The 115,343-nt window shown below is 70.6% G+C and carries 78 protein-coding genes and 1 pseudogene (1 of these 79 running past the window's edge); 40 read left to right on the top strand and 39 right to left on the bottom strand.

Features of this window, described 5'->3' with window-relative positions; translation table 11 throughout:
• Nucleotides 1-1,133 carry the 3' portion of an adventurous gliding motility lipoprotein CglD gene (gene cglD, locus LZ198_RS30135; protein ID WP_253975560.1) on the top strand. It extends 2,257 nt beyond the left edge of the window, so the window shows 1,133 of its 3,390 coding nt (coding positions 2,258-3,390); its start codon lies off the left edge, out of view; its stop codon occupies nt 1,131-1,133.
• Between the two features lie 116 nt (nt 1,134-1,249).
• Here cglD and LZ198_RS30130 read toward each other — a convergent pair whose 3' ends face one another.
• Complete coding sequence (locus LZ198_RS30130; RefSeq protein WP_253975554.1) at nt 1,250-3,013, bottom strand: M14 family zinc carboxypeptidase; 1,764 nt, start codon at nt 3,011-3,013, stop codon at nt 1,250-1,252.
• 31 nt (nt 3,014-3,044) lie between these two features.
• Entirely contained in the window at nt 3,045-3,980 is a 936-nt protein-coding gene (locus LZ198_RS30125; protein WP_253975553.1) for an MBL fold metallo-hydrolase, read from the bottom strand.
• A gap of 139 nt (nt 3,981-4,119) precedes the next feature.
• Here LZ198_RS30125 and LZ198_RS30120 point away from each other — a divergent pair, with 139 nt between their 5' ends.
• From LZ198_RS30120 to LZ198_RS30105, 4 genes are all read left to right on the top strand, one after another.
• Nucleotides 4,120-4,575, top strand: coding sequence for an Rrf2 family transcriptional regulator (locus LZ198_RS30120; RefSeq protein ID WP_253975552.1), 456 nt, complete (start codon nt 4,120-4,122; stop codon nt 4,573-4,575).
• Between the two features lie 13 nt (nt 4,576-4,588).
• A complete protein-coding gene (locus LZ198_RS30115) occupies nt 4,589-5,545 on the top strand; it encodes an alpha/beta fold hydrolase (RefSeq protein WP_253975551.1) in 957 nt (318 codons plus the stop codon).
• A 1,937-nt stretch (nt 5,546-7,482) separates the two neighbouring features.
• Entirely contained in the window at nt 7,483-8,943 is a 1,461-nt protein-coding gene (locus tag LZ198_RS30110) for a sensor histidine kinase (RefSeq protein WP_253975550.1), read from the top strand.
• On the top strand, nt 8,940-10,349 hold the full coding sequence (locus LZ198_RS30105) for a sigma-54-dependent transcriptional regulator (RefSeq protein WP_323383042.1): 1,410 nt from the start codon (nt 8,940-8,942) through the stop codon (nt 10,347-10,349). Before LZ198_RS30110 ends, LZ198_RS30105 begins: the two co-directional genes overlap by 4 nt.
• A gap of 146 nt (nt 10,350-10,495) precedes the next feature.
• Here LZ198_RS30105 and LZ198_RS30100 read toward each other — a convergent pair whose 3' ends face one another.
• From LZ198_RS30100 to LZ198_RS30065, 8 genes are all read right to left on the bottom strand, one after another.
• The gene (locus LZ198_RS30100; protein ID WP_253975549.1) at nt 10,496-11,344 is read right to left on the bottom strand and encodes a MetQ/NlpA family ABC transporter substrate-binding protein; all 849 of its coding nucleotides are present in this window, start codon (nt 11,342-11,344) and stop codon (nt 10,496-10,498) included.
• 53 nt (nt 11,345-11,397) lie between these two features.
• Nucleotides 11,398-12,078 (bottom strand): methionine ABC transporter permease, encoded by a 681-nt coding sequence (locus tag LZ198_RS30095; protein WP_253975548.1) that lies wholly within the window; start codon nt 12,076-12,078, stop codon nt 11,398-11,400.
• The gene (locus tag LZ198_RS30090; protein WP_253975547.1) at nt 12,068-13,069 is read right to left on the bottom strand and encodes a methionine ABC transporter ATP-binding protein; all 1,002 of its coding nucleotides are present in this window, start codon (nt 13,067-13,069) and stop codon (nt 12,068-12,070) included. The genes LZ198_RS30095 and LZ198_RS30090 overlap by 11 nt, the downstream gene beginning before the upstream one ends.
• Nucleotides 13,066-14,034 carry a cysteine synthase A gene (cysK, locus tag LZ198_RS30085; RefSeq protein WP_253975546.1) on the bottom strand — a complete coding sequence of 323 codons (969 nt, stop codon included), beginning with the start codon at nt 14,032-14,034 and terminating at the stop codon, nt 13,066-13,068. The genes LZ198_RS30090 and cysK overlap by 4 nt, the downstream gene beginning before the upstream one ends.
• A gap of 257 nt (nt 14,035-14,291) precedes the next feature.
• Nucleotides 14,292-15,449: a trans-sulfuration enzyme family protein gene (locus LZ198_RS30080; protein ID WP_253975545.1), complete on the bottom strand. Its 1,158-nt coding sequence runs from the start codon at nt 15,447-15,449 to the stop codon at nt 14,292-14,294.
• Complete coding sequence (locus LZ198_RS30075) at nt 15,400-16,488, bottom strand: trans-sulfuration enzyme family protein (protein WP_253975544.1); 1,089 nt, start codon at nt 16,486-16,488, stop codon at nt 15,400-15,402. The genes LZ198_RS30080 and LZ198_RS30075 overlap by 50 nt, the downstream gene beginning before the upstream one ends.
• A gap of 25 nt (nt 16,489-16,513) precedes the next feature.
• Nucleotides 16,514-19,015: a bifunctional aspartate kinase/homoserine dehydrogenase I gene (thrA, locus tag LZ198_RS30070; protein ID WP_253975543.1), complete on the bottom strand. Its 2,502-nt coding sequence runs from the start codon at nt 19,013-19,015 to the stop codon at nt 16,514-16,516.
• A gap of 610 nt (nt 19,016-19,625) precedes the next feature.
• Nucleotides 19,626-21,218: a transglycosylase SLT domain-containing protein gene (locus tag LZ198_RS30065; protein ID WP_253975542.1), complete on the bottom strand. Its 1,593-nt coding sequence runs from the start codon at nt 21,216-21,218 to the stop codon at nt 19,626-19,628.
• Between the two features lie 335 nt (nt 21,219-21,553).
• Between LZ198_RS30065 and LZ198_RS30060 the strand changes: the two genes are divergently transcribed.
• The 4 genes from LZ198_RS30060 (at nt 21,554) to LZ198_RS30045 (ending at nt 27,843) form a co-directional block, all read left to right on the top strand.
• Nucleotides 21,554-22,138, top strand: coding sequence for an RNA polymerase sigma factor (locus tag LZ198_RS30060; protein ID WP_253975541.1), 585 nt, complete (start codon nt 21,554-21,556; stop codon nt 22,136-22,138).
• Between the two features lie 203 nt (nt 22,139-22,341).
• Nucleotides 22,342-23,325: a GIY-YIG nuclease family protein gene (locus LZ198_RS30055; protein ID WP_253975540.1), complete on the top strand. Its 984-nt coding sequence runs from the start codon at nt 22,342-22,344 to the stop codon at nt 23,323-23,325.
• 139 nt (nt 23,326-23,464) lie between these two features.
• The gene (locus LZ198_RS30050; RefSeq protein ID WP_253975539.1) at nt 23,465-25,960 is read left to right on the top strand and encodes a heavy metal translocating P-type ATPase; all 2,496 of its coding nucleotides are present in this window, start codon (nt 23,465-23,467) and stop codon (nt 25,958-25,960) included.
• A gap of 791 nt (nt 25,961-26,751) precedes the next feature.
• The gene (locus LZ198_RS30045) at nt 26,752-27,843 is read left to right on the top strand and encodes an aromatic ring-hydroxylating oxygenase subunit alpha (protein WP_253975538.1); all 1,092 of its coding nucleotides are present in this window, start codon (nt 26,752-26,754) and stop codon (nt 27,841-27,843) included.
• A gap of 169 nt (nt 27,844-28,012) precedes the next feature.
• Here the strand turns inward: LZ198_RS30045 and LZ198_RS30040 are convergent, their stop codons facing one another.
• The 3 genes from LZ198_RS30040 to LZ198_RS30030 all read right to left on the bottom strand — a co-directional run bounded on the left by LZ198_RS30040 (nt 28,013) and on the right by LZ198_RS30030 (nt 31,289).
• The gene (locus tag LZ198_RS30040) at nt 28,013-29,392 is read right to left on the bottom strand and encodes a multicopper oxidase family protein (protein WP_253975558.1); all 1,380 of its coding nucleotides are present in this window, start codon (nt 29,390-29,392) and stop codon (nt 28,013-28,015) included.
• Nucleotides 29,393-29,469: 77 nt separating this feature from the next.
• Nucleotides 29,470-30,918 (bottom strand): TolC family protein, encoded by a 1,449-nt coding sequence (locus tag LZ198_RS30035; RefSeq protein WP_253975537.1) that lies wholly within the window; start codon nt 30,916-30,918, stop codon nt 29,470-29,472.
• Entirely contained in the window at nt 30,915-31,289 is a 375-nt protein-coding gene (locus LZ198_RS30030) for a heavy metal-binding domain-containing protein (RefSeq protein WP_253975536.1), read from the bottom strand. Before LZ198_RS30030 ends, LZ198_RS30035 begins: the two co-directional genes overlap by 4 nt.
• 403 nt (nt 31,290-31,692) lie before the next feature.
• Between LZ198_RS30030 and LZ198_RS30025 the strand changes: the two genes are divergently transcribed.
• Together LZ198_RS30025 and LZ198_RS30020 are read left to right on the top strand one after the other, a co-directional pair.
• Complete coding sequence (locus tag LZ198_RS30025; protein WP_253975535.1) at nt 31,693-32,247, top strand: DUF6310 domain-containing protein; 555 nt, start codon at nt 31,693-31,695, stop codon at nt 32,245-32,247.
• Between the two features lies 1 nt (nt 32,248).
• Nucleotides 32,249-33,004: a DUF5953 family protein gene (locus LZ198_RS30020; protein ID WP_253975534.1), complete on the top strand. Its 756-nt coding sequence runs from the start codon at nt 32,249-32,251 to the stop codon at nt 33,002-33,004.
• A gap of 69 nt (nt 33,005-33,073) precedes the next feature.
• Here LZ198_RS30020 and LZ198_RS30015 read toward each other — a convergent pair whose 3' ends face one another.
• From LZ198_RS30015 to LZ198_RS29990, 6 genes are all read right to left on the bottom strand, one after another.
• Nucleotides 33,074-33,916 (bottom strand): peptidoglycan recognition protein family protein, encoded by an 843-nt coding sequence (locus tag LZ198_RS30015; RefSeq protein WP_253975533.1) that lies wholly within the window; start codon nt 33,914-33,916, stop codon nt 33,074-33,076.
• A 98-nt stretch (nt 33,917-34,014) separates the two neighbouring features.
• Nucleotides 34,015-37,149 carry an efflux RND transporter permease subunit gene (locus tag LZ198_RS30010; protein ID WP_253975532.1) on the bottom strand — a complete coding sequence of 1,045 codons (3,135 nt, stop codon included), beginning with the start codon at nt 37,147-37,149 and terminating at the stop codon, nt 34,015-34,017.
• Nucleotides 37,139-38,323, bottom strand: a complete 1,185-nt coding sequence (locus LZ198_RS30005) for an efflux RND transporter periplasmic adaptor subunit (protein ID WP_253975531.1) — start codon at nt 38,321-38,323, stop codon at nt 37,139-37,141. The genes LZ198_RS30010 and LZ198_RS30005 overlap by 11 nt, the downstream gene beginning before the upstream one ends.
• Nucleotides 38,320-39,483: a TolC family protein gene (locus tag LZ198_RS30000; protein WP_253975530.1), complete on the bottom strand. Its 1,164-nt coding sequence runs from the start codon at nt 39,481-39,483 to the stop codon at nt 38,320-38,322. Before LZ198_RS30000 ends, LZ198_RS30005 begins: the two co-directional genes overlap by 4 nt.
• Nucleotides 39,484-39,661: 178 nt before the next feature.
• A complete protein-coding gene (locus tag LZ198_RS29995; protein ID WP_253975529.1) occupies nt 39,662-39,997 on the bottom strand; it encodes a hypothetical protein in 336 nt (111 codons plus the stop codon).
• An 85-nt stretch (nt 39,998-40,082) separates the two neighbouring features.
• Nucleotides 40,083-41,048 (bottom strand): PLP-dependent cysteine synthase family protein, encoded by a 966-nt coding sequence (locus LZ198_RS29990; RefSeq protein ID WP_253975528.1) that lies wholly within the window; start codon nt 41,046-41,048, stop codon nt 40,083-40,085.
• 161 nt (nt 41,049-41,209) lie between these two features.
• Between LZ198_RS29990 and LZ198_RS29985 the strand changes: the two genes are divergently transcribed.
• Both LZ198_RS29985 and LZ198_RS29980 read left to right on the top strand, forming a co-directional pair.
• Nucleotides 41,210-42,673, top strand: a complete 1,464-nt coding sequence (locus LZ198_RS29985) for a sensor histidine kinase (protein WP_253975527.1) — start codon at nt 41,210-41,212, stop codon at nt 42,671-42,673.
• Nucleotides 42,674-42,739: 66 nt separating this feature from the next.
• Nucleotides 42,740-43,336, top strand: coding sequence for a DUF2378 family protein (locus LZ198_RS29980; RefSeq protein ID WP_253975526.1), 597 nt, complete (start codon nt 42,740-42,742; stop codon nt 43,334-43,336).
• A gap of 7 nt (nt 43,337-43,343) precedes the next feature.
• On the opposite strand, the gene LZ198_RS29975 is transcribed toward LZ198_RS29980, so the two are convergent.
• Nucleotides 43,344-44,597 carry a hypothetical protein gene (locus LZ198_RS29975; RefSeq protein ID WP_253975525.1) on the bottom strand — a complete coding sequence of 418 codons (1,254 nt, stop codon included), beginning with the start codon at nt 44,595-44,597 and terminating at the stop codon, nt 43,344-43,346.
• A gap of 145 nt (nt 44,598-44,742) precedes the next feature.
• Between LZ198_RS29975 and LZ198_RS29970 the strand changes: the two genes are divergently transcribed.
• Nucleotides 44,743-49,080, top strand: coding sequence for a DEAD/DEAH box helicase (locus LZ198_RS29970; protein ID WP_253975524.1), 4,338 nt, complete (start codon nt 44,743-44,745; stop codon nt 49,078-49,080).
• Nucleotides 49,081-49,108: 28 nt separating this feature from the next.
• Here the strand turns inward: LZ198_RS29970 and LZ198_RS29965 are convergent, their stop codons facing one another.
• Nucleotides 49,109-49,918 carry a metallophosphoesterase family protein gene (locus LZ198_RS29965; RefSeq protein WP_253975523.1) on the bottom strand — a complete coding sequence of 270 codons (810 nt, stop codon included), beginning with the start codon at nt 49,916-49,918 and terminating at the stop codon, nt 49,109-49,111.
• 132 nt (nt 49,919-50,050) lie between these two features.
• Here LZ198_RS29965 and LZ198_RS29960 point away from each other — a divergent pair, with 132 nt between their 5' ends.
• Nucleotides 50,051-50,644: a biliverdin-producing heme oxygenase gene (locus tag LZ198_RS29960; protein WP_253975522.1), complete on the top strand. Its 594-nt coding sequence runs from the start codon at nt 50,051-50,053 to the stop codon at nt 50,642-50,644.
• Between the two features lie 37 nt (nt 50,645-50,681).
• Here the strand turns inward: LZ198_RS29960 and LZ198_RS29955 are convergent, their stop codons facing one another.
• Entirely contained in the window at nt 50,682-51,248 is a 567-nt protein-coding gene (locus LZ198_RS29955; RefSeq protein WP_253975521.1) for a DUF420 domain-containing protein, read from the bottom strand.
• Nucleotides 51,249-51,418: 170 nt separating this feature from the next.
• Between LZ198_RS29955 and LZ198_RS29950 the strand changes: the two genes are divergently transcribed.
• The 6 genes from LZ198_RS29950 (at nt 51,419) to LZ198_RS29925 (ending at nt 61,402) form a co-directional block, all read left to right on the top strand.
• Nucleotides 51,419-53,476, top strand: a complete 2,058-nt coding sequence (locus LZ198_RS29950; RefSeq protein WP_253975520.1) for a DUF1585 domain-containing protein — start codon at nt 51,419-51,421, stop codon at nt 53,474-53,476.
• Complete coding sequence (locus LZ198_RS29945) at nt 53,476-54,159, top strand: hypothetical protein (protein WP_253975519.1); 684 nt, start codon at nt 53,476-53,478, stop codon at nt 54,157-54,159. Before LZ198_RS29950 ends, LZ198_RS29945 begins: the two co-directional genes overlap by 1 nt.
• 17 nt (nt 54,160-54,176) lie before the next feature.
• Nucleotides 54,177-55,574, top strand: a complete 1,398-nt coding sequence (locus LZ198_RS29940) for a DUF1501 domain-containing protein (protein ID WP_253975518.1) — start codon at nt 54,177-54,179, stop codon at nt 55,572-55,574.
• Between the two features lie 18 nt (nt 55,575-55,592).
• Nucleotides 55,593-57,158: a hypothetical protein gene (locus LZ198_RS29935; protein WP_253975517.1), complete on the top strand. Its 1,566-nt coding sequence runs from the start codon at nt 55,593-55,595 to the stop codon at nt 57,156-57,158.
• 33 nt (nt 57,159-57,191) lie between these two features.
• On the top strand, nt 57,192-60,911 hold the full coding sequence (locus tag LZ198_RS29930; protein ID WP_253975516.1) for a VCBS repeat-containing protein: 3,720 nt from the start codon (nt 57,192-57,194) through the stop codon (nt 60,909-60,911).
• Nucleotides 60,912-60,988: 77 nt separating this feature from the next.
• Nucleotides 60,989-61,402, top strand: a complete 414-nt coding sequence (locus LZ198_RS29925; protein WP_253975515.1) for a hypothetical protein — start codon at nt 60,989-60,991, stop codon at nt 61,400-61,402.
• 7 nt (nt 61,403-61,409) lie between these two features.
• Here the strand turns inward: LZ198_RS29925 and LZ198_RS29920 are convergent, their stop codons facing one another.
• Both LZ198_RS29920 and ligD read right to left on the bottom strand, forming a co-directional pair.
• The gene (locus LZ198_RS29920) at nt 61,410-62,357 is read right to left on the bottom strand and encodes a DMT family transporter (RefSeq protein ID WP_253975514.1); all 948 of its coding nucleotides are present in this window, start codon (nt 62,355-62,357) and stop codon (nt 61,410-61,412) included.
• A gap of 76 nt (nt 62,358-62,433) precedes the next feature.
• Nucleotides 62,434-65,010 carry a DNA ligase D gene (ligD, locus tag LZ198_RS29915; protein WP_253975513.1) on the bottom strand — a complete coding sequence of 859 codons (2,577 nt, stop codon included), beginning with the start codon at nt 65,008-65,010 and terminating at the stop codon, nt 62,434-62,436.
• A gap of 150 nt (nt 65,011-65,160) precedes the next feature.
• On the opposite strand from ligD, the gene LZ198_RS29910 reads away from it, so the two are divergent.
• The 6 genes from LZ198_RS29910 to LZ198_RS29885 all read left to right on the top strand — a co-directional run bounded on the left by LZ198_RS29910 (nt 65,161) and on the right by LZ198_RS29885 (nt 71,657).
• A complete protein-coding gene (locus LZ198_RS29910) occupies nt 65,161-65,646 on the top strand; it encodes a ferritin-like domain-containing protein (protein WP_253975512.1) in 486 nt (161 codons plus the stop codon).
• An 82-nt stretch (nt 65,647-65,728) separates the two neighbouring features.
• Complete coding sequence (locus LZ198_RS29905; RefSeq protein ID WP_253975511.1) at nt 65,729-67,204, top strand: hypothetical protein; 1,476 nt, start codon at nt 65,729-65,731, stop codon at nt 67,202-67,204.
• 65 nt (nt 67,205-67,269) lie between these two features.
• Nucleotides 67,270-68,661 (top strand): formimidoylglutamate deiminase, encoded by a 1,392-nt coding sequence (gene hutF, locus LZ198_RS29900; protein WP_253975510.1) that lies wholly within the window; start codon nt 67,270-67,272, stop codon nt 68,659-68,661.
• Between the two features lie 74 nt (nt 68,662-68,735).
• Entirely contained in the window at nt 68,736-69,872 is a 1,137-nt protein-coding gene (gene argE / locus LZ198_RS29895) for an acetylornithine deacetylase (RefSeq protein ID WP_253975509.1), read from the top strand.
• Nucleotides 69,873-69,967: 95 nt separating this feature from the next.
• Nucleotides 69,968-70,567 carry a flavodoxin family protein gene (locus tag LZ198_RS29890; RefSeq protein ID WP_253975508.1) on the top strand — a complete coding sequence of 200 codons (600 nt, stop codon included), beginning with the start codon at nt 69,968-69,970 and terminating at the stop codon, nt 70,565-70,567.
• A 178-nt stretch (nt 70,568-70,745) separates the two neighbouring features.
• A complete protein-coding gene (locus tag LZ198_RS29885; protein WP_267145492.1) occupies nt 70,746-71,657 on the top strand; it encodes a DUF2167 domain-containing protein in 912 nt (303 codons plus the stop codon).
• 78 nt (nt 71,658-71,735) lie between these two features.
• On the opposite strand, the gene mfd is transcribed toward LZ198_RS29885, so the two are convergent.
• Nucleotides 71,736-75,329: a transcription-repair coupling factor gene (gene mfd, locus LZ198_RS29880; RefSeq protein ID WP_253975507.1), complete on the bottom strand. Its 3,594-nt coding sequence runs from the start codon at nt 75,327-75,329 to the stop codon at nt 71,736-71,738.
• Between the two features lie 268 nt (nt 75,330-75,597).
• Here mfd and LZ198_RS29875 point away from each other — a divergent pair, with 268 nt between their 5' ends.
• Nucleotides 75,598-77,043, top strand: coding sequence for a PAS domain-containing sensor histidine kinase (locus LZ198_RS29875; protein WP_407667479.1), 1,446 nt, complete (start codon nt 75,598-75,600; stop codon nt 77,041-77,043).
• A gap of 5 nt (nt 77,044-77,048) precedes the next feature.
• Here the strand turns inward: LZ198_RS29875 and LZ198_RS29870 are convergent, their stop codons facing one another.
• The 8 genes from LZ198_RS29870 to LZ198_RS29835 all read right to left on the bottom strand — a co-directional run bounded on the left by LZ198_RS29870 (nt 77,049) and on the right by LZ198_RS29835 (nt 87,177).
• Nucleotides 77,049-77,378: a hypothetical protein gene (locus tag LZ198_RS29870; RefSeq protein ID WP_253975505.1), complete on the bottom strand. Its 330-nt coding sequence runs from the start codon at nt 77,376-77,378 to the stop codon at nt 77,049-77,051.
• Nucleotides 77,379-77,448: 70 nt separating this feature from the next.
• Nucleotides 77,449-77,772 (bottom strand): c-type cytochrome, encoded by a 324-nt coding sequence (locus tag LZ198_RS29865; protein WP_253975504.1) that lies wholly within the window; start codon nt 77,770-77,772, stop codon nt 77,449-77,451.
• Between the two features lie 92 nt (nt 77,773-77,864).
• Nucleotides 77,865-78,512, bottom strand: coding sequence for a pilus assembly FimT family protein (locus LZ198_RS29860; protein ID WP_253975503.1), 648 nt, complete (start codon nt 78,510-78,512; stop codon nt 77,865-77,867).
• A gap of 1 nt (nt 78,513) precedes the next feature.
• A complete protein-coding gene (locus LZ198_RS29855) occupies nt 78,514-79,719 on the bottom strand; it encodes a PilW family protein (protein WP_253975502.1) in 1,206 nt (401 codons plus the stop codon).
• Nucleotides 79,716-80,243 (bottom strand): hypothetical protein, encoded by a 528-nt coding sequence (locus tag LZ198_RS29850; RefSeq protein ID WP_253975501.1) that lies wholly within the window; start codon nt 80,241-80,243, stop codon nt 79,716-79,718. Before LZ198_RS29850 ends, LZ198_RS29855 begins: the two co-directional genes overlap by 4 nt.
• The gene (locus LZ198_RS29845) at nt 80,240-84,682 is read right to left on the bottom strand and encodes a pilus assembly protein (RefSeq protein ID WP_253975500.1); all 4,443 of its coding nucleotides are present in this window, start codon (nt 84,680-84,682) and stop codon (nt 80,240-80,242) included. The genes LZ198_RS29850 and LZ198_RS29845 overlap by 4 nt, the downstream gene beginning before the upstream one ends.
• 51 nt (nt 84,683-84,733) lie before the next feature.
• Nucleotides 84,734-85,471 (bottom strand): hypothetical protein, encoded by a 738-nt coding sequence (locus LZ198_RS29840; RefSeq protein WP_253975499.1) that lies wholly within the window; start codon nt 85,469-85,471, stop codon nt 84,734-84,736.
• A gap of 359 nt (nt 85,472-85,830) precedes the next feature.
• Complete coding sequence (locus LZ198_RS29835; protein ID WP_253975498.1) at nt 85,831-87,177, bottom strand: methyltransferase domain-containing protein; 1,347 nt, start codon at nt 87,175-87,177, stop codon at nt 85,831-85,833.
• Between the two features lie 208 nt (nt 87,178-87,385).
• Between LZ198_RS29835 and LZ198_RS29830 the strand changes: the two genes are divergently transcribed.
• The 5 genes from LZ198_RS29830 to LZ198_RS29810 are packed head-to-tail and all read left to right on the top strand — an operon-like array spanning nt 87,386 to nt 94,552.
• A complete protein-coding gene (locus LZ198_RS29830; RefSeq protein WP_253975497.1) occupies nt 87,386-89,581 on the top strand; it encodes a GumC family protein in 2,196 nt (731 codons plus the stop codon).
• A complete protein-coding gene (locus LZ198_RS29825) occupies nt 89,578-90,819 on the top strand; it encodes a glycosyltransferase (protein WP_253975496.1) in 1,242 nt (413 codons plus the stop codon). The genes LZ198_RS29830 and LZ198_RS29825 overlap by 4 nt, the downstream gene beginning before the upstream one ends.
• A 10-nt stretch (nt 90,820-90,829) precedes the next feature.
• Nucleotides 90,830-91,957 (top strand): glycosyltransferase, encoded by a 1,128-nt coding sequence (locus LZ198_RS29820; protein WP_253975495.1) that lies wholly within the window; start codon nt 90,830-90,832, stop codon nt 91,955-91,957.
• Nucleotides 91,958-91,971: 14 nt separating this feature from the next.
• The gene (locus LZ198_RS29815; protein WP_253975494.1) at nt 91,972-93,441 is read left to right on the top strand and encodes a hypothetical protein; all 1,470 of its coding nucleotides are present in this window, start codon (nt 91,972-91,974) and stop codon (nt 93,439-93,441) included.
• Nucleotides 93,410-94,552, top strand: a complete 1,143-nt coding sequence (locus LZ198_RS29810) for a glycosyltransferase (protein WP_253975493.1) — start codon at nt 93,410-93,412, stop codon at nt 94,550-94,552. Before LZ198_RS29815 ends, LZ198_RS29810 begins: the two co-directional genes overlap by 32 nt.
• Nucleotides 94,553-94,558: 6 nt before the next feature.
• Here the strand turns inward: LZ198_RS29810 and LZ198_RS29805 are convergent, their stop codons facing one another.
• Nucleotides 94,559-95,707 (bottom strand): glycosyltransferase family 4 protein, encoded by a 1,149-nt coding sequence (locus tag LZ198_RS29805; RefSeq protein ID WP_253975492.1) that lies wholly within the window; start codon nt 95,705-95,707, stop codon nt 94,559-94,561.
• Nucleotides 95,708-95,793: 86 nt separating this feature from the next.
• Nucleotides 95,794-97,014 (bottom strand): glycosyltransferase family 4 protein, encoded by a 1,221-nt coding sequence (locus LZ198_RS29800; RefSeq protein WP_253975491.1) that lies wholly within the window; start codon nt 97,012-97,014, stop codon nt 95,794-95,796.
• Between the two features lie 245 nt (nt 97,015-97,259).
• On the opposite strand from LZ198_RS29800, the gene LZ198_RS29795 reads away from it, so the two are divergent.
• Complete coding sequence (locus LZ198_RS29795; RefSeq protein WP_253975490.1) at nt 97,260-98,972, top strand: serine/threonine-protein kinase; 1,713 nt, start codon at nt 97,260-97,262, stop codon at nt 98,970-98,972.
• 7 nt (nt 98,973-98,979) lie between these two features.
• Here LZ198_RS29795 and LZ198_RS29790 read toward each other — a convergent pair whose 3' ends face one another.
• The 3 genes from LZ198_RS29790 to LZ198_RS29780 are packed head-to-tail and all read right to left on the bottom strand — an operon-like array spanning nt 98,980 to nt 101,985.
• Nucleotides 98,980-100,128, bottom strand: coding sequence for a glycosyltransferase family 4 protein (locus LZ198_RS29790; RefSeq protein ID WP_253975489.1), 1,149 nt, complete (start codon nt 100,126-100,128; stop codon nt 98,980-98,982).
• A gap of 21 nt (nt 100,129-100,149) precedes the next feature.
• Nucleotides 100,150-101,280 carry a glycosyltransferase family 4 protein gene (locus tag LZ198_RS29785; RefSeq protein ID WP_253975488.1) on the bottom strand — a complete coding sequence of 377 codons (1,131 nt, stop codon included), beginning with the start codon at nt 101,278-101,280 and terminating at the stop codon, nt 100,150-100,152.
• 36 nt (nt 101,281-101,316) lie between these two features.
• On the bottom strand, nt 101,317-101,985 hold the full coding sequence (locus tag LZ198_RS29780) for a class I SAM-dependent methyltransferase (RefSeq protein ID WP_253975487.1): 669 nt from the start codon (nt 101,983-101,985) through the stop codon (nt 101,317-101,319).
• Nucleotides 101,986-102,224: 239 nt separating this feature from the next.
• Between LZ198_RS29780 and LZ198_RS29775 the strand changes: the two genes are divergently transcribed.
• The 5 genes from LZ198_RS29775 to LZ198_RS29755 all read left to right on the top strand — a co-directional run bounded on the left by LZ198_RS29775 (nt 102,225) and on the right by LZ198_RS29755 (nt 113,739).
• Nucleotides 102,225-103,745, top strand: coding sequence for an oligosaccharide flippase family protein (locus tag LZ198_RS29775; RefSeq protein ID WP_253975557.1), 1,521 nt, complete (start codon nt 102,225-102,227; stop codon nt 103,743-103,745).
• A 10-nt stretch (nt 103,746-103,755) separates the two neighbouring features.
• Nucleotides 103,756-104,706, top strand: coding sequence for a glycosyltransferase family 2 protein (locus LZ198_RS29770; protein WP_253975486.1), 951 nt, complete (start codon nt 103,756-103,758; stop codon nt 104,704-104,706).
• An 11-nt stretch (nt 104,707-104,717) separates the two neighbouring features.
• Nucleotides 104,718-105,635: a glycosyltransferase family 2 protein gene (locus LZ198_RS29765; RefSeq protein ID WP_253975485.1), complete on the top strand. Its 918-nt coding sequence runs from the start codon at nt 104,718-104,720 to the stop codon at nt 105,633-105,635.
• Between the two features lie 189 nt (nt 105,636-105,824).
• Entirely contained in the window at nt 105,825-106,847 is a 1,023-nt protein-coding gene (locus LZ198_RS29760; RefSeq protein ID WP_253975484.1) for an ROK family protein, read from the top strand.
• A gap of 838 nt (nt 106,848-107,685) precedes the next feature.
• Nucleotides 107,686-113,739, top strand: coding sequence for an RHS repeat-associated core domain-containing protein (locus LZ198_RS29755; RefSeq protein ID WP_253975483.1), 6,054 nt, complete (start codon nt 107,686-107,688; stop codon nt 113,737-113,739).
• A gap of 666 nt (nt 113,740-114,405) precedes the next feature.
• Here LZ198_RS29755 and LZ198_RS29750 read toward each other — a convergent pair.
• A pseudogene (locus tag LZ198_RS29750) lies at nt 114,406-114,696 on the bottom strand (IS701 family transposase); the annotation flags it as partial.
• A 173-nt stretch (nt 114,697-114,869) separates the two neighbouring features.
• Here LZ198_RS29750 and tnpA point away from each other — a divergent pair.
• Entirely contained in the window at nt 114,870-115,028 is a 159-nt protein-coding gene (gene tnpA, locus LZ198_RS29745) for an IS66 family insertion sequence element accessory protein TnpA (protein WP_253975561.1), read from the top strand.
• Nucleotides 115,029-115,343: the final 315 nt, after the last annotated feature.

Raw genomic sequence — 115,343 nt, 5'->3', positions numbered from 1 at the left:
TGAACATCGACGGCGCGCCCGCGGAGAAGCCGCTGGAGTCCGCCCGGTCCGCCATCAACTTCCTGAAGTCCTCGGGAGGTACGGTCGACACCCGCATCCGGGATGGCGCGAAGGTGGTCGTGGTGGTGCTCACGGACACGCGTGACCAGTCCAGCGACAACGAGGAGGTCTTCAAGCAGTACTTCAACGACACGGGCACCAACGCGGGCGTGAGCAACAACCCGGTGGACCAGGTCATCCAGGTCCACGGCATCATCTGCCCGCCGGAGACCGCCACCGCGAACTCCTCGACGTGGTGCCACCAGGACGAGGACCCCCGCAACCCGAAGCACCTGGACGTCATCCAGGCCACGGGTGGCGTGGTGGGCAGCATCCGGGACTCGGCCTCCATCACCACCACCATCAACGGCATCGTCGACAGCGTCATCTCGTCGGTGGGCTACCGCACGCAGCAGCCGCCCATCGGCGCGTCGGTGAAGGTGTCGGTGGCGGAGGTGGCGGACGCGGGGCAGTGCCCCACGGCGGCCGACCTGCCGCGCAGCCGCACCCACGGCTTCGACGTGGACGGCATCAACCGCACGCTGTCCTTCTTCGGAGGCTGCCGTCCGAAGACGGCCACCACGCAGGCGGCGGTGTCGTACCGGTACTGGATCGACCGCACGACGAACGTCAACGGCGTCCCCCCGCCGTGCGAGGGTGACAAGCACTACGACCCGACCGAGGCGGACTTCTGCGACGGCACGCTGTTCTGCAACCGCGTGTCGAACAAGTGCGAGTGCCCGTCGGACTGCGGAGGTGTGGGCGGCTCGCCCGGCCAGGTGTGCAACACCGACCCGGACGTGTGCGCCTTCCGCTGCACGGCGGACTGCGGTGGCACGTGCGGCACCTACGAGACGTGCAACACGAACACCTGCGCCTGCAGTTGCGCGCAGTCGGCGACGTGCGCGGACGGCTACAAGTTCGACACGGGCGTGTGCGGCTGCGCCTGCGACACGGCCGGCCTGAACTGCGGCGGCACGTTCCAGGCGGACCCGAGCTCGTGCTCGTGCGTGTGCAAGCCCAACTGCGGCGGCTGCCCGTCGAACACGTACTGCAACCCGAGCAGTTGCGCGTGCGAGGGCGTCATCGGCTGATGCGCCCACCCGCTCCGGCCTCCCGCGGTGACGGGGAGCGCCGGCGCGAACGCCGGACATGAGAAGGCCCCGGGGGCATGGCGCCGCCGGGGCCTTCGTGTTTCAGGGCGTGTGCCTCAGCGGCCGGCCGTCAGGCCCGTGGGCGCGGTGGCGGTGCGCAGCACGGGGTAGACGCGCAGGCGCGTGTCGCGGGCGGGGTGGCGCTCGTAGAAGAAGCGCAGCCGGGCCCGGGCGTCGTTGGCGAAGGCGGGGTCCTTCAGCTTCGCGTCCCACTCGGCCTTCACGGCGGCGTCCTTCGCGAGCAGCTCGCGGGCGAAGGGCTCCAGCACGTAGTCCTCGACGTACTCCTTCTGCTCGAAGTGGGCGTTGAAGAAGCCCCACGCCAGCAGGGAGTCGGGGCCGGAGGGCTCGAACAGGTGCGCCACCAGCTCCACGCCCGGCTGGGCCGTGGGGACGTAGAGGGTGCCTGTGGGCAGCTCCTGGGACTGCTTCTCCCAGGCGCCCTTGACGGAGAGCGTGTGGTGGCCTTCGTTGGGTTGGGTGCTCCACTTCGCCTCGGTGGCGCGGAACACCTCCACGTCGGCGGCGGGCGTCGCGCGCGACAGGCGCTGGAAGCGCAGGCCGTGGGTGGTGAGCTTCTCCGCCACCCAGGCGGCGTGGGCGGGAGGGACCAGGTAGCCGCCGGAGGGAATCGCGGCGGTGAGGGCCGGCGTCAGCTCGCTGAAGTAGGGCACCTTCCAGATTTGGGGCTTCGAATCGTCGTAGCGGATCCACGTCTGGCCGGAGACCTCGGACGGGCCGCGCTCGTAGGCGTAGCCGCGGAAGTCGATGGGCTGGCTCTTGTCCGTGTTCTTCCAGGCGAGGACCACGTCGCGCGTCTGGCCGGCGGTGGCCTGGGCGTCGGTGTCCTTCAGCGCGGACAGCAGCGTGGCGCCATCGCGGGCGACCAGGCGCAACAGGCCCGCGACGACGTCGCGCGTGGCCTTCACGCGCTCGGCATAGGGCTTCCAGGAGTGGGTCTCCACCAGCACGCCGAAGCGGTGGTGGACCGCGGCGTAGGCGTGGCTCATGCGCGGCGGCGGCACGCCGTAGGCGAAGCCGGAGGTCGGGTCATCCTCCTGGAGGAAGGACGGGTAGAACACGAGGGGCTGGTGCCCTTGGGTCTCCAGCTCCTGGAACAGCTCCTGGCGCAGCTTCAAGCCCTGCTCGCGCAGCTTCTCCGGGCCGGTGTACTGGGGTTCGACGGCGACGGCGACGTCGGGCTCGAACTTGGCGCCGTCGGTGACGTGGAGGTCCGCGTAGACGACGGGGTCCCACGCGTTCAGGTAGCGCAGCAGGGCCACCATCTCCGGGGCGTCGGCCTTCACGTAGTCGCGGTTGAGGTTGAGGTTCTGCCCGGTGACGCGCCAGCCCATCTCCTCGGGGCCCACCTGGTTGGGGCGGTTGTTGGGGCCGAAGCGCTCGTGGCCGTCCACGTTGAAGACGGGGACGAAGACGGCGGTGACGCCCTTGAGGACGCCGGGAAGCGCCTTGCCCGTGAGCATGTCGCGCAGGAGCCAGAAGCCCGCGTCCTTGCCGTCGATTTCACCGGCGTGGATGCCGCCCTGGAAGAAGACGACGGGGCGGGCCTTCTTCTTCGCGGCGGAGGGGGTGAGCACGCCGTCCGCGCTGACGACGAGCGCGAGCATCGGGCGGCCCTCCGGGCTGGTGCCGAAGGTGTCGCAGCGGGCCTTGCCGGGGAAGGACTTCACGAAGGCGCGGCAGAGCGATTCGACTTCGGGGTAGCGGCCGGTGCGCGTCCATCCGCTGACTTCGGACGCGGTCGTGAGGGGCGGTGGCGTCTGGGCGAGCGACAGGGAGAGGGCGGTGGCGAGGAGCATGCCCTTCCCACACCACAAGCCCTGATGTGATTCAACCGCCGTGCAGGGTGAGCGTGCCTCCCACCGGCAGTACGTACAGGTGCTCGCGTGACCAGCCGCGTCGATTCCACTCGGCATCCAGGCGGCGGGGCGGCTCGTCGAGCGGCTCGTCGGTGAGCTTGAAGGTGCCCCAGTGCATGGCGAGGAAGCGGGTGGCGCCGAGCGCCTCGAAGGCGCGCACGGCGTCCTCGGGGTTCATGTGCTGGCGGCTCATGAACCACTCCGGGTCGTACGCGCCGATGGGGAGCATGGCCGCGTCGATGCCGGGGAACCTCCGGCCAATCTCCTGGAAGCCGTCGAACCAGGCGGTGTCGCCGGAGTGGTAGAGGCGGGCGCTGGAGCCCTCGATGACGAAGCCGCCCCAGAGCATCTCGTTGGCGTCGTTGAGGCCGCGCCGGCTCCAGTGCTGCGACGGGACGTAGTGGAGCGTGACGGGACCGACCTTCGAGGACTGCCACCAGTCGAGCTCGGTGACGGTGAGGCCCGAGCCACGGAACACGGGGGCGTGGCCCAGGCCGGTGACGACGGGGGCGCGCACGTCCTTCAAGGTGGGCAGGTCGAGGTGGTCGTAGTGGTTGTGGGAGACGAGGCTGGCGGCGATGGGAGGCAGCTTGTCGGTCGGGACGCCGGGCGGCACGTTGCGGTGGATGACGACGTTGATGGCGTCGCGCAGCACGGGGTCGACGAGGAGCGACAGTCCGTCGAGCTGGACGAGCCAGCTCGCGTGACCGAGCCAGGTCAGGCGCGCGCCTTCCCCGGGCGCCGGAGGCGTGGCGAGCAGGGTGAGGTCGGGGGCCACGTGTGGGACGGGGGCATGGTCGGGGGCCTTGCGACGGCGACCGGTGAGCTTGTCGGCCACGGCCCACTTGAAGACGCTGCTGAAGGGCTGCGGGCCGCTGCCATCCAGGTTCTTGAAGCGCATGGCCATGAGGCGTGCTCCTCCGGGGTGTCCGCTCCAGTCATGCTCGTGGGCGCGGGGATGCGCAAGGTGAATGCGGCGCCCGCGTCCACGAGCGGGGAAGCGACTCGACTTGACTTTCGAGGGCTCACGCTACATTTGAAGTGGCATGAGACGCGACAGCAGGCTCTCGGTCGCCTTGCACGTGCTGTTGCACATGCCGGAGCTGGGGCCGGTGGTGACGTCGGAGCAGATGGGGCGGTTGTTGAAGGCCAACCCGGTGGTCGTCCGGCGGACGATGGCGGGGTTGCGCGAGGCGGGCATCCTGCGTTCGGAGAAGGGGCATGGAGGGGGCTGGTCGCTGGCGCGGAAGCTGGAGTCCGTGACGCTGGCGGACGTGTACGAGGCGCTGGGCGCGCCGACGCTGTTCAGCATCGGGCCTCGGGACGAGAGCCCCGGGTGCTTCGTCGAGCAGGCCGTCAACGGGGCGCTCGGGAAGGCGCTGGAGGACGCGGAGGCGCTCCTGTTGGCGCGGCTTCGTGGCACGACGCTGGCGGACGTGGCGGCCAGTGTCCGTCGGGATGCCGCGCGCGTCCCGAGGAGTGGTTCTCGCAGGACGTCATGAAGGGAAGGGACCCATGTCTGGAATCACGCATCGCACGCTCGAGACGAATGGCCTCCGACTCCACATCGCCGAAGCGGGAGCGGGTCCCCTGGTCCTGCTGCTCCATGGTTGGCCGGAGTCCTGGTACTCGTGGCGACACCAGCTCCCGGCGCTCGCGGCGGCGGGCTACCACGCGGTCGCGCCGGACGTGCGTGGGTATGGACGGAGCGACGCGCCGCGGGAGGTCGAGGCGTACCGGATGAAGGAGCTGGTCGCGGACTTCGTGGGGCTGCTCGATGCGCTGGGGGAGCGGACGGCGGTGGTGGTGGGGCACGACTGGGGGGCGGCGATGGCGTGGAGCTGCGCCGCGCTCCATCCGGAGCGGTTCCGGGCCGTGGTGGGGATGAGCGTCCCCCACCTGGGTCGCCCGCCGATGCCGCCGACGCAGCTCTTCCGGAACGCCTTCAAGGACCAGTGGTTCTACATCCTGTATTTCCAGGAGCCGGGCGTGGCGGAGGCGGAGCTCGAGGCGGACATCCCGAGGACGATGCGCACCGTGCTCGCGGGGACGGCGGGCTTCGACGTGACGGCGGAGGCCGTGCGGTCGCGCAAGCCGGGGGATGGATTCCTCACGGGCGTCGAGGTGCCGGCGCGGCTTCCGGCGTGGCTCACGGAGGAGGATGTCGCGTACTTCGCGAAGGAGTTCGCCCACAGTGGTTTCCGGGGAGGGCTCAATCGCTATCGCAACATGGACCGGGATTGGGCGGAGCTGCCGGAGTTGGCGACGGTGAAGATCGAACAGCCGGCGCTCTACCTCGTCGGGGAGAAGGACCCGGGCCGTGCAATCGCTCCCGTGGAATACATGCGGCCGCTGGTCCCGAACCTCCGGGAGGTCTTGGTCGTACCGGGGGCGGGGCACTGGGTTCAGCAGGAGTGCGCGGACGCGGTGAACACCGCGCTGCTGGGGTTCCTGAAATCGCTGCCCGCGTGAGCTACGAGGACGAGTGGCAGCGGCAGCAGCAGGGCGATGCCTGCGCCGAGGTAGGTTCGCCAGTTCATCCGTCCGCACCGCACCGCTTGTGGCATTCCGCCTCGTCGCGAGAGACAGCGGAGTCGTAGTTCGTCCGGCGTTCGTCCGAGCCTCGCTTGGGAATGCTCCCTGAAGCGGCCGAAACCTCAATCTCGCCGAAGGTGAGCGCGGGAGTTCCTGGCGACGAAGCAGTGATTCATTGTCAGCAGACTGCAGCCCTGCTGGGCACGTGTTGAACGATTGCGGCCTGCGTTGGGAGGCCTATCTTCCCTGCATGGCCGCCTCTGAAAATAGATACGAGGTAGCTGAAGGAGCAGACGCAGTGAGAAGAAATCTGAAGCCTGAGTTTGGTTGGGCCCTGTCGTTTCGTGTGTCCGCATTGAGCGTGGTCCTGTCGATTCACTGGGGAGGTGGGGACCCTCCACTGCCTCCCGCTGTCCTGTCCGGGCTCCCTAACTGAGCCAGGTTGCTGTGCGTTGGAGGAGGGGTAGGCGCTCGGAGTTGAGCGGGCGTGGGTTGAAACAGCTAGCCAGTCTCTATTTTCGTAGGGCCTCTACGAAGAGGTTCGCCGTCAGTGATGGCGGCGGACCCATGTCCGCGTCATGTGCAGGCTGCATCTCACCACGTGGGGTGGCAGAACCAGGGGCCGGTGGGACGGCGCTGGAAGCAGCGGTAACCCTCGTTGCAGGTGTTGGGGCCCTTGGGGTCGCAGGGCTGCTTGCAGGACCAGCCGTCACAGACGCGTCCGTCGGGGCAGGGCGGCAGGTCGTCGTCCCCGCAGCGCTCCTCGCATTCGGACCAGATGACGCCGGGGCGCGCTGGTGCGTCGATGACCTCGCGGCGCTGACCGCCGGGACAGTGCGCCTCCTGGCAGGCTGGGCCATAGATACGGGCACACGCGGATGCGCCTCCGTCATGACGAACGCAGTGCTGGCCCGGCGGACATCCACTCTGCTCGCAAGAGGGCAGGCAGGCCGGTTCGGGGCGAGTGTCGGCGCAGAAGAAGCCGGGAGGGCACGTCTCCGGCTGCTGGGGCTCACACTGTCTCGCGCAGAATCCGGTCTCCCCGCTGCATTGGAGCCCTGGCACACAGGCTTCGTGTCTCTCCGCGGGAACCTTGATGCAGCGTTCACCTTCCTCGCGCACTCCTCGTGGGATGCAATACCGAACCAGGGGGCCGGCGCCTTCTGTCGCGATGACCCGACAGGTCGTCCCCTGAGGGCACTGTGCATCCGTCAGGCATTGGCTGTCCGCGCAATACTGGGCATGGGCACGTGCATCCATGAGGCATCCCAGCGGAACATCACACTCCGAGCTTCGAGCGCAGTCCCGGTGGTAGGTCGGCAGGCCTTGTCTCCTCTCGGGCTCGAGCACCGGACTGACGAGCCTGCCCTGAACCGACTCGGGCATTCGCAGTTGGGAGATGCCCGTGACGACGAGGGCGATGGGGACAGGGAGCAGGAGCGCGACGCCGGCCCCCATGAACGTACGCCACCTCATTCGGTGTCCCCGCAGCGGGTCCTGCACTCCGAAGTGTCTTGCCTCCCACCGCCACAGTGCTGCTCCACTTCGCTCGGCGAGCACCTGGGAGGAACGCTCTCCAGCGCATCCCTGTGGGCCGCGCTGTCCACCCAGCCGTCACGTCGGTGCACGTCGGGACTGCCGAGCAGGGCCCAGGACAGCGCGCACACCCAGATGGTCGACCATGGCATCGTGGCGCCCCCCGGCTGGACGAAACCACCCGTCACTCTACCTCAGGTAGGAGTCACGGGAGACGACCTCTCAGATGGGATGGGGCTCGACTGTGCACGTCCCGACACCGGGCCTGCGCGCTCGCGGTGGGGAGCAGGCGCACGAGGAGGCAGAGCGCGGGGCCGGGCTCCCATATATAGAGCGCGATGCTTCCCACCTCCGGCTCCACCACCCGCAAGCTGCTCCTGGCCTTCGGCGCGCTGGTCGCGCTGTTCACCGCGGCCTCGGGCTTCGCGCTCGCCCGGTTGGTGGACATCCGCGACGGTTCGCACGAGCTGCGCGAAGCAGGCGCCCGGGCTCGCGACACGCTGGAACTCGCCACCGCCGTCCGCGACCAGTACGCCCACGTCGCCCACACCATCATCCTCGGCAACGCGAGCCACGTGCGCTTCCACGAGGAGTCCCGGGCACGCGTGGAGGCCCTCACCCAGAAGCTCCGCGAGCAAGCCCAGGACGACGAGGAGCGCGCCTGGGTCGCCGACATCCAGCGCAACGGTGACGCCCTCGACCGGCTCTACCGCGACACCCTCCTGCCCGCCGTCCTGGCGAAGGACCAGGCCGCCGTCACCTCCGCCCACGGTCACGCGCTGGAGCTCGTCTCCCTCATCCAGTCGCGCGCCGACTCCCTCGCCCGGCGCTTCGATACCTCCATCGGCCAGTTCGAGGAGCACGTGGCCACGGTGGAGCACACGAGCTTCCGCTGGGCGCTGTTCCTCCTGGGCGGCGCCACCCTGTTCGCGGTGGGCGTGGGCATCTACATCGGCAACTCCGTCGCCCGCCCCGTGGCCCGGCTCTCCGAGGGTGCGGCCCGCGTGGCGCGAGGAGACCTCGACGCCCGTATCCCCGAGGACGACCCGGGTGAGCTGGGGCGGCTCGCCGCGCGCTTCAACCAGATGACGGAGGCGCTGCGCACGCACCAGGCCCAGCTCGTCCAGCACGAGAAGCTCGCCAGCGTGGGCCGGCTCGCGGCGGGCGTCGCGCATGAAATCAACAACCCGCTGGGCGTCATCCTCGGCTATGTGCGAATCCTCCAGCGCAAGGCCGAGGGCGCGCTGGCCGAGGACCTGCGGGTCGTGGAGGAGGAGGCGGTGCGCTGTCAGCAGATTGTCGAGGGGCTCCTCGACCTCTCCCGTCCGGGCCACGGCCCCGTGGAGCAGGTGGCCCTGCGCGAGGCCTGCGAGGACGTGGTGGCGCGACTGCGCGAGTCCGAACGGCTCGGGCAGGTGGACGTCCGCGTGGAGGGCGAGGCCACCGCGTGGGCCCAGCCGCCCCGCCTGCGACAGGTGCTCCTCAACCTGGTGAGGAACGCGACCGAGGCCGCGGGGGATGGAGGCTCCGTCGCGCTGCACATCTCCAGGACGAAGGATGGAGGCGCGAGCGTGGCCGTCTCGGATTCCGGCCCGGGCGTGAAGCCCGAGGACCGACCGCGCCTGTTCGAGCCCTTCTTCACCACGCGATCCACGGGCACGGGGCTGGGGCTCGCGGTGAGCCAGGCCATCGCAGAGGCGCACGGAGGCCACATCGAGGCGGACACCGGTCCCCTGGGCGGAGCCCGCTTCACGCTGCGCCTGCCGCCCGCGTCGCCCGCGAGGGAGGCGATGGCGTGAGTACCTTGGTTCCCCCCAGTGTCCTCGTGGTGGACGACAAGGAGAACATGCGCAAGCTGTTCTCCCGCATCCTCGGAGACGCCTACGCGGTGACGGAGGCGGCGGACGGGACGCAGGCGCTCGCGCTGCTCGCCTCGCGCGACTTCGACATGGTCGTCACGGACATCCAGATGCCCGGCGCGGACGGCTTCGCGGTGCTGCGCGAGGTGAAGCGGCGCACGCCGGACACGCAGGTGGTGCTCGTCACCGCGTACGCCAGCATCCCCAAGGCGGTCGAGGCCATCAAGGAAGGTGCCTACGACTACCTCTCGAAGCCCTTCGACCCGGACGAGGTGGCCCTGGTCGTGGCGCGAGCGCTGGAGCAGCGGCGACGCAACCGCGAGGCCGCGGGCCTCAAGGACCGCCTCGCCACCGTGCCCGACCTGCACGGACTGCGCGGCGAGAGCCCCGCGATGCGCGCGCTGCACGGGCTGCTGACCCAGGTGGCGGCGCGCGACCTCACCGTGCTGCTGACCGGCGAGACGGGGACGGGCAAGGAGCTGGCCGCCAGGGCCGTGCATGCGGAGAGTCCTCGCCGGGCGCGCCCCTTCGTCGCCGTGAACTGTGGCGCGCTGCCCGCGGAGCTGGTGGAGAGCGAGCTGTTCGGTCATGCCCGGGGCGCCTTCACCGGGGCCACGGTGGCCAAGGCGGGCCTCTTCGAGGAGGCCCACGGCGGCACGCTCTTCCTGGACGAGATTGGAGACCTGCCGCTGCCGGTGCAGGTGAAGCTCAACCGCGCGCTCCAGGAGCGGGAGGTGCGCCGCGTGGGCACCACCCAGCCGGTGAAGCTCGACGTGCGCGTGGTGGCGGCGACCCACAGGGACCTGTCCGCCGAGGTCGCGGCGGGGCGCTTCCGTGAGGACCTCTACTACCGCCTCAACGTGGTGACGGTGCGCCTGCCCGCGCTGCGCGAGCGCCGCGAGGACGTCCCGCTGTTGGCGATGCACTTCCTGTCTCACGCGGGGCGCCCGGAGCTGGACGGCTTCACACCCGAGGCGCTCCAGGCCCTCACGGCCTCCGCCTGGCCCGGCAACGTGCGGCAGTTGGAGAACGCGGTGGCCCGCGCGGCGGCGGTCGCACAGGGGCCGCGCGTGACGGTGGACGACCTGCCGCCCGAATTGGCGACGGTGAGCACCCGCCTGCCCACGCCTCGGGCCACGGCGGAGTCGCTGACGAAGCTGCCCTATCGCGAAGCCGTCGACAGCGCGCGGGACGCCGTCTCGCGCGACTACCTCCTGGCGCTGATGCGGGAGTTCGGAGGCAACGTCACCCACGCCGCCGAACGCGCGGGGATGGAGCGCGAGAGCCTGCACCGGCTCCTCAAGCGCTACGGCGTGCGCTCCGAGGACTTCAAGCGCACCGACTGAAGCCCGCGCTGGGCGACAACAGGCACGAGGCGCGCGAATGCCTCGTGCTCGTCGCTCGCTCCACCGTCGAATCACCCGGACCCGCTGCCCGCCAGGGTGTTCGCGCGAACGCCAGGGCGCGACCCGCGCGGAGTCGCCGTCCTCCCTCAGAACGCGGGCACCACCGCGTCGCCGTACTTCGTCTGGATGAAGCGGCGCACCTCTTCGGACTGGAGGGCCTTGAGCAGGGTGCGGACCTCCGGCCGGGCCTCGTCGCCCCTGCGCACGACGATCACGTTGGCGTACGGGTTGCGCGTGGCCGACTCGCGAGCCAGGGCCCTGGCGTCCAGGTTCAGGTGCTTCTGGGCCTCCAGGAAGTAGTTGCCGTTGATGACGGCGGCGGCCACGTCCTCCAGGGTGCGCGGTTGCTGCTCGGCGTCGATTTCACGCAGCACCAGCTTGCGCGGATTGACCACGATGTCCGCCACGGTGGCGCCAGCGCCCGTGCCCTCGCGCAGGCGCAAAAGCCCGGTGTCCTCCAGCAGGTGCAGCGCGCGCGAGGCGTTGCTCGGGTCGGCGGGAATCGTCACCTGCGCGCCCACGGGAAGCTCGGCGAGCTGGCGGAACTTGATGGAGTAGAGCGCCAGCGGCTCCAGGTGCACCGCGCCCGCGCTGCTCAGCGCCAGCTTCCGGTCCGCGGCGAAGCGCTCCAGGTACGGCACGTGCTGGAAGTAGTTGGCGTCGAGCTGCGAGTCCGCCAGCGCGATGTTGGGCTGCACGTAGTCGGTGAACTCCACCACCTCCACGCGTACCCCCTCGCGCAGGGCGACGGGGACGGCCGCGCGGAGAATCTCGCCGTGGGGGACCGGGTTGACGCCGACCTTCACGATGCGCAGGCCAGGGGCCTGGCCGGTGCTGAGCGGGTCGGACTTCGAGCACCCCGTCCCCACCAGCAGCGCGGCGGAGACGATGGCGAAGGCCAGGGGGATGAGCAGGAACGACGCAGGCGGCTTCATGGGGTGTGTCTCCAACAGGGGCGCGAGGCGAACAGCGCACCGCCCCGGATATTTCAATCGAGCGGGCGAGCAGACTGTGCGCGGCTGTGGTCGAACCGGGAGGCGAGCCCATCCCCGAGCCACTGCACCCACTGCACCAGCGCGAGCAGCACCACGAGGCAGCCCAGCATGACGTCGGTGCGGAAGCGCATGTAGCCGTACTTCACCGCCAGGTCTCCCAGCCCCCCACCGCCCACCGCGCCGGCCATGGCGCTGTAGCTCAAGAGGCTGATGACCACGAGCGCCGTGCCACGAATCAACGACGGGAGGGCTTCCGGCAGGAGGACACGCGTGATGACCCGTCGGTGGGTGGAGCCCATCGCGATGGCCGCCTCGACGAGTCCACCGTCCACTTCACGCAGCGCCTGCTCCACCACGCGGCCCATGAAGGGAATCGCCGCCACCACCAAGGGGACGATGGCCGCCGTGGTGCCGATGGTCGTCCCCACCAACAACCGCGTGAGCGGGACGATGGCCACCATCAGGATGATGAACGGCACCGACCGACCCACGTTGACGAGCGTGCCCAGCACCCGGTTCAGCGCCGGCCGCTCCCACAGCCCGCCCCGGTCCGTCAGCACCAGCAGCACGCCCAGCGGCAGGCCCGCCAGCACCACCAGCACGCCCGCCACGGACGTCATGTAGAGCGTCTCCAGCGTGGCCACCCACAGCGAATGTGCCAGCTCACCCGACATGGGCGGCCTCCTCGCGCGTCAGGCCCTCTTGCCGCAGGAACGCCAGCGCCTGGCTCACCGCGTCCGGCGCCCCGGTCAGCTCGAACAAGAGCCGCCCCACGCGCGTCTCGCCCACCCGCTCCAACGAACCCTCCAACAGGTGCGCGTCCACGTCGAACCGGCGCGCCAGCGTGCTCAGGATGGGCCGCGTGGAGTGCTCGCCCGACAGCGACAGCTCCACCCGCTGGCCCCCGCGGAGCACCGCGCTCTCCCCCGTGACGAAGGGCGGATAGCACAGCTCGTGCAACCGGGTGCCCGGCCGCGCGAGCAGGTCCACCACCTTGCCCTGCTCGACGAGCCGGCCCTGCTCCAGCACGGCGACGGAGTCGCAGATGGCCTTCACCACCTCCATCTGGTGGGTGATGAGCAGGATGGTGAGCCCCAGCCGCTGGTTGATGTCGCGCAGCAGCGAGAGCACGGCCCGCGTCGTCTCCGGGTCCAGCGACGACGTGGCCTCGTCCGACAGCAGGAGGCGGGGTCGGGGTGCCAGCGCGCGGGCGATGCCCACGCGCTGCTTCTGTCCGCCCGAGAGTTGGGAGGGATGGGCGTCCGCCTTGTCGGACAGGCCCACCAGGGCGAGCAGCTCCGCGACCCGCTCGCGAATCTCCGCCTTGGAGAGCCCGGCGACCTCGAGCGGATAGGCGACGTTGCCCGCCACCGTCTGCGAGGAGAACAGGTTGAAGTGCTGGAAGATCATCCCGATGCCCTGCCGCGCCAGGCGCAGCTCCTCGGGACGCATGGACAGCAGCTCCTTGCCGTTCACCCGCACCCGGCCCGACGTGGGGCGCTCCAGCAGGTTGACGCAGCGGATGAGCGTGGACTTGCCGGCGCCGCTCTGCCCGAGCACGCCGAACACCTCCCCTGGCTCCACCCGCAGCGACACGTCCTGGAGGGCCACCACCTCCCGCCCACCCTGGGCGTACACCTTGCCGACCCCGCGCAGCTCGATCATCCACCGACTCCCCGCGGCGTGTTCGCCAGCTCCTCGGCGAACGCCGCGAACGAACTCCAGTAGCGCTCACCCGTGTCGGGGAGCACCGTCAACACCGTCTTGCCCGGCCCCAGCCGCTTCGCCACCTGCCGCGCCGCGTGCAGCGCCGCGCCACTGGAGATGCCCACCAGCAGGCCCTCCTTGCGCGCCAGCTCCCGGGCCGCGAGGTACGCGTCCACGTCACCCACGTCGATGACCTCGTCGAACACGGAGCGGTCCAGCACCTCCGGGACGAAGTTGGCGCCGATGCCCTGGATGCGGTGCGGACCCGCCTTGCCCTGCGTGAGCAGCGGCGAGCGCAGCGGCTCCACCGCGACGACCTGGAGCGCCGGGTTCGCCTTCTTCAGCTCCCCACCCGCGCCGGTGATGGTGCCGCCCGTGCCGATGCCCGCCACGAACGCGTCCAGCGTCTTCACGTCCAGGTCGGCCAGGATTTCCTTCGCCGTGGTGCGGCGGTGGATCTCCGGGTTGGACGGGTTGCGGAACTGCTGCGGCATGAAGCCCTGGTCGCCCAGCGACTTGAGGAACTCCTCGGCGGCCTCCACGGCGCCGTTCATGCCCTTGGCCGCGGGGGTGAGCACCAGCTCCGCGCCATAGGCCTCCAGGAGGCGGCGGCGCTCCACGCTCATGCTCTCCGGCATGGTGAGCACCAGCCGATAGCCCTTCACCGCGGCCACCAACGCGAGCGCGATGCCCGTGTTGCCGCTGGTGGGCTCGACGATGGTCATCCCCGGACGCAGCCGGCCGTGGTTCTCCGCGTCCTCGAGCATCGCCAGCCCGATGCGGTCCTTCACGCTGCCGCCCGGGTTGAAGAACTCGACCTTCGCCAGCAGCGTGGCCTCGTCCGGCTGGGCGATGCGCGACAGCCGCACGATGGGCGTACGGCCAATGAGCTGGGTCACGTCTGCGTAGATGTTGTTGGGCATCCGCGTCTCTCGGGGGTTGGGCCGGGACCACGGTTGCGCCCCGGCGTGTGGGGAAAATGAAACGGCCCGTCTCCGATGCTGCTGGGGGACGGGCCGGACACGCCTGTGCGCGAAGGACGCTCAGTACGCTCGAACGGACGGACCCGTCGGGACGCGACAACACGCGCCACGACAACAGGTTCCGAAGCGAGCGACGAAGACGAGCATCGCCTCAGGACGTAACCAATCCGCCGGACGCTGTCAACCCGAGCACCTCCTCATGCCGCCTCCCGGACGGCGCGGCCCAACGCCTGGGCCAGGTCCGCTTGGAGGTCTTCCACGTCTTCCAGGCCCACGGAGAAACGGATGAGCCCGTCGGTGATGCCCCGGCGCTCGCGCTCGGGGGCGGGCACGGAGGCGTGCGAGTGCCTCGCCGGCACCGTGACGATGCTCTCCACCGCGCCGAGCGACACGCCGAGCAGCGGCAGCCGCAGCGACTCCACGAAGGGCGCCGCCATCGCGTCCCGGGCCAGCCGGAAGGACACCACCGCGCCGGTGCCCGGGTAGAAGACCTCGCGAACCTCCGGACGGCCGCCGAGCCACCGCGCCAGGGCCCCGGCGGTGCGCACCTGCCGCTCCAGGCGCACGTGCAGCGTCTTGATGCCGCGCTGGAGCAGGAAGCAGTCCTGCGGGCCCAGCACCGCGCCCACCGCGTTCTGGAGGAAGTAGACCTCCTTCGCCAGCTCCGGCGTGCGCACCGCCACCGTCCCCGCGACGACGTCGCTGTGTCCGCCCAGGTACTTGGTGGCGGAGTGGATGACGATGTCCGCGCCCTCGGTGAGCGGCCGTGACAGCGCTGGGGACAGGAAGGTGTTGTCGACGATGAGCAGCGCGCCGTACGTGCGCGCGAGCGCGGCCATGGCCGGGACGTTGGTGCGCTGGAGGAAGGGGTTGCTCACCGTCTCCACCAGCAGCCCCCGGGTCTCCGGGCGGAACGCGGCGCGCACCGCCTCCACGTCGCTGGTGTCCACGAAGGTGGCCTTGATTCCGAAGCGGCTGAAGACGCGCGTGAGCACGCGGTAGGTGCCGCCGTAGCAGTCGTCCGTCACCACCAGGTGGTCGCCCGCGCTGAAGAGCATCAGCACGGAGGAGAGCGCGGCCATGCCGGAGCCGAAGGCGAACGCGCCCGCCGCGTCGTCCAACGCGGCGAGCACACCCTCCAGCGACTTGCGCGTGGGGTTGCCCGAGCGCGCGTAGTCGAACTCCCCCGGCGAGTCGAGGCCGGGCTGGTCGAACATGGACACCTGGTAGATGGGCACCGCCGCGGCGCCCGTCACCGGGTCCACCTCGTGGCCGGTGTGCAGCACGCGGGTCGCGAAGCGCCGCTCAGCGGGGGCCGGCGTCGAGCGCCTGGGCCAGGTCGGAGATGATGTCATGGCAGTCCTCGATTCCCACGGAGAGGCGGAGCAGTCGGTCGGTGATGCCCAGCGCGTGTCGGCGCTCGGCGGGGATGTCTGCGTGTGTCTGGGTGGTGGGGTAGGTGATGAGCGTCTCGACGCCGCCGAGCGACTCGGCGAAGAGGCACAGCTTCACGGCGCCCAGCACCTGGGGCGCCAGCGCGGCGTCCGTGACGTCGAAGGACAACATGCCCCCGGCGCCCGGGTAGTAGACGCGGGCCACCTTCGGGTGGCGCGCCAGGAACGCGGCCACCTCGCGCGCGTTGGCCTGGTGCTTCTCCATCCGCAGCGCCAGCGTCTTCAGCCCGCGAATCACCAGGTACGCGTCCTGCGGCCCCAGGATGGCGCCGATGCCGTTCTGCGCGTACGCGAGCTTCTCGCCCAGCGCCGCGTCGCGGACCACGAGCGCGCCCGCGACCACGTCGTTGTGGCCGGCCAGGTACTTGGTGGCGGAGTGGACGACGATGTCCGCGCCCAGCTCCAGCGGGCGCTGGAGGTAGGGCGTGTAGAACGTGTTGTCGACGATGAGCAGCACCCCCGCCTCGCGCGCGATGGCGACGAGCGCCGGCAGGTCCGCCGTCTTCATCATCGGGTTGGTGGGCGACTCCACCAGCAGCGCCCGCGTGTTGGGCCGCAGCGCGGCGCGCACCGCCTCCGGGCGCGACGTGTCCACGAACGTGTGGGGTACGCGCAGGAGCCGGTCCACCAGGCGGTAGGTGCCGCCGTAGAGGTCCTCGGTGAGGACGACGTGGTCCTCGGGGCCGAAGAGCTGGAGCGCGCAGTGCAGCGCGGCCATGCCGGAGGCGAAGGCGAGCCCGCGCGCGCCGCCCTCGAGCTGCGCGAGCGCGTCCTCCAGCGCGGCGCGGGTGGGGTTCTTCGTGCGCGAGTAGTCGTAGCCGGTGGACTGGCCGAGCGCGGGGTGCTGGTAGGTGGCGGAGTGGTGGACGGGGACGGCCACCGCGCCGGTGGCGGGGTCCCTGCGGGTTCCGGCGTGGACGAGCGTCGTGGCGATGTTCATGGCGGGGGCTCCTTCGTGGAGGGGCTCAGCGGCCCCTCAGGGTCTGGGAGACGCGCAGGATATCGGCCAGGACGCCGGAGGCCGTCACCGCGCCTCCCGCGCCCGCGCCGCGGACGGTGAGCGGGAAGTCGCTGTGCCGCGTGGTGGTGAAGGACACGAAGGACTCGGAGCCGCGCAGGTCCGCGGCGGGGTGGCCCACCTCGGCGGCGTGCAGGCCCACGCGGATGACGGGTGTGCCGGTGCCGAGCTTCGACGGGTCGATGCGCGCCAGGTAGCGCAGCGTGGTGCCGGACGGATGGCAGTGCGCCACCTTCTCCGCGTACTCCCCGTCGAGCGCGCGCAGACCCCGCAGGAAGGCCTCCGTCGGCTCGTCGGCCTGGGCCGACGCGGGGACGAACGGCTCCAGCGCCACGTCCGACAGCGACAGGGGCAGCCCCAGCTCGCGGGCGAGGATGAGCGCCTTGCGCGCCACGTCGGCGCCGCTCAGGTCCTCGCGCGGGTCGGACTCGGTGAAGCCCCGGTCCCTCGCCGCGCGCACGGCCACCGACAGCGGCACGCCCGCCATCAGCTCGTTGCAGATGTAGCCCACGCTGCCGGACAGCGACGCGGTGATGAGGCGCACCGTGTCGCCGGTGCGCACCAGGTTGGCGAGCGTGTCGATGACGGGCAGGCTGGAAGCCACCGTCGTCTCGTAGTGGTACGCGACGTGGTTGCGCCGCGCCTCGGCGACGAGCGCCTCGCGCTCCGCCCAGGGCAGGGCCAGGGGCAGCTTGTTGGCGGCCACCACGTGGACGCCCCGGCGGAACGCCTCCGTGTAGAGCGGGGCCACGTCGCCCGCCGCCGTGCAGTCCACGAGGATGGGCACGGGCAGCCGGCGCAGCTCGTCCAGCAGCGGGACGAGCGTCCGCGTCCCGGGTTCGCCCCGGTCGACGCGCGCCAGCCGCTCCTCCAGTCCCTCCAGCGACAGCCCCGCGGGCTCGAACAGCGTGTGCCGGCTGTCGGCCAGGCCCACCACGCGCAACGCGATGCCGTGGCGCTCGCGCAGCAGGTCCTGCTGCGCCCGCAGTTGGGCGAGCAACTGCCCGCCCACGGTGCCCTTGCCGAGCAGGAACAGGCTCACCTGCTGGTGGGCGAGGTTGAACGCGGCGTGGGTCGTGCGGACCGCGATGGCGGTGTCGGCCGCGTCCACCACGCAGGAGATGGAGCGGGAGCTGGCGCCCTGGGCGCTGGCGCGCACGCCGACCCCCACCGCGCCCAGCGCGCTGAAGAAGCGCCCCGCCACGTTGACGCCCTGGCCCATGGCCTCGGCCACCAGCGTCAGCAGCGTCACCGGCTGGCGCACGCCCAGCGGCTCCACCTCGCGCCGCGCCAGCTCCTGGGACAGCTCCGTCTCCAACGCCGCGCGGGCGCGCTCCACGTCCGGACGCGGCACGACGACGGCGAGGGACTGGCCGTTGGCGGACTGCGCCGTCATCCACACCGTGACGCGGGAGGCGCGCAGCGCGGCCAGGGCCCGCTCGCCCAACTGGAACTGGTCGGACAGCTTGCGCACCTCGATGCCCAGCAGGGCCAGGTCCTCGCGCGTGGCGATGCAGGTGGGACGCTGCCCGTCCCGCGAGCCGATGGCGTCGATGAGCGTGCCCGGGTGGTCCGGGTGCATGGTGTTGCGGATGCGCAGGCTGATGCCGGACTCGATGAGCGGAATCATCGTGCGCGGGTGCAGCATGCGCACGCCCACCGCGGCCAGCTCCAGGCCCTCGCCGTGCGTGAGGTGCGGCACGGGGTACGCGTCGCTCACCAGGTCCGGGTCGGCGGTGTGCAGGCCCAGCACGTCCGTCCACACCGTCACCTCGCTCGCCCCCAGGCCCTGGGCCACGAGCGCCGCCGTGTAGTCGGAGCCGTTGCGGCCCAGCGTGGTGGTGCGGCCGTCCACCGTCGCGGCGATGAAGCCGGGGATGACCGGCACGGAGGCGCCCCAGCCGGCCGACTGCCGCTGGAGCTGCTCGCGCGTGCGCGCCACGTCCACCCGCGCGTTGCCGAACGTGTCGTCCGTCACCAACAACTGCCGCGCGTCACGGAAGGCCGCGGGGGTGCCGGAGGCCTCCAGCAGCTCCGCCAGCAGCGTGGAGGACACCCACTCCCCGAAGGCGAGCACCTTGTCGCGTGAGGCCGGTGAGCACTCGCGGGTGAGGCTGATGCCCTGGAGCAGCTGCTGGAGCGGGGCGAGCAGCCGGTCCACGCGCGCCGCCAGCGGGGTGCCCCGCGCGGGGTGCAGCGCGGTGGCGTTCGTCTTCGCCAGGTGGGCCACCCGCGCCACCACCGTGAGGGCCTCCTCCAGCTCGCCGCGCGTGGCCAGCTCCGCGGCCTCCAGCAGCCAGTCCGTCGTGTCGCCCATGGCGGAGACGACCACGGCCAGGGGCCCCGCCTTCGCGTGCAGGCCAATCAACTCCAGGACCTGCCGCAACCGGCGGGGCGAGCCCACGGAGGAACCACCGAACTTCATCACCCGGAAGGACGTGCTGCTCATGTCGCGAACCTCGAACGGGAGCGCCACGGCGCCCCGAAGTCGTGAGAGGGCGCGAGCGCGCGTTCGCCGGACACACGTCTGGCAATCGCGGCGTGCTTTCGCGCCGAGGAGAGGGAATGGAGAGGGATTGAGGGAGGAGGCGGGCCCTAGCCGGCGCGCATCAGCCAGCGCATTCGCGCGGCCATGGCGAGGCGGGGCCCGCGCATTCGAGCGCTGGCCCGGACGCGGAGCGCGTCACGGCGGGGCGGGGCGTCGAGGGATGCGGCGTTGCCGGTGGGAACCACGGAGGTCCTCTCTCACCGAAGCGGAGGGGCTGACCTCGCTTCGGACGCTTGGTTTGCCCGGAGAGCACCTGCTCTCAGAACCGCATCGTTTGGACACCTTGGAGGTCCGACTCCAGGTTGTCGGGCCACCGCCGAAGCGGGACCGCTCTGGATGCTGGGATGGCTGATAGACGGTGTGCGGGGGCTTGTCAATCACTCGCACCTCGCGTCGCACCGGGGGGCCGGAAACGAACACCGGGCGGCGGGGCTCGAAGGCACCCGGCCGCCCGGCGTGGAGGAAGGCGGCGCGTGCCACCTCCCCGTGCGCGTGTCATCCGCGCGTGACGTCAGTCGCGCTTGATGGCGTCCTTCGGGACCAGGATGGCGACCTCCTTGCAGTCCGAATAGATGATGGAGCTCATGTCGGCGTAGTTGTGGGTGGTCTTCCCGTTGTTGCGGACGACGCCCATGTCGTTGCCCTTGGAGCCGCCGCTGTAGTCCCAGCCGTGGCGCGTCTGGAAGATGATGGCGCCGTCCGGCACCTTCCCTTCCTTGACGAGCTGGCGGTACTGGTCGGCCGTGACGACGTTGGCGGTCGCGTTGCCGTACGGGCTCTTGATGGCCTTCTGCTTGGAGCCCGGGAAGGGGATGGACTCCCAGCCGTTGCGCAGCATCTGCGCCATGCCGCCGCGGGGGTTGTTCGGGTCGTTGCCCGTGGCGGACGGCGTGTTGGGGATGCCCAGCCGGCGCATGTTGTTGAGCGTCGTCTGCACGCAGTAGCCCGTGGGGCCGTTGTCCAGCCGGGACGTGGCCAGCTTCTTGAGCGTGGGGTTGTTGGTGTCGATGGTGACGCCGTTGCCCAGCACCGCGCCCGGCTTGTTGGTGGTGTTGTCCGTTTGGGTCTGCGTCGTGCCCGGCTTCGGCTTCGTGTTGGTGGTCTCGAAGCTGTCGCCCGTGGGCTTGGTGGCCGGCTTGTTGGTGATGCCGAGCTTCTTCAGCATGTCGGCGCCCGCGAAGCCCTCCTTGCCGGGGGGGGGCTTGAGGCCGTGCTCCAGCTGGTACTTCTGCACCGCCGCGCGCGTCTTGGGGCCGAAGAAGCCGTCCGCCTCCACGCCCAGCTTCTTCTGCAGCTCACGCACCGCGGCGCCCTGGTGGCCGATGTGCAGGTCCGCCTTGCCGGCCTTCACGTCCGAAAGGCTGGGCGCCGCCGTGTACTTGCCGTTGAACCTGGGCAGCGCGGCCGGCTTCACCGTGTTGGTCTGCGTGTTGCCGGGCTTCGTCACGGAGCCGGGCAGGTCCGTGTTGGTCGTCGTGCCGCCGAAGTCCTTCGCCAGCGCCTGGGCGCGCGCCCACACGTCGTTCGAGTAGTCGTTGCCCGTGGTGCCCACGTCCATGTTCTGGATGGTGCGGACGTTCTTCGGGCCGGAGTTGTACGCCGCCACCGCGCCGCGCAGCTGCTGCTCCGGCGACCAGTCCGGGTGCGCCTTCTTCACGTCGTTGAGGAAGCCCTTGAGGATGCCGGCCGCCTGGTCGATGTGGTTGGCGCTGTACGGCCCGCCCTCGGGCTTGTGATAGCGCTTGTCCACCTGCATCAGGCCGAAGCCGTTGCCGTTGTCACCCAGGCCCCGGCTGTCCAGCGCCGCGCCCGCGCGCGACTCGCGGCTGGCGATGGCGGCCAGCAGCGCGGGCGGCAGGTCGTACTTCTTGCCCGCGGCCTCGAACTCGGCCGCGTACTTCTTCAGCCGCGCCGCGTCCGTCTGCGCCATCTTCGTGGAGGCGTTGACGCCCGCCGTCAGCCCATCCTGTGACGCCGTGCGCTGCGAGGCGCCCGTGGGCTTGTAGCGCGAGAGGATGGCATTGAGGTCCTTCGTGCCGGCGTCATTCGAAATGGTCTGGGTACGCGCGAGGCTCGAAGTCCTCACGGACAGGTTGTTCGACATTGGCGACATCCCCTTGAGACCCTGGGGCAGGTAGTCCCCGGGCAGCGAATGTCGGAATTGTCAGATCAAAAGCTGGAAAAGTTTCTTTGCGCGCCAAGTCGTAAATAAAGGCCCAATGAGTTCGCGGGGTTGTGTTCACATGCAGTGATCTTTGACGCACGTTGTGTCGTATTCGTGACATTGGAAATTCGTCTGTCCATTGTGGGTATGTCAAACAATTGCAGTGAGGCTTTGTCACGAGGTCGTGACGGAGTGCCGGGGACGGGGCGCCGCTTCGCCCGCACGGACGGAGGGATGGGCGCGCCTCCTCGCCGCGGACTGGATATGAGGGGGGAATGGGTCGAGAGGCGCAGGTCGGAGCGGAGGCGGTGCGGGATGACGGCGACGCGGTCACGCGGGCGCTCGTGGAGAATCACCGTCAATTTCTGTCATTTCTGGAACGTCGGGTTGGGGACAAGGCGATCGCGGAGGAGCTGCTCCAGTCCGCGTTCGTGAAGTCGTTGGAGAAGGGCGGCGCGCTGGAGGGGGAGGGCGCGGTGGCCTGGTTCTACAGGCTGCTACGCAACGCCCTGGTGGACCACTACCGCCGGCAGGCGGCGGAGGGGAGGGCGCTGGCGCGCGAGGCCCAGGAGGCCCAGGAGCCCATCGAGGACCCGGAGCTGCGGCGGACGGTCTGCGCGTGCGTGGGAGCGCTGCTGCCCACGCTCAAGCCCGAGTACGCGGAGATGGTGCGCCAGGTGGACCTGGAGTCGCGCCCGGTGCCGGAGGTGGCGCGCGAGGCGGGCATCACCCCCAACAACGCGGGGGTGCGCCTGCACCGGGCGCGACAGGCGCTGAAGAACCAGCTCGAGCGAAGCTGCGGGGCGTGCGCGGCGCATGGCTGCCTGGACTGCACCTGCCGGTCTCGGCCCGGGGCCTGAGCGGGCGGGCGACGGGGCGCCCGGCGGGTGGACAGAAAGCGCTTGCCGCGCCCCGGGTGCCGCCGCTATCTCCCCGGCAGGTGCCGAGGGGCGCCTGCCCGAAAAGACGACGTCACCCTCGCTTCACCCAGCGGTCCGACAGTTTCCGATGAGTTCCTTCCACGGCCCGCGACACGGGTGGGGCCGCCGACGAAGGGCTTTTCATGGGAACCGTCTCGCACACCTCCGAAGCCAGCTCCCTCCAGGAGTGCAAGGTCCGGGCATCGCGGCTCCTGAAGGAGCTGGGTTCGCCGGACGCCACGCGCGCGGCGCGGGCGGCGGAGCGGCTGCGCGCGCTGCCCGTCTTCGCGGGACTGCCCCTGGGCGAGGTGCTCGCGCGCCGCGACTCGGTGCAGCGCAAGCACGTGCTCGCCGTCATCGCGCGCGAGCAGGGGCATGCCTCCTGGGGTGAGCTGAAGCGCGCGCGGGAGTCGTCGCCCGTCGACTTCGAGCGGCTGCTCTCCCGCGCGGGTGGCAACTCCCTCAACCGCTGGTTCACCACGTACGCGGAGGCCGTCGCCTCGCTGCGGGCGGAAGGGGGCTACCTCTTCCCGTTCCGCGAGCAGTTCTTCGTCTGCGAGCGAGGGCTCCTCGCGGCGCTGGGGTTGGACCCGGCCGACGCGGACTGGGCGCTCGCGGGCCCCGACTGGCTGGCGCCGCTCGACGTGGAGGCGCACGCGCGCCTCGAGCAGCGGCTGCGGCGCTCCATGCCCGACGACGCACCCCCTTCATCTCCCCTCACCAGGAAGTCACCCATGTCCTCGACCGACCCTTCGTCCTCCTCCGGCGGCCGCTCCCGGCGCTCGGAGCTCAAGCGTGGCTACAAGGAGAAGCCCCCGCCCATGGGCGTGTACGCCGTGCGCAACCGCGCCAACGGGAAGGTGCTGGTCGGCGCCAGCCTCAACCTGCCGGGCATGCTCAACCGCATCCGCTTCGAGCTGGAGACGGGCATGCCCCGCATCCCCGCGTTGCTGGAGGACTGGCGGCGCCACGGCGCGGACCAGTTCTCGTTCGACGTGCTGGACGTGCTGGAGCCGCCCGAGGAGCCGGGCGTGGACCTCAAGGCGGAGCTCCAGGTGCTGGAGGCGCTGTGGCTGGACCGGCTCCAGCCCTATGGGGACGCGGGCTACAACGAGCGGCCGAAGTAGGCCGCCTGGAGGCGTGGCGGCGGGCCTCGCGGCCGGGGCCCGGGCGGTGGCGTCCCGGGGCCCCCACTCTTCGGGAAGAGCCCCTGTAAGAGTTTTCCGGGTGCCTCGTTGGCCCGGGGGAAAGGAGCCGCGAAGCCTCATGACCCGCCACATCCACCCGAGCCCCCACTCCCACTCCTCCTCCACGCCGCCTCCCACTCCGAGCAGGGAGGCGCCCGCCATCGACCCCGTCTGCGGGATGAAGGTCGACCCGAGCGCCCCCAAGGGGGGCAGCCTGGAGCACGCGGGGCGCGTGTACTTCTTCTGCAACCCGAAGTGCCGGGAGCGCTTCCGCGCCGACCCGGAGCGCTACCTGGCTCCAGCCGAGGAGAAGGCGAAGGAGGCGGCCCCACCCGCGGCGCCGGGCACGATGTACGTCTGCCCCATGGATCCGGAGGTGCGTCAGGCGGAGCCAGGGGCCTGCCCGAAGTGCGGCATGGCGCTGGAGCCGGAGACGCCCTCCCTCCCGGAGACGCGCGTCGAGTACGTGTGCCCCATGCACCCGGAGGTGGTGCGCGACGGCCCGGGGGCGTGCCCCCTCTGCGGCATGGCGCTGGAGCCGCGCACCGTGCTGCCCGAGGACGTGCCGGACCCCGAGCTGAAGTCGATGTGGCTGCGCTTCCGCGTGGGGCTCGTCTTCACGGTGCCCCTGTTGCTCCTGGCCATGTCGGACATGATTCCCGGGCAGCCGGTGCAGCACGCGGTGTCCGCGTCGGTGCTGGCCTGGGTGCAGCTCGTGCTGGCCACGCCCGTGGTGCTGTGGGCGGGGTGGCCCTTCTTCCAGCGCGGCTGGGCGTCGGTCCGCAACCGTCACCTCAACATGTTCACCCTCATCGCGCTGGGGACGGGGGCGGCGTATGCCTTCAGCGTCGCCGCCACGCTCTTCCCGCACGTGCTGCCGGAGGGGCTGCGCACGGGGCACGGTGGCTCGGCGCCGCTGTACTTCGAGGCCGCCGCCGTCATCGTGACGCTGGTCGCGCTGGGGCAGGTGCTGGAGCTGCGGGCGCGGCACGCGACGTCGGGGGCGCTGCGGTCGCTCCTGAGCCTGGCGCCGCCGGTGGCGCGCCGCGTCCGCGAGGACGGACACGAGGAGGACGTGCCGTTGGCGCACGTCCATCCGGGAGATCGCCTGCGCGTGCGCCCGGGCGAGAAGGTGCCCGTGGATGGGGAGGTGCTGGAAGGCACGAGCGCGGTGGACGAGTCCATGGTGACGGGCGAGCCGGTGCCGGTGGAGAAGGCGCGCGGCGAGAAGGTGACGGGCGGCACGGTGAACGGGACGGGCTCGCTGGTGATGCGGGCCGAGCGCGTGGGGCGGGACACGCTGCTCGCGCGCATCGTCCAGCGGGTGAGCGAGGCGCAGCGCACGCGCGCGCCGATCCAGCGGCTGGCGGACAAGGTGGCGGGCATCTTCGTGCCGGCGGTCATCGCGGTGGCGCTGGTGACGGCGGTGGTGTGGGGGTTGTGGGGACCGGAGCCGCGGGGCGTGCACGCGCTGGTGAACGCGGTGGCGGTGCTCATCATCGCCTGCCCGTGCGCGTTGGGGTTGGCCACGCCCATGTCCATCATGGTGGCCACGGGGCGTGGGGCGCAGGCGGGGGTGCTCATCCGAGACGCTGCCGCGCTGGAGCGGTTGGCCGCGGTGGACACGCTGGTGGTGGACAAGACGGGCACCCTCACCGAGGGCAAGCCGCGGCTGGTGTCGGTGGTCGCCGCGGAGGGGTTCGACGAGGCGCGGCTGTTGCGGCTCGCCGCGAGCCTGGAGCGGGGCAGCGAGCACCCGCTGGCGGAGTCCATCGTCGCGGGCGCGAAGGCCCGGGGCGCGACGCTCGGGGCGGTGCGGGACTTCCAGTCGGTGACGGGGCAGGGCGTGGTGGGGCGGGTGGACGAGGTCGAGGTCGCGTTGGGCAACGTGTCCCTGTTGAAGTCGCGCGGGGTGGACGTCGCCGCGCTGGGCGAGCGGGCGGAGGCGCTGCGCCACGAGGGGCAGACGGTGGTGCTGGTGGCGGTGGAGGGGCGTCTGGCGGGGCTGCTGGGCGTGGAGGACCCGGTGAAGGCGTCCACGCCGGAGGCGCTGGCGCTGCTGCGTCAGGACGGGCTGCGGGTGGTGATGCTCACGGGCGACAGCCGCACCACGGCCGAGGCGGTGGCGCGCCGGCTGGGAATCACCGAGGTCATCGCGGGTGTGCTCCCGGACGCGAAGGGCGACGCGGTGCGCAGGCTCCAGGTCGAGGGGCGCGTGGTGGCCATGGCGGGTGACGGGGTGAACGACGCGCCGGCGCTCGCGCAGGCCGACGTGGGCATCGCCATGGGGACGGGGACGGACATCGCGATGGAGAGCGCGGGCGTCACGTTGGTGAAGGGCGACCTGCGGGGCATCGTCCGGGCGCGTCGGTTGAGCGAGGGCACGCTGCGCAACATCCGGCAGAACCTCTTCTTCGCCTTCGTCTACAACCTGCTGGGCGTTCCGGTGGCGGCGGGCGTGCTGTATCCGGTGTTCGGCCTGCTGCTCAGCCCCATCTTCGCCAGCGCGGCGATGAGCCTCTCGTCCGTGTCGGTCATCGTGAACGCGCTGCGCCTGCGGCGGCTGAAGCTGTAGGGCGCGGGCTCGGGCCTCCGTGCGCGAGTGGGGGGCTCGCGCGGGGGTGGTCCGGTGGGACCGTATCGGTGAGTAGGCCCGCCTCCTCGTGAGCAGGGACGTCGTCCTCGCATCTCGGCAGGGGGGCGCCTCACTCCACGGTGCGCGGGGAGTCCTCGCATCTCGGCGCGGGGGCGCCTCACTCCTCGGTGGGCGGGGAGTCCTCGCATCTCGGCAGGGGGGCGCCTCACTCCTCGGTGGGCGGGGAGTCCTCGCATCTCGGCGCGGGGGCGCCTCACTCCACGGTGCGCGGGGAGTCCTCGCATCTCGGCAGGGGGGCGCCTCACTCCACGGTGGGCGGGGAGTCCTCGCATCTCGGCAGGGGGGCGCCTCACTCCTCGGTGGGCGGGGAGTCCTCGCATCTCGGCGCGGGGGCGCCTCACTCCACGGTGCGCGGGGAGTCCTCGCATCTCGGTGGGGGCGCCCCGCTCCACGGTGGGCAGGGATGTCGTCCTCGCATCTCGGTGGGGGCGCCTCACTCCACGGTGGGCGGGGTGTCCTCGCATCTCGGTGGGGGGCGCCTCACGCCTCGGTGAGCGGGGCGTCCTCGCGGCTTCGGGGAGTCGGCCGCGGCATCGCGCGTGGTCGAGGGAGGCGACCCGCCACGTCCGCTCACGGAGGGACGGGGATGTTCGCCGGAGCGCAATCCTTGCGTCCCGGGGACGTCGGGCCGGTGGTGGCCACCTGCCCCGGAGGCGCCCGGGCATCGCGGAGTACGTGCACCGGGCAGTGGTGCCATTAGACTGTGTTCCATGAATTCCCGCGAGGAAGCGCGCACCCCCGGGGCGTCCTCTGGACATGTCTCCGTCGTCCACCTGCCGAACGCCTGGTTCATCCTCTGCGCGTCCAGCGAGTTGGGGAGCAAGCCGCTGGCGCGCACGCTCCAGGGCACGCCGCTCGTGCTCTTCCGGGGCGAGGGCGGCAAGCCCGGGGCGCTGGTGGACCGCTGTCCTCACCGCAACGTGCCGCTGTCGCTGGGGCGCGTGAAGGAGGGACAGTTGCAGTGCGGTTACCACGGCTGGCGCTTCGACACGGGGGGCCAGTGTCGGGCCATCCCAGGGTTCCTCGGCGAGCCTGGCGCCCGGTCCCGCTGCGCGACATCCCATGCGACGCGCGAGCAGGATGGCTTCATCTGGGTCTACTCGACGCCGGGTGTGGAGCCGACGACGGAGCCCTATCGCTTTCCGCTGCTCGAGGCGCGCGAGTACACCACGGTGCGTCGCGTCCTCCGCGCGCCCGGGACGCTGCACGCCACGCTGGAGAACACGCTGGACGTGCCGCACACGGCCTATCTGCATGGAGGCCTGTTCCGCACGGAGGAGAAGCGCAACGAGATCGAAGTCGTCGTGCGCCGCAGCGCGGACCGCGTGGAGGCCGAGTACATCGGTGAGCCGCGTCCCAGCGGCGTGGTGGGCCGGCTGCTGGCTCCGGGCGGCGGCGTGGTGCAGCACTTCGACCGCTTCCTGATGCCGTCCATCGCGCAGGTGGAGTATCGGATTGGCGAGGGGAGCCACATCCTGGTCACCTCGGTGATGACCCCCGTGTCCGACTTCGACACGATGGTCTACGCGGTGGTGACCTTCCGGCTGCCGCTGCCGCGCTGGCTCCTGCGGGCGGTGCTCCCGGTCGCGATGCCCGTGGCGCTCCACATCTTCAGCCAGGACGCGCGCATCCTCCGGACGCAGACGGAGACCATCCGTCGCTTCGGCACGGAGCAGTACGCGTCCACGGAGATCGACGTCCTCGGCCCCGGCATCCTGCGGCTGCTGCGCGCCGCCGAGAAGGAGAAGCCCGGCGCCGTCGGCGACGCCGTGCACGAGACGCGGTTGAAGATGCGCACCTGAGCCGGGCCTTCACGGTGATGTCCCCAGGCGCGACGCGCAGGGGTGCTCCGCGCCGCGTGTCCATCCGTGTCGTACGCCTTGCGGACGACTGAAGTGATGACGCGCGTGTGTTGACGCCGCCTCCTCGCGGCCGGCCCCCTGTCGAGAGGAGCCGGCGCGATGAGGGGCCTCAGCCTCGGCGGGTGCTCATCGGTGAGCCGGGCTCGCCTCGGGGCGGGGACTTCACGTCGATGCCGTCCTGGCGCAGCTCATCGGGACTGGCCTCCATCGCGAGCGTCCCCGGCGGCGGCTCGTACCAGCCCGGGTCGCCCTCGCCGTCGAGCCGGTCGCGCACCTTGAGGATGGTGAACATGCCGCCCATGGTGATGTAGCCGTACTTCCCGTTCGCCCCCGTCATGGGGATGGAGTTGTCGGGCATCGCCATGCCCATGTCCCCCATGTCGCCCATGCCCTCCTGGCCCATGGTCATGTAGCCGGGCAGGAGCGTGCGGACCTTCGCGTCCAGGTCGCCCGGCTTCACGCCGATGAGGTTGGGCAGCTCGTGGCCCATCTGGTTCATCACGTGGTGGGTCATGTGGCAGTGCATGGCCCAGTCGCCGGGGGCATCCGCGACGAACTCGAACGTGCGCGTGCTACCCACGGGCACGAGGACGGTGGTCTCCGGGAGCTGCGCGGACTCGGGGATGCGGCCCGCGTCCGTCTCGGTCACGCGGAAGTGGAAGCCGTGCAGGTGGATGGGGTGATGGTCCATCGCGCTCAGGTTGCCCAGGCGGATGCGCACCCGGTCCCCCTTGCGGACCACGAGCGGCTCGGTGCCCGGGAACGCCTTCGCGTTGAAGGTGAGGATGTTGAAGTCCGTCATCTCGTTCGGGTCCGGACGCTTCGCACCCGGGTCGATGCGCCACTCGTGCAGCATGAGCGCGAAGTCGCGGTCCACGCGCGGGCCCACCGGACGGCGCGGGTGCATGATGAACAGCCCCACCATGCCGAGCGCCATCTGCGTCATCTCGTCGTGGTGCGAGTGGTACATGCCGGTGCCGGTCTGCCGGATGGTGAACTCGTAGCGGTACGTCTCCCCCGGCGGAATCGACTTCTGGTTGAGCCCGCCCACGCCGTCCATGCCGCTGGGCAGGATGAGCCCGTGCCAGTGGACGGTGGTGGGCGCGGGCAGCCGGTTGGTGACGTAGAAGCGGACGCGGTCGCCCTCCACCACCTCGATGGCGGGGCCGTGCACGTGGCCGTTGTAGCCCCAGCAGGTGGCCTTCAGGCCCGGAGCGAACTCGTGCTCCACCTCCTCGGCGACCATGTGGAACACCTTCACGCCGTCGACCACCTTCCACGGCATCTTCGCGCCGTTGGGGACGATGACCGGCTGGTAGTCGCGACCCGGCATCCCGGGCGGGAGCCAGTCCTTGCGCGTGGTGCTCCTGGCGACCGGCCGAGGTGTCGTCGTCGGCTGGGGCTGTGCCTGGGCGGCCCCGCCGCGCAGCAGCAACGCACCGCCCGCGAGCGTGGCGCCCGCGGTGGCGAGCATGCTGCGACGGCTCATCGCGCCGGAGTGCTCCGCAGCGGTCGAGGGCTCCTGTGCTTCGGTCGTCCGGGTGTCGGGGTCATGGGTGGGGTGGCTCATGGGGAGACTCCTGGGCCGTGCCCGGGATGAGACGCGTGGTCGGTGGTGGGCGCGGGGGCCGCGGGGAGGGCGGGAGCCGTGTCGGTCTCGGCGGAGGTGGAGGGGAGCCGGCCGCCGACGAGCCGCTCCAGGTCGGCGCGCGCCATCCAGTAGTCGCGGACGGCTTCGATGTACGCGCGCCACGCCGTCACCTGCGAGCGCTTCGCCTCGAGCAGCACGTAGAGGCCCAACTGCATGGCGTTGTACTGGAGCTGCGTCTGCGAGAGGACCTTCTCGCGCAGGGGGAGGACGACGTGGCGGTAGCGCTCGGCGACGCCGCGGAGCGTGAGCAGGCGCGCGCGCGCGGCGCGTACCTCCGAGCGGGCATTGACGGACAGCTCGGTGAGGCGGCGCTCGCCCTGGCGATGCTGGGCCTCCAGCTTTGCGATGACGGCCTGCCGCTGGTCGAAGATGGGCAGGTCGAGCGACAGCGTGGGGCCGAACAGGCGGGGGCCGTTGGCGTCGCGGTGCGTGTGGACGCCCACCTCGACCCGGCCGAAGAAGCGCGTGCTGCGGCTCAGCTCGAGCGCGTTCCACAGCAGCTCCACCTGCTTGCGGGCCGCGTCGATGTCGAGCCGCTGGCGGATGGCGAGCGACTCCAGGTGCTCCAGCGGGACCTCCTCGTCGGGCGGCGCGGGGAGCTTCTGGGTGATGGACCACTGCGTGCGTGGTCCCCACAGTCCGAGCAGCCGGGTGAGGTGTTCGCGGTCCTCGACGAGCGCCAGCTCCTCCTGGGCCAGGTCGAGCCGGGCCTCCTCTGCGGCGGCGCGCTCGTTGGCGAGCTCCAGCTCGGTGATGTTGCCCGCGCCGAACTGGAGCGTGGCCAGCTCGGCGGCGGAGTCGGCGGCCACGAGGACCATGCGGCGCAGCTCGACGAGCTGCTGGCGGGCCTGGACCTGGCTGTACGTCTTGCGCACCTCGGCGGCGGTGGCGAGGGCCTCGTGCGCGACGCGCAGCGTGTCGGCGATGAACTGCTCCTTCGCCACGCGCTTGCGCAGGGGCAGGGTGAAGAGGTCCACGAACTCCTGCACCAGGGAGAACTCCGTCTCGCTGACGCCCTCGTTGGAGATGGGGAAGCCGATGCTGCCGCTGAGGGTGGGGTTGGTGAGCAGGCCGGCCTGGACCATGTCGGCCTGGGACACGCCCAGGTCCTCGTAGGTGGCCTGGAGCGCGGGGTTGTTGAGCAGGGCCACCTCCACCGCGTGGTCGGAGGAGAGGTCGTCCGCGAGCAGCGTGTCGAGGTGGCGGGAGACCTCCGCGTCCTCGGGCGTGCCCTGGTTCCAGCGCGTCTTGCGGCCGATGCGCTCCTCGACGAGCGCGGCGACCTCCGCGTGGCCGCGTTCCTTCTGGATGGTGGCGCAGCCGCTGGCGAGCAGGGCCATGCCGGCGAGGGCGAGTGGTCTCACGGGTGGGCTCCGTGTCCGCCGTGCTGCTCGTGGCCCGTGGGGGGCGTCTGGGGCTTCTTCTCGGGCACCAGCTTCATGCCGCACTTGGGGCAGCGGCCCTCGGTGCTCGAGCGGACCTCGGGGTCCATGGGGCAGGTGTAGACGGTCGTGCCCGCGTCGTCGCCCTTCTGGGTCGAGGGCTCGGAGGCGGCATCGTGATGCGCGTGCGAGTCCGCGGAGGCGAGGGTGCTCGGGAGGGCGGCGAGCGGGGCCTCGGGGGCCTCGGGGGCCTCGGGGCTCGACGGGTCCAGGGCGGGAGGGAGGCGCTTCGGCTCGGAGGCGCAGGCCGCGAGCGTGAAGAGGCTCGCGAGGACACAGGGGAGGGAACGCATGGTGGACCTCGAAAGGGGGGCCGTGAGGGTGGCCCTCGAGACGCGTGGCTGTTGAGCAAGCCCCGCGCCAGGGCGCAATGGCCTCCAACCCCGCGAACCCACGAGGGAACGGGCTTCACGTTCCCCCGGGAGTGGGCGCCCTGGGTGTAACCGAGGTCATCACACTGTGATGGGACGAGCGGCGCGGAGGTGTTCAGGGGCGCACGGGGGCCGGGGCCGAGCCGTGGCGACACCCCCCGCGTGAACGTGTGCGATGTTCCCGACGAGGCACCCAGGCGCTGGGGGACGAATGCGGTCGGGACAGGTCGTCGCATGGCTGTGGCTGCTCGGTGGGTGTTCATCCTCGGCGCCGCGAGATCAGATCGCGATTCCTTTGGGGCCACTCGTCGCGCCGAAGCCGATCGTGCTGCCAGCACCCATTGGACTGGCGCCTCCCGTCCCGCTGGTGATCCATCCGGAGTCCGCGACGAAGCAGCCCTCGGTGGTACGAGAGGGTGATGGGATGGCGGCCTCCTCGGAGGAGCCCGAGCCCCGGCCCGCGAGAGATGGACAGGGCGCGCGCACGAACCCGCCGCCGCCGGTGGAGGCGTCGCGCCGTCCTGAATGCGCGCTCCAATGGGTGCCGCACAGTGGGGGTGATGCCGTGCATGACCGGTGCGCGGATGCGTTCCCTCCGAACCGGTTCCCCGGGAAGGATGTGCTCGTCCACGGCAAGCGCTTCGATGCCCTCCAGGTCGGCGCGAACGTGCTGTGGGAGATCAAGACCGACCGGTTCGATGGGTACTCCCGATTCCTTCGCGCCAAGGTGGTGGACACCCAGGTCCCGGAGCTGCAGCGGGAGCGCGCGATCGCGCTGGGGTGTGGCTATGGCTTCCGGGTAGGCGTCAGCAGCGAAGCCCACCGTGCCGCGCTCCTCGTCCTGGACGCCGACCTCGATATCGTGGTCACTGGGTGCTGAGATGGATTCCAGTCGGACAACACTCGTCTTCGTCGGCTTCGCTCCCACGCTCGTTCGTGGGGATGGGCGGGTCCTGAAGCTCGTCCATGCGGTGGAGGCTTCGATTCCCGGAGTGCGGCTGGATTGGGAGGTCTCCGATGAGGGTGCTCTTCGACCTCTATCAGGGCGTGATGCCTGGCTGATGGAGCGGTTGGTGGACGGGGCATTCCCGCTCCTCTGCAATGGAGATGAAGACCGCCCTGTGACGCTCTCGGGCTGGGAGAAGCCTGCGGCGGCGTCCCTCGGTGGACAACCTCAACTCCAGCTCCATGCGGAGCTCTCATTGCCGCCCGCGAACATCCATCGGGTGATGGATGTGGTCGAGGGCCTCTCCGAGGCAGCCCGTGCGTTCTGGGCGCATGCGACTCCATCGCGTGCGGCCGAGGTGATTGCCTCGCAGCGCGGTCGCTCCAGTCCAGTTCCCTTGGGGCTGCCAAGGCTCCTTCGCGCCGACGACCTCACCTCGCCGGTGATTCCCCACCACCTCGGGTGGATCAACTTCTGGTCCGCGGCCACGGCGAGGGCGCTCGGGTTCCCGGACGCGACGCGGGACGCGGAGTGGCTTTCGCGGTCCAGGCGCACGGCGACGGATGGGTGGGTGGTCCAGCTCACGCAGGCGCCGCTGGACCTGGATGTCCCCGAGCACCTGGAGACGCTGCTGCGTGCCTACGAGCGCTTCCAGGTGATTGGCGGGCGCGCTCCGCCTCGAAACACGTAGCGCGGGGAGCGCCGGGTCCAGGCACTCGACCCGCGCCACGCCTTCGTCGCGTGACGGCTCGGCTCAGGCTCAGGAGATGCCGATGCCCTTGCGCAGCCGGTTCCAGTCGAAGTTCGGCGCGGGGTCGTTCTTGCGGCCCTTGGGCACCGCGACGTCCGCGTGGCCCACCAGGTTCTTCGCCGGCACGTCGTACTTCTGCATCAGGTAGCCGGTGAGCTGCGTCAGCGCCTTGTACTGCGCCTCCGTGAAGGCCGTCTTGCCGCTGCCGTCGTTGACGATCTCGATGCCGATGGAGCGCGCGTTCACGTCCGTCGGAACGCCGTGCAGCTCGCTCTTGCCCGCGTGCCACGCGCGCTTGTCGTCACCCACGAGCTGGTAGATCTTCCCGTCGCGGTCCACCATGTAGTGCGCGGAGACCTCGCTCTTCGGGTTGCGCATCCACGACAGGTCGGCCTTGCCGTCGTTGGACGCCGTGTGGTGCAGGACGATGGTGTCGATGTCCGTGCCCTCGCGCTCGTCGTAGTTCGGCGAGGGCGCGCTGACGACGGCCGGCTTGTCGAACTTGCCCGGCGGCTGCGTGGGAGGCGTCGTCGTGCCGGACAGCGCCTTCTTCAGCGCCGCGTACGTCTGGTCCCCGTAGTAGCCCGTCGTCGGCAGCTTCTTGTCCGCCTGGAACTTCTTCACCGCCGCTTCGGTCTGCGCGCCGAACGTCCCCGGGCCCGTCGCGGCCTGCGCCTTCGTCAGGTAGCCCAGCTTCACCAGCGCGTCCTGGAGCTGCTTCACCTTGGGGCCGGTGTCGCCCTTGCTGAGCCCCGCGGGAGGCGCGGTGACGGTCGTGGCCGCCGCGGCCTTCGTCGTCTTGGTCGCGGTCAGGCGGGGAGTGGTCGTGGAAGAGGGAAGTCGAACGCTCATGGCCATCCCTTGGGATAGGTAAGTACGAAATACCCGGGATTATCGGTGCTCCAGGTCGGAAGTTGCCGACCCAAGCCCTGGAGCACCTTTCTCACTTTTCAGGGTGTTGGAGCACCCCGGGTGGCCCACTTCTGCCTGATCCGCGCTCTGACGCCATGAACGAATGCGTAAAAGGTCGGCAACACAAGCAGGGTGAAAAGTGTCGATGTCACGAGACCGCCGACCATGACGACGGCGAGCGGACGCTCGATTTCGGTGCCGTGCAGCGGCAGCACGAGCAGGGGCAACAGGCCGAGGATGGCGGTGCCCGCGGTCATCAGCTTGGGACGTACGCGACCCAGGCTCGCCTCACGCACTGCGTCGTCGAACGAATGGCCCCGCGCGAGCAGGTCCTTGGTCTGTGACACGAGCACCAGGCCGTTCTGCACCGCGATGCCGAACAGGCCGATGAGGCCGACGAGGCTGGAGACATTCCACGTCTCCCCGGCGATGAGCAGCGCGAGGATGCCGCCCACGAAGGCGTCGGGGAGGGTGGCGAGGATGACGAGCGCCTCGGCCACGGAGTCGAGCGCGAGGTACAGCAGGATGAACACCGCGAGGATGGCGACGGCGATGGCCATCGTCAGCGACTGCGCGGCGCGCTGCTGGCTCTCCACGCGTCCGCCCACGTCGACGAAGTAGCCGGTGGGCAGCTTCAGGTCCGTCGCCAGGCGCTTGCGGATCTCCTCGGCGGTGCTGCCCAGGTCCCTGCCGGAGACGCTCGCCTCCACCGCGAGCCTCCGGCTGCCGGCCTCGCGCCGCACGCTGCCCGCGCCGAAGGTCTCCTCGATGTCCGCCAACTGGCTCAGGGGGATGCGCGAGCCGTCGTGTCCGTCCACCAGCAGGTTGCGCAGCGCCTGGAGGTCGCCGCGCTTGTGGTCCGCCAGCCGCAACACCAGGTCGTGCCGCCGCTGGCCCTTCCACACCTGCGAGGACTCCTCGCCCACCAGGCCCACGCGCACCGCGCGGATGACGTCGCCGGGCGTCAGCCCCACGCGCGCCACCGCGGCGCGGTTCACGGTGATGCGCAACTGGGGCAGGCCGCTGAGCTTCTCCACGCGCAGGTCCTCCACGCCGTCCACCTGGGAGATGAGGTCGCGCGCCTTCTCGCCCAGCCCCGCGAGCGTCTCCAGCTCTGGGCCGAAGATGCGCACGGAGATGTCCGCAGGGCTGCCGCCCAGGCCCTCGTCGATGCGCATGCCCAGCGGCGTGGTGAACAGCGCGGTGACGCCCGGCACCTTCGCCACCGCCGCGCGCATGTCCGACTCGAGCTTCTCCAGGCTCCGTCCCCGGTCCTTCTCGAGGACCACGAGCACGTCGGAGATGGTGTGCGGCATCGGGTCCTCGGTGCGCTCGGCGCGGCCGGTGCGGCGCACGACGTCGTCCACCTCCGGGAAGCCCAGCAGCACGTCCTCCACCAGGTGGTTGAGGCGGTCCACCTCCTCCAGCGACGCCTCGGGGGGGAGCACCGTCTGGAGGAGGAAGGCGCCCTCGTCCAGGCGGGGCATGAAGTCGCTGCCCACCGCGAAGGCCAGCCCCAGCGCGGGCACGGTGATGGCGAGCGCCACCAGCCGCACCAGCCCCGCCCTGCGCATGCACGCGTCGAGCAGCGGCGCGTAGGCGCCCTTCACCTTGCGGATGAGCCACACGTCCTCCGGTTGGTCCGGACGCGGGGCGCGCAGCAGCAGGGCGGACGCCACGGGCACGAGCGTGAGCGCCAGCGCCAGTGACGCCGCCAGGCACGCCACCACGGCGGCGGCGAGCGGCTGGTACATGCGGCCCTCGATGCCCGTCATCGCGAACAGCGGGATGAAGACGGCCACGACGATGAGGGTGGCGAAGGCGATGGGGCGCCCCACCTCCAGCGACGCGGCGAGCGCCTCCTCCCGCACGGACCTGCGGCCCTTCCCCTCGCGCAGGTCGTGGATGATGTTCTCGGTGACGATGATGGCCGCGTCCACCAGGAGGCCCACGGCGATGGCCAATCCTCCCAGCGTCATCGTGTTGATGCCGATGCCCGCGACCTTCAGGAGGATGCCCGCCAGCGCCAGCGACAGGGGCAGGGTGAGCGTGACGATGAGCGCGGCGCGCCAGTCGCCCAGGAGGACGAAGAGCACCAGCACCACGAGCAGCGCGCCCAGGAGGATGGCGCGGCTGACGCCGCCCAGCGCCGCGTCCACCAGCTCCGACTGGTCGTAGACGACGCGGAGCTGGACGCCCTTGGGCATGGACTGGTCCAGCTCCGTGAGCGCCTCGCGCACGCCCTGGGCCACCTTCTGTGTGTCCGCGCCGAACTGCTTGATGACGCGGCAGCTCACCACCTCGCCCTTGAGGCGGTGGGCGATGCCCCGGCGCAGGGCGGGGGCTTCGCGCACGTCGGCCACGTCGCCCAGCAGCACGGGCGTGTCGTCGCGCAGGGCGACCACCGTGCTGCTCAGGTCCTCCACCGTCTGCGCGCGGCCCACGGCGCGCACCGACCACTCCATGGGCCCCTGCACCACGAAGCCGCCGGAGGTGTTGAGGTTGGCGCCGTCCAGCGCGTGCTCCACCTCGTCCAGGGTGATGCCGCGCGCCACCATCTGGTCCGGGTCCAGCAGCACCTGGAACTGGCGCAGGTATCCACCGAGCCGCTCGACGCCGGCCACGCCGGGCACGGCGAGCAGCCGGTTCTTCACCTCGAACTCGGCCAGGTCGCGCAAGGTCATCAGGTCCGCCGAGCCGGGCTCCGCCTCCAGCGTGAACTCGAAGACCTCGTTGAGGCGGCCGGTGAGGCTGGAGACGAGCGGCGCGTCCGTGCCCGGGGGCAGCTCGCCCTGGGCCTGGGACACGCGCTCGGCGACGTACTGACGGCTGCGGAAGTAGTCCGCGTCCGGCTCGAACTCCACCGTCACCTGGGTGACGCCCAGCTGCGACGTCGAGCGGATGCGGCGCACGTCCGGCAGGCCCGCGAGCGCCACCTCCATGGGCATGGCCACCGCCGTCTCCAGCTCCTCGGCGCCCATGGCCGGGTTCTGGACGATGACGTTGAAGATGGGCGCGGACAGGTCCGGGAAGACGTCGCGGCGCAGGCCGTGGAGCGCCACCGCGCCGAAGGCGGAGAGCGCCAGGGCGAGTACGACGGTGAGGCCCGGCCGGGAGAAGGACGTGCGCAGGATGCGACCGACGAGCGACGACGAGGTCGTGTCAGTGGCCATGGTCGTCCCCTCCGCCCGCGGACTTCTCGACTTCGGCCTTGAGGAGGAAGGCGCCGTCGACCACCACCTGCTCGCCGACCTTCAAGCCGGAGAGCACCTCCACGTGGTCGCCGAGCGTGCGGCCCCGGCCCACCTCGCGCCGCTCGAACGAGCCGCGCTCGCCCGTGGGCAGGAAGGCCACCCAGCCGTTCTCCAGGCGCTGGAGCGCCGCGGCGGGGACGGTGGTGATGGTGCCGTCCGTCCCGCCCAGCGGGATGGAGGCGGTGGCGGACATGCCCGGCTTGAGCAGGCCGTCGCGGTTCTCGAGCACCAGGCGCACGGAGATGGTGCGCGAGGCCGCGTCCACGCGCTGGCCCACGTGGCCCACGCGCGCGGAGAACTCGCGGCCGGGGAACGCGGCGAAGGTGACGCGCGCCTCGGCCTGGGGCTGGATGCGCACGGCGTCGCGCTCGAAGGCGTGGACGATGAGCCACAGCGAGCCCAGGTCGCCCACGCGGAACAGGGGCTTGCTCGGGTCGGCCATCTGCCCCATGCGCGCGTCGCGCTCGATGATGGTGCCGTGGAGGGGGGCGCGCAGGACGAAGCCCGCGCCTGCTCGGGACGTGTCCTCGCCGCCGCCCAGCGCGGCCAGCTCCGCGCGGGCGCCCGCCAGCTCCGCCTCCGCGGCGGCGGCCTCCACCTCCGCGGCCTGAACGTCCTTCTGGGCGACGATGCGCTCGGCGGCGAGGGCGCGCTTGCGCTCGACCCCCTGGCGCGCGACGCCGGCGCGGGCGGACGCGGCCTGGAGCGCCGCGCGCGCCTTGCCCAGCTCGGGGCTGTGCAGCTCGGCCAGCTTCTCGCCTTCCTTCACCTGCTGGCCGGTGGTGACGTAGACGGCGCCCACCCGCGCGGGGATGGGCGCGGCGACCTCCGCGTAGGCGTCCTCGCTGAAGGTCAGCTCGCCCAGCGCGGTGACGCTGTCGCCGCCCGGCCGCGCGGACGCGGGGGTGGTGGTGACGCGCAGGTCGCGCAGCATCTCCGGGGCGATGTGGACATGGGAGGCGTCGTGGCCCTCGTCGTGCCCCTTCTGCTCGGAGGCCTCGTCGTGCCCGTGCTCGTCGGCGTGTTCGGCCTTCTCCTTCCGACACGCGGACAGGAGGAGGAGGGTGGCGAGGACGGTGGTGGCGGTTCTCATGGAAGGACTCCCAGCTCGACGGCGAGCCGCACGCGGGCGAGCGCGGCGTCGAGGTGGCTGTCGAGCAGCGCCACGCGCGTCTCGAGGGTTTCACGGCGGACGAGGAGGAGCCCCGCGAGGTCCATCTCCCCGGCTTCATAGGATTTGCGCGCGAGCGTCTCGTTCTCGTCGAGCAGCGGCCCGGCGTCGCGCTCCAGCAGCTCCATCGCCTCGTGGCGCTGGCGGTCCCGCGTCGTCGCCGCCTGGACCTGGAGGTCGCGCGTGCGGCGCGCGGCCTCCAGCGCGGTGCGCAGTCGGTTCACGCGCGCCGTGCCCGCCACGCGGGCTTCCTGTCCCCGGGAGAAGAGGGGCAGGGGAAGGCTGAGCGTGCCCAGCAGCGCGGACTCGTCCACCTCCTGCTCGTAGCGGACGCCCACGCTCAGGTCGGGCAGCCGCTCGCTCCGGCCCAGGCGCAGCTCGGCCTCGGCCTGCGCCAGCTCCGCCTCCAGGGCGACGAGGTCCGCGCGCTCCGCGACGTCGGTGGCGGCGGGCACCGGCAGCGCCGCGAGCTCCGTCATGACGCCACGCACCGCGAGCGGCTCCCCGGCGGGGATGCCGAGTCGCGCGCGCAGCTCGTCCAGCAGCGCGGCCTCCTCGCCCCGGGCCGCGACGACGGCCGCCTGGGCGCGCGCCAGCGCCACCCGCGCGACGTTGGCGTCCACCACGGGCACGTCACCGGCATCGAAGCGCTGCCGCGTGGACCGGGACAGCTCGCGCGCGGTCTCCTCGGTCCGTTGCATCAGCCGGGTGAACTCCCGGGCATACACGGCCCGCAGGAAGGCCTCGCCCACGTCGCCCAGCACCTGGCGCTCCGTGTCGAGCCGGTCCGCGCCCTGCTTCGCCAGACCCGCGCGCGCCGCCTCCCTCCGGGCGCCCTGCTTGCCGCCCAGCTCGAAGGGTTGGACGAGCCCGAAGGCGTACTGCACGCCCCGCCGCGCCCCGTTCTCGACGGAGCGGGGGCCCACCTCGGCGCTGAGGGTCGGGTTCTCGCGCAGGAGGGGCGCGGCGCCCGCGACGGCGCCCTCCGCCTCCGCGACGCGGCCCGCGGCATCCAGCAGCGCGGGGGCGCGCTGGCGGGCCAGGGCCAGGGCTTCCTGGAAGGACAACTCGGATGCGGCCATGCCCGCACATGGCCAGAGGAGGACGGCGGCGAGCCCGAGGGCCGCCGTCGCGGAAGGATGGAACACGGAAGATGACCTCGCGAAAGGGATGCGAGCGTCGCGCCGGGGCGTGTTCGCGCGCGCTGTGCGCGAACCACGTCTCGCCTGGAGTCACTCGCGAAGAAGAGGGAGCTGGGGCCTACGCGAGGAGCGCTATGGGGACGTGGAGGATGTCGTCCGTGTCGACCGAAGGCGGGGTGTCCTCGTCGTACGCGACGGGCGCGCGTCGAGCATCGTCCGTCAGCATCAGGGGCGGGGTCGTGGGCGCGGCGACGGAGCGCACGTGACCGCAGCAGGTGCAGTCCGCGCAGTCCGGGGCGCACTTCCCCTGCTCGTCATCGTCCTGGCATTGCTGCGTGCACACGGTGTCCGTCGCGCCGGCGATGACCGTGAGCAGGCCACCTCCCGTCGGAGCGAACAGCAGCAGGCTGAGGCACAGCCAGATGCGCAGCAGCACGGGAGGGGCTTCTAGCATGCCTCCGGACACCGTGCACCCGGAGGCCCGTCATCCGTGAAGTACCGGTGCCCGGCTTGCCCGGAAGGTCGACGCGTGAGGGGCCCTACGCCGCGCCGCGAGCGGGCACGGGGCGGGGCTGGATGAGCTCGGTGGAGAAGTAGCGCTCCATGCGGTCGGGGAACACCGTCACCACCTGGGCGCCGGGGCCCAGCCGCTTCGCCGCCTCCACGGCGGCCACGTAGTTGAGCCCCGAGGACGGGCCCACCGGGAAGCCCCGGCGGATGAGCGCGCGCGCGGTGTTCATCGCGGCGTCGTCCGACACGTCCAGCTCCACGCGGCCCGGCATGTCCGCCTCGCGGTACAGCTTCGACATGCCGTCCACCACGCCCGGCACGCGGGGGCTGAAGCTGCAGCATTCGATGTCGCAGCCCAGGCCCGCGATGGGGCGCGCGATGAACGCCGTCACCGGACAGCCGGCCTCCGCGAACGCCTGGTACAGGCCCACCACGGTGCCGCCGGTGCCCACGCCGCTGACGACGCCGTGCACGAGGCCGCCCGGAATCTGGGAGAGGATCTCCTGTCCCGTCCACACCCGGTGCGCCTCGGCGTTGTCCGGGTTCTCGAACTGGCGGGGGGCGAACGCCTTGCGCTCGCGCGTCAGCTCCTCCGCCTTCTGGATGGTGCCGCGCATGCCCTCGGAGCGGGGCACGAGCACGACGTCGCCCCCGTAGGCGCGGATGGTGAGCACGCGCTCGTCGGTGACACCCTCCGGCATCACCGCGGTGAAGCGCACCCCCATCTGCGCGCTGGCCAGCGCCAGGGCGATGCTGGTGGACCCGCTCGAGGCCTCCACCACCTCACCGCCCGGGCACAGCTCTCCCAGCCGCCAGGCCTTCTCCAGCATGTACCGCGCGATGCGGTCCTTGGTGGAGCCGCTGGGGTTGAGGAACTCCAGCTTGCACCAGATGGTGGGCCCCTCCGGGTCCAGTCGGACGGGCACGAGAGGCGTAGGGGCGATGGCCTGCAGGAAGCGGCCATCCGCGGGCAGCGGACGACAGGGAGGACGCATGGGCCCTCCCTATCGCGAATCGTCCGGTTCCGGGAGCGTCCTGAAGCCCCATCCCGGCGCCGGTTCCACTGGCTGTCTGTCTGCCCCCTGAGGGGGCGCGTGTCAGTGGATGAAGGTGGCGCAACGCGTGAGTCACGGGTACGAAGAGGGTCCGGCCCGTCATGAGTTCTCCGCCCCCGCGAATCCTCAACGTCAACGATGACGTCGCCAGTCGCTATCTGACGTCTCGCGTGCTGCGGCTCGCGGGCTTCGACGTGGTGGAGGCGGGCTCCGGCCGGGAGACGCTGGCGCTGGCGGACGAGCAGACGGACCTGGTCATCCTCGACGTGCGGTTGCCGGACGTCAGCGGGCTGGAGGTCTGTCGGCTGCTGAAGACGTCGCCGCGCACGCGAGGTGTCCTCGTGCTGCACCTGTCCGCACAGGCCGTGGGGCCGGGCGACCGGGCGGAGGGCCTGGCGCATGGCGCGGATGGCTACCTGGTGGCGCCGGCGGACCCGGAGGAGCTGGTGGCCCAGGTGCACGCGCTCCTGCGGCTGCGGCGGGCCGAGCACGAGGTCCTCACGCTGTCGCGCGAGGTGGAGCGCCAGCGCCGGCTCCTGGAGCTGGCGATGTCGTCCGCCGCGGACCCCATCGCGCTCTACGACGCGACGGGGCGGTTGCTGTTCGCCAACCACGCGGCCCACGAGGCGCGGGGAGACCAGGGCCTGCACCAGCCGGGCGCGACGTTGGCGGAGCGCGAGGCGATGGACCCCGCGCTGGCGCCCTATGCGCGCGCGGTGGAGCAGGCGCTGAGCACCGGCCAGGTGCAGCGCGGCACCATCTCCCTGCCCGGCGAGAAGGGGCTCCGGCACTTCGACTACACGCTGTCCCCGGCGCTGGAGCCGGACGGGCGCGTGGCGGCGTTGATGGCCTGGTCCCGCGACATCTCCGAGGAGCGCAGCGCGGAGGAGTTCCGCGAGCAGTTCATCGGCATGCTCGGGCACGACCTGCGCAATCCGCTCAACGCGCTGTCCATGTCCGCGCAGCAGCTCAAGCGCAAGGGAGGCCTGGACGAGCGGCAGGCGGCGCTCACCACGCGCATCCTCACCAGCGCCGAGCGCATGGACCGGATGATCCGCCAGCTCCTGGACTTCGCCCGCTCGCGTCTGGGCGGCGGCGTGCCGGTGGTGCGGGACGCGTGCGACGTGTTCGACGTGGCGCGGCGGGCCGTGGAGGAGATGCGCGCGAGCCACCCCGGGCGCGTGCTGACGCTGGAGGTGGTGGGTGACGGGCGCGGGGCGTGGGACATGGATCGGCTGGAGCAGGCGTTCAGCAACCTGCTGGTGAACGCGCTGAAGTACAGCCCGGCGGACTCGGCGGTGCGGCTGTGGGGGGAGGGGACGGCGCGGGAGGTGGTGTTGAACATCCACAACGTGGGTCCGCCGATTCCGGCCGACGAGCTGCGGCACGTGTTCTCCGCGTGGCGTCGGGGCTCGCGCGCCGTGCAGACCGAGGTGGGACCCCCCTCCGGACTGGGGCTGGGGCTCTACATCACCCGACAAATCCTCCTCGCCCACGGCGGCGAGGTGACAGCGGACTCCTCGGCGCACCAGGGGACGACCTTCACCCTGCGCCTGCCGAGATGATGACTGGTTGACGTTCGCACCGTTCTCCGGGTCGCCATTCCGGGGGGGCGTTGCCACCTACTGGTCATGTCCCCCGAGAAGCTCATCTTCGCGCAGTCCGTGGAAGCGCTCTTCGTGCGCGCCCTGGGCCCGTATCTCACCCGCGAGGGGCGCCAGCGCCTCAAGGCGGTGGGGCTGGACCTGTCGGAGCCGCTGCGACCGGCGTATTCGCTGGAGCAGTGGCGCGCGTTCCTCCGGGTGGCGGTGCGGGACGTGTTCCCGGCGCTGCCGCCGAAGGAGGCGTGGCTGGCGCTGGGCGCGCGCTACCTCCAGGGCTTCCGACAGACGGCGGTGGGGCGCGCCAGCCTGGCGCTCGTCACGCGCCTGGGGCCGCGCCGCACGCTGGAGCGGGTGCCCTACAACGTGAGGGCGGGGAACAACTTCAACGAGGTGCGCATGGAAGAGTCCACGGAAGGCGCCGCCACGCTGTGGATGAAGGACGTGCTGGCGGACGACCCGTACTTCGCCGCGGGCTTCCTCGCGGAGACGATGCGCTCGGCCGGCGCGGGGACGGTGGACATCCAGCCCGTGGCCTTCGACGGCACGGCGGCCACGTTCCGCCTCACCTGGCAGCGCACGGTGACGGCGCCGGTGGGGGACGCGACGCCCGTGCACGGCGGCTGAGCGGGCGTCACGGGGTGACGAGCCTGGAAAGGTGGGTCCACTCGTCGGCCACGGTCGCGTCCAGCCACTCCCGCTGGAGCGCGACGAGAGGCCAGTCGTCGACGCGCAGCGATTGGGAGGCGCGCAGGACCCGGAGGCCCTGCTGTCGCGCGCCATCCGCTCGAGCCATCCGCTCGGCGTCATCGAGCAGTCCGGCGCCCTCCTTCATCTTGCCCCAGCCGACCATCCGCTCCACGAGCGTGGGTTCGGCGGCCATGCGCTCGCCGAGGTTCCACAAGACGTGCCCCAGCCTGGCCCGGTCCGAGGGCGTGAGCGTGGCCTCCGAGGCGCGGACCCGCTGACTCAATCGCGAGGGCGCTTCCAGCAACAGCTCGCCGATGACCACCATGAACGCGGCGTGGGCGGGGTGCTCGAGGCCGGCGCGGGTCAGGAGCCGCGTTGCCGCGGCATGGGCTCGTGCCAGTGAGAGGGTCCGGTAGTCCGGCAGCCGGGTGATGCGCTCCAGCTCGGACAGCTCGGCGGGGGAGATGGGCGCGTCCGGCTTCGTTGGGTCCAGCAGGAGCAGCAGGGAGACCTGCATCTCCTCCCGAGGCGGGGCGTTGTGCTTCTGGAGGAGGGGGTGCAGCACTCGCTTCTCTTCTGGGCGCTGGAAGCGCTCGGCGGCCGCGCGCAGGAAGTACGGGCCCGGCAGGTCCACGAAGCGCGAGACGAGCCACTGTCGAGACGTGTCGTCCGGAAGCTCCCGAGGGGCGTTCAGCGCGAGGACGAGGCGGGCCTCCACATCGGGGGCTCGCTCCCAGGCCGCCGTCCATCGAGCCGGGGCGAGGCTTTCGGCGGGGGCTTTCGTGAGGAGGGTGCCTTCGCGGAGGTCGGGGGCGCCTGCCTGCTTCCAGGCGCGAACGAAGGCGTCGGGCCACGACTGGCCGGGCGCGTGGCGTCGCTGCTCCAGGAGGCTCGCGAGGACACGGACTTCGGGGGCGTGGGGAGCGAGTTCCCGAAGCTGGTCGAGGCTCCGCGCGGCGTCCTCCCAGGCGTCGCCTTCCAGGAGGTGGCAGGTCTGGATGAAGAGCACCGTGGCGTCCACGCACGACGCGCGAGGGGACTGGGGCGCGGTGGCCTGTGCGCGCTCGTCGCGCGCCGTGGACTCGGTGAGCGAGGGTGCGCACCCACTGATGCCCAGGCCCATCAGGGCGAGCCATCCGGCGTGAAGGGCGCTCCGGACGAAGGGGTGGTGTCTTCCAGGCGGGGCGGGGGAGTCCATGGGCTCCATCCTAGTGGAGGGATTGGCCAGGCCGTCCGGAGAGGCGCCAGGCGAGCCCCACCAGGCGCCACTGTTTGGGGTCGCCCGAGCGTGCGTTGACGTTCGCCTGTACCTGTGTTCAGGCTCGACGTCCGTAGAGGTGCGCATGGCTCCGCAGATCAGCCTCGACTTCGCCACCGAACAGGCGGCCCACCCGGCACTGGCGACCTTCCATCCCGTGGTCCGCCGCTGGTTCGCGGAGCGTCTGGGCGAGCCGACACGTCCGCAGATCGAAGGCTGGCCCCTCATCCAGGCCGGGCATGACGTGCTCATCGCCGCGCCCACGGGCAGCGGCAAGACGCTCACCGCGTTCCTGGCGGCGCTCGACGCGCTGTTCCGGCTCGCGCTGGAGGGCACGCTGGAGGACCGCACCCAGGTGCTCTACGTGTCGCCGCTCAAGGCGCTGGGCAACGACGTGCAGAAGAACCTGCTCCAGCCGTTGGAGGAGCTGCTCACCCGCGCCCGCGCGGAGGGCTACACCCCGGGAGAGCTGCGCGTGCAGGTGCGCAGCGGCGACACCCCCGCGTCGGAGCGCGCGCAGATGGTGCGCCGCCCGCCGCACATCCTCATCACCACGCCGGAGTCCTTCTACCTCTACCTCACCGCCGAGCGCGCCCGCGCCACGCTGAAGGGCGTGCGCACCGTCATCGTCGACGAAATCCACGCGCTGGCCCGCGACAAGCGCGGCAGCCACTTCACGCTGTCCATGGAGCGCCTCAAGGCGCTCACCGAGGTGCGGCCCCAGCTCATCGGCCTGTCCGCGACGCAGAAGCCGCTGGACGCCATCGCGGGCTTCCTCACGGGCGCCTCGCATCGGGAGTGCCGCCGCGTGGAGGTGGGCCACCTGCGCCCGTGGGATTTGACGCTGGAGATTCCGGACGCGGAGCTGTCCTCGGTGGCCAGCCACGAGATGTGGGGCCAGGTCTATGACCGGCTGGTGGCGCTGACCGGCCAGCACCGCACCACGCTCATCTTCGTCAACACGCGGAAGATGGCCGAGCGCGTGGCGCACGACCTGGGCGAGCGATTGGGCGAGGGGCTCGTCGCCGCGCACCACGGGAGCATGTCGCGGGAGATCCGCCTCGCCGCGGAGGAGAAGCTCAAGGCGGGACAGTTGCGGGCCATGGTGGCCACCGCGTCGCTGGAGCTGGGTATCGACGTGGGCAACGTGGACCTCGTCGTGCAGTTGGGGACGACGAAGGCCATCTCCGTGCTGCTCCAGCGCGTGGGCCGCGCGGGCCACCACAAGTCGGCCATCTCCAAGGGCATCCTCTTCGCGATGACGCGCGACGAGCTGGTGGAGTGCGCCGCGCTCCTCAACGCCGTGCGCGAGGGCGACCTGGACGCGGTGCGCATCCCGCAGAAGCCGCTCGACGTGCTGGCGCAGCAGGTTGTCGCCGCGTGCGCATGCGAGGAGTGGGACGAGCGGGCCCTGTTCAGCCTCTTCCAGCGGGCGTGGCCGTACCGCGACCTCACCTGGGAGGAGTACCAGGGCGTGCTGGAGGTCCTCTCCGAGGGCATCGCCGACCGGCGCGGTCGCGCGGGCATCCACCTGCACCGGGACCGGGTGAACCAGCGCCTCAAGGGGCGACGGGGCGTCCGCATCACCGCTCTCACCAACGGCGGCGCCATCCCCGACACGTTCACCTTCAGCGTGATGGCGGAGCCGGAGGGGAAGGTGGTCGGCTCGCTCGACGAGGACTTCGCGGTGGAGTCCTCGCCGGGAGACGTCTTCCTCCTGGGCAGCACCGCGTGGCGCATCCAGCGGGTGATGGGCAGCACGGTGATGGTGGAGGACGCACGGGGCGCCGCGCCCAACGTGCCCTTCTGGCGCGGCGAGGCCCCGGGCCGCACCGACGAGCTGTCCGTCCAGGTGAGCCGGCTGCGCGAGGAGCTGCTCGCGCGGGACGACGCGCAGGCCTTCTTGGAGAAGGCGCTGCGCATGCCTCCGCCCGCGGTGGACGCGCTGCTCGGCTACCTGCGGCTGGGCCGGAAGATGCTGGACGCGGTGCCCAGCCAGACGATGGTGGTGGCCGAGCGCTTCTTCGACGAGTCCGGCGGCATGCAGCTCATCATCCACGCGCCCTTCGGCAGCCGCATCAACCGGGCGTGGGGCATGGCGCTGCGCAAGCGCTTCTGCCGCTCGTTCGATTTCGAGCTCCAGGCGGCGGCGACGGAGGACGGCATCCTCCTGTCGCTGGGCGAGCAGCACTCGTTCCCGCTGGCGGACATCTTCGACTTCCTGCACTCCGAGCACGTGGAGGAGGTGCTGGTGCAGGCGGTGCTCCAGTCGCCGCTGTTCGGCACGCGCTTCCGGTGGGTGGCCACGCGCTCCCTCGCGCTCAACCGGATGATGGGCGGCAAGCGCGTGGCGCCCAACCTCCAGCGCGCGCGCAGCGAGGACCTGCTGGCCGCCGTCTTCCCCGCGCAGGTGGGCTGCCAGGACAACCACGGCGGGGGGGACATCGAGCTGCCGGACCACCCGCTCGTGAAGCAGACGATGGACGACTGTCTGCACGAGGCGATGGACATCGAGGGCCTGCGCGAGGTGCTGCGCCGCATGCGGGACGGGCGCATCCGCCTGGAGGCCCGCGACGTGCCGGAGCCGAGCGTCTTCGCCCACGCGATGATCCACAGTCAGCCGTACACCTTCCTCGACGACGCGCCCGCCGAGGAGCGCCGCGTGCGCAACGTGGCCTTGCGCCGGGCCATGCCCGCCGAGGACGTGGCGGCCTTCGGCGCGCTGGATGCCTCCGCCATCGCCACGGTGGTGGAGGACGCCGCGCCGCCGCTGCGCGACGCGGACGAGCTGCATGACCTGTTGTTGCAGTGGGTGCTGGTGCGCGACTCGGAGTTCGCCCGCGGCCTGGAGACGCCGCTGTTCGCGCAGGGCCGGGTGGCCTGGCTGACGTTGCCCACGGGGCGCTTCCTCGTGGCGGCGGAGCGGGGCAGCGCGCTGCGCGTGTTGTTCCCCAGCGTGGAGACGCAGCCTCCGCTGCCGGTGCTGGCGCACGACCGGCCGGTGGAGCGCGAGGCGGCGGTGCTCCAGGTGGTGCGCGGGCGCATGGAGATGCTGGGCCCCACCACCATCGCGGAGCTGGCCCGGCTGACGGTGCTGCCCGAGGACGAGGTCGACGCGGCCATGCACCAGCTCGAGCTGCAGGGCACGGTGCTGCGGGGCCACTTCCGGCCGTTGGAGGTGCCGCTGGCGGAGGGCGAGAAGCCGCCCCTGGAGTGGTGCGACCGGCGGCTGCTCCAGCGCATCCACCGCATGACGGTGGGGCGGCTGCGGCGCGAAATCGAGCCGCTGAGCGCGCAGGACTTCATGCGCTTCCTCTTCCGGTGGCACCACATGGAGGACCTGGACGCGCTGCGAGGCTCCACGGGGCTGGTGAAGGCGGTGCGGCTGCTCCAGGGCTACGAGGCGCCGGCCTCCGCGTGGGAGCGCTTCCTGCTCCCCGCGCGCATGCGCGGCTACACGCCGGACATGCTGGAGCGCGCCTGCTACGCGGGCGAGGTGGCCTGGGGCCGGTTGACGATGAAGGACGCGAAGCCGGTGCCCGGTCCGCGTCGCGGCGCGCCCGTGACGCCGCCGGAGCCGCAGCCCGCGCCCACCCGCTCGCGCGCGTCGCCCACCCGCAACGCGCCGCTGACCTTCGCGCTGCGAGAGGACCTGGAGTGGATGCTCGCGGCGGCGCGTCCCCACGCGGTGCTGGCGGACGGCGACGTCTGGACGCCCGCGGACCTGAGCGTGCCCGCCAAGGACGTGGTGGCCGTGCTGGAGCGCCGCGGCGCGTGCTTCTTCCAGGACCTGGTGTCCCGGGCGCGGCGGCTCCCGGCCGAAATCGAGGACGCGCTGTGGGAGCTGGTCGCGCGCGGGCTCGTCACCGCGGACGCGGTGCAGAACCTGCGGGTGTTGCAGAGCCCCGCGCATCGCAAGCGTCAGAAGCTGTTGCAGCGCGGAGGCCCCGGTCGCTGGAGCCTCCTGGCGCCCGCCGAGCCGAAGTCGCAGGACGAGGTGCTGGACTCGCTGGCGCGGCTGTTCCTCCAGCGCTACGGCATCGTCTGGCGCGATTTGGTGATGCGCGAGGCGCTGGCGCCCACGTGGCGGGAGCTGCTCTTCGTGTATCGGCGCATGGAGGCTCGCGGAGAGGTGCGCGGCGGACGTTTCGTCGCGGGCTTCGTCGGCGAGCAGTTCGCGCTGCCGGAGGCGGTGGACATGGCGCGCGCGGTGCGGCGCCAGCCGCCCTCGGGCGTGAAGGTCCAGCTCTCCGGCGTGGACCCGCTCAACCTCACGGGCGTGGTGACGCCAGGCCCGCGCGTGCCGGCGATGCCGGGCAACGTCGTCACCTACGTGGATGGCATCCCGCGTGGCGTGGACGCGTTGGAGGACGACGCCGAGACTGGCGAGGACCCGGAGGGAGGCACGGCGCAGGCGAGCTGAGCGCCATGCTGGGGGTGGAGCCCTCCGGTCAGCGCGCGCGCTCGAGCAGGACCGCGCGGCTGTCCACGTTCAGCACCTGCACGCCGCCGGGCAGCGTCGCGAGCGGCACCTCCCAGTGGGCATGGCCGCACACCACCAGCGCGCCTCGGGCCTGCACCTGCTCGCGGATGACGGGGCTGCCGCGCGCGCCCGTGTCCGGTGCGTCCGGTCCCATGTGCAGCACCAGCAGCTCGGGGTCCTCGCGCAGCACGCCTCCGAGGACTTGAAGGAACGCCTCCTCCTCCCTGCGGCCCGGCTTGCCCGGGTGGCCGATGATGCCGCCCACGCCGCCGACGCGCAGCCCCTCCAGGTCCACGACCTCGCCGTCGAGCAGGTGGATGCCGGGCCGCTGACGGAAGCGCTCCTGCTCCCGTGCGCCACCGAACGTGTCGTGGTTGCCCGCGACGCCCACCACCCAGCGGAAGTGCTCCGCGAAGGCGCGCCACACGGACCGGACATCCCCTGACGCGCCCCGGACGTTCGCCAGCGGCGACGAGTACAAATCCCCAGCGAGCACCACGCCGACGTTGCTCGGAGGTGGCAGCTCACCCAGCTCCGCCATGAGGGCCAGCTCGTCCGCGAGCACCTCGCCGAGCAGCGCCACGGCGCCTTCGTGGAGCGCATGGGGCGCCACGCCTTGCAGGTCGGAGAGCACCAGGAGCGCCGCGACCTCGTCCGGCAACACGTCCACCGTGCCTCGCAGCAGCGGGAACCACACCGTCTCCGCCTGACCCCGGGGCGAGGCGGATTGATAGGGCCACGTCCGAAGCGGGCCCTCGTCGAGTGACAGGATTTTCATGGCGGCCCGGTCGGACGCCTTCCGTGCTTCCTGACAAGCCGCCGCCGCGGCATCCCGAGGGTCGACCCGGCGAGCATGAGGGGCGCTTTTGACGTTTCCTCCCCGCACGGACGGAGCCATCTTCGCCGCACCGTGTCCCTCCTGCTGCGCCTCAAGACGGAGACCCGCTCGCATCACGAATGCACCGAGGCCTCCGTGCGCCTGCTGGAGCCGGGCCTCACGGCGGACGACTACCGGCGTCACCTGGAGGCCGTGCTCGGGTTCCAGGCGCCCGTGGAGGCGCCGCTGACGGAGGTGCTCGACGCTGCGCTGCCCGCGCTGCGCATGCGCGAGCGGCGCAAGGTGCCGCTGCTGGAGCAGGACCTGCGCGCGCTGGGACACGACGCGGCCTCGCTCTCGCGGCTCCCGCGCTGCGCCCGGCGGCCCTCCGTGTCCGAGCTCCCGGAGGCGCTCGGCTGCGCGTACGTGCTGGAGGGCTCCACGCTGGGCGGACAGCTCATCCTCCGGCACCTGCGCCGCCACTTCGGGGAGCGCGCGCCAGGAGGCTTCGCCTACTTCCAGGCTCATGGAGAAGAGGTCGGGGCCAGGTGGCGGGCCTTCGGAGAGGCCCTGCTCCAGGCCTCGGCGGACGCCGCCTCCACCGACTTCGATGCCCGCGTGGTCCTCGCCGCGCAGGACACCTTCGACTGCTTCGGGGCCTGGCTGCGCGAGTCGCGCGGCACCTGACCCGGGCGCGCGTGCCGCCACGCGCCGACGCCGTGCGCTACGGCACCGCCGGCATGCTGCCGCGCAGCATGAAGTACACGACCACGCCCGTCACCGACACGTAGACCCAGATGGGCGCCAGCCACCGCGTCACCTTGCGGTGCCGGTCGAACTGCTTGCGCCACGTGAAGTAGAAGGCCACCAGCGCCATGGGCACCACCAGCATGGACAGCAGCACGTGGCTGGCCAGGATGCTCAGGTACAGCCCGCGCCAGTCCCCCACGTACTTCGTGTCGCCATGCACGAAGTGGTAGGCGAGGTAGCTGACGAGGAACAGCCCGGACACCGCGAACGCCGACACCATCAGGTACTGGTGGACGCGCCGCGCGCCCTTCTTGATGGCCACCCAGCCCGCCAGGAGCAGCACCGCCGCCGTCGCGTTGAGGCTCGCGTTGACCGCGGGCAGGAAGCGCAGGTCCACGCCCTCCGTCGCGCCGCCCCGCCGCACCATCAGGATCCATCCGATGACCGCCAGCGCGACGGCGGACACGACACCCGTGAAGACGTAGAAGGCCCGGTCGCTCACCCGGGACTGCATCGGAGCGGAGGTGGTGGCGTTCGACATGGGCCCTATCTCCCCCGAGGTGTCGTCGGTTGCAACTTGTGAACACTTGGAATCACTGGGTTCCCTACATGTCGGATGATCGATCCATGAAGGTGGACTGGATCTTCTCCCTGTAATTCTTGCATACTCGGTTACGGTCGCCCCCGACCCTCCCCCTCCCGGAGGTCCCTGTGCTCCGCGTGCGTTGCCTCGCCACCCTGGCTGGCGCCGCTTTTTTGCTGGCCCAACCAGCCTTCGCCGAAGAGGCCGCGCTCGTGTGCGCGCCCATCGCGAAGGTTCGACCCGAAAGACATCTGCGGCAGCTCTCCCTCGACCTGCTCGGTCGCCCGCCCACCTACGAGGAGTACAAAGCCGTTCAGGAGAAGGGCGCGGTCACCGAGGAGGACGTGCGGGCGATGATGGCCCAGGAGGGCTTCTACACCCGCATCCGTAACTTCCACCGCGCGCTCCTGCGCAGCAACATCAGCGGGAGCGTCAACAACAACACGAACTCGCGGCTGGGCGGCAACGGCACCACCACCGCGTTCGGCTTCGCGAACAACGTCTCCACGGGCCTGCGCGGCGTCAACGGGCAGAGCTGCAACACCGACGTGGAGCAGGACTCCTGTCTCACCAACCTCCAGGACGGCCACGTCACGTCGCTGACCGCGGCGCCCCGCACCAAGTGTCGGGACGAGATGGGCGTGCCCCTGCCCGTCAGCTACGACTACGACGCCAACTTCTTCACCTGCACGGAGCTGGCGACGAAGACGAAGGACACCGCGCTGACGACGTGCGCGGCGCTGGCGGCCCTGCCCTTGAGCAACGCCTGGGCGAAGTTCCGGAACTTCTGCGACAACCGCGGCTCCGGCACCGCCCAGAAGTCGTACCTGTGCGTCCCGACGTGGAAGAAGTTCGGCGAGGTCGACGACAAGGAGTACGAGCTCGAGGCGGGCTACACCAACCTGAAGGACGGCTACGTCGAGTCCTTCAACATGCCGAAGAGCACCACCGGCGTGACGCAGCTCAACCGCTGCTTGTTGGACCTCGGCATGTCCAACAACGTCAAGGGCACCTACACCGTGCCCCGCGGCTGCATCCTGCGCGAGGGCTACGTGACCAGGCCCTCGCCGTACTGGGCCCCGCCCGGCGCGCCCGCCACCGTGAAGGTGTGCGCCGTCGAGGCGCAGGAGCGCGTCGAGAACCCCTGGACGCGTGCCTCCTGCGAGGCCGCCCGCTTCGCGGGTGACCGCACCTGCGGCTGTGGCGTGGACATGCGCCGCTGCGAGGTGTCCGCCATCGGCGCGACCACCGACCCGCTCTACGTGCGCAGCGTGCACGACACGCGCGTGACCTCCTTCAATGAGGAGCCCCTGCGCATCATCGAGTCGGTCGTCCGCCGCGACGAGCCGTACTACAACATCCTCACCACGCGCCGCTCGTTCGTGAATGGCACCCTGTCGCAGTACTACAAGCAGAACCAGGGCGTGGGCGTGTTCAGCACCACCCTGCCTGCTCCGGCGGAGTCGATCCCCTCCATCCCGTACACGGACATCAACACGTGGACGGAGTACACGCGCGACAGCTCGCACGCCGGCGTGCTCACCACCCCCGGCTTCCTCTACCGCTTCCCCACCCAGCGCGCCCGCGTCTCCGAGTTCTACGAGGCGTTCCTCTGCAAGACGTTCGCGCCCTCGTCGGACGGCTCGCTGCCGCCGCCGGAGGACGCGTGCAACCGCGAGAACAACCTGGCCAAGCGCTGCGGCTGCAACTACTGCCACGCCACCATCGAGCCCACCGGCGCCCACTGGGGCCGCTACGCCGAGCGCGCCGCGCAGTTCCTGCCGCCCGAGCAGTTCCCACGCTTCGACCCGAAGTGCCGCGACTGCGCCATCAACGGCGACACCAACTGCGGCGGTGAGTGCTCGCAGTACGTGATGCAGGCGTACGACGGCGACGGCGCCAGCAGCCTGGGCATGCTCAAGACCTACCTCTACCGCACGTCGGACGAGGAGCAGAACATCGAGGCGGGCCCGCGCCTGCTCGTGGAGCGCATGGTCCAGACGGGTGAGCTGGAGCGCTGCACGGTGAGGCGCGTGTGGCAGGAGTTCCTCGGCAGGCCGATGACGTCGGAAGAGCAGCGGATGTACCTGACCCCGTTCGCCACGGACTTCGCGAAGAACGGCCACCGCTTCAAGGCGCTCATCGAGCGCGTGGTGATGTCCGACGCCTACCGGAGGATCGACTGATGCGCCGCTGGCTCATGACCGCCGCGCTGCTCGCGCTGAGCACCGGCTGCAACAAGACCCCGGAAGAGAAGGTCGGCCCCACGGTGGACGGCCAGCTCGAACCCGTCGCCAACCCGCACCAGCCCGGTGACTTCGGGGAGCTGCCGGACCCGGAGGCCCAGAACGGCAGCGTGGGCCGCGCCGCCCGCCGGCTCACCGTGTCGCAGCTCGACGCCGCCATCCTCGAGGCCGTGGGCCGCCGCTGGGTCAACGGCAGCGACGGCATCGACGCGCGCGCCACGTCGCTGGGCCGCGCGGACTTCGCGCTCGTCTCCAGCGAGAACACCGAACCCAACCTGGTGTTCGCCAAGTTCCTGGAGGACGGCGCGCGCTTCGTGTGCATCGCCCAGGCGGCGGACGAGCTGAAGCAGGCGGACCCCACCAAGCGGACGCTGTCGCGCACGCTGCCCGGGACGTGGGGCGACCTGCGCACGCTGACGGACGCCCAGGTGCGTGAGTTCCTCGTCTACAACTCGCTGCGCTTCTGGGGCGCGCCCCTGGAGGGAGACGAGCTGACGAAGTGGGCGGGATTCTTCACCCAGGCCGCGACCCGGGCGGAGACGGCGAATCCCAAGCGTCGCGCGGACGTGCTGGCGGTCATGTGCATCGCCATGCTGACCGACCAGCGCTTCATCACCTACTGAAGCTCGGAGTGACTTCGATGAAGAAGAACCGCACCGACGACAACCACCGTCCCGAGCGCCGCACCTTCCTCAAGGCCGCCGCCGGCTTCATGGGCTCCACGCTGTTCGGTGGCGTCCCGTTCCGCGCCTTCGCGCAGGCGGCCGGCCTGGCCCCCGCCGACCGCTGCTTCGTCTTCGTGTACTTCAACGGCGGCTGGGACCAGCTCCTCGCCTTCGACCCGAAGGACCCGGACGAGTTCACCGCGGACCGCGCCGCGGAGACGCGCATCCTCCCGGGCTACAACCTCATCAACACCGCCGGCTACGAGAGCATCCCCCTCCAGCCGGACGTGGGCGGCGTGCGCTCGAACATCGCGTTCGGTCCCGCGGTGGGCAACGAGTTCGCCAAGCACTTCGACGTGATGACGGTGGTGCGCGGCATCAACATGAACACGCTGGGCCACGAGGTGGGCTACCGCTACTTCCTCACCGGGAAGATGCCCATCGGCAGCGCCGCCCGCGGCTCGTCCACCGCGACCGAAATCGTGGGCCAGATGAAGCCGCGCGTGCCCATCTCCAACATCGCGTTCAACGTCGAGTCGTACAACGACCGCTACCCGGGCTACGCCAACGCGCTGCGGGTCAGCCGCAAGGACGACCTGCTCCTGACGCTCAAGCCCAGCAGCCAGATGCTGGACAGCGAAATCGAGAAGCAGCTGGTCGACTTCCGGGGCCAGCCCATCACCTGCGAGGAGGCCGCCTACGGCGCCCGCGGCGTGGGGACCACCTACCAGAACAGCCGGGGCCAGATGGAGCAGGTCATGGCCCAGCAGCTGGAGGCGTCGTTCCGCTTCGAGCTGAACACGCCGGAGATGGGCCTCCTGCGGGATGCCTACGGTCTGGACACCAGCGGCCGGTACGACACCGAGGCCGGCCGCGCGGCGATGGTGGCCACCGCCCTGAAGAAGGGCATCGCGCAGTGCGTGACCATCAACCTCACCGGCGGCCTGGACACGCACTTCGGCACCCAGGCCACGCAGGCGACCAACCAGCGCCGGGGCTTCGCGGCGCTCGCCAACCTCATCACCGACCTGAAGAAGTCGGACCACCCGTCCGGCGGCAAGTTCATCGACCACACCACCATCATGGTGTTCTCGGAGTTCTCGCGGACCCCGCTCATCAACGCCGCGGGCGGTCGTGACCACCACCTGAGCAACTCGTGCGCCATCATCGGCGCGGGCGTGAAGCACAACTACGTGTTCGGCAAGAGCGGTGACATCGGCATGTCGCCGGGCACGTTCGACCTGCGCACGGGCGCGGCCACGCCCACGGGCGAGAACATCTTCCCCGAGCACGTCATCGCCACGGTGCTGGCCTCGGCGGGCCTGGACTACAGCATCACCCGCGTGGAGCCGCTGCGCCCCATCCTCGCCTGACACACCCGCCCCGACAGCATGAGCCTCCCATCCCGACCCCTCCGGGAGACAGACGGGGGGTGGCGCTCCGCCCCCGCGCTGCTCCACCTCCTTCCCCTCTGTGCCGCCGTGCTGCTGTCGGCCTGCGGCGACGACTCGCTCCCGTTGGATCGGCCCCGGCCGGTGGCCTTCCGGCCGGCGGAGGTCCGCGCGCAGACGGCGCTGGCCTCCGCGCCGGGCTTCGCGGACCAGTCGGGTGGAGGCCTCTTCGCCAACACCACCGGCACCGTCGTCCGGCTGCGACTGGACGGCTCGCTCGGCGCGCTGGAGTCGCATCCGGGCAACACCGTGCAGCCGGGCGCGACCCGCGCCGTCTTCCGCATGGGGCCGCACAGCGCCCTGGTGGAGACGGACCGCGGCCTGTTCATCGCGGAGTCCGGCTGGCTCATCGCGCCGCCCTGGCGTGACGCGCTGGGCCTGGGCATCACCGCCACCACGCAGTCCTCCGACGGCGCGGTGTGGCTCGCGCATCCCACCGGCCTGTTCCAGCTTCGCGAGGGCACGCTCTCCGCGCTGAAGGTGGGCGGCGCCGCCGTCACCGGCATCACCACGCTGGCGGCCGCGCCCTCTCCGGAGGGCGGCCCGGCGGTGTGGTTCCTGCGCGAAGGCAAGCTGCACGTCGCGTCCGCCACCAGCCTCGTCCACTACGACGTCCGCGAGGCGACCGCGCCGCTGGACGACGGCGAGGTCGCGCAGGAGCTGGCCGGACTCGGCGCCACCGTGGGCACGCCCGGCGAGCTGTGGCTGCTCACCAACCAGGGCCTCCTGCGTCGCACGCGGGACGGCTGGCGACGGGTGTCGCTGCCGCAGCGGCCGGTGCAGTTGCTGGCGGCGGGGCGCTTCGTGTGGGTGAAGTCGAGCGACTCGCTCCTGCTCTACGACGCGGACGCGGACAGCTGGGGGACGGCGACGAACGTCGACACGCGCGAGTTCCGCTTCCTCTCCGCGGACGAGAGCGGCTGCGCGTGGGTGCAGCTCGGCGGCGAGACGGTCGCCATCAGCCGCGCGCCCACCCCGCGCGTGTCCGGCCTGTACCAGGGCATGCAGGTGGTGGACGACGGCCTGGTGGCGCGCGTGGTGCTCCCGCCCAACGCCCCCCAGGCCAGCATCGCCTTCCAACTGGGCGGCTCCGAGTTCCCCGCCACCGGCGAGGGGCCCACGTACAGCCTCGGCGGCACGGAGACGGACGGCACGCCCAAGGCGTACTCGCTCGCGGCGCTGGAGCCGGGGCGCTACACGCTCGGCGTGGTGGCCCGCTTCGTGGACGGCACGGAGGCGCGGCGGCTGGTGCCCTTCGACTACAGCCCGTTGAGCAGCGGCCCGTTGAGCTGGGCCACGCACATCCAGCCCATCCACGAGTCGCGCTGCGCGAAGTGCCACACCAGCGGCCCGGGGCGCGCGCTCTCCACCTACGCCTTGTGGAAGGAGAACGCGGACCTCGTCACGGCCTCCGTGAGGGACCAGCGCATGCCGGCCGACGGGCCCCTGGACTCGCAGCTCATCTCCCTCATCCAGCGCTGGGCCGCGTCTGGCGCCAACCCCTGATACCTTCTGGCGGTCTCCCCCGAGGCTCCTCCCATGACTCGACTCACCCGCGCGGCCCCCCTCCTCGCGCTCCTCGTCACGTCCTGCTCCGACGAGCTGGACCCGGCGCACGAGACGCCCCCTCCACCCGAGGTGGACGAGTGCACGGGCCTCTCCCCCGTCACCGCCGTCGCCGAACCCTCGAAGGTTCGCGTCAACGGCCCGGTGATGCTCGTGCCCTCCGGCGGCAGCGGCCACTACCGCTACACGCTGGAGTCGGGTGGCTCGGCCGGTGAGCTGCGCGGCAGCCGGCTCATCGCGGGTGGCACGCCCGCCACCGACTCCGTGCTGGTGGAGGACGCGAAGTGCCCGGGCAGCGCGCGCGTGTCCGTGGAGGTGCTCGCGCCCTTCGACATCGCGCCCGCGCGCGCGGAGGTCCGGCCCGGCACGGCCTTCCAGGTGGCCGCCGCGGGGTTGATCGGCTCCGCGACCTACGACCTGTCCCAGAACCAGTCCGGCGGTACGCTCAGCCCGGAGGGCCGGTACACCGCCGGCGCCACGGAGGGCCTGGACCTCGTCACCGTGCGCGACTCCCAGACGGGGGACGAGGCGGTGCTCCAGTACCAGGTGAGCAAGACGGCCCGGCTGGCCGGCGCGCCCGCGTATCTGGCGGTGCCCTCGGGCGCCTCCGTGCCGCTGGCCACGCGCGGCGGCAGCGACCGCATCGTGTGGTCGAAGACGTCCGGGCCCGGCACGCTCGGCAATGGCCGCATCCGCTTCGAGCCGGGCGACACGGGCGCGACGTTGCTGGAGGCGTCCGACCCGTTCACCGGTGACAAGGCCGCGGTCACGGTGGTGGTGCTGGACGAGCTGACGCGGCCGGGGCTGGCGCACGGCCGCCTCACCGACGCCGCCACCCTGGTGACGGCGGACTTCGACGGCGACGGCATCCAGGACCTGGCCGTGGGCCAGCGCGAGAGCGACCTGGGACGCCCCACCGGCGGCGCCGTGTTCATCTACAAGGGGGGCAGCGGCGGACTGTCCGCGGACCCGACGTGGGTGCTCGTGGGCGACACGGAGACGGCGCAGTTCGGTGACGCGCTCGCGGCCGGCGACTTCGACGAGGACGGGCGCGCGGAGCTGGTCGTGTCCTCGCCCGGCGCGGACGTGGCCGTGAGCAACGCGGGCGCGGTGTATCTCTACACGTTCAAGGGCGGCTCGCCGACCCCCCTGCGTCAGCCGCTCACCGGCCTGCTGCGTGACGCCGCCTTCGGCTCGGGCATGTCCGTGGCGGACATGGACGGCGACGGCGACCTGGACCTGGTGGTGGGCTCGCCCGCCGGAGACCTGGCGCCGACGAGCGCCATCCGCGCGCGCGGCACGGTGGACATCTACCTGTCCACGTCCAGCTCGCCGGTGCCGGACCTGCCGGAGATCCGCCTGGGCGGTTCCGACCTGTCCGTGGCGGGCGCGCCCATGGCTCGCACGGGCTCCGACCTGGGACGCGCGCTGGTGACGGCGGACCTGAACAAGGACGGCCGGCTGGACGTCGCCGCGCTGAGCAAGGTGTCCCGGTACACGGCCGAGGGCGCCGTCTCCGGCACCCAGGTGGCCATCTCCGTCTTCTTCGCGCGCGCGGAGGGACAGCGGTTCCGGGCCACGCCGGACGTGTACGTGCTGCCGGCCAACCTGGCGGACTCGAACGAGGGCACGTGGCGCCTGGCCGCCATCCCGGGTGACGCCTCGCGTCCGCCCCTGCTGATGGCCGTGGCGGACCGCGCGGACTCGCCGGACCTGAGCACCAGCGGCGGCGTGAAGTCCGGCGCCGACGCGGGCGGGGCGCTGCTGTTCGACCTGAGCGCGCAGACGCCGACGGGCGACCCGGCCGCCAAGCCCCTCCAGGTGAAGCGCGAGGAGGCCTTCGCGCGCATCTACGGTGACGCGGCCAGCATCGTCGCGGGCCGCAGCTTCGCGGTGCTCGACGTGGACGGCACGCCGGGGCCGGAGCTGCTGCTGGGCGCGCCGTACGCCGCGCCTCCGGGGCCGAACAACACCACGCTGCGCTTCGGCGGCAAGGTGCTGGTGTATCCGCTGGCGACGCTGACGGCGGGCGCGGTGCTGAACAAGCCCATCGCGGTGCTCAACGGCACGGCGAGGTCGGACACGCTGGGCGCGGGCCTCACCGCGTGGCGGCTGCCCGGGGGCGAGGCGCTGGCGGCCTTCTCCGGACGCGCCTCGTCGGACCAGGGCGCGTTCACCGGCCGCGTGGAGCTGTACCAGCGCGCGGGCGCGTCGCTCTCGGAGTGGACGCGCACGAGCGCCATGGTGCCGGCGAAGCCGAGCGTGGAGCGCGTGGGCGAGGCGGTCGCCGTGGCCGCGACGGCGCAGGGCGCGGTGTCGCTCCTGGGCGCGCCGGGCTGGTCCGGTCCTGGCGCCAACGTGGACGGCGACGCGCTCTCCATCGGGCGGGCCTATGTTCGCGAGGTGACGGCCTCGGCGCAGGCCGTCGTGGTGGAGGAGGGCGCGGCCTCGCCGCACAAGGTGGGCCGCACCGTGGGCATCGATGTGGCCTTCACCGACTTCAACGGCGACGGCCGTCCGGACACGGTGGTGGGCGCCACGGGCTTCGCGGTGCCCGCCAGCACCAGCGCGGAGCACGCCGCCACTTACGCGACGGTGCGCCCGGAGTGTCTCACCACGGCCACGCAGTCGGTGGGCGGGGCGCTGGTGTCGCTGGGGCAGGCGGACGGCACCTTCAAGCCGGCCTATCGCCTGTGGGCGCCCCTGCTCGTCACCGCCGGTTGCACGGCCACGGACGCGACGTGCAGGCGTTCGACCATCGGACGCGGGATGGTGGGAGGCTTCGACTTCAACGGCGACGGCAAGCAGGACCTCGCCGTGCTGCGCGACCGCGGCATGGAGGTGTTCCTGGGCCGTGCGCCGGATGACGCGTCGCTGGCCAAGCTCACCATGGTCTGCGACCCGGCCTACACCTGGCCGTCCATGCTGCTGCAGACCTCCGCGCCGGTGTCGCTGGGAGACCTGAACGGGGACAAGTGCGACGAGCTGGCCTGGCGCTACGCGGAAGGGACGCGCGCGGGCGTGGTCATCGCCTTCGGTCATGACAAGTCCGGCGCCAATTGCGGCGGTCGCACCACGCCGACGGTGTGGCGCATCGCGGGCGACAGCGAGGTGCAGCTCACCAACATCGGCCTGGGCCTGAGCATCGCCCCGGCGGGCAACTTCCTGGGGGGCACGCGCAAGTTCATCGCGGCCAGCGCCACCAGCGTGACGTTCAACGGCGTGACGCAGCCGGTGGTGCTGCTGTTCGACATCGCCGCGCTCACCACGGAGATGTCCAAGCGCCAGGCCGCGGGTCAGCCGCTCGTCATCGGCGCGTTCGGCGACTCGTTGTCCCCCATCGTCCTGGTCCACCGCACACGCGCGGTGAACTTCGGCACGTCGCTCGTGGGCGGCATGGACCTGACGGGCGACGGCATCTTCGACCTCGTCGTCGGCGCGCCGGGCGCCTCCGAGGCCTCCGATGGCGGCGGCGCCGTGTACCTCTACGCGGGCGGCGCGGGCCAGGAAGGCGCGCTGTCGCCCTACCTCATGGCCGTGGGCGACGGCGCCGAGCGCAGCCTCCTGGGCCAGGACCTGGCCTTGAGCCCTGGAAAAGGTGGAACTCCTCCAACGCTGGTCATCGGTGCGCCTCGCAGCTTCCGCACCGGCACCCAGAACGGCACGGCGTTCGCGCTGCCGCTGCGTTTCTAGCGGCCTGTCGCGGTCAGCCATTTGGGAACCGCGCTCGCCCGGGCCTATCCTGGGGCGGGTCCGAGCGCGGGAGTCTCATGGCACGTGAGCATGGGCTGGAGTGGAGCCACGGTGTGCAGCGGGCGTGGTTCGAGGCGCCCGACATCCTCTGGGCGCGCTTCCGGGGGGCCATCAACGAGGACACGTCTCGCTGGTCCTGCGCCATCTACCGGGAGGTCGCCTCGCGGGGGCGCTTCTACCTGGCGGCGGACATCGCGGATTCGCACCTGAGCGCGGAGTCGCGCCGCTACGTGGTGGCGAACACGAAGGCGGACTGGTTCCGCGGCATCATCTACATCGGCGCGGGGGTGGAGCAGCGGGTCACCACCAAGAGCCTGATGGTGGGCACCATGCTGGGCGGCACGCAGCGCCTGGACATGACGTACGCGGACACCCTGGAGGAGGCCCGCGCGTGGGTGGAGGCGCACCGCGCGGGCTCGGCCGGGCGTTGAGGCCTCCTCAGGCGGACGTCTCCTCCCGGGGCCGCGAGGTGGCCGTGCCCGAGGGGAGCACGTTGGCCAGGGCCGCGCCGCCGAGGATGAGCGCGCCTCCCACGACGAGCGACAGCGTGAAGGGCTCGTCGAGGAACAGCACGCCGAGCACCACCGCCACCAGCGTGTCCAGCAGCGCCATGGCGCCCAGCGCGGTGAGGGAGATGCGCGGCAGGAGCCAGTAGAGGCACAGGTACGTGCACGCGGTGCCGAACACGGCCAGGTAGGCGATGGCGCCCACCGCGCGGGGCGTCCAGTTCGTGGGCTGGTCCGCCTCCAGCAGGAAGGAGCACACGAGCATGGGCAGCGCGCTGGTGAGCGCCTGTCCCAGGACGAGCACCGGAGCGGGGACGTGGGCCATGTGCTGCTTGGCCAGCACGTTGGCCAGGGCGAGGATGCACACCGCCGCGAGCGTCAGCCCCACGGCCAGCAGCACCTTGCCGGAGACCTGGAGGCCCTCCAGCCCCGAACGCTGGAGCACCATCACGCCCGCCACGCCGAGCCCCGCCGCCACCAGTTTGCCCGGCGTCAGCGGCTGGTCCGGCATCATCACCCGTCCGATGAGCAGCAGCCACATGGGGAAGGTGGAGAACAACAGCGCCGCCCAGCTCGACGGAATCCACTGCTGCGCGATGAACAGCAGCGCGAAGGGCGCGGCGAGCTGGAGCAACCCCAGCGCGGCGATGCGCCAGCCCGTCCGCGCGTCGACCCAGCCGGTGGCGCGCACGAAGGGCAGCAGCGCCAGCCCCGCCACCAGCAGCCGCAGCCCGAGGAAGCGCAGCGGCGGCAGGTCCTGGAGCCCGACCTTGATGACCGCCCAGGTGGAGCCCCACAGGATGAAGCAGGCGCAGTAGGCGAACACGACCTTCAACGAGCTCGCGGGCTTCACGACGGTGGACGGCGCGGCGGGAGTCATGGCGGCGTCGCCATAGCACCCCCGCTGTCCTCGCGCACGGCGCGCCGGACTCCCCGGGCAGGGGAGCGACCGGCGGTCACTCCGGCAGCCGCTGCGTGTGCCGGCGCGTGGGCGCGAACAGGTCGCCCACGGTGTCCAACCGCTTGCGCAGGGTGCGCAGGTTGAAGCGCGTGGGGTCCAGCCGGCGCGTCACCTCGCTCCACTTCAGCGGAGCGGAGAACGGCGCGCCCTCTCGGGCCCGGAGGGAGTAGGGCGCCACCACCGTCTTGCCGCGCGCGTTCTGCCCCGCGTCGATGTAGAGCCGCCCCTTGCGTGAGCGGATGTCCCGCTTCGTCGTGGCGATGTCGCCCAGACGCTCTTCCAATTCGCGGGCCAGCGCGTTCGCGTGGGCCTGGACACGCGCGTAGGTGTGTCCCCCCGCCAGGGGCACCATGACGTGCAGCCCCCGCTTGCCGGACGTCTTCGGGAGGCCCTCCAGGCCTTGTTCCTCGAGCAGCTCGCGCAGGGCGAGCGCCACCGTCACCAGGTCCGCCCAGCCGCCCCTGCCCGGGTCCAGGTCGAGCGCGAGGAAGTCCGGCTGCGACAACCGGGGCGCGCGGCTGAGCCACATGTGCAGCGTCAGCGCGGACTGGTTGGCCAGCCACAAGAGGGGCTCCTCGCCCGTCACGTTCACGTGGAGCAGCGTCTTCTCCTTGTGGCGCACGCGCAGCGTGGGGAGCCAGGACGGCATGCCGGACAGCTCGTGGCGGAAGAAGCCCGGGGACTGGATTCCCGCGGGCCACTGCTGCGCGGAGATGGGGCGGTCCTCCAGCACGGGCACCAGCAGCGGCGCCACCTCCCGGTAGTAGGCGAACACGTCCGCCTTCGTCAGGCCGCTGTCCGGGAAGAGGACGCGCGAGCCGTGGGTCAGCTCGACGCGGCCAGCGCTCCGGGGCTCCGGTGAGCGACGCGCGGCATGACTCCGGGGCGCGCGTCGCTCGCCGGAGGTGGGCTCTCGTCGGGAGGTCGCGCGGCGTGGAGGTGAGGCTACCCGCTGACGGGGCGCGCGGGTCGTGGGGGCGGGGCGCTCGCGCACCACCTCCTCGGGGGCCTTGTCCATGCGCAGTCCCTGGTACACCGGCTGGCGCAGCCGCCCGTCCTCCGTCCACTCGCTGAAGTGGACCTGGGCGACGTGCCGGGGCTTCACCCACACCGCGCCCTTGCGCGGCTTCGCGTCCACGGCGGCGGGCGCGCGGGCACGGTCCTTGTCGAGCAGCACGCGCAACGCCTTGCGGTCCTTCGCCGTGAAGCCCGTGCCCACCTTGCCCACGTCATGGAAGCCGTCGCGGCCATGCACGCCCACCAGCAGCGCGCCCAGCTCCGTCTCGGAGCGCTCGTTCTGGATGGGGAGATAGCCGAGGAGGACGACCTCCTGTCCGGCGACGACCTTCAACTTGAGCCAGTCCCCCGAGCGCGTCCCCGTGTAGGGCGAATCCCGCCGCTTCGCGATGACGCCCTCCCAGCCGTGTCGCCGGGCCTCGGCCAGCGCTCGCGTCCGGGGCAGGTCGACGCGCTCCGAGAGTTGCAGCGGGAGCGCCACGCCCTCCATCAGCTTCTCCAACCGCGCGCGCCGCGCCTCGAGCGGGAGCGCGCGCAGGTCCTCTCCGTCCAGCCACAACAGGTCGAAGACGACGAAGCGCTGCTCCACGCCCTCCAGTCCCTGTTGGAGCAGTTGGAAGCGCGAGCGGCCCTGCGCATCGAGCGCCACCACCTCGCCGTCCAGCACGGCCTCGCGCACGCCCAGCCCGCGCAGGGCCTCCGCCAGGGCGGGGAAGCGCCGGGACAGGTCGTTGCCTCGGCGGCTCTCGAGCGCCAGCGTCCCGCCCATGAGCGCCGCCACCGCGCGGAACCCGTCGTACTTCACTTCATAGACGTGCGACGCGTCGCTCACCTCGTCGGGGACGGCCAGCCGCGCGAGCATCGGGGGGCCCAGGGCCTCGAGCAGCTTCGCGGGCGTGCGGGGCCGTGTGGCGCGCCTCGAGGGCTTCGCGGTGCGCTTCGCCGGGGCCCGCTTGCGCCCTCGCCTGGCCGGGCCGTGGGTCTCCACCTGGCCGCTCTTCACCGACTCCGGTCGCTCCACCGTGACGTCGAGCGTGGGGTCCGCCGTCGCGTCCTTCGCCTTGAACAGCAGCCACTGCGGCTTCTTCGCTCCGCCTCGCGAGCGCGTGCGGACGAGGTGCCACTCCCCGCGCAGCTTCTCGCCCTGGAGCTCGACATGGAGCCGGCCCTGCTCTCGCTGCGCCTCGGCCTGTCCCGGCGGGACGGTGTCGTAGGTGCCGCGGTCCCAGAGCAGCGAATCACCTCCGCCATAGGCGTCGTCGGGGATGTGGCCCTCGAAGTCGGCGTAGGAGAGTGGATGGTCCTCCGTCTCCACCGCGAGCCGCTTCGCGCCCGGGTCGTAGCTGGGCCCCTTGGGAACCGCCCAGCTCGCCAGCACGCCGTCGACTTGTAGACGCAGGTCGTAGTGGAGGGTGGTCGCATCGTGTTTGTGGACGACGAAGCGGAGGTCGCCTCCGGACGGGGACGTACCCTTCGAGCCAGGGGGCGGCTCGGGCGTCCGGTCGAAGTCCCGCTTGCTCCGGTAGTTCTCCAGTCGGGTCTTGGCGCTCGTCACGTCGCAACGGTCGTCATCCAGGAGACCGGCCGCAAACGGTTCGCCCGTCCGGCACCGGGGCGGCCGAGCGCGGGGCACCCGCGAGGACAGGTTGGCCCTCCTCCCCAGACTTCTCAATTTGCACTCGACCCTGGCTTGGAGGACGAGGACATGGCGGAGAAGTCCGAGGTGGCACGGCTGCGCAGTCTGGCCCAGCTCGACGCGGACGCGGTGGGGGCGTACGACACGGCGCTGGCCCGCATTCCGGAGCCCCTGGTCCGTGAACGGCTCACCTCGTTCCGCGCGGACCACCTGCGCCACGTGCAGGTGCTCAACGCCCACATCCACGCGCGGGGAGGCGAGCCCGTGGCGCTGCGCCCGGACCTGCGAGGCGCGGCGATGAAGGGCCTCACCGCGATGTCCAGCATGATGGGCACCGAGGCGGCGCTGGTGGCGATGCTCGGCAACGAGGAGTTCTCCAATCGCGCATACGACCTGGCCCTGCGCTTCGAGTGGGGCGCGGAGCTGCGCGCGCTCATCGAGCGCCACCGCGAGGACGAGCGCCGTCACGTCCTCTGGATTCGGGAGGCGGTCCGGACCCGCCCCTGGGAGCCGGCGCGGGCCTCCGCGCGGGAGGAGTCCGAGGCCCCCACCTGACATTTCGGCGCGCGGGGCGATATGCGGAGCGCATGCTTCCGTTCCAGATTCCCGAACTCGTGGGTTCCTTGGAGGCGTGGCGATGCGCTCGGTCATCTTCGCGACATGGGTGTTGGCATTCCTGACGGTGGGCTGCGCGGCCCACCGCGGCGACCTGGACTATCCAGACCGTGAAGCCGTGTACGACCGGCCTCTCGAGGAAGTGTGGCCCGAGGTCCGAGGCTACTTCGCCCGCAGCAACCTGCCCTTCCGGGAAGACAAGGGCAGCATGGTGCTGGAGACGGAGTGGCGTCAGGAGTTCGGCGCGTCGAAGGTCTCCGGCTTCTTCCACCGCTACATGGTCGTGGGGCGGCGGGAGGCCCCCGGCAAGGGCAAGCTCCAGATCTTCCGCATCACCAAGAACGCGAACAAGGCGCTGTCCCAGCCCGGCAAGGAGATCGACTGGGGAGTGAGCCGGGCGCTGAGCGGCGCGGCCTCGCCCGATGGTTCCATGCTGAGCGTCGAGGACGACGAGGACCGGCTGGCCTTCCCCCGGGGGGAGAACGGCTTCTACATGGAGTCCGGGCAGGGGCAGCGCGACCTGGTGATGGAGTGGCGCGTGTTCCGGGAAGTGGCGCCCCGGCTGGCGAAGGAGGAGAACGCGCCCAAGCCCGTCCAGGTGGCCCGTCTGGCGCAGACGCGGGCGAACCCCACGCAGATGTCCATCGAGTGTGGCCTGCCCATCATCGGCCTGGGCAAGCAGGTGAAGCCCGGGGCCACGATGCTCCTGGGGGAGATGCACGGCACGCAGGAGGTGCCGCGCTTCATCGCGCAGTTGGCCTGCCAGGCCGCGGTGGCGGGAACGCCGGTGACGGTGGGACTGGAGCTGCCGCTGGAGAACCAGGCGCGCGTGGACACCTTCATCGACAGCGCGGGCGCCGAGGAGGACTGGCTCAAGCTGATGGACGCGCCCTTCTGGCGCAGCCCGTTCCCGGACGGCCGTGGCAGTGAGGCCGTGGCGAAGATGCTGGAGCAACTGCGCCAGTTGCGCTCGGAGGGACTGGACGTGGATGTCTTCGTGTTCGACCACCCGAAGGCCAACGGCCAGCAGCGCGAGGACGCCATGGCGTCCACGGTGGCGCTCCAGGTGGACAACAGCTCCAATCGCTTCCATGTCGTGCTGTCGGGCAACATCCACTCGCGCTCGCGCAAGGGGCTGCCGTGGGACAAGAACTTCCGACCCATGGGCCTGTTGCTCCGGGAGAAGCTGGGCAAGGTCACCTCCCTGGACATGGCCTACGACAGCGGCACGGCGTGGATCTGCGCGGTGGACAGCAAGGGCGTGAAGGACCGCCTCGACTGCGGCGTTCGTGACGCGAAGGGCAAGGACAACGGCGACCGCTTCTTCGTGCACACCTGGGACGGGCTGAACGCGGACGGCTACCACGGCGTCTTCTACGTGGGGCCGGTGAACGCCTCCGCGCCGGCGGTGCGTTACGGGGAAGGGCCCCCGGGCGGGAACGACAACTCCTCCCACCCGGCGTCCGGGCAGGGGAGTCGGTTGGCGTTCGTGGAGTGACAGCACCCGCTGGGGGCGCATCGACGCTGCTGCGCCCCCGGTGGGGGTGACGTACGCTCCCGCGTGTGAGCGAAATCACCGTCTACCAGCCGGACCTCCTCTACGTGGGAGGCCGGTTCCTCGAAGGACGCACCCTGGCCGTGGGTGTGGATGGCCGCGTCCTGGATGCCGCGGAGGTCTCCCCGGAGGCGCGTGTCGTCCGGCTTCCGGGGCGGGCGCTCCTGCCCGGGCTCGTCAATGGCCACTCGCACGCCTTCCAGCGGCTCATCCGCGGGCGCACGGAGTACGTGGCCTCGGGGCGGGAGGCGGACGACTTCTGGAGCTGGCGCGAGGCCATGTATCGCGCCGCCGAGGCGCTCGGGCCGGACGACGTCTACGTGGCCTCCCGGCAGGTCTTCGTGGAGATGGCCCTGGCGGGCATCACCACGGTGGGGGAGTTCCACTACCTGCACCACCAGGCGGACGGGACGCCCTACGGCAACCGCAACGCGCTGGCCCACTCCGTCATCCGCGCCGCGCGGGACGCGGGCCTGCGCATCTGCCTGCTGCGCGTGGGGTACGCGCGCGCGGGCTTCCAGGTGGCCGCGAATCCACGGCAACGGCGGTTCATCGACCCGGACGTGGAGACGTACCTCGCCACCACGGAGTCGCTGGTGCGCGAGGTGCGCGGCGACGCGGCGGTGAGCGTGGGCATGGCGCCGCACAGCGTGCGGGCGGTGCCCCGGGAGTGGCTCTCCGACCTGGCGCGGGCGCCCTCGCGCGGGCTGCCCGTCCACATGCACGTGGCGGAGCAGCCGAAGGAGATCGAAGCCTGCCTCGCGGAGCACGGCCGCCGACCGGTGGAGCTGCTGTCGGACCTGGGATTGCTGGGGCCTGGGTTCACCGCCGTCCATGGTGTCCACCTGACGGAGGAAGAGGTGGGGATGCTGGGGCGCGCGCGGGCGACGGTGTGTGCGTGTCCCTCCACGGAGCGCAACCTGGGCGACGGCATCGTGCCGGCGGACGCGCTGGTGAAGGCGGGGGCGCGCATCAGCCTGGGGTCGGACAGCCAGGCCACGGTGGACCTGCTGGAGGAGGCCCGGCAGTTGGAGGGGCACCTGCGGCTCGCGCGGCTGCGTCGCGCGGTGCTGGACCCGGGCGGCGGCGCGGTGGATGGCCTGGCGGCGCGGCTGCTGGCCATGGCCACGGTGGATGGCGCGCGCAGCCTGGGGCTCGGCGCGGTGGGCACGTTGGAGACCGGGGCGCTGGCGGACTTCTTCACGGTGGACCTGGGGCATCCGTCGCTCGTGGGCGCGAGCCCCGCGTCGCTGCTGTCCTCGGTCGTCTTCGGCGCGGACAAGGCGGTGGTGCGCGAGGTGGCGGTGGCGGGGCGGCTCGTCGTGAAGGAGGGCCATCACCCGCTGGCGGAGCAGAGTGGCCGCGCGTTCCAGGCGCTCTCCCGGACGCTGTATTCCTGACGTGTCCGGGGGGGCCGGGGGACTGGCGCCTCGCGTCCGGGGGTGGCATGACGCGGGCACCGGAGGTCGTCCCCATGAGCGACACGTTGCCCGCGCTGCGAAACACCCTGACGGAGCTGGTGGCGATGGACACCACGTCCTCGCGCCCCAATGCCCCGCTCATCGACTACGCGCAGGCGCGGCTGGAGGCCGCGGGCTTCAGCGCGGAGCGTCAGCGCTATACCGACGACGCCGGGGTGGAGAAGATCAACCTGGTGGCGGTGAAGGGCGGCACCGGCCGCGCGGCGCTCGCGCTGGTGGGGCACTCCGACTGCGTGCCCTACGACACGGCGTGGACGGAGGCGCTGCGGCTGACGGAGCGCGACGGGAAGCTCTATGCGCGCGGGGCGTGTGACACGAAGGGCTTCATCGCCTGCGCGCTGCACGCGGCCGAGCGGGCCGCCGGGCTCCAGGCGCCGCTGATGGTGGTGCTCACCGCGGACGAGGAGGTGGGGCTCGTCGGCGCGAAGAAGCTGGTGGAGGCGGGGTTGGGCCGGGCGCGGCACGCCATCGTCGGGGAGCCCACGAAGCTGACGCCGGTGCGCGCGAACAAGGGCTACTGCCTGGCGGAGGTGGAGGTGCTGGGGAAGGAGGGCCACAGCGCCTATCCGGAGACGGGCGCCTCCGCCATCTTCCGCGCGGGGCGGTTCCTGCATCGGCTGGAGCAGTTGGCCACGACGGTGCTGCGCGAGGAGCGCGACGAGGGCTTCCAGCCACCCTTCACCACGGTGAACGTGGGCGTCATCCAGGGCGGCAAGGCGAAGAACATCCTGCCGGGCGCCTGCCGCTTCATGGTGGAGTGGCGCCCCATCCCCGGGCAGTCCACGTCGCGCGTGGTGGAGCTGCTGGAGACCATCCGTCAGGAGCTGGTCCGCGACGAGCCCGCGTACGAGGCGCACATCCGCGTGCTGCGCACGGACCGGGGTGTGAATACCCGCGCGGACGCGGAGGTGGTGCGCTTCCTCGCGGACGCCAGCGGCAACGCGCCCACGACGGTGCCCTTCGGGACGGAGGCCCCGCAGCTCACGGAGCTGGGCGCGGAGGCGGTGGTGTTCGGTCCCGGCGACATCCGCGTGGCGCACCAGACGGGCGAGTACGTCCCCGTCGAGGACCTGGTGCGCTGCGAGGCCGTGCTGGCCCGCGCCGTCGCCCACTTCTGCGGCGCGCGCTGACCGTCTCGACGTTCCGTGCGGCCCGAGTGCCTCGGCGTTAATGAGAGGCTCCCCAGGGCCGCCTTTCGCGGCATCCCGCTTCCCGTTGGTGTGACATGACGTCCTCTCCCGTGGTGCCTCGCACGGTCCTCTTCCTGTTGGCCAGCTCCCGGGAAGGGGGCAACGCGGAGCTGCTCGCCCGGCGCGCGGCGGAGGCGCTGCCTCCCAATACCGTGGCGAAGTGGCTGCGGCTCGATGTGTTCCGCGACCTGCCGTTCAAGGACCTGCGCCACGCGCCCGGGGGCTATCCGCCCCTGCCTCCGGCGCTGCGCTCGCTCGCGGAGGACACGCTGGCCGCCGACGAGGTCGTCATGGTCGCGCCGGTGTACTGGTACAGCCTGCCCTCCAACGCCCAGGGCTACTTGGAGCACTGGTCCTGGTGGCTGCGAGTGCCGGAGCTGCGCTTCCGTGAGCGCATGCGCGGCAAGGTGCTGTCGCTCATCACCGCGCACTCGACGGACGAGGACGACTCCGTCGCCGGGCCGTTGGTGCTCAGCCTGCGCCTCAGCGCGGACTACATGGACATGCGCTGGCGAGGCGCGCTCATGGGACATGGCAGCGCCCCCGGGCAGGTGCTCGGGGATGCCCGTGCGCTGGAGTCCGCGCGGGAGTTCCTGGTGCGCCCGGTCGAGGATTCGAAGGTCGAGGCGGCCTGACGCGATGGATGCCTTTCCTGGCGGGAGGTGACAGGCCCCGCGGTTTCGGCCATGGTGCGCTGTCTTTGCCGGGGGGAGTTCCGTGAGCAGTGATTGGCTCGCGAAGGGCGTCAGCTCGTCCGACCCATTTCGTCCCTCCGGTCCGTATGCAGAAGCAGCTTCCCGGAGGGGGACGCACATGAAGGGTCGATGGTGGTTGTCTTGGATGTTGTCCGTGGTCGCGGTGAGCGCGTGGGCCCAGGGGCCCGCCGCCGAGCCTCCCGCGCAGGCGGATGCGGAGGTCGACGAGCCGCCGTTCGTGGTGGAGGGGCGCACCGGCACGGTGGACCTGGGCCATGGCCTGGCGCAGATGGAGGTGCCGGCCAACTTCCTCTATCTCTCCCCCGAGGAGGCGGAGCGGGTGCTGGTGGAGGCCTGGGGCAACCCTCCTGGCACCACGACGTTGGGCATGCTGGTGCCGGCGAACGTCGACGTCGCGGCGCCGGAGGGGTGGGGCGTCGTCATCAGCTATGACGACGACGGCCACGTCGAGGACGAGGACGCGTCCAGCATCGACTACGCGGACCTGCTGAAGGAGATGCAGTCGGCCACCCGGGAGTCGAGCGCCGAGCGCAAGAAGGCGGGCTACGGTGGCATCCAGCTGGTGGGCTGGGCCGCCACGCCGCACTACGACCCGGGCACGCGCAAGCTCTACTGGGCCAAGGAGCTGGCCTCCACCGAGTCGAACGACTCCCCGCACTCGCTGAACTACAACGTCCGCATCCTGGGCAACGAAGGCGTGCTGGTGCTCAACGCCGTCTCCGAAATGGGCCAGTTGCCCCAGGTCGAGAAGGACATGCAGCAGGTGCTGGGCTTCACCTCGTTCAAGTCCGGCTACCGCTACGAGGACTTCGACCCCAGCTCGGGCCGCGTGGCCGCCTACGGCATCGCGGGGCTCGTCGCGGGCAAGATGGCCGTCAAGGCCGGCTTCTTCAAGGGCCTCCTCGCCGCGCTGTTCGCCGCCAAGAAGCTGGTCATCGCCGGGGTCGCGGCCCTCTTCGTCGGGCTGAGCAAGCTGTTCAAGCGCGGGAACAACGACGACACGCCGTAGGCGTCCCCCGTCGAACGGGCGTACACGCGAGAGGCTCGGGACACGCGGTCCCGGGCCTCTTCGCGTTCCAGGGCGGCGCTACGCCTGGGGCAGCGAGCAGGTGTCCAGGTCCCGCAGCACCTTGCGCGCCTCGGCGAGCAGGTCCTGGTTCTGGAGCGCCTGGGCGGGGCGGGCGATGAGCTTCATGTCCGGCGTCAGCCGGTAGTAGCCCTTCGAGCGCTGCACCAGCCCCGCGACCTTGACGCCATCCAGCAGCGCGTCCGCGCCCAGCGTCACCACCACCCGGGCCGAGCTCACCTCCATGGCGCGCAGCCGCAGGTCGCGCATGTCGATCTTCAGCAGCGTCAGCTCGGACAGGTGGTCCACCTCGTCCGGGGCCTCACCATAGCGGTCCACCAGCTCCGCGCGCAGGTCCGTCACCTCGTCCGGCGTGCCGGCCTGGCTGAAGCGCTTGTAGAAGACGAGCCGCTGGTGGACGTCCGGCACGTAGTCGTCGGGGATGAGCGCCGGCACCGGGAGGACGACGTCCGGCTCCAACTGCACCTTGGGCGGCTGGCCCTGCAGCTCCGCCACCGCCTCCTCCATCAACTGCGCGTACAGGTCGAAGCCGATCTCCGCGATGGCGCCCGACTGCTTCTCGCCCAGCAGGTTGCCCGCGCCGCGAATCTCCAGGTCGTGGCTGGCGATGGAGAAGCCCGCGCCCAGCTCCGTGAAGTTCTGGAGCACCTCCAGCCGGCGCTGCGCGTCCTTCGTCAACGCCCGTCGCGTGGGCACCAGCAGGTACGCGTACGCGCGCTCCTTGGAGCGGCCCACGCGGCCTCGCAGCTGGTAGAGCTGCGCCAGGCCGAACTGGTCCGCGCGGTTGACGATCATCGTGTTGGCGCTGGAGATGTCGATGCCGCTCTCGATGATGGCCGTGCACAGGAGCACCTGGTGCTTGCGCTCGGTGAACTCCAGCATCACCTTCTCCAACTGGCCCTCGCCCATCTGCCCGTGCGCCACGCCGATGGACATCTTGGGCACCAGCTGCTGCAGCTCCTGCTCCACGGACGCGAGCGACTCCACGCGGTTGTGGACGAAGAACACCTGACCGCCGCGCGCCACCTCGCGCTCGATGGCCTCCTTGATGACCTGCGTGTCGTACTTCATCACGAAGGTGCGGATGGCCCGGCGGTCCTGTGGCGGCGTGGCGATGATGCTCATGTCGCGCACCCCCGACATGCTCATGTGCAGGGTGCGGGGAATCGGCGTCGCCGTCAGCGTCAGGACGTCGATCTGCGAGCGCCACTTCTTCAGCGCCTCCTTCTGCTTCACGCCGAAGCGCTGCTCCTCGTCGACGATCATCAACCCCAGGTCCTTGAACGTCACGTCGCCGGCCAGCAGCTTGTGCGTGCCGATGAGGATGTCGACCCGCCCCTCCTTGGCGCGCTTGAGGATTTCGCGCACCTCCGGCGGCTTCTTCAGCCCGGAGATGACCTCCACCGTGACGGGGTAGTCCTTGAAGCGCTTCTTGAACGACAGGAAGTGCTGCTGCGCCAGCACCGTGGTGGGCACCAGCACCGCCACCTGCTTGCGGTCCAGCGACGCCTTGAAGGCCGCGCGCATGGCGACCTCCGTCTTGCCGTAGCCCACGTCGCCGCAGACGAGCCGGTCCATGGGCTCCGGCTTCTGCATGTCCGCCAGCACGTCCTCGATGGCCTTGGCCTGGTCCGGCGTCTCCTCGAACTCGAAGTCCGCCTCGAACTGGGCGAAGTAGCGGTCCGGCGCGCTGAAGGCATGGCCCGGGTGCGCCTTGCGCGCGGCGGCAATCTGCAGGAGCTCCGCCGCCATCTTCAGCAGCTGCTCCTTGACGCGCTTCTTCGTCTTCTCCCAGCTGGTGCCGCCCAGCTTGTCGAGCTGGACCTTGTCCGGGTCCCCGCCGGTGAACTTCTGGATGAGCCGCATGCGGCCCACCGGCAGGTAGATCTTGTCCCGGCCCGCGTACTCCAGCACGAGGAAGTCGCCGGGGACGTGGTTGACCTCCATCTTCGTCAGGCCCGCATACCGGCCGATGCCGAAGTCCGTGTGGACGATGAGGTCGCCTTCCTTCAGGTCCCCGAAGCCCGCGGAGAACGCGTCCAGCTTCTTGTTGCGCCGCACGCGCCGGCGCGCGCGCACGCCGAAGATTTCCTCGTCCGACAGGAGGGCCAGCCCGCCCACGCCGTCCACGAAGCCCTGGCTCACCTCGCCGGTGAACAGGTGCGCCCACACCGCCGGGTCGTACAGCGCCAGCGCGTCCGCGAGCGGCTCCGTGTGGACCTTCACCATGACGTTGCGGTCGAGCAGCAGGCGCTTGAGCCGGTCCGCCTGGCTCAACGTGCCGCAGGCCACCGCGCACGCCACGCGCGTGTCCCGCCAGCGCTGCAGCCGCTCCACCAGCGGGGTGAGCGCGCCCTCCTCGCCGTGGTGCGCGAGGATGGCCTCGCGCAGGTCCTGCGTGCCGCCGAAGGTGAAGGCGACGGGGGCCTGCTCGGACTGCGTCAGCGACAGGCCGCCGCCCTCCACCACCCGGAAGCGCCCCAGCCGCTCGGCCACGGCGTCGCGGGTGAGGAAGTGCTCGGCGGGCGGGAGCACCAGGTCCTTGCGCTCCTCGGCCGCGGCGAACGAGCGCTCCAGCTCTCCCCACAGCTCGTCCGCCGCGCGCTCCAGCGCGAGCGGGTCGTCCAGGTAGAAGACGGGGGCCTCCGCGCTCCACGGGCCCAGGAAGTCGAACACCGTGGCCAGCCCACCCTCGAAGAGGCCCGGCAGCAGCCCCTCCAGGCCGAAGCCCGGCAGCCCCTCGCGCAGCGCCTCGAGCCGCTCGCGCAACTGGATGGTGGGCAGGTTGATGCGGTCGGCCACCTCGCGGGCGGCGGCCTCCGCGCGGGGCCGCGTGTCCTCGGTGAGCAGCAGCTCGCGTGCGGGCACCAGGTCCACGGACTTCATCGCGTCCACCGTGCGCTGCGTCTGCGGGTCGAACGCGCGGATGGAGTCGATGGTGTCGCCGAAGAACTCCAGGCGCACGGGCTTGTCGTAGAGCGGGCTGAACACGTCCAGCAGGCCGCCGCGCACGGAGAACGTCCCCACGTCCTCCACCAACGGGCTGTTCTGGTAGCCCATCCGCGCCAGCTTGCGCGCCAGCTCGTCCCGGTCGTGGTCCTGCCCCACCTCGACCCGGTCCGTCAGGCCGGAGACGACGCCCGGGCTCAGCACGCGGCGGTACAGCGCGCGCAGCGACAGGACCAGCGCGGGGAAGCGCGTTCCGCGCGAGAGGTGGTGGAGCGCGCCCAGCCGCTCGGTGACGGCCGCCGCGTCCGGGGACAGCTCGTCGTACGGCAGCACCTCGTCCGCGGGCAGGCGCAGCACGCCCGGGGTGAGCAGCGTGCCGGTGCCTCCCAGGAAGAAGGCCAGGTCGGCGGCCAGCGCGTCGGCCGCCTCCTCGTCCGGGGCCACGCACACCAGGGGCGCCCGCGCCTCGTGGTGGAGCCGCGCCAGCACGTAGGCGCGCGCGGCGCCCTTCAGGCCCTGGGTGCGCGCGCGGCGCCCCACCGCCAGCTCGCGCACCAGGCGCGCGAAGGCATCATCCGTCCCCGGAGGCACGCCACCCCGCCGCGCCGCCTCGCCATCCAGCCTCTGAGTGAAAGGAGTGTCCATGAGTGGACCCTGAGGTCCCGGGGGTAATTAGGAGGCCGCCCCTGACGGGTCAACGACAGAGCGCGTCCGCTGTCCTGTGCCGGAGGCGACGCGGCATCGTCTGGTGTGTCGGCCACGTATCAGCCGTACCAGGGGTGGGTTGGCCGTGTGCCCGGCGCCGAGCCTAGTCTGTCTCATGGCATCACTGGGGGGTGCCACGCCTGCCATGCAATCCGGCCGCTGGAGCAACAGGGGTGTGAGTGGTGGCGCCGCGCCCCCGTCCGAGGCCGTGGTGGTGCTGAGGAGCGTGCGCTCCTCGGGGCAGGGAATCCTGGACTTCGAGTGTGTCTCCGCGAATGCCCACGCCGAGCGCTGGCTGGGGCGCGAGGAGCGACCGCTGGTGCGTCAGCGCCTGCTGGAGGAGGCCCCCTGGGTGGGGGAGTGCGGCCTGTTCGCCGCGTGCGTCCGGGTGGCGGTGCGCCGCGAGCCGGAGGTGGTGCGCGTGGCGCGCGACTCCTCGGTGGGCCCGGTGTGGATGCTGGCGCGTGTATCCCCTTGGGAAGACGGGGTCGTCGTCTTCCTGGAGGACCTGACGGAGCGGATGGCGTCGGAGGAGGCGCTGCGTCGGGACCACGACCTGCTGCACGCCGTCATCGAGAGCGCCACCGACGCCATCTACGTGAAGGACGTGGACCTGCGGTACGTGCTCATCAACGCCGCCACCGCGCGGGCCTTCCACCGCGCCCCCCACGAAATCCTCGGGCGCACGGACCAGGAGCTGCTGGGCCTGGACATCGCCGGGCCCACCCTGTCCCACGACCGGGAGGTGATGGCGGCGGGGTTCACCGCCACCTACGAGGATTCGGAGGGGGGGCCGGGCAGCGACCTCATCTGGCAGACGACCAAGGGCGTGCTGCGGCGGGGGGACGGCACCGTCTACGGCCTGTTCGGCATCAGCCGCGACGTCACCGCGCGGCGCCGCCAGGAGCAGGAGCGCAACGAGGAGGCCCGCTACCAGGAGCGCTTCATCGGCGTGTTGGGGCACGACCTGGGCAACCCGCTGGCCGCGGTGCGGCTTTCCGCCGCGACCCTGCTGGCCCAGGTCTCGCTGACGCCGGAGCAGCGGCGCATGGCCCAGCGCATCGACGGGAGCGCCGAGCGCATGTCGCGGTTGGTGAAGCAGCTGCTGGACTTCACGCGCGCGCGCATGGCGGGCGGCATCCCCATCCATCCGCGCGAGGTGTGCATGGCCAAGGTGTGCCGGCGCATCATCTCCGAACTGGAGCCGGCCCACCCCGAGCACCAGGTCCACCTGGAGGTCGTCGGCGAGTCACTGGGCGTGTGGGACGAGGAGCGGCTGGGGCAGGTGCTCTCCAACCTCGTGGGCAACGCGCTCCAGCACAGCCCCCGGGGCTCCACGGTGAGGGTGCGCGTGGCGTCCGGCGACCCGCTCTTCCAGCGCGTGGAGGTCCACAACGTGGGCCCGCCCATCCCGGACTCGCTGCGCCCCCGGCTCTTCGCGCCCTTCCACAAGGCGGAGCCGGAGCCCGGCGCGCCCAAGGCCCAGCGGCAGGGGTTGGGGCTGGGGCTCTACATCGTGTCGCAGATCGTCACCGCGCACGGCGGCTGGGTGGACGTCGCGTCCTCCGTGGAGTCCGGGACGTGCTTCGCGGTGACGCTGCCCCGCGTCGTGCAGGCCTCTCCGCAGGAGCTGCCGCAGGCGCGGCGGGCCTGACGCCGCTAGAAGCGGCCGTGGCGCACCGCGGCGCGCAGGCGGAGCATGTCCTCGAGCGCGCCCGGGTCCACCAGCTCCAGGGCCGCCGCGCCCGTCACGCCGGCGTAGCGGCCGCGGTACTCCTCTTCGTCCTCCTCGTCGTCCTTGTCCTTGTCGTCGCCCTTGTCGTCCCCGTCGCCGCCACCCCCCTTGCCGTCCCCCGGCCTGAGGGACAGCGGCTCCGGCCGGGACAGGCCCTTCTCCACGCGCGGATAGGACGACGCGTCCGCGCGCACGGCGGTGAAGAGGCTGGCCATGGACAGGCTGAAAACGAGGGCGGCGGCGAGGGTCTTCATGGGCGGCTCCGGGTGGCTTCGACGCGGACGCGCGCCTTCGCGTCGAAATTCAACCCGCGTCCCGGACGCGCTACTTCGCCTTGAAGGTGCGGATGTATCCCACCAGCGCGTCGATCTGCGCGGGCGTGAGCTTGTCCTTGAAGGCCTTCATCTTGGAGTTCTTCGGCGAGCCGTCGGCGATGGCGCGACGAATCTCCTCGTCGGACTCGGCCGCCTGCCAGGCGGGCAGGCTCATGTCGTCGATGGACTCCTTCTGGCCCATCTTCGTCTTCGCCTTGCCGTCCTCACCGTGACAGGACTTGCACTTGGCCTTCCACACCTCCGCGATGTCCTCCTCCGCGTAGGCGCTCGAGCTCAGACAGAGGGTCATCACCAGGGCGAACCGCTTCATCATCGTCACATGTCCTCGGGCTTCACCGCCGATGGCGGTGGGGCGGTCCCGAGTATAGAGCCGCCGTCCGCGCGGGGAAGCCCGCACGCGGACGGCTAGAGGCAGCCGGTGGTGGTCGGAGCGCGGGTGCAGTCCAGCGAGCGGGTGGCGCCGGAGAGCGTGTCCACCTGCAGCACCACGTCGGGGCGCCACAGCGGGGCGCCGCGCGGGCTCAGGTCTCGCAGGAGCACCAACTGCCCGTCGACGGGGCGCGGGTTGGCGACGTCGCAGGTGCGTCCGGACGTCGCGCGCACGACGCCGGGGGCTGAGCTCCCGGGTTCGGGGGCGCCCATCCAACACAGCCCCACCACGCTGCTCACGTCGAGCTGGCGGGGGACGACGACGCCCGGGCCGCGCTCCGGACACACGCAGCCGCCCTCGCCGCACTCCTTCGTCTGGCAGGCCGCCATGGGGCACTGGGTGCCCCAGTCGTCCGAGCAGGCCAGCGCCTCCCACCGCAGGCGCGTCACCGCCACGCCTCCCTCGAGCTCCGTCGAGCGCGTCAGCCGCACCGCCTGACCCGTGGCGCGCGACTTCTGCCGCGCCTCCTGCATCATCATCAACACCTGTCGCTCCGTGTCGCTGACGCGCTGCCGGGCCACCATGCCGCGGATGCCGCTGACGGACATGCCCGCGAAGAGCCCCACCAGCGCGAGGACGGTGAGGACCTCCAGCAGCGTCAGTCCCCTGGGCGTGTGTCTCATGTCAGTCCCCCGCGTAGCCGAAGTTGCGCGGCGCCAGCCGGACCACGGTGTGGCGCCGCTTGTAGCCGTCCTGGAGGTTGCCGTCCTCGTCGGTGCCGCTGTCGGCGGGCAGGGCGCGCGCGGTGTCGACACGCTGCGAGCGCGCGGTGATGCCCAGCTCCACCACCTGGACGTGGCGCATCAGCTCGTCGCGCGCGCTGCCCTCGCCCTGGTTCACGCCCGACGCTCCTCCGTCCCAGGCCCACGTCACGAGCGGCCCGCAGGTGGCCTGCGTGCACTGGTCCAGGCTCGGGTGGGCGGGTGAGGAGGCGGGGTCGGGGAAGAACATCAGCCCCGCGTCCGCGTCCGGGGGTTGCACGCCCATCCGCACCTGGAGTTGTTCGATCTCCCGCGACAGCGTGACGTAGCCCGCGGCGCCGGCCGGTCCGTCCGCGTCGTATTGGAGCGCGGGCTCGCCGCCCACCCAGGAGATGCGCCAGGCCCGCGCCGTGACGGGCATGAGGTAGACGTCCCGCGCGTCCCACAGGGGGTTGGCGTTCAGGGGCGCGGCGCCACACGGGTGGCTCGACGGGGTGGGCTTGCCGGGCAGGCCGGGGCTCCACGTGACGGAGTAGTCCGGGTCGCCCGGGGGATTGCGGATGGGGTCCACGCTCGTCACCACGCCCAGGCACGCGAGCGCGCGGCCCGTCGTCTGCTCCGGGGACACGATGGCCACCACCCGGTTCACGAGCGTGGGGAGCGGTGGATTGAGGGTGCACAGCTGGTTGCCCAGCCAGCGCTTCGCGTTGCCGTCGTTGCAGCCCTTGAGGGGCAGCATCTGCCCGGGGTCCGTCTCCCAGACCTCCAGCGCGTCCGAGCGCAGGCCCGCGTAGCGCCCCGTGGGGAGCGCGAAGTCCGCGTCCGCGAACGTCGCCTCGCGGGTGGACAGCACCGCGTAGCGCAGGTCCAGGCCGCCGGGGCCCGCGCCGTTGCCCGCGACGAGGAGGGCGGGGCCCATGCCCGCGCCCGCCCGCTGGATGTTGAAGGCGATGAAGTCCCGCGCCGCGCGCCCCGAGTTCTGGGTCTCGCTGACGCGCTCCTCCAGCCGCGCGCGCCGCTGGATTTCGAGGCTGGCCGTCAGCGCCACGCCGATGATGATGAGCGAGACGGCCGCGGCGATGAGGACCTCGAGGAGGGTGAAGCCCTGCGCGTGGGGAGCGTGTCTCATCGCGACATCCGGGTCTGCAGCGCCACCGCGCGGCGCGACGAGCGGGGCTCCGCCCAGCTCACCGTCACCCGGACGTTGACGACCGCGTTGAGGGGAAGGGACGCGGGCGGCGTCGCCGTGCGCGTGAGCGACGGCGAGCCCGTCTCGGTGGCCTCGAACGGTGGGTCCACGTCCACCGCCACCGTGTACAGCAGCGAGGGAGGCGCGCCCGGGAGGGGGGGCGCGTCCGAGGGCTCGCCGTTGGCGGACCAGTACACCTTGCGCGCCCTGCCATCCAGCGCCTGGATGTTGGCGCAGGGGGAGGTGGTGCTGACGCCGTCGCAGCGCAGGCCCACGATGCGCTCCAGCTCCTGCTCCGCGATGAGCGTCGCCTGGTTCTGGATGTTGTTGCGGCGGTTCTGCTTCGAGGCGGCGTGGAGGGTGGACATCACCCCGACGATGCCCAGCGCCAGCACCGCCGCGGTGGCCAGCGCCTCCAGGAGCGACAGCCCGCGCGCGCCTCGCCCGGTGGCGCGCGTCGTCATGGCACCACCTGCTGGATGCGCGAGCCGGGGCGCACGTCCCAGATGAGCACCTTGGACCGGAAGACGGTGCCGTTGCCCGTGGGCTGGTTGAACTTGCCCTTGCCCTTCTGGAGGTAGCGGCCGTCCGCGGTGAGGGCGATGAGGTGGTTGTCGTAGATGACGGGGGCGTGCGTGCCCTGGCCGCCCAGGTCGGAGTCGTTGCCGGCCATGGGGGTGCCTGACGTGGTGAAGGCGTAGATGCGCCCGTTGGTGTCGCTGGACAGGTCGCACGCGCTGGCGGACGTGCCCACCGCGGTGGTGGTGAACACGCCGGTGTCCGTGGCCGTCACGCCGCCCCAGAGCGTCTGCCCCGTGCCCAGCTCCTTCACCCACGCGAGCTGCCCCGGGCAGTTGTCCCCCGGGCGGCTGGTGGGCATGGGGTTGGGGTCGTCGAAGGCGAAGACGTTGTAGTGCGGCCGGGAGCCCAGGTCCGGCCGGTCCACGTCCTCGTTGGCGATGTCCGGGTTGTTGCCCGTGCCGAAGTACAGCCGCACCGTCTTGTTGCCGCCGCCGCTGGTGACGGTCGCGGCGATGGAGGAGAAGATGCGCTGGTAGGGACGGTCCGCGCCGCTGACGTTGGTGACCGTCTTCGCGTCCGCGACGACACACGAGGAGAGGACCTTCCCCAGCTTCTTGGTCACATCCACGAACGCGGTGTTGATGCGGTAGATCTTCCCCGACGTGGAGGGGACGTAGATGACGTCCATCGTCCCGTCGCCGTTGACGTCCAGGGCCACCGGTTCACCGCCGACGCCCTCGTTGCGGTCCGCGGAGGTGGTGCCCAACGTGACGATGCCCGCCAGTCGCGACTTGAGCGTGCCGCCCGGCACCTGCGCGGGCAGGCCGGTCTTGACGTCGACGAGGTAGAGCGTCCCGCCCGTGTTGGTCTCGGGGATGTAGTCGGTGCCGAAGATGGACACCCACTTGTTGCCGCCGCTGGCGAAGTTCATCCGGACGAGGGTGGGCGCGTGCCGGGAGCCCTTCGTGTCCGGCGTCATGGGGTTGCCGCTCTCGCCCGCGAAGATCTGGGTCAGCGTCTTGCAGGTGCTGCTGGCTGCGTAGCACGGCACGCCGCCGGACGTGGTGAACAGGTCGCGCTTCATGTCGAACTCCCACAGCGGACGGGGGTAGTTGTCCGTGTCGCTGGGGTCGGTGATGTCCAACGCGAAGAACAGGCCCTGGTTCACGCCGGTGGCGGTGGCGAGCACCGTGCGGGCCCCTCCGCTTCCTCCCGAGGGGTCCAACGTCCAGGCGTTGGCGCGGTTCGTGGTGGTGGTGTGGTCGTAGCCCGTCACCGCGTCGTAGGCGGAGCCCACGCCCAGGTCCACGTCCGCCACCGACGGCGTGGCGTCCATGCTGGCGCGCGTCTCCGAGTACTTGTCGTTCCCGCGCCGGTAGTTCTCCACGTAGTAGGGCAGCATCTTGAACGGCAGGTACGCGAAGAGCTCCTCGCCGCCGCCGTAGTCGTTGGCGCAGCCCGTGGTGCGGCCGAAGTAGCCCTGGTACTCCACCTGGGTGGTGGTGCACGGGTCGTCACCCGTCTTGAACAGGCCCGTCCCGAGCGCGTGCAGGTAGCCCTGGGTGGAGCCCACGTAGGTCACCGTGCGCCGCTTCGCCACGAGCGGGCGGCTCTGGAAGCCCGCGATGTAGCGGTCGTACTCGGCGCGGTTGTTGGACGTGACGAGCCAGCCCGGCGGGCTCGGCGGTCCGATGACGGCCACGGTGGAGAGGTTGATGCCCCCCAGCGGCCAGGTGCGCATCCGCTGGCGCGCCGTCGCCGCCTCGCGGTTCTCCCAGCCATACAGCCAGTCGCGCAGCATCACCCGGTCGTCGCCGTTGCACGCGTCCTTCTTGTTCAGGTCGTACAGATAGACGCTGCCGGAGCGCAACGCGCAGAGCGTGTCCGGGAAGAGCGGACTGCCTCCATTGTCTCGCGCCATGAGGTCCTTCACGTCACGCGCCTTGCCGGTGGAGGAGTCCCAGGTCAGGAGCTTGCGGACGTTGAGTGGGTCGCCACCGCCTGTCTCCAGGCCAGCCATCAGGTCCCGCATCCACTTGCCCGAATCCCAGACGATGGACGGAGGCGCGTACTCGTCCAGGCTCGCGGGCTCGTACAGCTTCTTCAGGAAGACATGTCCGCGGTCCGCCGTGTCCGGCAGGCTGTCGTAGGGACGGGTGGACACCTGGTCGACGCCGCCGTCCGCGAACCACGCGCGCCCCGGCGTCTCGTGCACGCCGTAGATGATGGCGTTGGCCATGGGGATGATGGACGCGCGGCCGTACTGGCCGCTGCGCTGGGCCTTGTAGGAGACGTTGATGTTGTGGATGGTGGGCTGGCAGCCCTCGCCGGGGCTCTCGAGCACCGCGCGCCAGCACAGCTGCGTGCCCACCCGGCCCTTGGCCAGGAAGTCGTTGAGCACCGCGGTGGCGGTGCGGTGCTGGCCATCGGTGGAGGCCGGCAGCGGAACGGTCACCCAGGCCGGCGAGGGGTTCTTCTCGAAGACGGGGCTGCTGCCATCACAGTCGGACGTGCAGACCTTGCAGTCCAGCGCCACCTCGTAGGTGATTTTCGGGGTGAGCTGGCCGATGGTCCCATCCGGCAGGGGGCCGGTGCGGCGGCACGCGTTGGTGGTGCCGCCCGCGCCCTTGTAGAAGGCCTCGTCGTCGACGGTGAAGGTGACCTCGGTGATGGTGTAGTCGCGGGAGAACTCCGGCGAGATGTCCGACACCACGTCCGAGCGGAACGAGCCGTTGTTCTGTTTGTTGATGAGGATGACGATGTCGTTGTACGTGCGGTCGCCGCCCGAGTTCTGGTCCTCCCAGCCGAGGATCCACACCAGCGGGTTGTCGCGCGGCGCGCCCACGACGGTGTGCGCGGCGCGGCGCTGGATGGCGGGGACCTTCTGCGTCTGGCCCGCGGTGAAGGTGATGCCGCCATAGGCGGGGTCGTTCTGCAGCCGGTAGTACGAATCCCAGTGCAGCCAGTCCCCGGCGAGGTCCAGGTTCTGGATGACGATGTCCCCCAGGCTCTGGTGCAGGTCCATGTTGAGCGGCGTCTTGGAGAAGAAGACGTTGATGTCGCCGTTCATCCACAGGTCGCACTGGACCTGACGCCCATCGTTGACCGGGCGGGTGATGAGGCAGGAGTCGGTGGAGGGGCCGTAGCGCTGCTCCACGTAGGCGACGAGGAAGAAGACGATTTCGCGTTTGGCCTGCAGCCGCCCGAGCGGGACGCGCTGGTCCTCCGCCTTGGTGATGGCGGCGCGCGGGTTCTTGCCGGTGATGAGGCGCCCGGAGCTGTCGAAGGCGGAGGCCTTGTAGTCGGGGACGCCGTCGTCGGTCTCCGAGCGGTCCCAGGAGTAGTCGGAGCGGACGACGCTGCCGGAGGCATCCACCGTCCAGCCCGTCCGGGGCTGGAGGCACTCGGCGATGGGGCTGGAGTTGGTGCTCTCTCCGGGGATGGGGCAGCGCCGGCCCTGGCCGCCGGAGTTCTCGTCGTCGTCCGTGGCCAGGAAGACGAAGTTGCCGATGCCCTTGTTCCCGTTGAGCGGGTGGCGGGGCTCGAGCAGGTTGGGGATGTGGGGGAACAGGCCGCGGTCGCTGAAATACTCGTCGATGGCGCCGGAGGTGATGGCCGCGGCCTTGAGCGCGCCGTCGTCGCCGCCGTTCGTGAGCAGGTCCTTCCAGGCCTCGCGCACGCCCTGGCCCACGACCCCTCCTGTCGTCGGCTGCGGCGGATAGCCGTCGCTGACTTCGCCGTACCAGCGCTTGGGGCCCTGGCCGGCCCGGTAGGTGGACGCCACGGAGCAGGCGCCGAACTGCAGCTCCGGCTCCCGCAGCGTCACCTTCCGTCCGTCCGCCAGCGTGTGGACGAAGGTCGCGCGGTTGGGGCAGCGCGGGCCCGTGCCGATGTAGGGGCGGGCGTTGGGCCCCGCGGAGACGTTGAAGAGGTCCTCGTGGAAGTCGGGCACGCCGTTGTTGTTCGTGTCCTTCAGCGTGTCGTCGTCCGACTCGTCGGGCGTGCCGTGGTCGTCGACGTAGCCGGCCGCGATGAGCTCGTCGTAGTAGAACCAGCCCAGCGTGCTGGAGGCGCCGCCACCCGCGTGGTCGTAGACGATGAGGGCATCCAGGTCCTGCTCGAAGGGCAGGATGATCTTCTCCGGGTTCAGGACGTTGAGGTTGGTGTTGAGCCTCAGCTTGGGTGGGTTGTCGTTGGTGACCAGGATGGCGCTGGGGTAGCCGGCGTCCGCGCTGAAGTCCGGCTGTTTGTCCTGGTTGGTCGTGTCGATGCACAGCGGCTGGGAGGAACCGCCCGACTCGTTGTCGTCCTGGGCGAGGACGACCCCCGCCACGGCGACGAGCGCCGCGAGGAGGACCTGCGCGATGCGTGAGGAGCGCATGGATGGGACTCCGTGTTCGAAGTGAGGGAATGCGGGGAGGTCGAAGGGGGCTCAGAGCTGCAGGCCGGCGCTGCTCGCGGTGCCCGTGCCGTTGCAGCCCATCTTCACGCCGTAGGTGCAGTTGCCCGCGCCCAGGCCCTTCGTGTTGGTGACGAGCGAGCGGATGATGGTGCGGTAGGGCTGGCCCTGGGCCGGGCGCACCTCGCCCACGGCGACGAGCCACACCTGGTTGTTGCTGTCGACGCGCCGGGCGTTGGCGATGACGTCGTCGTCGTCGTCCGCGAGGAACACGCGGTAGCGGACGTTGGTGGGGTTCGGGTACTCGACGATGTCCGAGCCGTCCGGCCCCTTCATGTCCTGGTCGAGGACGGCGGTGCCCCGCGCCAGGGTGTACTGCGTCCAGGGGAGGACCTCGTACCACTCGAAGCCGCCGGGCTGCATCGGGTTGGGCAACCCCGGCTCGTCGTTGTCGATGTTGATGTAGCCCCGGTCCACGCCACCACCAGGACGGTAGGCATTGCCCAACTGCATCATGACGTTGCTGTAGTTGGTGTCCGTCTCCGCCATGAGGACCTGGAGGATGACGCGCGCCTCCGCCATGCCCGCCTCGGCGGCGAAGAACGCCTCGCGCGCCCGGCGCTCATGCGCCTGGAGCTGGCTCTCCGTGCTGACGGCCCGCAGGGACATCATCACCGCGGCGGTGACGAGCACGAGCAGGCCCAGGGCCAGCAACAGCACGAAGCCACGGCGAGTACGGCGGGACCTCGGATGGAAGGGATTGCGGGGCACCAGCGGCTCCTTGCCTGCGGGCGGCGGCGAGTGGCGCCAGCCTCCAAAGCAATCCGTGGGCCCGGTTCACGGCCAGTCCGGTTTCAATCCTTCCGCCCGTTTGTCCCAATCCCCGGGTGATGACTGACACACAGTCGTGTGACAAGTTTTTGCGGATGCCGCAAACGTTGCGAGGGCATCCACCACCCTGTCCCGCAGGGCAGGTCGTGTTTGTGATTCATTGAAGCGTGGACAGTCGCGAAAATCCGCGGCGCGGGTGTGACCCGGAGGAGCACGGGAGCCAGGGGCCCGCGGGGACGTGCGGGGTGTCTGGGTTCGGCCCGCACCTGGAGGGGTGCGGGCTCGTCACCGGTGCGGGCTCAGGCGTCGTTGGTGGCGCGCGCGACGGCGAACAGGCTCATGCCCACCGGCAGCTTCACGTGGGCCTCGGCGCGCGCGAACAGGGGCGCCAGCGTGTCGTAGAGCTTGAGCTGGAGCTTGGGCACGGAGCGGCGGCGGAACAGGCGGCTGTTGACGAACCAGCCCGGCATGCCCACCAGGTTCATCCACTCCAGCTTCTCCACCTCGAAGCCGTTGGACTCCAGCACCGCGCGCAGGCTGTCCGGGGTGTAGCGGCGGTAGTGGCCCACCGCCTCGTCGATGCTGCCGAAGAGCTGGGGGAGCGCGGGGACGAGGATGACCACCCGGCCGCCGGGGGTGAGGATCTGCCGGAAGCGCCGCACCGCCGAGCCGTCGTCGGGGATGTGCTCCAGCACGTTGGACAGGACGATGGTGTCCAGCCGCTCCTTCTGGAGGGACTCCCAGTCCGCGAGCGCCACGTCGGACAGGTACGGGCGGATGTGGGGGTGGCCGCGGAAGAGGTTCTTGAGGCGGTCCACGTAGAACGGGTCCACCTCCAGGGCGATGAGCAGCTCCAGGCCCGCCTCCAGCTCGCGGGTGATGGTGCCGATGCCGGAGCCGATCTCCAGCACGCGGCGACCCAGGTGCTCGCGGAAGCGGCGGCCCAGCCACTGGTTGTAGTGGATGGCGCCGTCCATGCGCTCCAGGGTGGTGTAGCCCTCGTGCTGGTTGTCCGCGTCGTCGCGGACGGTGGCGTAGCGCACCAGGGTGCGCAGCTGCGACAGCCGGGCGGCGCGCGGGCGGTGGGGCACGGCCTGCAGCGGCGGCAGGGCCACCTCCGTGAAGCGGAACAACTGCGCGGCCAGCTTCACCACCAGCTCCGCGTCCACCGCGTCGTCGTCGCTGGTGAGGCTGACGGAGCGCAGCGCGTCCGTGCGGAAGGCGCGCACCCCGCTGAGCGGGTCGCTGACGGCCACGTCGGTGACGAAGCGGGTGACGTGTCCCAGGGCGCGCTCGACGAGCAGCTCGGGGGCGAGCCCCGCGCCGGTGCGCCGGCCGAAGACGGCGTCCGCGGTGTCCGCGTGGATGGGGCCCACCAGCGACTCATAGGCGTCCGGGCTGTAGGCCGCGTCCGGGTCCTGGAGGATGGTGACGGGGCCCGTCACCCGGGGCAGCGCCGCCCGGATGGCCGCGCCCTTGCCTCCCTGGACGTTCAACACGTGCAGCCCGGGGCGCGGGGCCACGGTCGGCTCGCCCTCTCCCGCCAGCACCACCTCCGCCCTGCCTTCGAGCTCCCGCGCGAAGTGGGAGGCGGCGTCGACGGTGGCGGGGGTGAAAGGGAGGATGACCGAGTGCGAGAAGTTCACACCGGGCTCCCTAGCACAGGCGGCCGGGGTCGTGCGCGTCCCTGTCCGGGACGTGGGTGCATGGTGGGCGTCCGAGCGGCGGCGGAACGATGGACAACCCGGGGCGGACACGGCACGCTCGACGGTGACGGCGTGGGTGTGGGTGCAGGTCGGGGCGCGCGCGTGCCGGGCCGGTGACTCCACCGCAGCGCTCCAGGAGAGACGAGACGTGGAAGGAACCGTGTTCGACCCGGCCGGTGGCGCCGGCGGCCCGACCCCCGCGGGGGTGATGGCGCGGCTGCGCGCGCTGTGGCGGCGCAAGTGGGTCGTCCTGGGCGTGGCCGTGGTGGTGACGGGGCTGGCGGCGGCCTACACGCTGCGCCAGCCCAAGGTCTACTCCGCCAGCACCTCGCTCATCATCGACGTGATGGCGCCCCGCTTCCTCGACACCGAGGTCAAGGAGGTCATGGGCGAGGAGCGCGGCAACTACTGGTTCAACAAGGAGTACTACGCCACGCAGAGCGAGGTCATCACCTCGCGCGCGGTGGCCAGCCGGGTGGTGGACAAGCTGGGGCTGTCCACCGACGCGGACTTCCTGGGCCTGGCGAACATCCCGGACGAGAAGGCCCGCGTGCAGGCGATGCAGGCGGCGGACGCGGTGGGGCTGTTGCAGACGCGCATCCGCGTGGTGCCGGAGAAGGACTCGCGGGTGATGAACATCGCGGTGGACGACGGGGACGCCGCGCGCGCGGCCCTGCTCGCCAACGAGGTGGCCGGCGCGTACATGGCGGAGAACCTGGCCCTCAAGCTGCGCATGACGGACGACGCGCGCAGTTGGCTGGAGGGGCGGCTGTCGGAGCTGGAGCGCCAGTCCAAGACGAGCGAGCTGGCGGTCTTCGACTTCAAGAAGGACGCGGACATGCTGTCCACGTCGCTGGAGTCGCGGATGAGCATCGTCAGCGAGCGCATCAACAGCTTCAACCTGCACCTCACGGAGGTGAGCACGCGCATCGCCGCGCTCCAGGCGCGGATGGAGGCCATCCAGAAGCTGCGCAAGGCGTCGCCGGACGACGAGACGTGGGCGGAGGCGCTGCCGGGCGCGAAGGACGGCGTCATCCAGGACCTGCGCAAGGCGTACACGGACGCGCGCATCGCCTGCGCGGAGCTGGGCGAGCGCTACCTGGCGGAGCACCCCAAGCTGCTGGAGTGCCAGGGGAAGCTGGCGGTGATTCGCGGCGACTTCCTCAAGAGCCTCACCAACGTGGTGCGCTCGGCGGAGACGGAGCTGACGGAGGCGGAGGCCCAGCGCAAGAACCTGGTGCGCCTGCTGGACGAGGCGAAGGCCGAGGCGTTCCAGGTGAACAAGAAGTCCATCGAGTTCGACAGGCTCAAGCGGGAGTCGGACAACAACCAGCGGCTCTACGACCTGGTGCTCAAGCGGCTCAAGGACATCGAGCTGTCGGGCCTGCTGCGCACCAGCAACGTGCGCGTGCTGGACCTGGCCCGGCCGGTGTGGGTGCCGGTGAAGCCGAACGTGCGGCGCAACCTGATGATGGGGCTGGTGCTGGGCGTGCTGGCGGGGCTGGGCATGGCGTTGCTCCTGGACATGCTGGAGAACAGCGTGTCCACGCAGCAGGACGTGGAGGAGCGGTTGGGGCTGGCGTTCCTGGGCGTCATGCCGCGCATCGAGGGCAGCAAGGCGCCGCGAGAGCGGGACCTGTACGTCCACCGCGAGCCGAAGTCGTCCGTGGCGGAGTGCTGCCGGGCCATCCGGACCAACCTGCTGTTCATGTCGCCGGACACGCCCTTCAAGACGCTGGTGGTGACCTCCAGCGGGCCGCAGGAGGGCAAGTCCACCACCTGCATCAGCCTGGGCGTGGCCATGGCCCAGAGCGGCAACCGCGTGCTGCTGCTGGACACGGACATGCGCCGGCCCCGGCTGCACCGCGCCTTCGGGGTGCCCAACGAGCTGGGCATCTCCTCGCTGGTGGTGGGGGAGGGCTCGCTGGAGGCGGCGGTGAAGAGCACGGAGGTGCCCGGGCTGTTCGTGTTGCCGTGTGGCCCGCTGCCGCCCAACCCGGCGGAGTTGCTGCACACGCGCGCCTTCGCGGAGCTGCTCAAGCAGGTGGCGGGGAAGTTCGACCGCGTCATCCTGGACAGCCCGCCGCTCAACGCGGTGGCGGACGCGGCGGTGCTGGCCACGCAGTCGGACGGCGTGGTGCTGGTGTTGAAGGCGGGGAAGACGAACCGCGAGTCGGCCCGGCGCGCGCTGCGCTCGCTGGCGGACGTGCAGGCGCGCATGTACGGCGCCATCCTCAACGACGTGGACCTGCGGGCGCCGCGCTACGGGGATTCGTACCTGGCCTACCAGGGCTACGGGCAGTACGCCGCCGAGGAGCCGAAGGACGGGATGGCGCGGTCGTGAGCGCGCCCATGCCGGGCGCGGGCCTGCGCGTGCTGCACCTGGGGAAGTTCTATCCTCCGGCCTCCGGCGGCATCGAGAGCCACGTCCAGACGCTGGCCCGCGCGCAGGCCGCGCTGGGGGCGCAGGTGGAGGTGCTCTGCGCCAACCACTCGGCGGACGGCTCGGGCACGAGCCACGAGTTCCACGGGCGCAGCCCCACCCGCGAGGACTGGGACGGGCTGGTGCGCGTGGTGCGCCTGGGCCGCAGCGCGTCCGTGGCGCGCATGGACGTGCTGCCCCAGTTGCCGGGCACGCTGCGGCGCATGCTGGCCCGGGGCGTGGACGTGGTGCACCTTCAGACGCCCAATCCCACGATGGTGCTGGCGCTCAACGCGATGCCGCGCCTGCCCGCGCTGGTCATCACGCACCAGAGCGACATCATCCGCCAGAAGGTCGCGGGGGCGCTGTTCCGTCCCTTCGAGATGATGCTGTATGCGAGGGCGCGGCGCGTGCTGGCGAACAGCGAGGCCTACGTTCCTGGCTCCGCCCTGCTCCAGCAGTTCCGGCACAAGGTGCGTGTGCTGCCGCTGGGAATCGACCCGTCGCCATTCCTCCAGCCGTCGACGGCCGCGTTGGAGGCGGAGCGGCACTGGCGCTCGGTCTCGGAGGGGCAGCCCCTGTGGCTGATGGTGGGGCGGCTCGTCTACTACAAGGGCCTCTTCACCGCCCTGGATGCGCTGGCGCGGGTGCCTGGACGGCTGTTGGTGGTGGGGGAGGGACCCCTGGGGGAAGAAGCGCGTCGGCGGGCCGAGGCGCTGGGCGTGGCCGAGCGGGTGACCTGGGCGGGGTACCTGTCACCGGACTCGCTCGCGGGGGCCTACCGCGCGGCGACCGCGTTGTGGTTCCCGAGCAATGCCCGCAGCGAGGCGTACGGCTTGTCCCAGGCGGAGGCGATGGCGAGTGGGCTGCCGGTGCTGAACACGGCGATTCCCCACTCGGGGGTGTCGTGGGTGAGCCGACACGAGGAGTCGGGGTTGACGGTCCCCGTGGGGGAGCCGGACGCCCTGGCCCGGGCCGCGCGCAGGTTGCTGGACGAGCCCGGCCTGGCGGAGCGGTTGGGGCGTGGGGCGCGTGAGCGTGCCCAGGCGGAGCTGCGGCACGACGTGATGGCTTCTCGCAGTCTGGACCTGTACGCGGAGGCGCTGGGGAGGCCGGTGCGCGCGGAGCCTCCGACGCGGGACGCCGCCGTGGGGACCTGAGGCGGGGACCATGCGTGTGCTCCATGTCTACAGCGGCAATCTCTACGGGGGCATCGAGTCCTTCCTGGTGACGCTGGCGCGCGAGTCGGCCCGGCACGCTACGGGCACGGTGCACGAGTTCGCGCTGTGCTTCGAGGGACGGCTGTCGGAGGAGCTTCGGGAGGCGGGCGCGGCGGTACATCCGTTGGGCGCGGCGCGCGTCGGGCGGCCGTGGACGGTGTGGTCCGCCCGGAAGGCCCTGGACGTGGTGCTGGGGGCAGGGGCGTACTCCGCGGTGGTGTGCCACGCGGCGTGGCCGCAGGCGCTCTTCGGCGCGGTGGTGCGAGCGGCGGGTGTGCCGCTGGTCTTCTATCAGCATGACGCGCTGACCGGGCGGCACTGGCTGGAGCGTTGGGCTCGCGCCACGCCGCCAGACCTGGTGCTGGCCAACAGCCGCTTCACCGCGGACTCCCTGCGCAATGTCTATCCGCGGGCGACGTTCCGGGTCCGACATCCCCTGGTGCCCGCCCCCGTGGCGCCGTTGCCGGCCCAGGCTCGCGCCGCCATCCGCGCGGAGCTGGGCGCGGGCGAGGGGAATGTCGTCATCGTCTGTGTCAGCCGCATGGAGGCGTGGAAGGGGCATCGCCTCCTGTTGGAGGCCCTGGCTCGCATGCGTGAGGCGCGGGGCTGGCGGTTGTGGGTGGTGGGCGGCGCCCAGCGCGAGGAGGAGCAGCGCTACGTGGAGGGGCTGCACGCGCAGGTCCGGGCCCTGGGGCTCGAGGGGCGCGTGAGGTTCCTGGGACAACGTTCGGATGTCCCCACGCTGCTGCGCGCGGCGGATGTGCACTGCCAGCCCAACACGTCACCGGAGCCCTTCGGCCTCGCCTTCGTCGAGGCGCTCCAGGCGGGCCTGCCCGTGGTGACCACGGCCCAGGGCGGGCCGCTGGAGATCGTCGACGCGACGTGTGGCGTGCTCGTTCCGCCGGAGGCGGGGGCGTTGTCGGTGGCGCTGCTGCGGTTGGTGGCCGACGCGGAGGCTCGGGGGCGACTGGGCGCGGCGGGGCCCGCGAGAGCGGCGCTCCTGTGCGAGCCCTCCGTGTTCCTGCGAGGCTTCGAAGAGGACCTGCGCGACGCGCGTCCTGGGAGCGGGCAGGGATGAAGGCGCCGCGTCCCATGGCGCAGCCTCAGCGGGCCCGGCCTGGTCTCCAGGGGCCTGGTGTTCTGGGGCGGCGGTACGTGCGCCGCGCACCTGGAGCGCCGTTGGAGGTGGTGCCGGGGGCGGTCGCGGCAGCGGCTCCCGCGCCCCCTGGGGTGCGCGCGGGGTTCTGGTCGACGAGCCGGTGGGTGCCGTGGTTCGTCTGCCTGCTCATCGCCTGCCAGCTCGTGTTGCTGGTGGAGGCCATGTCCGCGCTGCGCGTGGTGGTGCGCATCCTGGCGTTCGGCATGAGCCTCCTGTTGCTGGTGATGGTGCCGGGACGGGGGCTCAAGCATCCAGCGCTCCCGTTCGTGCTCGGCTCACTGGGGTTCACGCTGCTGGGGTTCTTGAATCCCGGCACGGTCAGCCCCTTCGCGGGCGCGGCGCAGTTGGGAATCCAACTGGCCATCGCCGCGCCCCTGCTCTGGGTGACGCGGCTGTCCATCGACGCGAAGACGTTCCGCCTCACGCTGGCGTTGCTCTTCTTCTTCAACGTGGCGAGCGCGAGCGTCGGAGTGCTCCAGGTGTACTTCCCGGGGCGCTTCCAGCCGAACCTCTCGTCGGCCATCCAATCCCAGGGCGATTCGTATGTTCGCAGTCTCGAGTTCGAGACAGCCAGTGGCGCGCGCGTCCTGCGCCCCATGGGGCTTACGGACATGCCGGGCGGCGCTGCGACTGGGGCGTTCTACTCGGTGCTCCTGGGCAGCGGCTTCCTGTTGTCCTCCAGGAAGGGACTGGCTCGGGGATTGAGCGCGGGCGGCATCCTGGTGGGGTTGCTCAGCCTCTACCTCTGTCAGGTCCGGTCGATTGCGTTGATGCTGGTCATCTGTCTGGGGGCCCTGGCCTTCATGCTCACGTTGACCGGGCGTCTGGTGCGGCTGGCGAAGCTGCTGGTTGTGGTGGGCGTGGCGGGAGTCTTCGCCTTCGGTTGGGCCGTCACGGTCGGCGGCGACGCGGTGCTCGCGCGCTGGAACAGCCTCATCGAGGCGAAGCCGGAGGACGTCTACCAGCGCAACCGGGGCCACTTCCTCGAGGGCACGTTCGAGCACTTGTTGCCGGAGTATCCGCTGGGCGCCGGTCTGGGCCGCTACGGCATGGCCAACGCCTACTTTGGCGACAACTCCGACCCCGAGTATCCCGGGCTGTGGGCGGAGATCCAATGGACCGCGTGGGTCTATGACGGCGGCGTGCTGGTCCTCGTGCTCTATCCGCTGGGCCTGTTGGCGGCGATGGCGTGGGTCTTCCGCATCGCACGGCAGCGAGAAGCCGCGGACGACGAGTTCTGGCTGTGGGGGAGCGTCATCTTCGCGTACAACCTGGGCGCGCTCGCGCTGACCTTCAGCTATCCGTTCTTCATGAGCCAGGTGGGCATGGAGTTCTGGTTGCTCAACGCGGCGCTCTTTGGCGCCTGGACGCATGCGAAGACCCTACACGCTCATCTCCGGTGACTTCGTTGCCACCGGTGGCATGGACCGGGCCAACCTGGCGCTGGCGCTCTGGCTGGCGAAGCAGGGCGGACCGGTGCGACTGGTGGCTCACCGCATCTCGGAGGAGCTGCGCGCTTTCCCCAACGTGCGCTTCATCGAGGTCCCCAAGCCGGCGAACGCGTACATGCTCGGCGAGCCGTTGCTGGCCGCGGCGGGCAGGGCCTGGGCGCTGCGCACCCGCGCGGAGGGTGGGCGCGTGCTGGCCAACGGCGGCAACTGCGTCGTCCCCGGCGCCAACTGGGTCCACTATGTCCACGGCGCCTACGCCTCCGAGCCCGTGGGCGGCGTGCTGCGACAGCTCAAGGGACACGCGAGCCGTCGCCTCTATCTGAACGACGAGCGCAGGGCCCTGTGGCGAGCGAACGTCATCATCGCCAACTCGGAGCGGACGCGCGCGGACCTGGTCACCGCCACGGGCGTACCCGAGGCGCGGGTCCACGTCGTCTACTACGGCAGTGACGCCGAGCGCTTCCATCCCGTCTCCTCGGAGGCACGCGCCGCCGCGCGGATTGCGCTGGGCTGGCCCGAGGAGCGGCGCGTGGCGCTGTTCATCGGCGCGCTGGGAGACCGTCGCAAGGGATTCGACACGCTGTTCCAGGCCTGGGCCCGGCTGAATGTCCACGCGGACTGGGGTGTGGACCTCAAGGTCGTGGGCGTGGGCGCGCAGCGCGAGGCGTGGGAAGCAGAGGCTCGGGCGAAGGGGCTGTCCGAGCGCATCGAGTTCCTCGGCTTCCGACGAGACGTGCCGGCGCTGCTGTCCGCGGCGGACCTCCTGGTGGCGCCGACCCGCTACGAGGCCTATGGGCTGGGCGTCCACGAGGCCCTGTGCGCCGGGCTGCCTGCCCTGGTGAGTCGCTCGGCGGGCGTGGCGGAGCGCTACCCCGAAGCACTGCGCGCGTTGCTGCTCGATGACCCAGACGATGTCGACGCACTCATCCGCGCGTTGGAGTCCTGGAAGACGAACGCGCCGGTCTGGGCTCCTCACGTGGCCGCATTGTCGGAGTCGCTGCGAGGCCAGTCGTGGGACGCCATGTCCGCGCGCATCGTGGAGACGATGGAACGCCTGGGGTGAGCGCGCTCAGCGTTGCTCCAGGACCTGGGTGAAGAAGTCCAGGTGGGCACGGGCCACCACGGGCCAGGCGAAGCGGGAGGCGGCGCGCTCGCGTCCGCGTTCAGCCAGCTCCTGGCATCGTGCCGGGCTCTCCAGCAGCGTGGCCAGGGCCTCGGTCCACGCTTCGGGCTTGGACTCCGGGAGCACGATGCCCGCGTCGCCGAGGGTGTGCGGCACCTCCCCGGAGTCACTGCCGAGCACCGGGACGCCGCAGGCGAAGGCCTCGACGAGCATGCGCCCGAACTGTTCCTTCCATTGAGGCGTCGTCTGGCTGGGCGCGCACAGCACATCCATGGCGTTGAGCGCGCGGGGAACGCCCGCGTGCGGGACGCCCGTGACGACGCGGACCCGGTCACCGTGTCTCGTGGCCCAGCCGCGCAACCCCTCCTCGAGAGGCCCGCCTCCCACGAAGAGGGCGCGCCACGGCGTCTCGAGTGCGTCCAGGGCCGCCATGAGCAGGGGCACGCCCTTCTCGGGGACGAAGCGGCCCAGATATCCGACGACGGGCGGGCCCGACGGGGACCACCCCAACTCGCGGAGGAAGTCCTCGCCCTGGGCCCGGTCGGGCTGGAATGCCTCCAGGGCCACGCCCATGGGGATGGCGCGGGAAGGGCGGGAGGCATAGCCCGGTCGCTGGAGCAGGTTCTCGCGCACCGTCTCTCCCCAGGCCATCCACCCCGAGGCGCGGTCGACGACGAAGCGCTCCGTCTGGGCGAAGGGCGGCGGGTAGCGCTTGGAGAGGTTCTGCGCGGTGGAGAAGACCAGGGGCACCCGACGTGGCGTGAGCAGCGCGACCTCCATGCCCGCCAATACGTAGGGCTCCTCCCAGGAATGCACGAGGTCCACGCCCCGCGCGAGGTGCGCCCGCAGCTCCGGGCCGAAGAGGAACAGGTGCAGGGAGCGACTGAAGAACGCGCGGATGTCCTCGACGCGCGCGGCCTCGTCCGGCTCACGTTGGAGGACGAGTGGACTCAGGTCCCCATGGAAGGCGCGCGGCGCGACGGCGGTGACCTCCCACGCGTCCCGCCCCACGCGGGCCATCTCGTTGGCCAGTCGGCGGTTGAGCGCGACGACATAGGAGTGCGAGACGCTGATGAGCCGGCGAGTCCGCTTCACGGAGGTCCCTCGATATCCGCGTGACCGAAACAGACTCGCCCGGACGGGTCAAGGCGGGGCCGTGCGACCTGGATGGGCGACGCCCCTCAATCCAGCAGCGAGCGGTAGATGGCGAGAATCTCCCGGGCATAGCGCTCCCGGGAGAATTGCTCGACCGCGGTCCGTCGCGCGGAGGTGCCGAGTCGTTCACGCAGCGAGGCGTCCGTGAGCAACGAGTGCATCGCCATCGCGAGCGCTCGCGCGTCCCCGGGCGGAATGGCCAGCGCGTCCACGCCATCCGTGAGGGACTCGGCGGCGCCACTCGCGCGAGAGATGATGGACGGGCGCCCGCAGGCAAGCGCCTCCGCGATGGTGAGACCGAAAGGCTCCCTCCGAGTGCTCGCATGAACGAAGACATCCAGCGCGCGGTAGATGTCCGCGGGCTGCGCTTGGAAGGGAACCAGCCCCACGCGCCCCTCCAGCCCCCGCTGCGAGATGAGCTGTCTCAGCTCCGTCTCGCTGAACTGGGAACCGGCGGTCTGATACAGCGGCGCGCCCACCAGGTAGAACCGCGCGGGCAGCCCAGGCGCGAGGCGTGTCAGCTCGGCGGCGGCGGCGAGGAAGACGTCGTGGCCCTTCCAGCGTGCATACGTGGCCACCAGCCCCACGCGCGGGGTGCCTGCCGGCGCGGGAGGCAGTCCCGCCAGCACGTCCAGCCGGGCGCCATCCACGGGGGCGGGAGAGAAGCGCTCCACGTCCACGCCGTTGGGGACCACCTGGACGGGAACCCGGCCCAGCACCGTGCGGGCATCCGCACCGACCGCGTGTGAGTTGGCGATGGCCATGGAGGCCAGCGGAGCCATCGCGGAGAGCGCGCGGCGGACCAGGGGGCGCTCACCCAGGAAGTCGTGGATGTGCCAGACGCGCTTCAAGGGGAGGCCCACGGTGAAGGGACTCAGCAGGTGGGTCTTGATTCCGTTGGAGTGCAGCAGGTCGGGCCGCAGGGCCGCCGCTTCACGTCGCAGCGCGAGCCCATAACGTGTGAGCAACGCGGACGTGGGCGCCATGCCGCGCGCGAACTTCCACGCCTCCTGGACGCCGCGCCCCCGGAGCGCGCTGTCGCCGAGGACGGACAGCCGCTCGGGCAGGGGCAGCAGACGCGCCTCCACGTCGAGCGCACGCGCTTCGTCCAACAACGGCCCTGCGCTCCCCGCGAGGAGGTGGAGGGAGGCTTCGGGTGCGTGCTGACGCAGCCAGGCCATCGAATCCAGCAGGGCGCGTTCGGCGCCTCCGAGAACACCCACTGGATTGAGGAAGAGGATGCGCACGGGGCTGGACCGAAGCAGACCCCCGCTACCCCGTCAATCCAGTCCGGACGGAAGCAGGAGGCAGATTCGCCGCTGCCTCCGACGGATTCCACCTCCGGAAGAAGTCGAGTGAGGTGAGCGAAACGAGGAATCTTCTGGGTGTGCGAGGGGCTTGGACACACCACGTGACGTCTCGTTGGCGGAGCAAGGGCACATCGGTGGTGATGGCGTCCGCTGGTCGAGCCGGGTGATGATACGCGCCGACGATGAGCGCCTCGCGGAAGTGTCCTCGCTGTGGAGTGGAGCACCGGGAAGGTGTCACGGTGTGTCCGCGCGAGGTCTTCCGGCCCGGCGTGGCGCAGGCCGCGTCGTATCGCGGTGACGAGCGCGACATCACCCTCAAGCGGGACGATGGCGCGGACCGACAGGACGACGACGCCACTCGGCGAGACGACGAGGCGACCCAGGCCGCGGTGCGTCCGTTGGTGGAAGGGGTTCCCGCGGCCTTCATGGCGCGGATGCTCCGGTGGGAGGAGTCCGTCACCAACGACCTGCTCGTGGGCAAGCAGTTGGGGGACTACGTCCTCAAGCGCCGCATCGGGAGCGGCGGCATGGGCATCGTCTACGAGGGTGAGCACGCGGTCATCGGCCGCAAGGTCGCCATCAAGATCCTCCGCCCGGACTTCGCGGAGGGGGCTCGCACGCGAGACCTCGCGGCCGAGGCGCGCGCGGCGGCGTCCATCCGGCATCGGGGCATCATCGACATCTTCGGCTTCGGCACCATCCCCGACATCGGTCAGTACCTGGTGATGGAGTACCTCGACGGTGCGCCGCTGGACGAGGTCATCCAGCAGCGAGCACCGCTGCGAGAGCCGGAGGTCATCACCCTCCTGGACGCGTTGCTGAGCGCGTTGGCGGCGGCCCACTCGGTGGGGGTCATCCACCGCGACCTCAAGCCCGGCAACGTCTTCATGGTGCGCGAGAGCGACGGCACCGAGTCCGTGAAGGTGCTCGACTTCGGCATCGCGAAGCGCAGCGAGGCGCCGTATGGCAGCACGCCGCAGACCCACGCCAGCACGATGGTGGGCACTCCCGAGTACGTCGCGCCGGAGCAGGCGTGTGGTCAGCAGGTCAGCCCGCAGACGGACCTCTACGCGGTGGGGGTCATCGCCTTCGAGATGCTGACGCGGCGGCTGCCATTCGAGGGCGAGACGCCGCTGGCCATCGTGGTGCAGCACGTGCGCAAGCCCGCGCCACCGCCTTCCACGTACGTGTCGATCAACCGGGCGCTGGAGTTGTTGGTGTTGCGGTTGCTCGAGAAGGAGCCCTCGGCGCGTCCGGCGTCCGCCGAGGCCGTGCGCCGCGAGCTGAAGCTCATCCTGACGGGGCTCACCGGCACCGTCACCCAGCTCACCGGTCCCAAGGCCGAGGTCCGTGTTCCCGCTCAGCCGAAGCCCGGTCGAGCCGAGCGGCGCCAGCGTCGCGTGAAGGCGTCGCCACCTCCTCGGCGGAACTCCGACTCCGATATCGCCACCCACGTCATCGAGGTGCCCACGGCCCTCATGGACGCGACGGCCCTCGACCACGCGACCCTCGGGAGGTCCCGTGCGCGCAGGATGACCCTGGCCGTCGGTGGGGTGTTCCTGGCGGCGCTGTTCGCGGGTGGGGGCTGTCTGTGGTCCTCACGGCGCAAGGAGATGCCCTCGCGACAGGCGGTGCCTGTCGCCGCGGAGTCCGTTCCCGACAACGCCTCCGAAGAAGGAGTGGGGCAGGGGATGGGCACGCTGGTGCTCATGGTGGACGGCGTCCTCGAGGAGGTGCTCGTCGACGGCAGGAGTCACGGCAAGAGCCACTTGTTCACGCTGCCGGAAGGGACGCATCGCATCGAGGTGCGGGGCGGTGCGGACAACGCCTTGCACCGCAGCATCATCACCATCCTGGCCGGCGAACTCACCGAGCATCACGTGACGCTGCTGTGAGGCTGTCTCACGCTCGAGCCACGAGCTGGCGATAGGCGTCGAGGAGGGTCCGGGTGTGGGCGCTCCAGGTGAAGCGGGCCGCGCGAGCCAGTCGAGCGCTGAGCGGCGGTCCTGATTCACGGTGGGCCAGGAGCGCATCCACGGTCCAGGTCCACGCGGAGATGTCCGCCACGGGGCTGTAGACGCACGCGTCGTCACCGACTTCACGGAGCACGGGCAGGTCGCTGGCCACCACGGGAGCGCCGCAGGCGAGGGCCTCGATGAGGGGCAAGCCAAAGCCCTCGGCTTCACTCGGGAGGAGCACGACGCGCGCGCGGCGGTAGAGGCCCGCGAGCGTGGCCCGCTCCTGTCGGCCCGGTTGAAGCAACGCCTCGCGAATCCCGAGCCGCTTCACCTGCTCCTGTTGCTCGGGCGTCAGGCTCGCGCCCTGCTGGACCAGCCGCAGCTCCGGATGGCGTGCGCGCAGCTCCGCGAAGACCTGGAAGAGCACGTCCAATCGCTTGCGGCGCGCCGCGCTGCCCACGTGCAGGAGGAAGGGCCGTCCTTCCAGGGGCGCGAGCACTTCGGCGCTCCGGTCCCCCGGGACGGGCTCCATCCGGTATTCGGGGGACGTTCCATACGGCGCCCAGACGAGGCGGTGTGGCTCCACCAGCCCATGCGCGAGCAGCTCCTCGCGAACGGCCTGGGTGCTGTGGAAGACGAGGGCCGCGCGTTGCAGTCCACGGAGCTGGAGACGGGCCATCATCCGGAACCAGGTGGGGCGCGGCTCGCGGTGGGGCTCGACCACGGAGCGGAAGGCGTCCAGGTCGTGGCAGTAGACGCCCGTGCGCGAGGCCGGCAAGGCATGGACGAGCTGGGCGTAGGTGTGGTCGACCACGTGGAAGGCGTCCGCCCGAGGCCGTGCCCGCAGCGCCTGGAGAGGATAGGCGCCGAAGCGCGTCAGCATGCGGTCCGCGTTGAACGCGGCGTTGCGTGGGCCGATGCGAGGCAACCCACGCACGAGCTCGGGGATGCGCGGGCGCAGCGGGAGGACGGTGACGTCCGGTCCGTGCGTGGACAGGCCCTCCAGGAGCGCCTCTCCCACGAGGTCCATGCTGGGCCAGCCCTCTTCTCGCGGGTCCAGCAGTACGGCGAGGCGGAGGTGGGCGGGCGTCATCTCGAAGGGCTCCTCGGAGTCCTACGCGGAGGGGCGCAGCAGCGTCTCGATGGTGTGTTCCAGCGCGAAACGTTCCTGGTAGAGCCGCTCGGCGCGTGTTCCCAGCGCGAGGCTCTCCTCCGGGTGGCCGAGGATTCGCTCGGCGGCCGCGATGACCGCGTCCGGCGCTCCATGTTTCACCAGGATGACGGCTCCGGACTCCGCCCAGAGTGGCTCGGTGAGGTGGCCCGTGTGGGTGATGATGGGGCGGCCGAGCGCGAGCCCCGCCATGACGCTGGTGCGACGGGTGCTGACGCCGTCCGGGTACGGTTGGAGCAGCAGGGCCATGGCCGACAGGTGCGCCGCGACGTCCTCGGCGGCGAGGTCGTCACGGGCGTGGAGTCGGGAGGCGATGTCCGGATATCGCTCCGCCAACTCCGCCACGAACTGCCGGCTCCCGCGTCCGAGCAGCAAGGCCTTGCGCTGGCGGTCCACGCGCAACAAAGGGGGAAGGACCTTCTCCAGGGGGCGGGTGATGTGCGGCCCGTGCGTTCCGAAGTGTCCCAGCCAGGGGCCTTCACCGAGCGAGGCGAGGGTCTCCTCGAGCTTCGAGGGGGACACCTCCGTCGGGAGGTTGCTGGGGATGGGGCACCACTCCGCGAGCGCACGGGAGCGAGGAGGCAGGTGCTCCCGCCACGCGGGGATGGAGACGAAGAGGCGATCCGCCGCGCCCGACACCAGCCGCGCCATCACCCGGGTGATGCCCGCGAGCACCTGGTGGCGTGGAGGCGAGGAGAGGCTCCAGGGGTAGACGATTTCGTGGAAGAACACCCAGCGTTCGTCCTGGCGCCGCGAGGCGAACCAGGCGCACAGCGGAACGTTCATCGCCTTCATGCCGAAGGCGTGGGGCACGTACTGGAGCAGCAAGCGGCGAGGCCCGGGGACGCGCTCCAGCTCCCGCGTCAGACGGGCCAGGCCCAGGGGCGTGAAGAGTCCGGGGAATCGATGGACGGTGACGCCGTCCTCTTCGAGGGTTCCGGCGGCGTCGCCAGGAGCCCAGACATGGACCTGCTGTCCTCGTCGAGCCAGCTCCCGTGCGACGAGCGCGGTGTAGTCGCTGACGCCGCCGGGATGCGGCGGGTACTCACCGGTGAGCAGGTGCCAGCGGACCACGGTCGAGCCTTGCCCTTCGTCGGTGGCGGCCACTGCTCAGGACGCTTCCATGTCGCGAACGGCGAGGAGCTGGAAGGCGTGCTGGGGGAAGCGGGTCGCGAAGGGCTCGGTGAGGATGGAGAGGCGGCTGCCCAGCCGGGAGGGACGCACGGTCGGCAGCGCGAAGTCTCCGCGCAGGGGCCTCCAGCCGCTCATCCCGGCGACGCGGTAACCGCGCAGCTCGAAGTCGTAGACCTCCCAGCCCGAGCGGTGCAGTTGGTGGACGTTGTTGTCCCAGACGTCCTGGGGGAGGAAGCCATTGGGCGTGAAGATGACGACGCGCTTGCGCGCCAGCGACTCCATCATCTCCATGAGCCGATAGCCCTCCGGCTTCTCGAAGTGCTCGATGACGTCGAGGGCGATGACGGCGTCGAAGCTCTTCGGGCCGAAGCGCTCGCCGATGTCCATCAGCTCCATGCAGTGGTACTCGTGATGGAGCCGCGCCACGCGGCTGCGCTCGATGCTCACGGGGTAGCCATCCACGCCCACCGTGTGCGGAATCCGGTGCCCGATGCGGCCCAGCGGCGAGTTCGCACCACAGCCGACGTCGAGCACGCTCTCGCAGGTGCCTTCCAGCTCCTCCCGCAGGGTACGGTGGAAGACCTCGTGCTCGCCGACGAGCACCTCGCGCTTGAGAAATCGGAAGAGGGACTGGCTCGCGGGCATCGCGGGGGACCGTAGCGCTGGCGCTTCCCGGGTGGCAACGGCCCACTCACGCCGACCCGCCGGGCGGCCGAGCGGACCCTTCCGGGCCAGGGTCGGGTGACGAACGCGCACCTCCACGTTGCTTGTCGGGGTGAGGGGGCCCCGGTAGCATTCCGGTCGCTCATCGCTTCCTCGCGAGGGGCGCCGTCCGCTGAGGGCCGGCCTGTGTGTGAAGGCCCGGAGTCGGGCCGCCCCTGGTGATGAACGCGACCTCGGCACCCGAAGTGAGCACTGGCGAGGTGAAGTCCCGGGCCTTCAGGGGCATGGTCGTCCTGGTCGCGCGGACCCTCGCCTCGCAGGGGCTGCGCGTGGTGAGCGCGCTGGCGCTCTCCCGCCTGTTGTTCCCGTCGGACTACGGCCTCTTCGGCATCGTCGCGTACGCGGCCTCGCTGGGCGTGTTCCTGGGGGACCTGGGGCTGAGCGCGGCGCTGGTGCGGCAGCCCCACGAGCCCACGCGGGACGAGACCTTCACCATCTTCTGGTGCCACCAGGCGCTCACCGCCGTCATCGTCGCGGGGGTCTGCGCGCTCGCGCCCCGGCTCACGGAGGGCTACGCCCTGGGCTCGGGGGCGGTGCCCATGGTGTGGGTCATGGCGCTCGGGCTGTTCCTGTCCTCGCTGCGCGTGATTCCGCTGATGGCCCTGGAGCGCGCGCTCGCGTTCTCCGCCATCGCCCGCGCGGAGCTGGTGGAGAACGTGGCACAGGTGGCCTGCACCATCGGCCTGGCGGCCGTGGGGTTCGGGGCGTGGGCGCTGGTGCTGGGCTCCGTGGTCCGTGGGGTCGTGGGGCTCGTGTGCATCGGGTGGGCGTCGCCCTGGCGTCCCGTGGGCGCGTTCAGGCTGGACGTGCTCCGCCGCCTGGTGGGCTTCGGGCTGGCGTTCCAACTGCCTCCGCTGGTGGCGGCGCTGGTGGCGGGGTGGGTGCCGCTGATGGTGGGGGCCGTGCTCGGCAAGGAGGCGGTGGGGCTGGTGAACTGGGCCTGGGCGCTGGCCTCCACGTCGATGATTCTCAGCGCGGTCCTCAACCGCGTGGCCTTCCCCGCCTACTGCCGGTTGCAGGAGGACCCGGTCGGGTTCGCGGCGTACCTGAGCACCTCCCTGCGGCGGTTGTCCGCCGGGCTGCTCGCGTCCATTCCGCTGGCGGTCCTCGGCATGCCGGTGCTGGTGCCGCTCTTCTTCGGCGCGCGGTGGGCGCCCGCGGTGCAACTGGTGCAGTGGTTCTGTCTGGAGTGCCTCGTCGTCACGTTGACGGGGCTGCTGGCCACGGCGCAGAACGCGGGCGGCCGTCCCTGGGAGCGGTTGGTCGTCGTGGTGGGCGTGGGGGCGGCGAAGTGGGGTCTGGGGACGTGGGTGCTGCACCGCTTCGGCCTGGAGGGCATCGGCCCGGTGGGGTTGGGGCTCGCGTTGGTGGAGGTGTGGGTGACGGCGTGGCTCGTGTCCCGGCTCAACCCGGCGCTGCGGGGGCTGGTGTTCCGGGTGGTGGAGCCGCTGCTCTCCGTGTTCGGGTTGTTGGGCGTGGCATGGGGGGTCGTGTGGCTGTGGGGCCCCACGAATGTGTGGCTGCGCTGGGGGGCGGGCGGGGCGCTGTTCCTGGTGCTGGTGCTGGGGCGGGAGTGGATTCCCGGATTGCGCTCGCTCCTGGGCGAGCTTCGCGACATCCTGACGTTCGTGCGGGAGCGGAGGGCCGCGCGTGCCGCGGCCCCGCTGAGCCCGGCGTCGTGAGAGGCAGCCGATGACGAAGCCCGACCTGGTCATCTCCATCGTCAACCACAGCAACCCGGAGCTGCTGCACGACTGTCTGCGCACGTTGTACGCGACGACGCGCGAGGTGAGCTTCGAGGTCTGGATCGTCGACAACGCCACGGACGGTCGCGGCGTGGAGGCGATGCGGCGCGACTTCCCCCAGGTGCGCTGGCTCTTCAACACCGAGCGCAAGGGCTTCTCCGCGAATCACAACCAGGTGTTGCGTCAGGCGAAGGGGCGCTACATCTGCATCTTCAACGACGACACCATCGTCCACGAAGACGCGTTCGACTCGCTGGTCCGCTTCATGGACGAGAACCCGCGCGTGGGCATGGCGGGCGCGCGGCTGTTGAACGCGGACGGCACCATCCAGAACTGCACCTTCCGGGACATGTCGCTGCCGGGGCAGCTCTTCGACCTGGTGTTCCTGCCCAGGCCGCTGCACTTCCTGAAGCGGATGGAGATCGACCCGGCGCAGTACGGGCACGAGGAGGCCCGGGTGCGTTGGGTCCTGGGCGCGTGCATCGTCGTGCGCGAGGAGACGCTGGCGGAGGTGGGGTTGCTCGACGAGCAGCTCTCGCCGCTGGGCAACACGGAGGACACGGATTGGTGTGTCCGGGCGTGGGAGGCGGGCTGGGAGGTGGCCTTCTGTCCCGAGGCGGTGATCACCCACCTGTCGAGCCGCTCGTTCCGGCCCTCGGTCTCCGGTCCGGACAAGGTGCGCATCGAGCTGTGGCGCACGCGCGTGGCCTACTTCCGCAAGCACCATGGGCCGCTGCACGAGTGGGCGATGCGGGCCATCCTGGTGGGGACGTTGCCCTACAACGCGCTGGTGTTGACGCAGACGCTGCTGCGCGGGCGGATGGCGCCGGTTGAATACAGACGCCAGCTTTCCACCTTCCTGCGCATCTCCGAGATGGGGCTGCGGGCGCGGGTGTGAGTCCTCCGCCCATGCCCTTCTTCTCCGTCGTCATCCCCACCTACAATCGGGCCCGCCTGCTGGAGCGGACGCTGGCGTCGGTGTTCGCGCAGGAGGAGAAGGACTACGAGGTCCTCGTCGTGGACGACGGCTCCACGGACGACACGCTGGAGATGCTGGCCCGGATGGGCGACCGAGTCCGCGTGCTGCGGCAGCGCAACGCCGGCCCCGGCGCCGCGCGCAACCTGGGCATCGAGGCCGCCCGGGGCGAGTACGTCGTGTTCCTGGACAGCGACGACCTGTGGTTCCCGTGGACGCTCGCGGTGTACCGGCAGGTGCTGCGTGAGCTGGGACAGCCCACGGTGGTGATGGGGACGGCGGAGTCGTTCCACGACGAAACGACGTTGTCCAGTGTCACGCGTGAGCCGGTGCGAGTGGTGCGTTTCCACGACTACTTGGCAAGCGCCGCGGACCGCACGCCACGGACCGCGTGTGTATTGGCCGTGAGGGCGGAGGCCCTGAGACGGGTGGAAGGCTTCACTCCGTTGCGGGTGCTCTCGGAGGACCACGACCTCTTGTTCCGGCTGGGAACGGAGCCGGGCTTCGCTTGGGTTCGTGCGCCTGTTGTCGTGGGCTATCGGAAGCACGGAGGGTCCGAGTCCACGATGTTGGAGGCGGGGCATCAGGGCATCTCGTACCAACTGATGCAGGAGCGGTTGGGGCGGTATCCTGGAGGCGAGGCCCGGCGCGGCGAGCGGCTGGACATGCTGCTCTACAACGCGCGACACGTTTCCCACTGGCTGGTGTCCCACCAACGATGGGACCTGGCGCTGGATCTGTACTGGCGGGGATTGCCATTCCACCGGCGCCTGCCGCGCTGGAGGTACATGCTGGGCTTCCTTCCCAGGATGGCCGTGTTGTTCGCGGTTAACCAGGTGAGGGGGCGCTAGCAGGGGAGTCCCGTTGGAGGCTTCGGCCTCGTGGGCGTTTCGAGGTCGTCAGCCACCTCTCGTCCCCTGTCCCCTAAGACGCATGCAGGGGACTGGGCGCATGTCCGCCCGATGGGGAGCGGATGAGTCTGGCCCACGGCTGCGCATCTTCCCGGAAGAGGATGACCGTGCTTGCGCCGGAGGCTCGACATGGCAGGGGTCCGTTCGGGACACACCGAGGAGATTCGGAAGTCGAGGGCCCGCCCTCATGCGAAGGCCTGGGGGGGGATCGACCTGGGGGGAACGAAGATCGAGGCCGTCGTCGCCGACGCAGAGGGCCGGCCTCTCGGCCACTCGCGGCATCCAACCCCTGCGGACGGGAAACCCGAGGAAGTGGTGCGAGAGATGCACGCCGCCCTGGTTGAGGCCATGGGGTCGGCGGGGCTGTCCGCGCACCGGCTCGTCGGGGTAGGAGTGGGAGCTCCCGGCTCGGTCGACATGAAGGCGGGAACCCTGGCCAGGGTGAGCAACGTGGGGCGCGGATGGACGGAGCCCTATCCCTTGGCGAGAGACCTGTCGGCCCTGGCGCACAGTCGTGTGGTGCTCGGGAACGACGTGCAGGTCGCGGTGGCCGCGGAGTTCCGCCTGGGCGCGGGGCGACCCTATCGCTCCGTGCTGGGTGTGTGGTGGGGCACCGGGGTGGGGGGCGGCTTGATTCTAGACGGTGTCCCATGGCTTGGACGGGGGGCCGCTGGAGAGGTCGGGCACATGGTCGTGAAACCGGACGGCGCGCAGTGCGGCTGTGGTCGCCGAGGCTGCCTGGAGGCCTATGCCGGGCGTGCCAACATGGAGCGCGAGGCGCGCAAGGCTGCGAATGACGGTGAAAAAACGAAACTCTTCGGGTGGATGAAGAAGAAGGATCGCTCCCGTCTGACGAGCAGCGTCTGGATGAAGGCGCTCGAGGAGGGCGATGCGCTGGCGACCCATCTCATCGACCGGGCGCTGCGGATGATGGGCGTGGGGCTTGCATCGGCCATCAACCTGACAGACGTCGACGCGGTCATCCTGGGAGGCGGCCTGGGGACGCGCCTCGGCCCCAAATACGCGGAGCGATTGTTTCACGCCATGCACCCCCACATCTTCATCCCTGAACGTCAGCCTCCCGTCTGCGTGGCGGCGTTGGGAGAACTCTCCGGTGCCATTGGTGCCGCACTGCTTGTCGAATCTCGCTGAAGGAGTCGACGGCAGAGAAGAATTGCGAAGATTCCGTGAGTTGCATTCCTTTGTGTGGATGCATCCTCGGGAGGGGCGTCCTGGTCACTGCGCCTCATCTGCCATCAGGAAGGCAAGACATATTTCGCCCATGGTTGGCTCATGACTTCTTGGTCTCTCGAGTCATGTTCTTTCCCTGTCGACGATGTCAGTCTCGAAATGTAAAGTGTTCATGATTGGCCGCGCGCGGGCCTCGAGCCGCCGCGTGCCATGCAAGCGAAGATTTGGAGGACGATTGATGCTTCGGAGGGGCCGAAGTGGGGAGAGTCTCGTTCGAGCACAGGCTTGGCGAGGGTGCATATCCATCTGGGGATTCCTGGTGGCGTGGGGGCTTTCGGGGTGTGAGCCGTTGCAGGACTCCGAGACCCAGGGAGCCTCACCTGTCGTCGATCCGAGTCCCGTAGTGCGGGAGTGGCGTCCGGCGCTCACGACCAAACCCGCCGTGAAGCAGGTGGGTGAGGACTGTCGTGCGCATGGCGGGGCAGAGTGTGTGAGTGGGATGTGCATCCATGCACAGGCTGCACGGGGGAGTGGATACGTGTGCAGCGCTCGATGCCAGGCCGAGACGGATTGTCTGGAGGGGTGGCGCTGCGTGAGCGTTGTACCTGGTGCGAAGGAGGCGGTGTGTATGCCTCCCAGGGAGTCTGCTCCCGCGCAGTGATGCAGGCCTCAGGGCCGTTCCTCGAAGCGGTTCCGTGAACAAGGTGGGTATTGCCCGCGTGGGAAAGCCTTGTCTTCGCGCGTGGGGATGCGCGTGCCCGAATCGGCGGGTGCGAAGGTATTTCATTGGGTGAGGGTCATGATGATGATGAAGTCCCAAAGATGGAAGGCGCTTCGAGAGCGCCCATGGAAGGTCGCGACCTTCCTGGGCGGGTTTCTGCTGGCTGTGGTCGCCGTCGCGGTCGATGACCCGGGGACCCTGCCTGACGACGAGGTGGCTCAGAAGGTGAATGATGCCATCCTCAATCCCCAACCGCCGCTGGGGGGGCCGGGCTCGCATGGCGCCGCCGAGGAGAGCCCCGTGGCGCTCGGCTCGCTTCACCCCAAGTACACCCACACGGATATCTCGCTGAAGGGAGCGGTTGGGACCCTCTCTTTGAGCCACATGTCCACGGGGGCGGTCAGCTCGCTGACCAAATATGGAATCCCGGGAGGCAGACCCGCGCCCTTTGGGTTCGTGGAGGGCTTCGGTTCTCAGCCGAAGCCGCGCATGACCTGGGTGCACAACCTCCATAGCTTCGTCGTCCAGAGGGAGGAACAGAAACTCCCCTGCCCGGTGGGTGAGGACTGTCCGACGTCCTTCTTCTGGGATGTGTACGGAGGTCCTGCGGGGGCGGTGAAGACCTTCGACTTCTGCGAGCCTTCGGCTCCGCAGACGAACTGCTTCGCCTCGAACGGCTCCGAGCAGGACATCCGTCTCCAGTCTCTGGGCGGGGCCCTGGTCGTCCATGCTCCTGAAGGGCGCTACGTCTACCTCCTGCAGGACCCCAACGAGATTCCGGGACCGAACAACGTCTGGCTCCTCAGGTATATCGAGCCTCGCCAGTACGACGAGGCGACCTGTCCTCCTGACTACTTCGAGGACGCTGGCTCGGATTTCGCGGGCTCATGTCATCGGCGCATCGCGCGACTCTTCTACGAGGTCCCCTCTGAGTGTGCCCAGGGTACGCCCGGGGAGATTTCCCAGACGCTGGGCGCGACGTCCCAGCTCCTCAGGTCGGCTGTCGCGTCCAACGGGGCGAGGATCGTCTTCAGGTATCAACGCCTTCCTTCGCGAACGCCGGACCAGGTGCACAAGAGCCACGAGTGTGTGCTGAGCTCGGTCGACCTGGTGCGAAGGGATGGCACCGTGGAGCCGTCGACCGTGACGTATCAATACGAGCAGGTCGCCGACGGGGACGGGGGCACCCGCGTCGTCGCCGGACGACTGGCGGGCGCCGAGTGGCCCGACCAGAGCGGGGGGCCGGTGACGGGGACCAAGTTGGAATACAGCTACCAGTACGCGAACGACGCGGGGGTCTGGAGCGTCAAGAAGGACGGTGTCCAGATCGTCCGTCAGGTGCTGGGTCAGCGTGGCATCGTGGTCGAGGATTCCGACGGACAAGGGAACCTGTCCGCGCGGGACCGCTATGTGGTGGAGGCAGAGGCCAATGGATGCGCTCCTGGTGTGTTCTCCGCGGAAACAGGGGCTTGCAGGCAACAGGACCAGTTCTTCAGGACGGCGGGGCGGACCCGTGGTGATGGCAGTGGCCAGTTGGCGAGCAAGGTCGAGAGCCGTTTCACCGTGACCCTCTCCGGGTATGACCCCGTTGGAGATCAGGGACCCGTGGTCACCGGGGTTTCGACGTCTGCCCAGTGCAGCGGTAGCCCGTGTCTCGCGGTGGGCGCAGATGCGGTCAACTCGGGATGGGTCCTCCAGGGGCTGGAGATCCTGTCCACCCGCACGGTGGAGGCGGCATCCAGGGTCCGCCATCCGAATGGCGCGTATACCGTCTATGCACAGGAACTGCCGGCGGACACGAGCCTCAGGACCAAGCCGTTCCTGCCCGCCGCCGAGCTCCGGCGGGTCTACGAGGGAGCGCAGGCCGCGGACGGAGGCTCCGCGCTTCTGACCCAGGACTATTCCTACCTCTATGGCGGCGCGGGACGGCCCGCGAGCGAGCGCGCCTACGAGCAGCTGGTCGAGACGAGCTCCTCCTCGTCCACGTTCATCGAGGAGGATGTCAACAACCGGGTGGTGACTCGGCGCCAGTACGACCCTGTCACCAATCGCCTCACGGGTGTGGTGCGTTCCGGCTACACAATCAAGTACTCGGCTCAGACGACGGGCTGGGCCATCGAAGCGCGCTCGGTGGGGACCTTCTACCTGACGCGGAATGTCTGCGCGGGACAGCCCGCCGATGATGTCATGGGGAGGGTCCGCGCCGTGGTGGGCCCGTGTGAGGTCTCCGGTTCGTTGGCCACGGAGTGTGCCGCGGGGCCGACGGTGCCCATCACCGTCTATGACTACTGGGACGCGTCGAACGTGGATGACCGGGCGGGGCGCCTGAAGTCCAAGTCGGTCTTCCCCGACGGCTGTGGCTCGACGCCTGTCGTCACCTCCTACGACCGGTATGACGCCCGTGGCCGCCTGCTGCAGGTGACGGACCCGAACGGTGTCGTCACTCGGTACGAGTACGAGGGCGAGAAGCTGGCGAGGAAGGTTGCGGCCGCAGGGGATCCTCAGTTCCAGTCGATCACCGAATACGGATACGACGACAACGCAACGCATGGTGATTATGTGAAGCCCGCGGCGCTGCCCTACGAGGTGCTGTGCTACCGGAAGAACACGACACCTGGCCAGGGATGCCGAGGAGGTCAGCTCACCACCTTGCTGCAGTGGAAGGCGAAGTCGACGCTGCCTTCGGGAGCGACGCACACCGAACGCGTGGACTACTCGTACCACCTGGGCAAGCTGCGGAGTGAGACATTCCGGGATGCGGCAAACAACATCCGACGGACGCGTTACTACGAGGGAGATCCGCTGGACCGGCAGACCTTCGAGGCCTGGGGAGCTTTCGCTCCGTCGGCTTCGTCGGAGCAGCGGTACACGCAGACGAGCCTCTTCGATGCCCAGGGGAACCGGGTGGGGTTGGGTTTGCCCTACCAGCCCGCTGCCTCGGATCCCGACCCACTTTGTGGCGGCTTCGACCCCAACACCCTCGTGGCCGGACAGCAGCCCCAGCCCCTGAGCCCGCGCTGCAAGGCTTTCTCCTATGACCGACTCAATCGCTTGTCGGGGTTGCTCGAGTCCGTGGATGGTTCAAGCCAGACGGGTGCCGCCGCGAAGATGTGCATGTCGTATGACGTCGCGGGCAACCTGCGGAGCGTGCGTCAGGGGTGCCCTCGGGACGCGGGGGCGACGGGAGACTGCAGTCAGTGCACCCAGCCCTTGCTCGAGTATCGACATGACGATTTCGGCAACGTCGTCCTCGTCGAAGCTCCATGGGGTTCGGGGCCCGAGGAGTCTGGGACGGGAATCGCGAGGCGCGGTCGGTTCCAGTACGAATACGACGCCGCGGGCAACCTCGTCCGCAAGCAGACACCTGCCATGGCTGCTGCCTCGATTCCCCAGTGGGTGGAGAACACCTACGACCGCATGAATCGGCTCGTGAAGGCGGAGGCGGTCAAGGTCGAAGGAGGCACCACTTCACGTGAGACCCTCTTCTCGTACTTCTACGACCAGACCGTGACGCCGCCCTGGAACTGCCCGGGGTACGCGGCGAGCAAGCCGGCGGGGGCGATGGGACGGGTCCAGGTGCTCACCGACTCGTTCGGCGACCACTGGTATCGGTATGACGCCAATGGGAATGTCATTGCCATCTACCGCAGCCGAGCCCGGCCGAATATCTCGCCTCGCTCCGAGCCCTGCTACGACTCGTCTTTCTGGACCAATCCGATGTCGGCCCGTTACTACGATTCCGCGGGCCGGTTGCTGAATGAGATGCATCCAGGTGGACGCCTGTTCTCCTACAACTACCATTCGGGGGGAACGGGACTGGAGGACAAGATCTCCTCGGTCGACGTCGTCCTGTTCAATGGGAGTAGCTGGAGTCAGCTCCTGCGCATCGTGGAGGACGTACAATGGGAGCCGTTCGGGGGGCTTCGCTCGTATGTGCTGGTTGCTCCCAAGGCTCCGGCAGGTGAGCAGAAGGCCCGCGTGGAGTTCCACAGCACTGGAGCGAATCAGCCGCTCACGAGCTGCAACAGCACGACCTTCACGAGCGGGATGGACACGACAGGGCGTATCTTCGGGCTCACTGTTTCGAAGATGGAGTCCAGTGGAGCGTTGGGTGACATCTTCAAGCGTGTCTACACGTGGAAAGGTGATCAGATCATCCAGGAGGACACGTGTTTGATGGAGACGGGAGATGTGCCTCCCGCCACCGTCCGCTACGCGGATGCCGTGACAGGTGCTCCCGGGTATGACGCGCGACTGCAGTTGCTGCAGGCGCACAAGGTCACCAATTCCTCCGCGAACAAGGGCGGTTCCTTCGAGAGTCGGTCGTATCAGTACGACCTGCGTGGAAACCGGACGTTGGACGTGCAGGATGGCTGGCGGTTCAAGGGAGAGTATCTGAGCGGGGGTTCCCGTGTGGATTTGCTGACCGCGCGAATCCTCGAGGGGGCGCAGTGTGGTGGCACGCTCTGCACCCCACGCTTCCCGCTGACGCAGCGATACGCTTACGACGCGGACGGTCGTGTGAGTCGGATCGCGACCTACAAGTCCCCGTCGGACAGCATCTCGTCTCCGTTCCACGCCTTGACCCTGGACGCGACGACTGACGGTGCACATGCCGCCGTAGGTTCCGTCTATCGCCAGGTGACGGACAGTGACGGCCGCAGCTACGAGTACTTCTACGATGCCGAGGGACGACGGAGGTTGAAGCGTTACTGGTTGAGCACGGGGGAGAACATCCTGGAGGATGAGTACTTCTACGATGGGACGAAGCTGATCAATGACTGGGGGCACACGAGCTTCGACCCGACCACCGCCGAATCCGTGCGTGACGAGTACATCTGGCTCGGAGACAAACCGATCGCCTTTTTCAAGGTGCGTGTCACCCGGGCGGGGCAGCGGATCGAGGACTTCGTGGGGGACTGCCCGCGCAACGGTGAGTCCGCTCCATGTGGCCTCTACTTTCTGGTGGCAGATAACCTGGGAAAGCCGGTCCTCGCGTTCGACTCGTATCGGCGTGTGACGGGCGTGGCGGATTACGATCCGTACGGACATGTCAACCGGAAGACACTCATCGCAGATGCTCCCGTGCTGAGCGCCGGACAGAACGGACTGATGGCCACCGCGCGGGTGCCGAGTTCAGGGGCCCTGGTTTCACAGGTTCGGGCACGCTTCTCGATGCTGGATGTGCAGGGAGGGAGCGGCGTATTCTTGGCGGATACGAGTGGGACGATCCTGACCGGCGTGAACAGCCAGTCGACGCTCATCTCGAATGTGACTGGGGTCGGCGCGTTGTCCCCCTGGGTGACGCCGAGTTCGACGGGAGAGATGCAGGTGCGTTTCCAGGCCGCGACCACGACGGGGGCGATGCAGGACGCGGCCCTGGGGGCAGTGGAGTATCGCCGGTTTCAGGTAGGTGCCTCGCCCGTGTGGACGCCGCTGCGCTACCCAGGGCAGTATCATGATGAAGAGACTGACCTCTTCGAGAACCGCAACCGTTTCTACGAGCCGAGTACCGGACGGTTCCTCGGGTCCGAGTTGATGATGCGTGAGCCTCAGTGGGTCGTGGACCAAGCATCACAGGGACGCAGTGTTCCTATTTATGCCTACGCGTACAACAACCCCATCATGTTCACGGATCCCACTGGTAACGTAGGGGTGGGGGCATCATTTGGTGCTGGCTTTGCAGGGGCTTTGGAATTTCTGTATGAGACGCTCAATGTCCAGGCTGCAGCGCAAGGGTCCCTGCAATTGATGGCGTTTTTTGATGATGACGGCGCAGAGGCCAGCGAGCACGGTATGTCCAAGACCGTAGGAAGCGTCATGTCGACGGATGCGGTTGGTGGAGACGCTGCGTCGGTCTCCGGATCGCCGGAGCAAGGGGCCCCAATTGTTGCTGGGTTGAGTGCAGGCTTTTTTGGTGGTGTTGTCGTGACCACGGCCGACAATATGCAGGAGTTTGCAGGGGTCTCCGATACTTACAATCTGGATATCGGAGCCGTCTCCATTTCTCTGTCAGTCAGTTCGAGCGCAACGACGTTGGTGATTGCGGGCAATAGCGGGAAGGGATATGGGGCCAGTGTCTATAAGATGAACACGGTTCCGATCTACACACATGGGTCCATCTTTAAGTGATGAGTTGGAACGAGGGTGGTTTGGTTTGCGTGTGACCGCCGTGATTTGCACTGGGCGAGATGCAGAAACGGCAGTCGAGCGACTGGTCGAGTGGGTTCCTTTGTTCCGGCTTGGGAGCATTCCGGGACCTGCTCGTACCGACCGACCGTACTTTGGGGCCAGACGCAATGGACGAGTTGTTGTGAGGAGAAAACCGTTGTGGGGGGGGATCTTGTTTTCGCGTCGATGGGGCGAAGTCGAGTCGGTTGTCGAATTGCTATCACAACGGACAGTTCGGTTGACCACAAAGACACCGCCTCAATCTTTTCTGCTGGCTCTATTAGGGGCTGTCGGGTTCGGTGTCGCTTTTTCAACAGCTTCGTCGGATCGAGTTGTCACTGTCTGTGCGATTGGGGCTGTGGTTCTGGGTGGAGTGTTGTTGACGTTTGGTTTCGGTCGCGCAGTGTCCCGCGAGTTCGATGTTCTGCGGATGTTGTTGGGAGAGGGCGGGGAGGGGCAGCCGTCTAGTGTGGTAGCAGCAGAAGAGCGTTGTTGAGTCCATGCTGGTATGGCTGTGACGTAGTCGCGGGGGCATCGTTGAGTCCAATCGCCTGCGAGCGATGGACTCAACGATGCCGCGATTCAGTCTCTCCTTGCATCGTGGCATCGTGCTCTAATGCGACTTGGTCACATCCGAGAGGGCAGCTCAGGCGGAGCTCTGGATCTGATGGCCCTGTTGCAGAGCGGGCAGGTGCCAATCTGCTGGAGCGGAGGGGCTGAAGCGCGCGACGCACCATCGGCAGCGTCCAGTGCACTCGGCTCCGGGGGGGAAAGCGCCCGACGGAGCGCGAGGAATCCATCGGCGACGGCGCAGAGGGTGGCGTGGTGGTGGAAGCCACGCCATGTGCGCCCTTCGAAGTGGTCAAGGCCGACTTCGCTCTTCATCTCCTGGTAGTCCCGCTCGACGCGCCAGCGCAGTTTGGTGAGGCGCACCAACTGCCTGAGGGACGTGGCCGCCGGCAGCGTGGTGAGATGGAACTTGGTGGGGCCCTCCTCGTCCCTGGGTCATTCGCAGGTAACCGGTAACCGTCCGGCGAGCGACGTGGCGGGAGGAATTGCCGGGGTAGCCGTCGTGGTGGACCCTGGCCGGAATGTCGAAGCCAGGTGAGAAGCAGGAGTGGTTCCAGGTCGCCGAGGCGTTCGAGGCGAGCGGGCTGACGCAGAAGGAGTTCTCCGCGCAGAGAGGGCTGAGGCTGAGCACGCTGCAGTCCTGTAACCGTCCGGCGAGCGACGTGGCGGGAGGAATGTAACCGACCGACGGCCGGTATTCTGCGGGCACACCACCCCAACACGCGGCGTGGTCGCCACGCCGGCCCAAGCGACGTCTCCGAGTGCCGAGCGCGGGTGGCTGCTCAGGACGAGTTGACGAGTGTCGGAGACCAGCGGTGCGGCAGCAATTCGTCCAGGCGGGATGGAGACGACCTTCAAGAAGCGCGGGTGCCCAGCGACAATTACTCCTCCCCACCAGCGACAATTACTTCTCCCCACCTTGAGTGAAGGCGCCGGTAAGCCGCCCGGGACGAGAAGGAGGTCCCCGAGGTGGCGGTCACGGACGCCCAGGTGAG

This window comes from Myxococcus dinghuensis (assembly GCF_024198235.1).
Classification (GTDB): domain Bacteria; phylum Myxococcota; class Myxococcia; order Myxococcales; family Myxococcaceae; genus Myxococcus; species Myxococcus dinghuensis.
This window is presented reverse-complemented; position numbering and strand designations above follow the sequence as displayed.

Bases quoted from the DNA above. Each gene is read 5' to 3' on its own strand.
- LZ198_RS29975 (WP_253975525.1), bottom strand. From the start codon at position 44,597: ATGGACTCCCCCGCCCCGCCTGGAAGACACCACCCCTTCGTCCGGAGC.
- LZ198_RS29905 (WP_253975511.1), top strand. From the start codon at position 65,729: ATGCGCTCGGTCATCTTCGCGACATGGGTGTTGGCATTCCTGACGGTG.
- LZ198_RS30015 (WP_253975533.1), bottom strand. From the start codon at position 33,916: ATGAGCGTTCGACTTCCCTCTTCCACGACCACTCCCCGCCTGACCGCG.
- LZ198_RS30130 (WP_253975554.1), bottom strand. From the start codon at position 3,013: ATGCTCCTCGCCACCGCCCTCTCCCTGTCGCTCGCCCAGACGCCACCG.
- LZ198_RS29755 (WP_253975483.1), top strand. From the start codon at position 107,686: ATGATGATGATGAAGTCCCAAAGATGGAAGGCGCTTCGAGAGCGCCCA.
- LZ198_RS29815 (WP_253975494.1), top strand. From the start codon at position 91,972: ATGGCGCAGCCTCAGCGGGCCCGGCCTGGTCTCCAGGGGCCTGGTGTT.
- LZ198_RS29765 (WP_253975485.1), top strand. From the start codon at position 104,718: ATGCCCTTCTTCTCCGTCGTCATCCCCACCTACAATCGGGCCCGCCTG.
- LZ198_RS29945 (WP_253975519.1), top strand. From the start codon at position 53,476: ATGCGCCGCTGGCTCATGACCGCCGCGCTGCTCGCGCTGAGCACCGGC.
- LZ198_RS30115 (WP_253975551.1), top strand. From the start codon at position 4,589: ATGTCTGGAATCACGCATCGCACGCTCGAGACGAATGGCCTCCGACTC.
- LZ198_RS30095 (WP_253975548.1), bottom strand. From the start codon at position 12,078: ATGTCGGGTGAGCTGGCACATTCGCTGTGGGTGGCCACGCTGGAGACG.
- LZ198_RS30080 (WP_253975545.1), bottom strand. From the start codon at position 15,449: ATGACATCATCTCCGACCTGGCCCAGGCGCTCGACGCCGGCCCCCGCT.
- LZ198_RS30005 (WP_253975531.1), bottom strand. From the start codon at position 38,323: ATGAGAACCGCCACCACCGTCCTCGCCACCCTCCTCCTCCTGTCCGCG.
- LZ198_RS29995 (WP_253975529.1), bottom strand. From the start codon at position 39,997: ATGCTAGAAGCCCCTCCCGTGCTGCTGCGCATCTGGCTGTGCCTCAGC.
- argE (WP_253975509.1), top strand. From the start codon at position 68,736: ATGAGCGACACGTTGCCCGCGCTGCGAAACACCCTGACGGAGCTGGTG.
- LZ198_RS29925 (WP_253975515.1), top strand. From the start codon at position 60,989: ATGGCACGTGAGCATGGGCTGGAGTGGAGCCACGGTGTGCAGCGGGCG.
- LZ198_RS29890 (WP_253975508.1), top strand. From the start codon at position 69,968: ATGACGTCCTCTCCCGTGGTGCCTCGCACGGTCCTCTTCCTGTTGGCC.
- mfd (WP_253975507.1), bottom strand. From the start codon at position 75,329: ATGGACACTCCTTTCACTCAGAGGCTGGATGGCGAGGCGGCGCGGCGG.
- cysK (WP_253975546.1), bottom strand. From the start codon at position 14,034: ATGCCCAACAACATCTACGCAGACGTGACCCAGCTCATTGGCCGTACG.
- LZ198_RS29990 (WP_253975528.1), bottom strand. From the start codon at position 41,048: ATGCGTCCTCCCTGTCGTCCGCTGCCCGCGGATGGCCGCTTCCTGCAG.
- LZ198_RS30020 (WP_253975534.1), top strand. From the start codon at position 32,249: ATGGATTCCAGTCGGACAACACTCGTCTTCGTCGGCTTCGCTCCCACG.
- LZ198_RS29955 (WP_253975521.1), bottom strand. From the start codon at position 51,248: ATGTCGAACGCCACCACCTCCGCTCCGATGCAGTCCCGGGTGAGCGAC.
- LZ198_RS29935 (WP_253975517.1), top strand. From the start codon at position 55,593: ATGAGCCTCCCATCCCGACCCCTCCGGGAGACAGACGGGGGGTGGCGC.
- LZ198_RS30065 (WP_253975542.1), bottom strand. From the start codon at position 21,218: ATGTCGAACAACCTGTCCGTGAGGACTTCGAGCCTCGCGCGTACCCAG.
- LZ198_RS30055 (WP_253975540.1), top strand. From the start codon at position 22,342: ATGGGAACCGTCTCGCACACCTCCGAAGCCAGCTCCCTCCAGGAGTGC.
- LZ198_RS29885 (WP_267145492.1), top strand. From the start codon at position 70,746: ATGAAGGGTCGATGGTGGTTGTCTTGGATGTTGTCCGTGGTCGCGGTG.
- LZ198_RS29910 (WP_253975512.1), top strand. From the start codon at position 65,161: ATGGCGGAGAAGTCCGAGGTGGCACGGCTGCGCAGTCTGGCCCAGCTC.
- LZ198_RS30090 (WP_253975547.1), bottom strand. From the start codon at position 13,069: ATGATCGAGCTGCGCGGGGTCGGCAAGGTGTACGCCCAGGGTGGGCGG.
- LZ198_RS29760 (WP_253975484.1), top strand. From the start codon at position 105,825: ATGGCAGGGGTCCGTTCGGGACACACCGAGGAGATTCGGAAGTCGAGG.
- LZ198_RS29965 (WP_253975523.1), bottom strand. From the start codon at position 49,918: ATGAAAATCCTGTCACTCGACGAGGGCCCGCTTCGGACGTGGCCCTAT.
- LZ198_RS29855 (WP_253975502.1), bottom strand. From the start codon at position 79,719: ATGAGACACGCTCCCCACGCGCAGGGCTTCACCCTCCTCGAGGTCCTC.
- LZ198_RS29790 (WP_253975489.1), bottom strand. From the start codon at position 100,128: ATGACGCCCGCCCACCTCCGCCTCGCCGTACTGCTGGACCCGCGAGAA.
- LZ198_RS30110 (WP_253975550.1), top strand. From the start codon at position 7,483: ATGCTTCCCACCTCCGGCTCCACCACCCGCAAGCTGCTCCTGGCCTTC.
- LZ198_RS30125 (WP_253975553.1), bottom strand. From the start codon at position 3,980: ATGGCCATGCGCTTCAAGAACCTGGATGGCAGCGGCCCGCAGCCCTTC.
- LZ198_RS29845 (WP_253975500.1), bottom strand. From the start codon at position 84,682: ATGCGCTCCTCACGCATCGCGCAGGTCCTCCTCGCGGCGCTCGTCGCC.
- LZ198_RS30000 (WP_253975530.1), bottom strand. From the start codon at position 39,483: ATGGCCGCATCCGAGTTGTCCTTCCAGGAAGCCCTGGCCCTGGCCCGC.
- LZ198_RS29920 (WP_253975514.1), bottom strand. From the start codon at position 62,357: ATGACTCCCGCCGCGCCGTCCACCGTCGTGAAGCCCGCGAGCTCGTTG.
- LZ198_RS29850 (WP_253975501.1), bottom strand. From the start codon at position 80,243: ATGACGACGCGCGCCACCGGGCGAGGCGCGCGCGGGCTGTCGCTCCTG.
- LZ198_RS29930 (WP_253975516.1), top strand. From the start codon at position 57,192: ATGACTCGACTCACCCGCGCGGCCCCCCTCCTCGCGCTCCTCGTCACG.
- LZ198_RS29820 (WP_253975495.1), top strand. From the start codon at position 90,830: ATGCGTGTGCTCCATGTCTACAGCGGCAATCTCTACGGGGGCATCGAG.
- LZ198_RS29970 (WP_253975524.1), top strand. From the start codon at position 44,743: ATGGCTCCGCAGATCAGCCTCGACTTCGCCACCGAACAGGCGGCCCAC.
- LZ198_RS30010 (WP_253975532.1), bottom strand. From the start codon at position 37,149: ATGGCCACTGACACGACCTCGTCGTCGCTCGTCGGTCGCATCCTGCGC.
- LZ198_RS29780 (WP_253975487.1), bottom strand. From the start codon at position 101,985: ATGCCCGCGAGCCAGTCCCTCTTCCGATTTCTCAAGCGCGAGGTGCTC.
- LZ198_RS29770 (WP_253975486.1), top strand. From the start codon at position 103,756: ATGACGAAGCCCGACCTGGTCATCTCCATCGTCAACCACAGCAACCCG.
- LZ198_RS29775 (WP_253975557.1), top strand. From the start codon at position 102,225: ATGAACGCGACCTCGGCACCCGAAGTGAGCACTGGCGAGGTGAAGTCC.
- LZ198_RS29940 (WP_253975518.1), top strand. From the start codon at position 54,177: ATGAAGAAGAACCGCACCGACGACAACCACCGTCCCGAGCGCCGCACC.
- LZ198_RS29860 (WP_253975503.1), bottom strand. From the start codon at position 78,512: ATGAGACACACGCCCAGGGGACTGACGCTGCTGGAGGTCCTCACCGTC.
- LZ198_RS30030 (WP_253975536.1), bottom strand. From the start codon at position 31,289: ATGCGTTCCCTCCCCTGTGTCCTCGCGAGCCTCTTCACGCTCGCGGCC.
- LZ198_RS29865 (WP_253975504.1), bottom strand. From the start codon at position 77,772: ATGATGAAGCGGTTCGCCCTGGTGATGACCCTCTGTCTGAGCTCGAGC.
- LZ198_RS30040 (WP_253975558.1), bottom strand. From the start codon at position 29,392: ATGAGCCGTCGCAGCATGCTCGCCACCGCGGGCGCCACGCTCGCGGGC.
- LZ198_RS29810 (WP_253975493.1), top strand. From the start codon at position 93,410: ATGCGAAGACCCTACACGCTCATCTCCGGTGACTTCGTTGCCACCGGT.
- LZ198_RS29795 (WP_253975490.1), top strand. From the start codon at position 97,260: ATGAGCGCCTCGCGGAAGTGTCCTCGCTGTGGAGTGGAGCACCGGGAA.
- LZ198_RS29870 (WP_253975505.1), bottom strand. From the start codon at position 77,378: ATGAAGACCCTCGCCGCCGCCCTCGTTTTCAGCCTGTCCATGGCCAGC.
- LZ198_RS29980 (WP_253975526.1), top strand. From the start codon at position 42,740: ATGTCCCCCGAGAAGCTCATCTTCGCGCAGTCCGTGGAAGCGCTCTTC.
- thrA (WP_253975543.1), bottom strand. From the start codon at position 19,015: ATGAGCAGCACGTCCTTCCGGGTGATGAAGTTCGGTGGTTCCTCCGTG.
- tnpA (WP_253975561.1), top strand. From the start codon at position 114,870: ATGTCGAAGCCAGGTGAGAAGCAGGAGTGGTTCCAGGTCGCCGAGGCG.
- LZ198_RS29985 (WP_253975527.1), top strand. From the start codon at position 41,210: ATGAGTTCTCCGCCCCCGCGAATCCTCAACGTCAACGATGACGTCGCC.
- LZ198_RS30120 (WP_253975552.1), top strand. From the start codon at position 4,120: ATGAGACGCGACAGCAGGCTCTCGGTCGCCTTGCACGTGCTGTTGCAC.
- LZ198_RS30050 (WP_253975539.1), top strand. From the start codon at position 23,465: ATGACCCGCCACATCCACCCGAGCCCCCACTCCCACTCCTCCTCCACG.
- LZ198_RS30100 (WP_253975549.1), bottom strand. From the start codon at position 11,344: ATGAAGCCGCCTGCGTCGTTCCTGCTCATCCCCCTGGCCTTCGCCATC.
- LZ198_RS30045 (WP_253975538.1), top strand. From the start codon at position 26,752: ATGAATTCCCGCGAGGAAGCGCGCACCCCCGGGGCGTCCTCTGGACAT.
- LZ198_RS30075 (WP_253975544.1), bottom strand. From the start codon at position 16,488: ATGAACATCGCCACGACGCTCGTCCACGCCGGAACCCGCAGGGACCCC.
- LZ198_RS30060 (WP_253975541.1), top strand. From the start codon at position 21,554: ATGGGTCGAGAGGCGCAGGTCGGAGCGGAGGCGGTGCGGGATGACGGC.